At 65.4% G+C, this 113,821-nt stretch carries 105 protein-coding genes and 1 other RNA gene (1 of these 106 running past the window's edge); 37 read left to right on the top strand and 69 right to left on the bottom strand.

What is annotated here, in order from left to right:
* Window positions 1-177 precede the first annotated feature (177 nt).
* The 3 genes from N0B71_RS13985 to secA all read right to left on the bottom strand — a co-directional run bounded on the left by N0B71_RS13985 (window position 178) and on the right by secA (window position 5,032).
* Entirely contained in the window at window positions 178-807 is a 630-nt protein-coding gene (locus N0B71_RS13985) for a glutathione S-transferase family protein (protein WP_259759414.1), read from the bottom strand.
* A gap of 148 nt (window positions 808-955) precedes the next feature.
* A complete protein-coding gene (argJ, locus tag N0B71_RS13980) occupies window positions 956-2,173 on the bottom strand; it encodes a bifunctional glutamate N-acetyltransferase/amino-acid acetyltransferase ArgJ (protein WP_259759413.1) in 1,218 nt (405 codons plus the stop codon).
* Between the two features lie 105 nt (window positions 2,174-2,278).
* On the bottom strand, window positions 2,279-5,032 hold the full coding sequence (gene secA, locus N0B71_RS13975) for a preprotein translocase subunit SecA (RefSeq protein ID WP_259759412.1): 2,754 nt from the start codon (window positions 5,030-5,032) through the stop codon (window positions 2,279-2,281).
* A 291-nt stretch (window positions 5,033-5,323) separates the two neighbouring features.
* Here secA and N0B71_RS13970 point away from each other — a divergent pair, with 291 nt between their 5' ends.
* On the top strand, window positions 5,324-5,791 hold the full coding sequence (locus N0B71_RS13970; RefSeq protein ID WP_259759411.1) for a DUF721 domain-containing protein: 468 nt from the start codon (window positions 5,324-5,326) through the stop codon (window positions 5,789-5,791).
* A gap of 68 nt (window positions 5,792-5,859) precedes the next feature.
* On the opposite strand, the gene lpxC is transcribed toward N0B71_RS13970, so the two are convergent.
* The 18 genes from lpxC to rsmI all read right to left on the bottom strand — a co-directional run bounded on the left by lpxC (window position 5,860) and on the right by rsmI (window position 25,166).
* On the bottom strand, window positions 5,860-6,771 hold the full coding sequence (lpxC, locus tag N0B71_RS13965) for a UDP-3-O-acyl-N-acetylglucosamine deacetylase (protein WP_184589107.1): 912 nt from the start codon (window positions 6,769-6,771) through the stop codon (window positions 5,860-5,862).
* A gap of 112 nt (window positions 6,772-6,883) precedes the next feature.
* Entirely contained in the window at window positions 6,884-8,068 is a 1,185-nt protein-coding gene (gene ftsZ, locus N0B71_RS13960; RefSeq protein ID WP_259759410.1) for a cell division protein FtsZ, read from the bottom strand.
* 53 nt (window positions 8,069-8,121) lie between these two features.
* On the bottom strand, window positions 8,122-9,369 hold the full coding sequence (gene ftsA, locus N0B71_RS13955; RefSeq protein WP_045209630.1) for a cell division protein FtsA: 1,248 nt from the start codon (window positions 9,367-9,369) through the stop codon (window positions 8,122-8,124).
* Window positions 9,370-9,390: 21 nt separating this feature from the next.
* Window positions 9,391-10,254, bottom strand: a complete 864-nt coding sequence (locus N0B71_RS13950; protein ID WP_259759409.1) for a cell division protein FtsQ/DivIB — start codon at window positions 10,252-10,254, stop codon at window positions 9,391-9,393.
* 3 nt (window positions 10,255-10,257) lie between these two features.
* The gene (locus tag N0B71_RS13945) at window positions 10,258-11,205 is read right to left on the bottom strand and encodes a D-alanine--D-alanine ligase (protein WP_259759408.1); all 948 of its coding nucleotides are present in this window, start codon (window positions 11,203-11,205) and stop codon (window positions 10,258-10,260) included.
* Entirely contained in the window at window positions 11,202-12,656 is a 1,455-nt protein-coding gene (gene murC, locus N0B71_RS13940) for a UDP-N-acetylmuramate--L-alanine ligase (protein WP_259759407.1), read from the bottom strand. The genes N0B71_RS13945 and murC overlap by 4 nt, the downstream gene beginning before the upstream one ends.
* Window positions 12,649-13,722: an undecaprenyldiphospho-muramoylpentapeptide beta-N-acetylglucosaminyltransferase gene (gene murG / locus N0B71_RS13935; RefSeq protein ID WP_259759406.1), complete on the bottom strand. Its 1,074-nt coding sequence runs from the start codon at window positions 13,720-13,722 to the stop codon at window positions 12,649-12,651. Before murG ends, murC begins: the two co-directional genes overlap by 8 nt.
* On the bottom strand, window positions 13,712-14,911 hold the full coding sequence (ftsW, locus tag N0B71_RS13930; protein ID WP_259759405.1) for a putative lipid II flippase FtsW: 1,200 nt from the start codon (window positions 14,909-14,911) through the stop codon (window positions 13,712-13,714). Before ftsW ends, murG begins: the two co-directional genes overlap by 11 nt.
* The gene (gene murD, locus N0B71_RS13925; RefSeq protein WP_259759404.1) at window positions 14,911-16,257 is read right to left on the bottom strand and encodes a UDP-N-acetylmuramoyl-L-alanine--D-glutamate ligase; all 1,347 of its coding nucleotides are present in this window, start codon (window positions 16,255-16,257) and stop codon (window positions 14,911-14,913) included. Before murD ends, ftsW begins: the two co-directional genes overlap by 1 nt.
* 13 nt (window positions 16,258-16,270) lie before the next feature.
* The gene (gene mraY / locus N0B71_RS13920) at window positions 16,271-17,353 is read right to left on the bottom strand and encodes a phospho-N-acetylmuramoyl-pentapeptide-transferase (protein ID WP_259759403.1); all 1,083 of its coding nucleotides are present in this window, start codon (window positions 17,351-17,353) and stop codon (window positions 16,271-16,273) included.
* Window positions 17,354-18,718: a UDP-N-acetylmuramoyl-tripeptide--D-alanyl-D-alanine ligase gene (locus N0B71_RS13915; protein ID WP_259759402.1), complete on the bottom strand. Its 1,365-nt coding sequence runs from the start codon at window positions 18,716-18,718 to the stop codon at window positions 17,354-17,356. It abuts the gene before it with no gap.
* A complete protein-coding gene (locus N0B71_RS13910) occupies window positions 18,711-20,174 on the bottom strand; it encodes a UDP-N-acetylmuramoyl-L-alanyl-D-glutamate--2,6-diaminopimelate ligase (protein ID WP_259759401.1) in 1,464 nt (487 codons plus the stop codon). The genes N0B71_RS13915 and N0B71_RS13910 overlap by 8 nt, the downstream gene beginning before the upstream one ends.
* On the bottom strand, window positions 20,174-21,922 hold the full coding sequence (locus tag N0B71_RS13905) for a peptidoglycan D,D-transpeptidase FtsI family protein (protein ID WP_259759400.1): 1,749 nt from the start codon (window positions 21,920-21,922) through the stop codon (window positions 20,174-20,176). Before N0B71_RS13905 ends, N0B71_RS13910 begins: the two co-directional genes overlap by 1 nt.
* Window positions 21,919-22,212: a cell division protein FtsL gene (gene ftsL, locus N0B71_RS13900; protein WP_259759399.1), complete on the bottom strand. Its 294-nt coding sequence runs from the start codon at window positions 22,210-22,212 to the stop codon at window positions 21,919-21,921. Before ftsL ends, N0B71_RS13905 begins: the two co-directional genes overlap by 4 nt.
* Entirely contained in the window at window positions 22,209-23,150 is a 942-nt protein-coding gene (gene rsmH / locus N0B71_RS13895) for a 16S rRNA (cytosine(1402)-N(4))-methyltransferase RsmH (RefSeq protein ID WP_259759398.1), read from the bottom strand. The genes ftsL and rsmH overlap by 4 nt, the downstream gene beginning before the upstream one ends.
* An 8-nt stretch (window positions 23,151-23,158) precedes the next feature.
* On the bottom strand, window positions 23,159-23,614 hold the full coding sequence (gene mraZ / locus N0B71_RS13890; protein ID WP_259759397.1) for a division/cell wall cluster transcriptional repressor MraZ: 456 nt from the start codon (window positions 23,612-23,614) through the stop codon (window positions 23,159-23,161).
* Window positions 23,615-23,920: 306 nt separating this feature from the next.
* An RNA gene (gene rnpB, locus N0B71_RS13885) (RNase P RNA component class A) lies at window positions 23,921-24,277 on the bottom strand.
* Between the two features lie 40 nt (window positions 24,278-24,317).
* Window positions 24,318-25,166 carry a 16S rRNA (cytidine(1402)-2'-O)-methyltransferase gene (gene rsmI / locus N0B71_RS13880; RefSeq protein ID WP_259759396.1) on the bottom strand — a complete coding sequence of 283 codons (849 nt, stop codon included), beginning with the start codon at window positions 25,164-25,166 and terminating at the stop codon, window positions 24,318-24,320.
* 126 nt (window positions 25,167-25,292) lie between these two features.
* Here rsmI and N0B71_RS13875 point away from each other — a divergent pair, with 126 nt between their 5' ends.
* Genes N0B71_RS13875 through N0B71_RS13860 form a run of 4 tightly spaced genes read left to right on the top strand, consistent with a single transcriptional unit; the run spans window position 25,293 to window position 28,678 of the window.
* A complete protein-coding gene (locus N0B71_RS13875; RefSeq protein ID WP_259759395.1) occupies window positions 25,293-27,107 on the top strand; it encodes a penicillin-binding protein activator in 1,815 nt (604 codons plus the stop codon).
* On the top strand, window positions 27,104-27,481 hold the full coding sequence (locus N0B71_RS13870; RefSeq protein ID WP_259759394.1) for a YraN family protein: 378 nt from the start codon (window positions 27,104-27,106) through the stop codon (window positions 27,479-27,481). Before N0B71_RS13875 ends, N0B71_RS13870 begins: the two co-directional genes overlap by 4 nt.
* A 28-nt stretch (window positions 27,482-27,509) precedes the next feature.
* On the top strand, window positions 27,510-28,103 hold the full coding sequence (locus N0B71_RS13865; RefSeq protein WP_017518113.1) for a phosphoheptose isomerase: 594 nt from the start codon (window positions 27,510-27,512) through the stop codon (window positions 28,101-28,103).
* Window positions 28,100-28,678, top strand: coding sequence for a BON domain-containing protein (locus N0B71_RS13860; RefSeq protein WP_259759393.1), 579 nt, complete (start codon window positions 28,100-28,102; stop codon window positions 28,676-28,678). The genes N0B71_RS13865 and N0B71_RS13860 overlap by 4 nt, the downstream gene beginning before the upstream one ends.
* 49 nt (window positions 28,679-28,727) lie before the next feature.
* Here the strand turns inward: N0B71_RS13860 and N0B71_RS13855 are convergent, their stop codons facing one another.
* The 7 genes from N0B71_RS13855 to rplM form a co-directional block, all read right to left on the bottom strand.
* On the bottom strand, window positions 28,728-29,132 hold the full coding sequence (locus N0B71_RS13855; RefSeq protein ID WP_207883732.1) for a ClpXP protease specificity-enhancing factor: 405 nt from the start codon (window positions 29,130-29,132) through the stop codon (window positions 28,728-28,730).
* Between the two features lie 11 nt (window positions 29,133-29,143).
* A complete protein-coding gene (locus N0B71_RS13850) occupies window positions 29,144-29,761 on the bottom strand; it encodes a glutathione S-transferase N-terminal domain-containing protein (protein ID WP_259759392.1) in 618 nt (205 codons plus the stop codon).
* Between the two features lie 93 nt (window positions 29,762-29,854).
* Entirely contained in the window at window positions 29,855-30,637 is a 783-nt protein-coding gene (locus N0B71_RS13845; protein WP_259759391.1) for a cytochrome c1, read from the bottom strand.
* Window positions 30,637-31,848 carry a cytochrome b gene (locus tag N0B71_RS13840; protein ID WP_138521295.1) on the bottom strand — a complete coding sequence of 404 codons (1,212 nt, stop codon included), beginning with the start codon at window positions 31,846-31,848 and terminating at the stop codon, window positions 30,637-30,639. The genes N0B71_RS13845 and N0B71_RS13840 overlap by 1 nt, the downstream gene beginning before the upstream one ends.
* Complete coding sequence (gene petA, locus N0B71_RS13835) at window positions 31,848-32,438, bottom strand: ubiquinol-cytochrome c reductase iron-sulfur subunit (RefSeq protein WP_259759390.1); 591 nt, start codon at window positions 32,436-32,438, stop codon at window positions 31,848-31,850. Before petA ends, N0B71_RS13840 begins: the two co-directional genes overlap by 1 nt.
* Window positions 32,439-32,690: 252 nt before the next feature.
* Window positions 32,691-33,083 carry a 30S ribosomal protein S9 gene (rpsI, locus tag N0B71_RS13830; protein ID WP_259759389.1) on the bottom strand — a complete coding sequence of 131 codons (393 nt, stop codon included), beginning with the start codon at window positions 33,081-33,083 and terminating at the stop codon, window positions 32,691-32,693.
* Between the two features lie 14 nt (window positions 33,084-33,097).
* The gene (rplM, locus tag N0B71_RS13825; protein WP_015475857.1) at window positions 33,098-33,526 is read right to left on the bottom strand and encodes a 50S ribosomal protein L13; all 429 of its coding nucleotides are present in this window, start codon (window positions 33,524-33,526) and stop codon (window positions 33,098-33,100) included.
* 245 nt (window positions 33,527-33,771) lie between these two features.
* Here rplM and N0B71_RS13820 point away from each other — a divergent pair, with 245 nt between their 5' ends.
* A complete protein-coding gene (locus N0B71_RS13820) occupies window positions 33,772-34,809 on the top strand; it encodes an NADP(H)-dependent aldo-keto reductase (RefSeq protein WP_259759388.1) in 1,038 nt (345 codons plus the stop codon).
* 95 nt (window positions 34,810-34,904) lie between these two features.
* Here the strand turns inward: N0B71_RS13820 and N0B71_RS13815 are convergent, their stop codons facing one another.
* Window positions 34,905-36,050, bottom strand: coding sequence for an acyl-CoA dehydrogenase family protein (locus N0B71_RS13815; RefSeq protein ID WP_259759387.1), 1,146 nt, complete (start codon window positions 36,048-36,050; stop codon window positions 34,905-34,907).
* 252 nt (window positions 36,051-36,302) lie between these two features.
* Between N0B71_RS13815 and N0B71_RS13810 the strand changes: the two genes are divergently transcribed.
* Together N0B71_RS13810 and N0B71_RS13805 are read left to right on the top strand one after the other, a co-directional pair.
* Window positions 36,303-37,202, top strand: coding sequence for a GlxA family transcriptional regulator (locus N0B71_RS13810; protein WP_259759563.1), 900 nt, complete (start codon window positions 36,303-36,305; stop codon window positions 37,200-37,202).
* Window positions 37,203-37,293: 91 nt separating this feature from the next.
* Window positions 37,294-38,259, top strand: a complete 966-nt coding sequence (locus N0B71_RS13805; protein WP_259759386.1) for a hypothetical protein — start codon at window positions 37,294-37,296, stop codon at window positions 38,257-38,259.
* A 159-nt stretch (window positions 38,260-38,418) separates the two neighbouring features.
* On the opposite strand, the gene zapE is transcribed toward N0B71_RS13805, so the two are convergent.
* The 3 genes from zapE to N0B71_RS13790 all read right to left on the bottom strand — a co-directional run bounded on the left by zapE (window position 38,419) and on the right by N0B71_RS13790 (window position 41,637).
* Window positions 38,419-39,513: a cell division protein ZapE gene (gene zapE / locus N0B71_RS13800; RefSeq protein WP_259759385.1), complete on the bottom strand. Its 1,095-nt coding sequence runs from the start codon at window positions 39,511-39,513 to the stop codon at window positions 38,419-38,421.
* Window positions 39,514-39,609: 96 nt separating this feature from the next.
* Window positions 39,610-40,950: a tryptophan--tRNA ligase gene (locus N0B71_RS13795; protein ID WP_259759384.1), complete on the bottom strand. Its 1,341-nt coding sequence runs from the start codon at window positions 40,948-40,950 to the stop codon at window positions 39,610-39,612.
* A gap of 60 nt (window positions 40,951-41,010) precedes the next feature.
* Window positions 41,011-41,637, bottom strand: a complete 627-nt coding sequence (locus tag N0B71_RS13790) for an alpha/beta hydrolase (RefSeq protein ID WP_259759383.1) — start codon at window positions 41,635-41,637, stop codon at window positions 41,011-41,013.
* Window positions 41,638-41,776: 139 nt separating this feature from the next.
* Between N0B71_RS13790 and N0B71_RS13785 the strand changes: the two genes are divergently transcribed.
* A complete protein-coding gene (locus N0B71_RS13785; RefSeq protein ID WP_259759382.1) occupies window positions 41,777-42,217 on the top strand; it encodes a YhcB family protein in 441 nt (146 codons plus the stop codon).
* Between the two features lie 248 nt (window positions 42,218-42,465).
* Here the strand turns inward: N0B71_RS13785 and N0B71_RS28280 are convergent, their stop codons facing one another.
* The 3 genes from N0B71_RS28280 to cysD form a co-directional block, all read right to left on the bottom strand.
* Complete coding sequence (locus N0B71_RS28280; protein ID WP_442964680.1) at window positions 42,466-42,633, bottom strand: transposase; 168 nt, start codon at window positions 42,631-42,633, stop codon at window positions 42,466-42,468.
* A gap of 301 nt (window positions 42,634-42,934) precedes the next feature.
* Window positions 42,935-44,836, bottom strand: coding sequence for a sulfate adenylyltransferase subunit CysN (gene cysN / locus N0B71_RS13775; RefSeq protein WP_259759381.1), 1,902 nt, complete (start codon window positions 44,834-44,836; stop codon window positions 42,935-42,937).
* Between the two features lie 12 nt (window positions 44,837-44,848).
* Window positions 44,849-45,766 (bottom strand): sulfate adenylyltransferase subunit CysD, encoded by a 918-nt coding sequence (gene cysD, locus N0B71_RS13770; protein ID WP_259759380.1) that lies wholly within the window; start codon window positions 45,764-45,766, stop codon window positions 44,849-44,851.
* Between the two features lie 304 nt (window positions 45,767-46,070).
* On the opposite strand from cysD, the gene mltB reads away from it, so the two are divergent.
* Window positions 46,071-47,168, top strand: coding sequence for a lytic murein transglycosylase B (gene mltB / locus N0B71_RS13765; RefSeq protein WP_259759379.1), 1,098 nt, complete (start codon window positions 46,071-46,073; stop codon window positions 47,166-47,168).
* 159 nt (window positions 47,169-47,327) lie between these two features.
* Here the strand turns inward: mltB and N0B71_RS13760 are convergent, their stop codons facing one another.
* Window positions 47,328-48,086, bottom strand: coding sequence for a Nif3-like dinuclear metal center hexameric protein (locus tag N0B71_RS13760; protein WP_259759378.1), 759 nt, complete (start codon window positions 48,084-48,086; stop codon window positions 47,328-47,330).
* A 113-nt stretch (window positions 48,087-48,199) separates the two neighbouring features.
* Between N0B71_RS13760 and algW the strand changes: the two genes are divergently transcribed.
* Window positions 48,200-49,348, top strand: a complete 1,149-nt coding sequence (gene algW, locus N0B71_RS13755) for a Do family serine endopeptidase AlgW (RefSeq protein ID WP_259759377.1) — start codon at window positions 48,200-48,202, stop codon at window positions 49,346-49,348.
* A gap of 52 nt (window positions 49,349-49,400) precedes the next feature.
* Here the strand turns inward: algW and hisC are convergent, their stop codons facing one another.
* The 10 genes from hisC to N0B71_RS13705 form a co-directional block, all read right to left on the bottom strand.
* On the bottom strand, window positions 49,401-50,456 hold the full coding sequence (gene hisC, locus N0B71_RS13750; RefSeq protein WP_259759376.1) for a histidinol-phosphate transaminase: 1,056 nt from the start codon (window positions 50,454-50,456) through the stop codon (window positions 49,401-49,403).
* Between the two features lie 3 nt (window positions 50,457-50,459).
* Window positions 50,460-51,782 (bottom strand): histidinol dehydrogenase, encoded by a 1,323-nt coding sequence (hisD, locus tag N0B71_RS13745; RefSeq protein ID WP_259759375.1) that lies wholly within the window; start codon window positions 51,780-51,782, stop codon window positions 50,460-50,462.
* 174 nt (window positions 51,783-51,956) lie between these two features.
* Window positions 51,957-52,592, bottom strand: coding sequence for an ATP phosphoribosyltransferase (hisG, locus tag N0B71_RS13740; RefSeq protein WP_017518137.1), 636 nt, complete (start codon window positions 52,590-52,592; stop codon window positions 51,957-51,959).
* 14 nt (window positions 52,593-52,606) lie between these two features.
* The gene (gene murA / locus N0B71_RS13735) at window positions 52,607-53,875 is read right to left on the bottom strand and encodes a UDP-N-acetylglucosamine 1-carboxyvinyltransferase (RefSeq protein ID WP_259759374.1); all 1,269 of its coding nucleotides are present in this window, start codon (window positions 53,873-53,875) and stop codon (window positions 52,607-52,609) included.
* Window positions 53,876-53,894: 19 nt separating this feature from the next.
* Entirely contained in the window at window positions 53,895-54,134 is a 240-nt protein-coding gene (locus N0B71_RS13730; protein ID WP_259759373.1) for a BolA family protein, read from the bottom strand.
* A gap of 109 nt (window positions 54,135-54,243) precedes the next feature.
* Entirely contained in the window at window positions 54,244-54,552 is a 309-nt protein-coding gene (locus tag N0B71_RS13725) for an STAS domain-containing protein (RefSeq protein WP_259759372.1), read from the bottom strand.
* Window positions 54,549-55,196, bottom strand: coding sequence for a Tgt2/MlaC family protein (locus N0B71_RS13720; protein ID WP_259759371.1), 648 nt, complete (start codon window positions 55,194-55,196; stop codon window positions 54,549-54,551). The genes N0B71_RS13725 and N0B71_RS13720 overlap by 4 nt, the downstream gene beginning before the upstream one ends.
* Before the next feature lie 11 nt (window positions 55,197-55,207).
* Window positions 55,208-55,681, bottom strand: a complete 474-nt coding sequence (gene mlaD / locus N0B71_RS13715) for an outer membrane lipid asymmetry maintenance protein MlaD (RefSeq protein WP_024766538.1) — start codon at window positions 55,679-55,681, stop codon at window positions 55,208-55,210.
* The gene (gene mlaE / locus N0B71_RS13710; RefSeq protein ID WP_259759370.1) at window positions 55,681-56,478 is read right to left on the bottom strand and encodes a lipid asymmetry maintenance ABC transporter permease subunit MlaE; all 798 of its coding nucleotides are present in this window, start codon (window positions 56,476-56,478) and stop codon (window positions 55,681-55,683) included. The genes mlaD and mlaE overlap by 1 nt, the downstream gene beginning before the upstream one ends.
* Window positions 56,478-57,287 (bottom strand): ATP-binding cassette domain-containing protein, encoded by an 810-nt coding sequence (locus N0B71_RS13705; protein WP_024766540.1) that lies wholly within the window; start codon window positions 57,285-57,287, stop codon window positions 56,478-56,480. Before N0B71_RS13705 ends, mlaE begins: the two co-directional genes overlap by 1 nt.
* 238 nt (window positions 57,288-57,525) lie before the next feature.
* Here N0B71_RS13705 and N0B71_RS13700 point away from each other — a divergent pair, with 238 nt between their 5' ends.
* From N0B71_RS13700 to N0B71_RS13655, 10 genes are all read left to right on the top strand, one after another.
* On the top strand, window positions 57,526-58,500 hold the full coding sequence (locus N0B71_RS13700; RefSeq protein ID WP_259759369.1) for a KpsF/GutQ family sugar-phosphate isomerase: 975 nt from the start codon (window positions 57,526-57,528) through the stop codon (window positions 58,498-58,500).
* On the top strand, window positions 58,501-59,025 hold the full coding sequence (locus N0B71_RS13695; protein ID WP_054906618.1) for a KdsC family phosphatase: 525 nt from the start codon (window positions 58,501-58,503) through the stop codon (window positions 59,023-59,025).
* Window positions 59,026-59,033: 8 nt separating this feature from the next.
* Window positions 59,034-59,606, top strand: a complete 573-nt coding sequence (gene lptC, locus N0B71_RS13690) for an LPS export ABC transporter periplasmic protein LptC (protein WP_259759368.1) — start codon at window positions 59,034-59,036, stop codon at window positions 59,604-59,606.
* Window positions 59,593-60,129, top strand: a complete 537-nt coding sequence (gene lptA, locus N0B71_RS13685) for a lipopolysaccharide transport periplasmic protein LptA (RefSeq protein WP_017518148.1) — start codon at window positions 59,593-59,595, stop codon at window positions 60,127-60,129. Before lptC ends, lptA begins: the two co-directional genes overlap by 14 nt.
* Complete coding sequence (gene lptB, locus N0B71_RS13680; protein ID WP_259759367.1) at window positions 60,129-60,854, top strand: LPS export ABC transporter ATP-binding protein; 726 nt, start codon at window positions 60,129-60,131, stop codon at window positions 60,852-60,854. Before lptA ends, lptB begins: the two co-directional genes overlap by 1 nt.
* Window positions 60,855-61,106: 252 nt before the next feature.
* The gene (locus N0B71_RS13675) at window positions 61,107-62,609 is read left to right on the top strand and encodes an RNA polymerase factor sigma-54 (RefSeq protein WP_259759366.1); all 1,503 of its coding nucleotides are present in this window, start codon (window positions 61,107-61,109) and stop codon (window positions 62,607-62,609) included.
* A gap of 78 nt (window positions 62,610-62,687) precedes the next feature.
* Entirely contained in the window at window positions 62,688-62,996 is a 309-nt protein-coding gene (gene hpf, locus N0B71_RS13670) for a ribosome hibernation-promoting factor, HPF/YfiA family (RefSeq protein ID WP_017518151.1), read from the top strand.
* A gap of 9 nt (window positions 62,997-63,005) precedes the next feature.
* On the top strand, window positions 63,006-63,473 hold the full coding sequence (gene ptsN / locus N0B71_RS13665) for a PTS IIA-like nitrogen regulatory protein PtsN (RefSeq protein ID WP_037009823.1): 468 nt from the start codon (window positions 63,006-63,008) through the stop codon (window positions 63,471-63,473).
* A gap of 2 nt (window positions 63,474-63,475) precedes the next feature.
* On the top strand, window positions 63,476-64,333 hold the full coding sequence (gene rapZ, locus N0B71_RS13660) for an RNase adapter RapZ (protein ID WP_259759365.1): 858 nt from the start codon (window positions 63,476-63,478) through the stop codon (window positions 64,331-64,333).
* A gap of 34 nt (window positions 64,334-64,367) precedes the next feature.
* On the top strand, window positions 64,368-64,640 hold the full coding sequence (locus N0B71_RS13655; RefSeq protein WP_259759364.1) for an HPr family phosphocarrier protein: 273 nt from the start codon (window positions 64,368-64,370) through the stop codon (window positions 64,638-64,640).
* Between the two features lie 416 nt (window positions 64,641-65,056).
* Here the strand turns inward: N0B71_RS13655 and pmbA are convergent, their stop codons facing one another.
* A complete protein-coding gene (gene pmbA, locus N0B71_RS13650) occupies window positions 65,057-66,406 on the bottom strand; it encodes a metalloprotease PmbA (protein WP_259759363.1) in 1,350 nt (449 codons plus the stop codon).
* Between the two features lie 116 nt (window positions 66,407-66,522).
* Between pmbA and yjgA the strand changes: the two genes are divergently transcribed.
* Window positions 66,523-67,047, top strand: a complete 525-nt coding sequence (gene yjgA, locus N0B71_RS13645) for a ribosome biogenesis factor YjgA (protein ID WP_259759362.1) — start codon at window positions 66,523-66,525, stop codon at window positions 67,045-67,047.
* A gap of 40 nt (window positions 67,048-67,087) precedes the next feature.
* On the opposite strand, the gene tldD is transcribed toward yjgA, so the two are convergent.
* The 8 genes from tldD to mreB form a co-directional block, all read right to left on the bottom strand.
* Window positions 67,088-68,530, bottom strand: a complete 1,443-nt coding sequence (gene tldD, locus N0B71_RS13640; protein WP_259759361.1) for a metalloprotease TldD — start codon at window positions 68,528-68,530, stop codon at window positions 67,088-67,090.
* A 2-nt stretch (window positions 68,531-68,532) separates the two neighbouring features.
* A complete protein-coding gene (locus N0B71_RS13635) occupies window positions 68,533-69,381 on the bottom strand; it encodes a carbon-nitrogen hydrolase family protein (protein WP_259759360.1) in 849 nt (282 codons plus the stop codon).
* A gap of 67 nt (window positions 69,382-69,448) precedes the next feature.
* Window positions 69,449-73,267, bottom strand: coding sequence for a YhdP family protein (locus N0B71_RS13630; protein WP_259759359.1), 3,819 nt, complete (start codon window positions 73,265-73,267; stop codon window positions 69,449-69,451).
* Between the two features lie 158 nt (window positions 73,268-73,425).
* Window positions 73,426-74,883: a ribonuclease G gene (gene rng, locus N0B71_RS13625; RefSeq protein ID WP_259759358.1), complete on the bottom strand. Its 1,458-nt coding sequence runs from the start codon at window positions 74,881-74,883 to the stop codon at window positions 73,426-73,428.
* 47 nt (window positions 74,884-74,930) lie between these two features.
* The gene (locus N0B71_RS13620; protein WP_259759357.1) at window positions 74,931-75,515 is read right to left on the bottom strand and encodes a Maf family protein; all 585 of its coding nucleotides are present in this window, start codon (window positions 75,513-75,515) and stop codon (window positions 74,931-74,933) included.
* Window positions 75,516-75,576: 61 nt separating this feature from the next.
* Window positions 75,577-76,065, bottom strand: coding sequence for a rod shape-determining protein MreD (mreD, locus tag N0B71_RS13615; RefSeq protein ID WP_259759356.1), 489 nt, complete (start codon window positions 76,063-76,065; stop codon window positions 75,577-75,579).
* Entirely contained in the window at window positions 76,065-77,087 is a 1,023-nt protein-coding gene (gene mreC, locus N0B71_RS13610; protein WP_259759355.1) for a rod shape-determining protein MreC, read from the bottom strand. Before mreC ends, mreD begins: the two co-directional genes overlap by 1 nt.
* Before the next feature lie 131 nt (window positions 77,088-77,218).
* Window positions 77,219-78,256 (bottom strand): rod shape-determining protein MreB, encoded by a 1,038-nt coding sequence (gene mreB, locus N0B71_RS13605; RefSeq protein ID WP_017518164.1) that lies wholly within the window; start codon window positions 78,254-78,256, stop codon window positions 77,219-77,221.
* A gap of 239 nt (window positions 78,257-78,495) precedes the next feature.
* Between mreB and gatC the strand changes: the two genes are divergently transcribed.
* Genes gatC through N0B71_RS13580 form a run of 5 tightly spaced genes read left to right on the top strand, consistent with a single transcriptional unit; the run spans window position 78,496 to window position 82,552 of the window.
* Window positions 78,496-78,783, top strand: coding sequence for an Asp-tRNA(Asn)/Glu-tRNA(Gln) amidotransferase subunit GatC (gene gatC / locus N0B71_RS13600; protein WP_259759354.1), 288 nt, complete (start codon window positions 78,496-78,498; stop codon window positions 78,781-78,783).
* A 19-nt stretch (window positions 78,784-78,802) separates the two neighbouring features.
* On the top strand, window positions 78,803-80,257 hold the full coding sequence (gatA, locus tag N0B71_RS13595; RefSeq protein WP_259759353.1) for an Asp-tRNA(Asn)/Glu-tRNA(Gln) amidotransferase subunit GatA: 1,455 nt from the start codon (window positions 78,803-78,805) through the stop codon (window positions 80,255-80,257).
* A gap of 11 nt (window positions 80,258-80,268) precedes the next feature.
* Window positions 80,269-81,714 carry an Asp-tRNA(Asn)/Glu-tRNA(Gln) amidotransferase subunit GatB gene (gatB, locus tag N0B71_RS13590; protein ID WP_259759352.1) on the top strand — a complete coding sequence of 482 codons (1,446 nt, stop codon included), beginning with the start codon at window positions 80,269-80,271 and terminating at the stop codon, window positions 81,712-81,714.
* A gap of 54 nt (window positions 81,715-81,768) precedes the next feature.
* Entirely contained in the window at window positions 81,769-82,152 is a 384-nt protein-coding gene (locus N0B71_RS13585) for a septal ring lytic transglycosylase RlpA family protein (RefSeq protein WP_259759351.1), read from the top strand.
* Window positions 82,153-82,162: 10 nt separating this feature from the next.
* Window positions 82,163-82,552 carry a carboxymuconolactone decarboxylase family protein gene (locus N0B71_RS13580; protein WP_259759350.1) on the top strand — a complete coding sequence of 130 codons (390 nt, stop codon included), beginning with the start codon at window positions 82,163-82,165 and terminating at the stop codon, window positions 82,550-82,552.
* A 582-nt stretch (window positions 82,553-83,134) separates the two neighbouring features.
* Here the strand turns inward: N0B71_RS13580 and N0B71_RS13575 are convergent.
* From N0B71_RS13575 to N0B71_RS13515, 13 genes are all read right to left on the bottom strand, one after another.
* The gene (locus N0B71_RS13575) at window positions 83,135-83,950 is read right to left on the bottom strand and encodes a YfaP family protein (protein ID WP_259759349.1); all 816 of its coding nucleotides are present in this window, start codon (window positions 83,948-83,950) and stop codon (window positions 83,135-83,137) included.
* 5 nt (window positions 83,951-83,955) lie between these two features.
* Window positions 83,956-85,590, bottom strand: a complete 1,635-nt coding sequence (locus tag N0B71_RS13570; protein ID WP_259759348.1) for a DUF2300 domain-containing protein — start codon at window positions 85,588-85,590, stop codon at window positions 83,956-83,958.
* The gene (locus tag N0B71_RS13565; RefSeq protein WP_259759347.1) at window positions 85,591-90,144 is read right to left on the bottom strand and encodes an alpha-2-macroglobulin family protein; all 4,554 of its coding nucleotides are present in this window, start codon (window positions 90,142-90,144) and stop codon (window positions 85,591-85,593) included. It abuts the gene before it with no gap.
* Window positions 90,141-90,785, bottom strand: coding sequence for a DUF1175 domain-containing protein (locus N0B71_RS13560; protein WP_259759346.1), 645 nt, complete (start codon window positions 90,783-90,785; stop codon window positions 90,141-90,143). The genes N0B71_RS13565 and N0B71_RS13560 overlap by 4 nt, the downstream gene beginning before the upstream one ends.
* Window positions 90,770-92,521 (bottom strand): DUF2138 domain-containing protein, encoded by a 1,752-nt coding sequence (locus N0B71_RS13555; protein WP_259759345.1) that lies wholly within the window; start codon window positions 92,519-92,521, stop codon window positions 90,770-90,772. The genes N0B71_RS13560 and N0B71_RS13555 overlap by 16 nt, the downstream gene beginning before the upstream one ends.
* Window positions 92,522-92,559: 38 nt before the next feature.
* Window positions 92,560-93,354: a YfaP family protein gene (locus N0B71_RS13550; protein ID WP_259759561.1), complete on the bottom strand. Its 795-nt coding sequence runs from the start codon at window positions 93,352-93,354 to the stop codon at window positions 92,560-92,562.
* Window positions 93,355-93,541: 187 nt separating this feature from the next.
* Window positions 93,542-94,483, bottom strand: a complete 942-nt coding sequence (locus N0B71_RS13545; RefSeq protein ID WP_259759344.1) for an AEC family transporter — start codon at window positions 94,481-94,483, stop codon at window positions 93,542-93,544.
* A gap of 69 nt (window positions 94,484-94,552) precedes the next feature.
* On the bottom strand, window positions 94,553-94,987 hold the full coding sequence (locus N0B71_RS13540; protein ID WP_259759343.1) for a bactofilin family protein: 435 nt from the start codon (window positions 94,985-94,987) through the stop codon (window positions 94,553-94,555).
* A gap of 18 nt (window positions 94,988-95,005) precedes the next feature.
* Window positions 95,006-95,239: a hypothetical protein gene (locus tag N0B71_RS13535; protein WP_259759342.1), complete on the bottom strand. Its 234-nt coding sequence runs from the start codon at window positions 95,237-95,239 to the stop codon at window positions 95,006-95,008.
* A gap of 127 nt (window positions 95,240-95,366) precedes the next feature.
* Entirely contained in the window at window positions 95,367-96,344 is a 978-nt protein-coding gene (locus N0B71_RS13530) for a M23 family metallopeptidase (RefSeq protein WP_259759341.1), read from the bottom strand.
* A 192-nt stretch (window positions 96,345-96,536) separates the two neighbouring features.
* Window positions 96,537-98,270, bottom strand: coding sequence for an ABC transporter ATP-binding protein/permease (locus N0B71_RS13525; RefSeq protein ID WP_259759340.1), 1,734 nt, complete (start codon window positions 98,268-98,270; stop codon window positions 96,537-96,539).
* A gap of 67 nt (window positions 98,271-98,337) precedes the next feature.
* Complete coding sequence (locus N0B71_RS13520; RefSeq protein WP_054906642.1) at window positions 98,338-98,898, bottom strand: response regulator transcription factor; 561 nt, start codon at window positions 98,896-98,898, stop codon at window positions 98,338-98,340.
* Between the two features lie 24 nt (window positions 98,899-98,922).
* Window positions 98,923-100,179 (bottom strand): ATP-binding protein, encoded by a 1,257-nt coding sequence (locus N0B71_RS13515; RefSeq protein ID WP_259759339.1) that lies wholly within the window; start codon window positions 100,177-100,179, stop codon window positions 98,923-98,925.
* 221 nt (window positions 100,180-100,400) lie between these two features.
* Here N0B71_RS13515 and N0B71_RS13510 point away from each other — a divergent pair, with 221 nt between their 5' ends.
* The 3 genes from N0B71_RS13510 (at window position 100,401) to N0B71_RS13500 (ending at window position 104,582) form a co-directional block, all read left to right on the top strand.
* Window positions 100,401-101,117, top strand: coding sequence for an SIMPL domain-containing protein (locus N0B71_RS13510; RefSeq protein WP_259759338.1), 717 nt, complete (start codon window positions 100,401-100,403; stop codon window positions 101,115-101,117).
* A 222-nt stretch (window positions 101,118-101,339) separates the two neighbouring features.
* On the top strand, window positions 101,340-102,941 hold the full coding sequence (locus N0B71_RS13505) for an ABC transporter substrate-binding protein (RefSeq protein WP_259759337.1): 1,602 nt from the start codon (window positions 101,340-101,342) through the stop codon (window positions 102,939-102,941).
* 48 nt (window positions 102,942-102,989) lie between these two features.
* On the top strand, window positions 102,990-104,582 hold the full coding sequence (locus tag N0B71_RS13500; protein ID WP_442964660.1) for an ABC transporter substrate-binding protein: 1,593 nt from the start codon (window positions 102,990-102,992) through the stop codon (window positions 104,580-104,582).
* 90 nt (window positions 104,583-104,672) lie between these two features.
* Here the strand turns inward: N0B71_RS13500 and N0B71_RS13495 are convergent, their stop codons facing one another.
* Window positions 104,673-105,890: a M24 family metallopeptidase gene (locus N0B71_RS13495; RefSeq protein ID WP_259759336.1), complete on the bottom strand. Its 1,218-nt coding sequence runs from the start codon at window positions 105,888-105,890 to the stop codon at window positions 104,673-104,675.
* A 174-nt stretch (window positions 105,891-106,064) separates the two neighbouring features.
* On the opposite strand from N0B71_RS13495, the gene N0B71_RS13490 reads away from it, so the two are divergent.
* The 7 genes from N0B71_RS13490 to N0B71_RS13460 form a co-directional block, all read left to right on the top strand.
* Window positions 106,065-106,628 carry a helix-turn-helix domain-containing protein gene (locus N0B71_RS13490; RefSeq protein ID WP_259759335.1) on the top strand — a complete coding sequence of 188 codons (564 nt, stop codon included), beginning with the start codon at window positions 106,065-106,067 and terminating at the stop codon, window positions 106,626-106,628.
* 199 nt (window positions 106,629-106,827) lie between these two features.
* Window positions 106,828-108,435, top strand: coding sequence for an ABC transporter substrate-binding protein (locus N0B71_RS13485; protein ID WP_259759334.1), 1,608 nt, complete (start codon window positions 106,828-106,830; stop codon window positions 108,433-108,435).
* A 161-nt stretch (window positions 108,436-108,596) separates the two neighbouring features.
* A complete protein-coding gene (locus tag N0B71_RS13480; RefSeq protein ID WP_259759333.1) occupies window positions 108,597-109,967 on the top strand; it encodes an OprD family porin in 1,371 nt (456 codons plus the stop codon).
* An 11-nt stretch (window positions 109,968-109,978) separates the two neighbouring features.
* Window positions 109,979-111,562 (top strand): ABC transporter substrate-binding protein, encoded by a 1,584-nt coding sequence (locus N0B71_RS13475; protein ID WP_259759332.1) that lies wholly within the window; start codon window positions 109,979-109,981, stop codon window positions 111,560-111,562.
* A gap of 72 nt (window positions 111,563-111,634) precedes the next feature.
* Complete coding sequence (locus N0B71_RS13470; RefSeq protein WP_259759331.1) at window positions 111,635-112,645, top strand: ABC transporter permease subunit; 1,011 nt, start codon at window positions 111,635-111,637, stop codon at window positions 112,643-112,645.
* A gap of 14 nt (window positions 112,646-112,659) precedes the next feature.
* Window positions 112,660-113,571 carry an ABC transporter permease subunit gene (locus N0B71_RS13465; protein ID WP_259759330.1) on the top strand — a complete coding sequence of 304 codons (912 nt, stop codon included), beginning with the start codon at window positions 112,660-112,662 and terminating at the stop codon, window positions 113,569-113,571.
* A gap of 145 nt (window positions 113,572-113,716) precedes the next feature.
* Window positions 113,717-113,821, top strand: the 5' end (the start) of a protein-coding gene (locus N0B71_RS13460) for an ABC transporter ATP-binding protein (RefSeq protein WP_259759329.1). It continues 873 nt past the right edge of the window; only the first 105 of its 978 coding nucleotides appear in the window; the start codon lies at window positions 113,717-113,719; its stop codon lies off the right edge, out of view.

The following is a 113,821-nucleotide window of genomic DNA, read 5'->3' as shown; positions in this document are numbered from 1 at the left end:
GAACAGGACCTGTTTACGATCTCGCGAGCCAGGGAAGAGCAAGGCGACATCGGTTGAGGGAGCGCAGTTTACAGGCAGTAAATGAGCATCCCGAAACCGATTTCAACGCAGCTATTGCGACGCGCAGCAGATCGTAATTGGGTACTGCGGGCATTCTACCGTCATTGGCAGCCGGGTTCAGGCGCGTTCAACCATCGCCGCGTCCAGCCAGGGACGGAAGGCCGGCCAGGCGTAGATCGCATCGACATAGTTCTGCGCCTCGATCGGCAGGGTCACGCAATAGCTGCGCAGGCGCGTCGCGACTGGCGCGTAGAAGGCATCGGCGATGCTGGCGTGGCCGAACAGGAACGGACCATCCTGGCCGAACTGCTGGCGGCACAGTGCCCAGAGCTCGACGATTCGGGCGATATCCGCTTCCACCGCTTCCGGCACTTCAGCCAGCGGCTGGTTGCGCTGGATATCCATCGGCATGTGCGAGCGCAGCGCCATGAAGCCGCTGTGCATCTCGGCGCAGACCGTGCGCGCCAGGGCGCGGGCCGCTTCGCCGCGGGGCCAGAGGTGGGCTTCGGGGAAGCGTTCGGCGAGGTATTCGGCGATCGACAGGGAATCCCAGATCAGCCCGTGCTCGCACTTGAGCGCCGGCACCTTGCCGCTGGGCGAGTGCTCGCGGATGCGCCGCGCGGTGTCCTGGCCGCCCAGGGGAATGAGGATTTCCTCGAACTCGGCGCCGGTGAGCTGCATGGTCAGCCAGCCGCGCAGGGACCAGGAGGAGAAATTCTTGCTGCCGATGATCAGGGTGAGGGACATGGACGCGATGCTCGTGAAGGTCAGTCAGCAGACCTTAGAGCGCGGCAGCCATGAAAACAAATTCCCGATTTTCATCCATCCATGAAAATCGGGAATCCGAGAGGAACGAAGCGCCGGCGCAGAATTCCGCGCCAGCGCTACGCGGCGATCAGGTGCGGTATTCGGCGTTGATCTTCACGTACTCGTGGGACAGGTCGGTGGTCCAGATGGTCTCGCTGCAGGTGCCGCGGCCCAGATCGATGCGGATGGTGATCTCTTCCTGGGCCATGACCCTGGCGCCCTGGTCCTCGGTGTAGCTGGCGGCGCGGCCGCCGCGGCTGGCGATGGCGACGTCGTCCAGGTACACGTCGATCAGGCTCACGTCCAGGTCCGGCACGCCGGCGCGGCCGACGGCAGCGAGGATGCGGCCCCAGTTCGGGTCGGAGGCGAACAGCGCGGTCTTGATCAGCGGCGAGTGGGACACGGCGTAGCCGACGTCCAGGCACTCCTGGTGTGTTGCGCCGCCGTTCACCTGCACGGTGACGAACTTGGTGGCGCCCTCGCCGTCACGGACGATGGCCTGGGCCAGTTCCATGGAGACTTCCAGCACGGCCTGCTTCAGCGCGGCGAACAGCGCACCGCTGGCGGAGGTGATTTCCGGCAGCGCCGCCTGGCCGGTGGCGATCAGCATGCAGCAGTCGTTGGTGGAGGTATCGCCGTCGATGGTGATGCGGTTGAAGGACTTGTTCGCCGCGTCGCGCAGCAGGTCCTGCAGCACGCCCTGGGCAACCTTGGCGTCGGTGGCGATGTAACCCAGCATGGTGGCCATGTTCGGCTTGATCATGCCGGCGCCCTTGCTGATGCCGGTGACGGTGATGGTCACGCCGTCGTGCTGGAACTGGCGGCTGGCGCCCTTGGGCAGGGTGTCGGTGGTCATGATGCCGGCGGCGGCGTCGGCCCAGTTATCCACGGACAGGTTGGCCAGCGCAGCGGGCAGCGCGGCTTCGATCTTCTCGACCGGCAGCGGCTCGCCGATCACCCCGGTGGAGTACGGCAGCACGGCGTTTTCCGGCACGCCAGCCAGCTCGGCCAGCTTGGCGCAGGTGCGGGTGGCGTTGGCCAGGCCCGATTCGCCGGTGCCGGCGTTGGCGTTGCCGGTGTTGGTCAGCAGGTAGCGCACCGGGCCGAGGAAGCGCTTGCGCGCCAGGATCACCGGAGCGGCGCAGAAGGCGTTGGTGGTGAACACACCCGCCACGGTGGAGCCTTCGGCGCAGCGCATCACCACGATGTCCTTGCGGCCGGGTCGTTTGATGCCGGCAGAGGCGATGCCGAGTTCGAAACCGGGGACCGGGTGCAGGGTGGACATGGGGCCGAGACCAACAGCCATGTGGCGCGCTCCTATCTAGTCAGTGAATCAAATCAGTGGATTAGATGTGAAAAACGCCGCGAGCGGCAGGGCCGGTCGCGGCGTCGGTAGCAAGGTCGGGAGGCGTTATTCCACCTGACCGTGGCAGTGCTTGTACTTCTTGCCCGAACCGCATGGGCAGGGCTCGTTGCGGCCGATCTTCGCCTCGTTGCGCACCGGCTCCATCGGCACGACATTGTCGGCGACGTCCGGCAGCTCGCCCTCTTCCGGCTCGCTGGTGACCTGGTCCATGGACGGCGCGGCGGCATGCTGGAACTGCATGCGCTTGGCCATTTCCTCGGCCTCGCGGCGCAGGCGGGCTTCTTCCTCGGCGGGGTCTTCGCGGCGGACCTGGACGAAGGACAGCACGCGGATGGTGTCGCGCTTGATGGAGTTCAGCAGGTCCTGGAACAGGTTGAAGGACTCGCGCTTGTACTCCTGCTTGGGGTTCTTCTGCGCGTAACCGCGCAGGTGGATGCCGTGGCGCAGGTGATCCATGGTGGACAGGTGGTCCTTCCACAGGTCGTCCAGCACACGCAGCAGCATCTGCTTCTCGAAGGTGCGCAGGGCTTCGGCGCCAGCGAGGTCTTCCTTCTCGTTGTAGGCGGCGACCAGCTCGGCGAGGATCTTCTCGCGCAGGGTTTCCTCGTACAGCTTGTCGTCTTCGTCGAGCCATTGCTGGATCGGCAGCTTGAGGCCGAAATCGCTGTACAGCGCGGCTTCCAGGCCGGCGACGTCCCACTGCTCGGGCAGCGACTGCGGCGGAATGTGCTCGCTAACGGTGTTGTTCAGGGTCTCTTCGCGGAATTCGACGATGGTCTCGCCGATGTTGTCGGCGGCGAGCAGGGTGTTGCGCATGTGGTAGATCACCTTGCGCTGCTCGTTGGCGACGTCGTCGAACTCCAGCAGTTGTTTACGGATGTCGAAGTTGCGGCCTTCGACCTTGCGCTGGGCCTTCTCGATAGCGTTGGTCACCATGCGGTGCTCGATCGCCTCGCCCGGCTGCATGCCGAGGGCCTTCATGAAGTTCTTCACCCGGTCGGAGGCGAAGATGCGCATCAGGTGGTCTTCCAGCGACAGGTAGAAGCGGCTGGAACCCGGGTCGCCCTGACGGCCGGCACGGCCGCGCAGCTGGTTGTCGATACGGCGGGATTCGTGGCGCTCAGAGGCGATCACGTGCAGGCCGCCCGACTCGATGACCTGCTGGTGGCGCTTCTGCCAGTCGGCCTTGATCTGCGCGACCTGCTCGTCGGTGGGGTTCTCCAGCGCGGCGACTTCCACTTCCCAGTTGCCGCCCAGCAGGATGTCGGTACCACGGCCGGCCATGTTGGTGGCGATGGTGACCGCACCCGGACGACCGGCCTGGGCGATGATCTCGGCTTCCTTCTCGTGGTACTTGGCGTTCAGTACCTTGTGCTCGATGCCGGCGTTCTGCAGCAGCTGCGACACATATTCGGACGTCTCGACCGACGCGGTACCGACGAGGACCGGGCGGCCCAGCGCCTGGCACTGCTGCACATCGGTGATGATGGCGGCGTACTTCTCGTCCTGGGTCAGGTAGACCAGGTCGTTGAAGTCCTTACGGGCGACCGGACGGTGGGTCGGGATCACCACCACGTCCAGGCCGTAGGTCTGGCGGAATTCGAACGCCTCGGTGTCGGCGGTGCCGGTCATGCCGGCCAGCTTGGTGTAGAGGCGGAAGTAGTTCTGGAAGGTGGTCGAAGCCAGGGTCTGGCTCTCGGCCTGGATCGGCAGGTTCTCCTTCGCCTCGATGGCCTGGTGCAGGCCCTCGGAGAGGCGGCGGCCCGGCATGGTACGGCCGGTGTGCTCGTCGATCAGCAGGACCTGGTCACCCTGGACGATGTATTCCACGTTGCGGTGGAACAGGGTGTGGGCGCGCAGCGCGGCATAGACGTGGGTCAGCAGGCTGAGGTTGTGCGCCGAGTAGAGGCTCTCGCCCTCGGCCAGCAGGCCGTTCTGGGTCAGCAGCTCCTCGACATAGGCGTGGCCCTGCTCGTTGAGCTCCACCTGGCGGGTCTTCTCGTCGATGCTGTAGTGGCCCTGCTGGGTCACTTGGCCTTCGACTTCCTCGATGTGGCGCTTCAGGCGCGGGATCAGCTTGTTGATCTTGATGTACAGCTCGGAGCTGTCTTCGGCCTGGCCGGAGATGATCAGCGGAGTCCGCGCCTCGTCGATGAGGATGGAGTCCACTTCGTCGACCACGGCGAAGTTCAGCTCGCGCTGGAACTTGTCTTCCAGGCTGAACGCCATGTTGTCGCGCAGGTAGTCGAAGCCGAATTCGTTGTTAGTGCCGTAGGTAATGTCCGAAGCGTAGGCAGCGCGCTTCTCTTCCGGCGGCTGGAACGGGCTGACGATACCAACGGTCAGGCCGAGGAATTCATACAGCGGACGCATCCAGTTGGCGTCGCGGCGGGCCAGGTAGTCGTTCACGGTGACCACGTGCACGCCTTTGCCAGCCAGGGCGTTCAGGTAGACGGCCAGGGTACCCACGAGGGTCTTGCCCTCACCGGTACGCATCTCGGCGATCTTGCCTTCGTGCAGGGTCATGCCGCCGATCAGCTGGACGTCGAAGTGGCGCATGCCCATCACGCGCTTGCCGGCCTCACGGGCGACGGCGAACGCTTCGGGAAGGATCTGGTCGAGGGTCTCGCCCTTGGCCAGGCGCGCCTTGAACTCCTCGGTCTTGGCCTTGAGTTGCTCATCGGAAAGCGGAACCATCTGCGGCTCGAGTGCATTGATGGCCTGGACCTGCTTGACCATGCGCTTCACTTCGCGCTCGTTCTTGCTTCCAAAGAGTTTTTTCAACAAAGGCGCAAACATATCGACTGGGTCATCCGAACTGGAGAATTGGAGGGCTGCCCGACTGGCTGGCCGCGGCGCGGAACGGCAATGAAGCGGGCATTCTACCCGGAAACTATCGGGAAAAAAGTGCCGAAGTCATCCTCCGAAGCTTCGCATTCTGCGAGCTTGGGGGCAATGCATGGGCGGACAACTTTGCATCCGAGTGGGTGATATGGTGACGCGAACGAGCAACTTCAAGGGGCCGACGGTGGCATCTGGCCCCCGGCGCATCTGTTACCATCCTGCTTCATTCACTGCCGGTTCCTCACCATGGCCTTTCGCCCCCTGCCCGCCAAGGCGATGACCAAGCTGCTGCGCGAAGCCAAGCCGCTGCAGTCGCTGTTCGCGCAGGCGCAACGCCTCTCGCGCCTGCAGGAATTGCTCGACTCGCAACTGCAGCCCGCCGCACGCCCGTATTGCCGCGTCGCCTCCTGGCGCGAGGGCAGCCTGCTGCTGGTGGTCACCGACGGTCACTGGGCGACGCGCCTGCGCTACCAGCAGAACCGCCTGCTGCGGCAACTGGCCACGTTCGAGGAGTTCAGGGGCCTGGCGCGCATCCAGTTCAAGGTGCAGCCGACGGTCCAGACGCCCACCCGGGTCAACACCAACCGCATCAGTGAATCCGCCTCCGCCACCTTGCACGAAGCCGCCGAGGGCATCAGCAACCCTCAGCTCAAGGCCGCGCTCGAGCGCCTGGCCAGCCGTAGCCGCAAGCCGCCGGAACCGGGCGAGGAATAACGCGCAGGCATAAAAAAAGGCCACCCGAGGGTGGCCTTTGAAGTTGTAGCTGAAAGGAGGAGGTTTCCTTATACGGCCGCAGCGGGTCGCATATAGGAGATCGGCGCGGTCTTGGCGTCCTCGAAGGTCACCACTTCCCAAGCGTCCTTGTCTGCGATGAGGGTGCGCAGGAGACGGTTGTTCAGGGCATGACCGGACTTGTAGCCGATGAACTCGCCGATAAGGCTGTTACCCAGCAGGTACAGGTCACCAATGGCGTCCAGGATCTTGTGCTTGACGAACTCGTCCTCGTAACGAAGACCATCTTCGTTGAGCACTCGATACTCGTCGACCACGATGGCGTTCTCCACGCTGCCACCCAGAGCCAGGTTCTGCGAACGCAGCATCTCGATGTCGCGCATGAACCCGAAGGTACGGGCGCGGCTGACTTCCTTGACGAAGGAAGTGCTGGAGAAATCCACCACGGCTTTCTGGGTGCGACCACGGAAGACCGGGTGATCGAAATCGATCTCGAAGCTCACCTTGAAGCCGTCGAACGGAACGAAGGTGGCGCGCTTGTCGCCCTCTTCCACCGTCACTTCGCGCTTGATGCGGATGAACTTCTTGGCCGCTTCCTGCTCTTGCAGGCCAGCGGACTGGATCAGGAATACGAAGGGACCTGCGCTGCCGTCCATGATCGGTACTTCCGACGCGGACAGCTCGACATAGGCGTTGTCGATACCCAGGCCGGCCATGGCCGAGAGCAGGTGCTCCACGGTATCCACCTTGATGTCACCCTTGATCAGGGTGGTCGACATGGTGGTTTCACCGACGTTCGAGGCCCGGGCGGGGATTTCCACCACGGGGTCGAGATCGGTCCGGCAGAACACGATGCCAGTATCGACGGGAGCCGGCTTCAGGGTCAGGTAAACCTTCTCCCCGGAATGCAGGCCGACACCGGTCGCCCGGATGATGTTCTTCAAGGTGCGTTGTCTGATCATGGCTTTGGCCGCTTTCGCGCAAGTTGCGAACTGTTGTCAACAATGGGCGGCGATGATAGCAGAACCGCCCTTTGCTGAACACCAATCACATTGATACTCCTGATAAATCGACTCAATCGGCCTGGCGACGCAGGAATGCCGGGATATCCAGGTAATCCAGATCGTCCTGCGGGTTCAGCTTGGCCGCGGTGGCGGCGCCGCCGTGGTTCTGGTTACGCATGACGGTCGGACGATCCAGGTCACGGTAGTTCACCGACTGCTGCTCGCGCTGAACCGGAGCCTGGGTGCTGACGGCCTGGGTCTGGACGGTGTTGTCGACGACCTTGACCGGCTTCTCCAGGCGAGCGCCCAGGCCAGTGGCCACGACGGTGACGTGCAGCTCGTCGCGCATGTCAGGATCGATCACGGTGCCCACTTTGACGGTGGCGTGCTCGGAAGCGAACTGCTCGATGATGTTACCCACGTCGGAGTACTCGCCCAGGGACAGGTCGGGACCGGCAGTGATGTTCACCAGGATGCCGCGGGCGCCCTGCAGGTTGACGTCTTCCAGCAGCGGGTTGCGGATCGCGGCTTCGGTCGCCTCGCGAGCGCGGTTCGGGCCGCTGGCGCAGCCGGTACCCATCATGGCCATGCCCATTTCGCTCATGACGGTTTTCACGTCGGCGAAGTCGACGTTGATCATGCCCGGACGCTTGATGATGTCGGAGATACCGCGAACGGCACCGGCCAGCACATCGTCAGCCTTGGCGAAGGCGGCCAGCAGGCTCGCGTCCTTGCCCAGGATGGTCAGCAGCTTTTCGTTCGGGATGGTGATCAGCGAGTCGACGCTTTCCGCCAGCGAGCGGATGCCCTCGTCGGCGATCTGCATGCGCTTGCGGCCTTCGAACGGGAACGGACGGGTGACCACGGCCACGGTGAGGATGCCCATTTCCTTGGCAACCTCGGCAATGATCGGCGCAGCACCGGTACCGGTACCGCCACCCATGCCAGTGGTGATGAAGACCATGTCGGCGCCTTCCAGGACTTCGGCGATACGCTCGCGGTCCTCGATGGCGGCCTGGCGGCCGATTTCCGGGTTGGCGCCAGCGCCCAGGCCCTTGGTGACGCTCGGGCCGAGTTGCAGCACGGTGCGCGCGGCGATGTTCTTCAGCGCCTGCGCATCGGTGTTGGCGCAAATGAATTCGACGCCATCAACGTTGTTCTTGGCCATGTGGTTCACGGCGTTGCCGCCGCCACCACCTACGCCGATAACCTTGATGACTGCTGTTTGCGGAATGTTATCTACCAATTCAAACATTTCCCCTCTCCTTCCTTTCTAGTTGTGTTGCCTACGTTTACCGCGGTGGTAAATCAGAAATTGCCCTGGACCCAGCGTTTAAGCTTTTCCAGTACCGGTGTCTTGGGTTCGTCGCTGCTGAAGCTGCTGCCGGACATGGAGATGCCGTCGGACTGTTTTTGCAGTCCGTACAGGAGCAGCCCCACACCGGTGGAATAGATAGGATTGCGCACGACGTCGGCCAGTCCCTTGACGCTATGGGGTACGCCCAGGCGTACCGGCATGTGAAAGATCTCTTCGGCCAGCTCGACGGCGCCTTCCATCTTGGAGGTGCCACCGGTCAGGACGATCCCGGCTGGAATCAGGTCCTCGTAGCCACTGCGACGCAGTTCGGCCTGAACCAGGGTGAAGAGCTCGTCGTAACGCGGCTCGACCACTTCGGCAAGCGCTTGGCGCGACAGTTCCCGCGGCGGCCGATCCCCTACGCTGGGCACCTTGATGGTTTCGCCCGGACCGGCCAGTTTGGCCAAGGCACAAGCATATCGAATCTTGATCTCTTCGGCGTATTGCGTCGGGGTGCGCAGCGCCATGGCGATGTCGTTGGTGACCTGATCGCCGGCGATCGGGATCACAGCCGTGTGGCGGATGGCGCCTTCGGTGAAGATGGCAATGTCGGTGGTGCCGCCGCCGATGTCCACCAGGCACACGCCCAGCTCTTTTTCGTCCTCGGTGAGCACCGAATAGGCCGAGGCCAGTTGCTCGAGGATGATGTCGTCCACTTCCAGGCCGCAACGGCGCACGCACTTCTCGATGTTCTGCGCGGCGTTCACAGCGCAGGTCACGACGTGCACCTTGGCTTCCAGGCGTACGCCGGACATGCCCAGCGGCTCGCGCACGCCTTCCTGGTTGTCGATCACGTAGTCCTGGGCCAGGGTGTGCAGCACACGCTGGTCGGCCGGGATGGCCACGGCCTGTGCCGCGTCGAGCACGCGCTCGATGTCGGCGCCGCTGACCTCGCGGTCGCGAATCGCCACGATACCGTGGGAATTCAGGCTGCGGATATGGTTGCCGGCGATGCCGACGAAGGCCGAGTGGATACGGCAGCCCGCCATCTGTTGGGCTTCATCGATGGCGCGCTGGATCGATTGCACGGTGGACTCGATGTTCACCACCACGCCCTTCTTCAGGCCGCGCGACGGATGCGTCCCGATGCCGACGATTTCCAGCTTGCCATCGGCCGCCACCTCGCCCACCAGCGCCACCACCTTGGAGGTGCCGATGTCCAGGCCGACGACCATTTTGCCGCTCTGCACGCTTGCCATAGTTATTGAAGTCTCCTCAACTCACTGCACGGCGGTGGTCTGTGCCACCGTCGTTTCCGGCACCGGATCGCGCCAACCCACGGCCAGGCCGTTGGGGTAACGCATGTCGATGCGGGCAATTTTCGAAATCTGGTCTTTCAGCGCCTTGTCGTAGATGGTCACGAACCGGCGAATCTGTTCTACCGCGTGGTCGCGGCCCAGCATGATCTCCACGCCTTGTGCGGTGCCCAGGGTCCAGGCGCCGCGCGAACTCATGTCCAGGCTGGCGATGGTGAAGCCCAGCGGGCGAAGCATCTGGCTGAGAATCTGGTACTGCTGCATCACTTGTTGCTGAGCGCGTTGCGGGCCGGAAAGGCGCGGCAGGTGCTCGTAGTTGGCGACTTCGCGCGGGGCGAAAGCCTGCCCCTGGTTATTCAACAGCGCCTCATCCCCCCAACGGGCGATGGGCAGTTGCTCGTCCAGGCGGATCACCACCTGGTCGGGCCATACGCGGCGTACCTCGGCATGGGCGATCCAGGGCATCTGCTCCAGCTCCTGGCGCATGCCGGCCAGGTCGATGGTGAAGAAGCTGGCCGAGACGTAGGGGCTGATCCGCTGCTGCACCGCCGCCTGGCTGATGTAGCTGAGGTCGCCCTCCACGCTGACCTTGGCGATCGGCCGGTCCGCGTAGGGCAGCACGTACTGCGCGCCGTAGTACGCGCCTGTACCGAGCACGCCCAGCACCAGCGGCCACAGCAGCACCTTGAGGAAGCCGAAGCTGGGCTTGGGCATACGGGCGCTGAGCGGCTCCTTGGCCACCAGACGGCTGGCGCCGCGCGGCACCGGCTTGCGTGCGGGTGCACGGCCGGATCCGGGATTCTGGTGACGAAGCTGCGCGCCGTTCATGACTTACCCCCTTGCCTCGACGCTGTGGGCGAGAATCGCCAGCACCAGTTGCTGGAAATCCAGGCCGGCCGCGCGCGCGGCCATGGGCACCAGGCTGTGATCGGTCATGCCCGGTGCCGTGTTCACTTCCAACAGCCAGAAGCGCCCTTGGGCGTCCTGCATCACGTCGGTCCGACCCCAGCCCTGGATGCCCAGGGCATCGCAGGCGCGCGCGGTCAGGTCCTTGAGTTCCTGTTCCTTGTCGGCATCCAGGCCGCAGGGAATCTGGTACTGGGTATCGTTGGCCAGGTACTTGGCGTCGTAGTCGTAGAAGGTGTGCGGGGTGCCCAGACGGATGGGCGGCAGCACCTGCCCACGGAGGATCGCGACGGTGTACTCGGGGCCGCTGATCCACTGCTCGACGAGCACCTGCGGATCGTATTTCGCGGCAGCAGCCCAGGCGGCGATCAGCTCGTCCACGCTGTTCACCTTGGCCATGCCGATGCTCGAGCCCTCGCTGGCCGGCTTGACGATCAGCGGGAAGCCCAGCTTCGCGGCAGCGGCACGGCAATCGTCCTCGCTGGCGAGCACGGCGTGGTCGGGCGTCGGCAGGCCGAGGCTCAGCCACACGCGCTTGGTCCGCAGCTTGTCCATGGCCAGCGCGGAGGCCAGCACACCGCTGCCGGTGTAGGGAATGCCGGCGATTTCCAGCAGGCCCTGCATGGTGCCGTCTTCACCGCCACGGCCGTGGAGGATGATGAAGGCGCGGTCGATCTTCTCGCGGGTCAGACGCTCCAGCAGGTCGTCGCCCACGTCGATGCCGAAGGCGTCCACACCCGCGCCCTGCAACGCCTGCAGGACCATGGCGCCGGACTTCAGCGACACCTCGCGCTCGGCGCTCTTGCCGCCGTACAGCACAGCGACGCGACCGAAGGCGCGGGGCTCGAGGGCGGATTTGAGGGCGTCACTCATTGCTTCTTCCCCTCGGCGCCCGCAGCGGCGGCGCCGAACATCGGATTCTTGATCAGTTGCGGAGCCAGCCCGCCGATATCGCCGGCGCCCTGGCAAAGCAGGATGTCGCCCGGACGCAGCAGCGGCTGCAGCAGCGAAGCGAGGTCACCGCCACGCTCCAGGTAGATCGGGTCGAGCTGGCCGCGCTGGCGGATGCTATGGCACAGGTGACGGCTGTCGGCCCCGGGGATCGGCTCCTCGCCGGCCGGGTAGACCTCCATCAGCATCAGCACGTTGGCCTCGCCCAGCACCTGCACGAAGTCCTCGTACAGGTCACGGGTGCGGGTGTAACGGTGCGGCTGGTAGACCATCACCAGGCGACGCTCCGGCCAGCCACCGCGCACGGCCTTGATCACCGCCGCGACTTCGCGCGGGTGGTGGCCGTAGTCGTCGACCAGCATCACGCTGCCGCCTTCGACCTGCAGGTCGCCATAGACCTGGAAGCGTCGGCCGACACCCTGGAAGCCGGACAGGCCCTGGACGATGGCTTCGTCGGAGATGCCTTCGTCGGTAGCGATCACGATGGTCGCCAGGGAGTTCAGCACGTTGTGCAGGCCGGGCATGTTCACCGAGACGTCCAGCGGCTCGCGCTCGGGGCGCAGCACGGTGAAGTAGGTGCGCATGCCTTCCTGGCGGATGTTGATGGCGCGGACGTCGGCGTCCTCGCTCAGGCCGTAGGTCACGGTCGGGCGAGCGACCTGCGGCAGGATCTCGCGCACCACCGGGTCGTCCACGCAGACCACGGCCAGGCCGTAGAACGGCAGGTTGTGCAGGAAGTCGACGAAGGTGCGCTTGAGCTTGTTGAAGTCGCCGCCGTAGGTGCTCATGTGGTCGGCATCGATGTTGGTGACCACCGAGACCATCGGCTGCAGGTGCAGGAAGCTGGCGTCGCTCTCGTCGGCCTCGGCCACCAGGTAGCGGCTGGTGCCCAGCTGCGCGTTGGTGCCCGCGGCGTTCAGGCGGCCGCCGATGACGAAGGTCGGGTCCAGACCGCCGGCGGCGAATACCGAGGCGATCAGGCTGGTGGTGGTGGTCTTGCCGTGGGTACCGGCCACCGCGATGCCGTGGCGGTAGCGCATCAGCTCGGCGAGCATCTCGGCGCGCGGCACTACCGGCACACGTCGATCCAGCGCGGCTGCGACTTCCGGGTTCGACTTGTTCACCGCGCTGGAGACCACCAGCACGTCGGCGCCGTCGGAGTTCTCCGCCCGGTGGCCGATGAAGATCTGTGCGCCGAACTTCTCCAGGCGCTCGGTGACCGGCGACGCCTTGAGGTCGGAGCCGGAGACTTCGTAGCCGAGGTTGAGCAGCACTTCCGCGATTCCGCACATGCCCACGCCACCGATGCCGACGAAGTGGATGCGACGGATGCGGCGCATGGTGCGGGTGACGCCGGTCGGTTCTTTAACCACGGGCCACCTCCAGGCAGGCATCGACCACCGTGCGGGTAGCCTCGGGCTTGGCCAGGCTGCGAGCGCGAGCGGCCATGCGGGTCAGGGAATCGGGATGCATCAATACCTCGGACAACTGCGCGGCCAGATCGGCGGCGCTGGTAGATTTCTGCGGCAGCAGGTGGGCTGCGCCCTCCCGCACCAGGAATTCGGCGTTCTTGGTCTGGTGGTCGTCGATCGCGTGGGGCAGCGGCACCAGGAAGGACGGCAGGCCGGCGGCGGTCAGCTCGCTCACGGTCAGCGCGCCGGCGCGGCAGATCACCAGATCGGCCCAGGCATAGGCGGCGGCCATGTCGGCGATGAACGGAGCGACGTCCGCTTCGACACCCGCGGCGCGGTAACGCTCCGCGGTAATTTCGTCATGCTGACGACCGGCCTGATGGCGAATGGCCGGGCGAATCTCGCTCGGTACCTGGGCCAGGGCTTCGGGCAGCAGCTTGTTCAGTGGCTCGGCGCCCAGGCTGCCACCCAACACCAGCAGGTTGACGCGGCGACCGGCCAACGGCGCACGGGCGCCCTCTTCCAGGAACAGCTCGACGCGCACCGGGTTGCCGGTGGTCAGGCGCTTGGCGCTGCTGTCGAACGTATTCGGGAAGGCTTCGCACACCCGTTTGGCCAGCGGTGCGAGGCTGCGGTTGGCGGTGCCGGCGACGGCGTTCTGTTCGTGGATCACCAGCGGCACGCCGGACAGCTTGGCCGCCAGGCCGCCCGGGCCGGTGACGTACCCGCCCAGGCCAAGCACGCAGACCGGCTTGAGCTGGCGAACCACGCCCAGCGCCTGGAACAGCGACTTGAGCAGATCGAACGGCGCGCGCAGGAGCGACTTGACGCCCTTGCCGCGCAGACCGCTGACATTGATCAGGTGCAGCGGCAGGCCGGCCTTGGGTACCAGGTCGTTCTCGATGCCACGCGGGGTGCCCAGCCAGTGCACGCTGTAGCCGCGCGCCTGGAACTCACGGGCGCAGGCCAGGGCTGGGAACACGTGTCCGCCGGTGCCGCCCGCCATGATCAGGACGTTACCTTTCATCGGCAAAGTCCTCTTCGCTGAATTCATATTCCTCGCTGCCCATCACGGTGCGGCGTTCCCATTCGATGCGCAGGAGCATCCCCAGGCAGGCGCAGCAGATCACCAGCGAACTGCCGCCGTAGCTCAGGAACGGCAGGGTCAGGCCCTTGGTCGGCAGGAGGCCGACGTTCACGCCCACGTTGATCAGGAACTGGCCGATCCACAGGAAGGCCAGCCCGTAGGCGACATAGGCGGAGAAGTACTGTTTCGACTGCTCGGCCCAGATGCCGATGTACAGGGCGCGCAGGCTGACGAAGACGAACAGGGCGACGGTCGCCATGGCGCCGACGATGCCCAGCTCTTCGGCGAGCACGGCGAACACGAAGTCGGTGTGCGCCTCGGGCAGGTAGAACTGCTTCTGGATGCTGTTGCCCAGGCCCATGCCAGTCCAGCCGCCACGGCCAAAGGCGATCAGCGCCTGGCTCAGCTGGTAGCCCGCGCCGAACTGGTCGGCCCAGGGGTCGGTGAAGTTGGTCAGACGCGCCATCCGGTAGGGCTGGGTCTGGATCAGCAGCACCACGGCGCCCACCGCCAGCGCGACCATCAGGCCGAAGCGGAACAACCCGACGCCGCCCAGGAACAGCATCGCGGCGGCCGCGCCCATCATCACCACGGTGGCGCCGAAGTCCGGCTCGCGCAGCAGCAGGCCGGCCATCGGCAGCAGCACCACGAACGGCTTGAAGAAGCCCAGCCAGCTCTCGCGCACCTCTTCCTGGCGACGGACGAGATAGCCGGCCATGAAGATCACCACGAAGACCTTGGCGATCTCCGAAGGCTGGATGTTGAACAGGCCGAAACCGATCCAGCGCATGGAGCCGTTCACCTCGCGGCCGATGCCGGGCGTGACCACCATCACCAGCAGCACGAAGGCCACGGCCAACAGCTTCCAGCCCCAGCGCTGCCAGGTTTCCATCGGGATCATCATGGTCACGCCGCAGGCGACGAAGCCAATGGCGAGATAGATCAGGTGGCGAACCGAGAAGTACAGCGGGTTGCCGGACTGCGCCGCGGCGACTTCGGAAGACGCCGAAGTGACCATCACCAGGCCGAGGCCGAGCAGCGCCAGGCAACCCGCCAGCAGCGGGAAGTCGACATCGATGCCGTTGCGGCTGATCAGCGGGGACGGATAGGGGCGCAGGAAGGAGAACATCAGGCGAGCTCCTCCACGGCCTTGGCGAACAGGCGTCCGCGTTCTTCGTAGTTCTTGAACATGTCCAGGCTCGCGCAGGCCGGCGAGAGCAGCACGGCGTCGCCCGGCAGGGCCAGGTCGGCAGCATGCTCGACGGCTTCGTCCAGGGTGTTCACGCGGACCTTCGGCACGGCATTGCCAATCGCGGCGCCGACCAGTTCGGCGTCACGGCCCAGCAGCACGACGGCGCGGCAATGCTGCGCCACCGGCGCCCGCAGGTCGTGGAAATCGGCGCCCTTGCCGTCGCCACCGGCGATCAGCACCAGCTTGCCGTCGATGTCGGCACCCAGGCCTTCGATGGCAGCCAGGGCGGCACCGACATTGGTGGCCTTGGAGTCGTCGTAGTAGTTCACGCCGTTGCGCTCACGCACCCACTGGCAGCGATGGGCGAGACCGGCGAATTCGCGCAGGGTCTGCAGCATCGGTTCGAACGGCAGGCCCACGGCATGCCCCAGCGCCAGCGCGGCCAGGGCGTTGGACTGGTTGTGCGCGCCACGAATCTTCAGCTCGCGGGCCGGCATCAGTTTGTCGAACTGGAAGGCCAGCCACTTCTCGCCGTCCTCTTCGATCAGGCCAAAGCCCTTGAAGTCCGGCTTGTTGGTGCCGAAGGTCCAGCACGGCACGTTGTCGGCGATCAGCGGACGGCTCAGCGGGTCGGCACGGTTCACCACGACCTGCCGGGCGCCGCGGAAGATGCGGTGCTTGGCCAGGTGGTAGTCGGCCATGCCGTCGTAGCGGTCCATGTGGTCTTCGCTGACGTTCAGGCAGGTGGCGACCTCGGCGTTCAGGCGCTCGCAGGTTTCCAGCTGGAAGCTGGAGAGTTCCACGACATACAGCTCGACGTCGTCGGCCAGCAGGTCCAGCGCCGGGGTGCCCAGGTTGCCGCCGACCGCAACACGCTTGCCGGCAGCCTGGGCCATGTCGCCCACCTGGGTGGTGACGGTGCTCTTGGCATTGGAACCGGTGATGGCGACGATGGGCGCCTTCGCGTGACGCGCGAACAGGTCGACGTCGCCGGACATCCGCACGCCACGGGCGGCAGCTTCCACCAGCGCCGGGACGCGCAGCGACAGGCCGGGGCTCACGTAGAGCTCCTGGGCACGGCAGAGGAAATCGGCGTCGAGGTCGCCGCAGCGCACCTCGACCTGCGGGTACTGCTCGCGCAGGGTCGCCAGCTCCGGCGGATTCGCGCGCGTATCGGCCACGGCAAACGGCACGCCCTGGCGCGCCAGGTAGCGCACCAGGGACATGCCGCTCTTGCCGAGGCCGACAACGATGCGGAATTGGTCGGAAGCGATCAGGCTCATGCTCGATCAGTCCTCAACGCAGTTTCAACGTGGCCAGGCCGATCAGCACGAGAATCACCGTGATGATCCAGAAGCGCACGATCACGCGCGGCTCCGGCCAGCCCTTGAGTTCGAAGTGGTGGTGGATCGGCGCCATGCGGAACACCCGCTTGCCGGTCAACTTGAAGGAGGCGACCTGGATCACCACCGACAGGGTTTCCATGACGAACACGCCGCCCATGATGAACAGCACGATTTCCTGGCGGACGATCACCGCGATGGTGCCCAGCGCGGCGCCCAGCGCCAGCGCGCCGACGTCGCCCATGAAGACCTGCGCCGGGTAGGTGTTGAACCAGAGGAAGCCCAGCCCCGCACCAACGATGGCGGCACAGAAGATGATCAGTTCGCCCGCGCCCGGCACGCTCGGGATGAACAGGTATTCGGCGAATTTGATGTTGCCCGACAGGTAGCAGAAGATCCCCAGCGCACCGCCGACCATCACGGTGGGCATGATGGCCAGGCCATCGAGGCCGTCGGTGAGGTTCACCGCGTTGCTCGAACCGACGATCACGAAATAGGTCAGCACGACGAAGAAGATGCCGAGCGGGATCTCGACGTTCTTCAGCATCGGCACGATCAGGGTGGTCTCGACCGGCGTTTCGGCGGTCATGAACAGGAAGATCGCCGCGCCCAGGCCGAATACCGACTGCCAGAAATACTTCCAGCGGCTCGGCAGGCCGCGCGAGTTCTTCTCGATCACCTTGCGGTAGTCATCTACCCAGCCGACCGCGCCGAACAGCAACGTGACGGCCAGCACGACCCACATGTAGCGGTTCGACCAGTCGGACCACAGCAGGGTGCTGATGGCGATGGCGGTGAGGATCAGCGCGCCACCCATGGTCGGCGTGCCTTTCTTGGACAGGTGCGATTGCGGGCCGTCGTTGCGCACGGCCTGGCCGATCTGACGGATCTGCAGGGTGCGGATCATCCACGGGCCCAGCCACAGCGACAGGGCGAGTGCGGTCAGCACGCTCAGGATGCCGCGCAGGGTCAGGTACTGGAAGACGCCGAAGCCCTTGTAGAACTGTTGCAGGTACTCGGCGAGCAGCAGCAGCATTTAGTGACTCTCCTCGGAGGTACCGCACAACGCCGCGACGACCTTGTCCATCGCCGCGCTGCGGGAACCCTTGATCAGAATGGTGGTTGACGATGCTTCGTCGGCCAGGGCGTCGATCAGGCTGGCCTGATCGGCGAAATGCCGGCCCGCGGAACCGAACGCCTGCACGGCGTGGCTCATCAACGGTCCGACGGCATAGAGCGCGGTGACTTTGCCAATGGCGTAAGTTCCCACTTCGCGGTGGGAAGATTCCGCCCAGGCACCCAACTCGCCCATGTCCCCGAGGACCAGAACGGTCCGGCCGGAAAAGCCGGCGAGTATATCAATCGCCGCGCAGATTGAAGCCGGATTGGCGTTGTAGCTGTCGTCGATCACACGCATGCCGTTCGTCGCCAGCTGCGCTGCGGCGCGCCCCTTGACTGGCTGCAGGTTCTGCAAGCCGGAGACGATCCCGACCAGCGGCACGCCCAGGGCGTGGGCGGCAGCGGCGGCGGCCAGGGCGTTTTTGACGTTGTGCTCACCCAGGAGATTCAGCTGAACGGCAGCCTCGCCGGCCGGGCCGTGCAGGGTGAATCCCGGGCAGCCTCGGGCGTCGCGCTTCAGGTCACTGGCGCGGAAGTCGGCACGCTTGTCGTGCAGGCCGAAACTGGAGACGCGGCGGCCGGCGGCGCGGGTTTGCCAGGTATCGAAGGCCTTGTCATCGCGATTGAGGATGGCCACGCCATCGTCGGCCAGCCCTTCGAGGATCTCGCCCTTGGCCAGGACGATCTTGTCCTGGCCACCGAACTCGCCGACGTGGGCGGTGCCGGCGTTGGTGATGATAGCGACCTGGGGACGGGTCAGCGACACGGTGTAGGCGATTTCGCCGACACGGTTGGCGCCCAGCTCGATGACCGCACTCTGGTGCTCCGGAGCCAGCTGCAACAGGGTCAGCGGCGCACCGAGGTCGTTGTTCAGGTTGCCGCGGGTGGCCAGGACGTCGCCCTGGGTCCGCAGGATGCTTGCCAGCATTTCCTTCACGGTGGTCTTGCCGCTGGAGCCGGTGACGGCGGCGACACGGCCGGTAAAGGCGGCACGGTTCAGCGCGCCGAGCTGGCCGAGCGCGATACGGGTGTCTTTCACCACCAGCTGGGGCAGCGGTGCGTCGGCGACTTCGCGCTCGACCAGGGCGGCAACCGCGCCCTTGGCGGCGACGTCGGCCAGGTAGTCGTGGCCGTCGAAACGCGGGCCGGTCAGGGCGATGAACAGTTGGCCGGGCACAATGGCGCGGCTGTCGGTGCTGACGGCGTCGAAGCGGGCGTCGGCACCGGCCACGCGGCCATTCAGGGCGCCGGCGATTTCGTTGAGCGAAAGGGGCTTAATCACGCTTCACCTCCCAGGCAGCCAGCGCCTCGGCGGCCTGGTCCAGATCGGAGAACGGGTGGCGAACACCGTCGATCTCCTGGTAATCCTCATGCCCCTTGCCAGCCAGCAGCACGACGTCATCGGCGCCGGCGGAGGCAATCAGGCGAGCAATGGCCTCGCCACGACCGGGAACGAACTCCACCGCGTCGGGCTTGGCGAAACCGGCACGGATATCGGCGATGATCGCTTCGCTCTTCTCGGTGCGCGGGTTGTCGTCGGTGACCAGCACGCGGTCGGCGTGCTGCTCGGCGATCTGCGCCATGATCGGGCGCTTGCCGCTGTCGCGGTCACCACCGCAGCCGAACAGGCAAAGCAGTTGGCCATGTACGTGCGGGCGCAGGGCCAGCAGGACTTTTTCCAGCGCGTCCGGCGTGTGGGCGTAGTCGACGACCACCAGCGGCTTGTCGCCGCCGCCCAGACGCTGCATGCGGCCGACCGGCCCTTGCAGTTGCGGCAGCACCTTGAGGACGTCGCCCAGCGGGTAGTCCAGGCCCAGCAAGGCGCCGACCACGGCCAGCAGGTTGCTCAGGTTGAACTTGCCCAGCAGCGCACTGCGCAGCAGGCCTTCGCCCTGCGGCGTGACGATCTGCGCCTGCACGCCGGCGTCGCTGAACTGCGCTTCGCGGCAATAGATATAGGCCGACGGGTCGCTGAGGCTGTACCCCATCAGGCGGGATTCGTGGGACTCGCCCGCCAGTTGGCGGCCGAAGTCGTCATCCAGGTTGATGACCCGGCAACGCAGGCCCGGCCAGGCAAACAGCTTGGCCTTGGCGGCGCCGTAGGCTTCCATCGTGCCGTGGTAGTCCAGATGGTCCCGCGAGAGGTTGGTGAACACCGCCACGTCGAAGCCCAGCGCCGCGACGCGGCCCTGCTCCAGCCCGTGGGAGGACACCTCCATCGCAACGGCCTTGGCGCCAGCCTGCTTCAGGCGTGCCAGGGTCGCTTGCACCGCCAGCGGGTCGGGGGTGGTGTGACGACCGCTTTCCAGCGCGCCATAAAAACCCGTGCCGAGCGTGCCGACGATGCCGCAACGCTCGCCGAGCAGGTCCAGCGCCTGGGCCACCAGCTGGCTGACGCTGGTCTTGCCGTTGGTACCGGTAACGCCGACCAGCTCGACACCGCGGCTCGGCTCGCCATAGAAGCGGCCGGCAATGGCGGAGAGCTGTTTGGCGAGGCCCTTGATGGCAATCATCGGCACGTCGCTGGGCGGCAGATCCACGGCGCCTTCCGCTTCGTAGGCAACGGCGGCGGCGCCCTGGGTGAGCGCTGCGGCAATGTGCGCGCGGCCATCCTGGCGCCCACCCGGCACGGCCAGGAACAGGTCGCCCGGCTTGACGGTGCGGCTGTCCAGGGTCAGCTCACGGATCAGTTCGCCGCTTTCGGCTTGCGGCAGCAGTTGGTTCAGGCTCATCGGCATCAGCCACGCCCTCCTTTGGCAGCGGGCGCAGCATCAGCTTGTTGCTGCGGGGTGGCCGGCAGGTTGTCCGGCGGCACGTTCATCAGGCGCAGCGTGCCGGACATCACCTTGCTGAACACCGGCGCGGAGACCAGGCCACCGAAATAGCCGGCCTTGCTGGGTTCATCGATGACCACTACGGCGACGTAGCGCGGGTTGTTCATCGGCGCGAAACCGGCGAACAGGGAGCGGTAGGAGTTCTCGGCATAGCCCTTGGCGCCGGTTGCGGTCTTGCGCGCGGTACCGGACTTGCCAGCCACGTGATAGCCCGGCACCTGGGCGCGGTACACGCCGTTGGGCGCCTCGATCACTTGCTGGAGCATGCCCTGCATGGTCTTGGCGACCGGCTCGGGGATTACCTGGGTAGCCTCCGGCTGACGGTCGGCACGAACCATGGTCAGCGGCACGCTGCGGCCGTTGTTGGCCAGCGCCGCGTAGGCATGGGCCAGCTGGATGGCGGTAACCGACAGGCCGTAGCCGTAAGACAGCGTGGCCGTCTCGGCCTTGCGCCACTCCCGGTAGTTCGGCAGGTTGCCCACACGTTCGCCGGGGAAGCCCAGGCCGGTATCCTGGCCGAGGCCGACCTTCTGCATCAGGCTATAGATAGCTTCGCCGCCGATATCGAAGGCCACCTTGCTCATGCCCACGTTACTGGAGCGGATCAGGATGCCGGTGAGGTCCAGCACCGGCCCTTCGGTACGGGACACGTCACGAATGGTGTAGCGGCCGATCTGCAGCGTGCCCGGGTACACCTCGACCTTGTCGGTGGGTTTCCAGCGGCCGGTTTCCAGCGCCGCGCTCATGGAGAACGGCTTCATGGTCGAACCCGGCTCGAACACGTCGATCATGGCGCGGTTGCGCATCATCGCCGGCTGCAGGTTGCGACGGTTGTTCGGGTTGTAGGTCGGCTGGTTGGCCATGGCCAGCACTTCGCCGGTCTTCACGTCGAGAATCACCAGGCTGCCGGCCTTGGCGCCGTTCTCCACCAGCGCGTTGCGCAGCTCGCGGTTGGCGAGGTACTGCAGGCGCAGGTCGATGGACAGGGCGAGGGTCTTGCCGGCCTTGGCGTTGCGGGTGACCTGCACGTCACGGATCAGGTGTCCGCGGCGGTCCTTGAGCACCTGGCGCTTGCCCGGCACACCGGCCAGCCAGCTGTCGAAGGCCAGTTCCACGCCTTCACGGCCACGGTCGTCGACGTCGGTGAAGCCCACCACCTGGGCGGCAACTTCGCCGGACGGGTAGAAGCGGCGGAACTCCTCGACCGAGTAAACCCCCGGAATACGATGAGTCTTCACCTGGGCCATCACGGCCTCGCCCTGCTCCGGGGTCAGGCCTCGTACCAGATAGATGAATTCCTTGTCGGCGTTCGCATCCAGACGCTCGGACAGAGCCGCCTTGGGCTGCCCCAGCGCGTCGGCGAGGAAGCCCCACTTCTCGCGCTCGAGCACCAGTTCCTTGGGGTTGGCCCACAGCGTAGCCACCGGCGTACTGACGGCCAGCGGCTCGCCGTTACGGTCGGTGATCAGGCCGCGGTGCGCGGGAATGGAGATGTGCCGCACGCTGCGCGCATCGCCCTGACCCTTGAGGAAGTCGTGGTCGATGACGTGGAGGTCGACGATACGCCAGGCGATCGCCGCCACCATCGCCAGCAACAAGGCGATGACGACGCGGAAGCGCCAGGGATAACGAGCGCCGGCCAGGTCTCTCATGGCGCCACCATGATGATTTCGGTCGGATCGGGCACACGCATCTTCAACTGGTCGGTCGCCAGGGCTTCGATGCGGCTGTGGGCCGTCCAGGTGCTCTGCTCGAGGATCAGCCGGCCATACTCGGCCTGCGCCTTGTCGCGCACGTTGAGCTCGGTGTACAGCGAGTTGAGCAGTTGGCGGTTCCAGTACGCGCTGTAGGAAACGGAAATAGCGGACAGCAGCACGCCGATGAACAGCAGCAGCATGAAGAAGCTGCCGGTCGGCAGGCGCTTGGAGAAGAGACGGCTCATCTGAGCTTCTCCGCGATGCGCATGACCGCACTGCGCGAGCGCGGGTTGGCCTTGAGCTCGGCTTCGGAGGCGTAGACCGGCTTGCCGATCAGCTTCAGGCGCGGCTCGAAGGGCTTGACCTGGATCGGCAGGTTGCGCGGCAGGTTGTCCGCTTCGCCCTTCACCTGCTTGCGCATGAACTGTTTGACGATACGGTCTTCCAGCGAGTGGAAGCTGATCACCACCAGGCGACCGCCGATGGCCAGGCCTTCCAGGGCAGCCTCAAGGCCACGCTCCAGATCGCCCAGCTCGTTGTTGATGAAGATGCGCAGCCCCTGGAAGGCGCGGGTCGCCGGGTTCTTGCCCTTCTCCCAGGCCGGGTTGGCCTCGGTGATCACGGCGGCCAGGTCGGCGGTGCGCTCGAACGGCTTTTCCGCCCGGCGCTGCACGATGGCGCGCGCCATGCGCTTGGCGAAGCGCTCCTCGCCGTAATCCTTGAACACGCGGGCGATTTCGTCTTCCGCGGCGGTGGCGATCCACTGCGCGGCGCTGACGCCCTGGTCGGGGTTCATGCGCATGTCCAGCGGGCCGTCGTTGAGGAAGCTGAAGCCACGCTCGGGGTCATCCAGCTGCGGCGAGGACACGCCCAGGTCCAGCAGAACGCCATTCACGCTGCCCTGCAGGCCGCGCGCGGAGAACTCCTCGCCCATCTCGGCGAAGGACCGTTGCACAATGACGAAGCGGCCGTCTTCGGCCGCCAGTGCTTTTCCTGTCGCGATCGCTTGCGGGTCCTTGTCGAACCCGAGCAGTTGACCACCCGGGCCAAGCCTGCCGAGCAAGGCCCGGCTGTGCCCTCCCCTGCCGAAGGTACCGTCCACATAGCGGCCGCCCTCCAGGGGGGCCAGCGCTTCGACGGCCTCCTCGAGTAGAACGGTGATGTGTTGGAAGGTACTGGTCACAGGCAGGCTCACAGAATAAGGTCGCGCAGTTCATCCGGCAGGCCGCCGGGTTCTTTGATGGCTGCGAGGTCGGCCTCGGCAAGCGCATTCCATTTGTCTTCGTCCCACAACTGGAACTTGTTCAGCTGGCCGACCAGCATCGCCTTCTTGTCCAGCCCTGCGTATTCGCGCAGACGCGGCGGAACGAGAAAACGCCCGGCGCTATCGAGCTCCAGGTCAACGGCATTACCAATCAGCAAACGCTGCAGGCGCCGCGTCTCTTCACGCAGCGAGGGCAGTTCGCGCAGCTTGGCTTCGATGAGTTCCCATTCCGGGAGGGGGTAAACAGTGAGGCAGGTGTCGACGGCATCGATGGTGACGATGAGCTGGCCATTGCAACGCGAAACGAGCTCGTCACGATACCGACTCGGCATCGCGAGGCGCCCTTTGGCGTCGAGACTGATGGCGTTAGCTCCGCGAAACACGTCAGCGCTTCCCCTGTGGTTGGCTATCCATGCCTGTTGATCCCACTTTTACCCACTTCATACCACTTCCGCACACTATAGAAATCCGCGCTCCCCACCGTCAAGGCGAGCCAGATGGGAAAAATCCTTATAGGACCGAGATTTAGCGTGCTTTTAAGAGGTTCGGGGAGGAATTTGACGCGCTAGAAAAGAGAAAAGCCCAGTGTTTTCAAAACACTGGGCTTTCATACTTAAAGTGATTTCTTAAGTTTTAAACTTCTTCCGGTCCGCGACAAATGGTCATGTGGGAAGAAGTGGAGAAAAAAGGCTGAGAGTCGATCTGTAAGCCGGGTTCTGTCGAGGACAGCCATTCCTCTGGGACATACATCACTGCATGCCTCAAGCGATCTACCCGAACCCAACGCGGGCCGCGCCAATGGGTTCCTATTTGATCTTGCTCCGAGTGGGGTTTACCTAGCCACGAACTGTTGCCAGCCGTGCGGTGCGCTCTTACCGCACCTTTTCACCCTTACCGGCGCTTGCGCGCTTAGGCGGTTATTTTCTGTGGCACTTTCCGTAGGCTCGCGCCTCCCAGGCGTTACCTGGCACTCTGCCCTGTGGAGCCCGGACTTTCCTCCACCCCATGGTGGAACACCACGGAACAGCGACTGTCCAATCGACTCTCAGTCCGCAAGGTTAGCGGCTGACGACGCTCAGGACAAGCTCAAGCCTTGCCCTGACGCTCCAGCGCGATCTGATAAAGCTGGTTCTTGCGCGCCCCGGTGATCTCGGCGGCCAGCGCAGTAGCGCGTTTGACCGGCAGCTCCGCCAGCAGCAGGTCCAGCACGCGCAGCGTCTGGGCATCCACCGCCTCATCCCCTTCGGGCGCAGGCTTGCCGGCCACCAGCAGAACGCATTCGCCGCGCTGCTGATTGCTGTCGGCGGCGACGAACTCGCGCAACTCCCCCAGCGGCAGCCCCTTGAGCGTTTCGAAGGTCTTGGTCAGCTCGCGCGCCAGCAGCGCCGGCCGTTCGTCGCCAAAGATCGCCGCCATATCCTCGATGCACTCCAGCACGCGATGCGGCGCCTCGTAGAAGATCAGGGTGCGCGGCTCGTCCAGCAGCGCTTCCAGGCGCCCACGACGCCCGGCCGCCTTGGCCGGGAGGAAGCCTTCGAAAACGAAGCGATCCGATGGCAGGCCGGCTGCGGACAGCGCTGCGATCAGCGCGCAGGCGCCCGGCACCGGGACGACCGCGATACCCGCCGCGCGCGCCTGGCGCACCAGGTGGTAACCGGGATCGGAAATCAGCGGCGTCCCCGCATCGGAAATCAACGCGACGTCCTCGCCCGCCTGCAACTTGGTGAGGAAGCGGCCGCCCTGCTCCCGCTCGTTGTGCTCGTGACAGGCCGCCAGCGGCGTCTGGATGCCGAAATGCTGCAACAGCCGCACCGAGTGCCGCGTGTCTTCGGCGGCGATCAGCGCCACGTCAGCCAGCACCTTCAGCGCCCGCGCACTGATGTCGTCCAGGTTGCCAATGGGAGTGGCCACCACATAGAGAGTGCCAAGGGTCACGCGCTAACCTCGCCGTATGTATCTCAAAAAGCCGCATTGTATCCCGATTCCGGCAGCCGCCATCGCGTCCCCTTCCCCGCTTGGGTACAATCGGCAGCTCTTTGAATGCGTCACGAGAAGCCCGATATGATCGCTCGCCTGCGTCCGCTATCCGCTCTGTTCCTGGCCGGCATGCTCGCCGCCTGTGCGTCCTCCCCGTCGTCCAATCTCGGCGAACTGCCGCGCACGCCGGACGCCAGCATCGAACAGCTGCTGCAGCAGGCCTCCACCGCCAAGCCGGACGACGCCGCCGTCCTGCGCCTGTCCGCTGCTGACCTTGCGTATAAGCAGAAGGATATCGGCCGCTCCACGCAGATCCTCGACCAGATCCCGCTGGACAGCCTGAAGCCCGCCCAGCAGGTGTTCGCCAGCACCCTGCGCGCCCAGCTGGAACTGGCCCGCAACAAGACCAAGGCCGCGCTGAAGGCATTCGACCACCCCAGCTTCCAGCGCCTGGGCGAAATGCCCGTGGACCTGCAAGCCCGCGCCGGCATGGTCAAATCCCTCGCCCTGGCCGCCGACGGCCAGGCCCTGAGCGCCGCCCGCGAACGCGTATTCATCGACCCGTTGCTCAACGCCGAGGCGAGCAAGGCCAACCACGAAGAGATCTGGAAGCTGGTTTCCAGCCTGCCGGTCGACCAGATGCAGGCCAACAGCAACGAAGGCGACCTGAACGGTTGGCTGCAACTGGCGCGCATCACCAAGACGTCCTCGACCCTGAAGGAACAGCAGTCGAACATCGACAACTGGGTCGCACAGAACCCGGATCACCCGGCTGCCAAGCAACTGCCGGAAGCCCTGACCAAGCTGAAGTCCCTGGCCGCCCAGCCGCTGAACAAGATCGCCCTGCTGCTGCCGCAGCAAGGCCAGCTCGCCTCCGTCGCCAAGGCCCTGCAGGACGGCTTCATCGCCGCCCACTACCAGGCGCAGCAGAGCGGCCAGCCGCAACCGGCGATCAAGCTCTACGACAGCAGCCAGCTGCGCTCGCTGGACGAGTTCTACCGCCAGGCCCAGGCCGATGGCGTACAGCTGGTCGTCGGCCCGCTGGAGAAGAACCTGGTCAAGCAGATGAGCGCCCAGCCGCAACTGCCGATCACCACCCTGGCCCTGAACTATGCCGATAGCAACCAGGAAGGCCCGGCGCAACTGTTCCAGTTCGGCCTGTCTGCCGAGGATGAAGCCCGCGAAGTCGCCAACCGCGCCTGGAACGATGGCATGCGCCGCGCTGTTGCCCTGGTGCCGCGTGGCGAATGGGGCGATCGCGTTCTCGCCTCCTTCAGCCGCAACTGGCAGGCCGCCGGGGGCACCCTGATCGCCTCCGAACATGTCGACCAGCCGGTGGAGCTGGCCCGCCAGATCGCCGACCTGCTGCAACTGCGCCAGAGCGAAGGCCGCGCCAAGCGCCTGCAGGGCGTGCTCGACAGCAGCGTCGACACCCAGCCGTCGCGCCGCCAGGACATCGACTTCATCTTCCTCGCCGCCACGCCGCAGCAGGCCCGCCAGATCAAGCCGACCCTGGCCTTCCAGTACGCGGGCGACCTGCCGGTGTATGCCACCTCCAACCTGTACAGCGGGACGAACAACCCGGCCCAGGACCAGGACCTGAACGGCATTCGCTTCTGCGAGACCCCGTGGCTGCTGAATCCGAACAACGCCCTGCGCCAGCAGGTCGCCAGCCAGTGGCCAGCCGCCAATGGCAGCCTCGGCCGCCTGTACGCCATGGGCGCCGACGCCTACCAGCTGGCGCCGCGCCTGCCGGAGCTCAAAGCGGTACCGAGCATGCAGCTGGACGGCCTCACCGGCACCCTGAGCGTGAGCGCCGGCCAGCGCGTGGAGCGCCGCCTGCCCTGGGCCGAGTTCAAGAACGGCCAGGTCCAGCCGCTGGAGAACAGCGGTATTTGATCGGCAACAGCCCTACCCAGAAGGCCGGGCGGCAGGCTGAAGCCGCCGCCCTGGCCCATCTGCAGCAGCATGGATTGCGCCTCCTGGCGCAGAACTGGATGTGCCGCCGAGGAGAGCTCGATCTGGTCATGCTGGACGGCGATACAGTAGTATTCGTCGAAGTTCGCTCCCGCCGGCATTCCGCCTGGGGAGGAGCGCTGGAAAGCGTCGACTGGCGCAAGCGTCAGCGCCTGACCATCTCCGCCGAACTCTTCCTGCAACAGAATGCCCGCTGGAGCAGCCATCCCTGCCGGTTCGACATCGTCGCCATCGACGCTCGCACCCCAGGCTGCGCAGGGCATTTGAACTGGATTCCCAACGCTTTTGACACCTGATCAGACGCCCGACGAAAGGTCACACCTGATGGACATGCAATCCCGTATCCGCCAGCTCTTCCATGCCAGCATCGAGACCAAGCAACAGGCCACCGAGGTGCTCATCCCGCATATCGAGCAGGCCAGCATGGTCATGGTCAATGCCCTGCTGAACGAGGGCAAGATTCTCTCCTGCGGCAATGGCGGCTCCGCCGGCGATGCACAGCACTTCTCCTCCGAACTGCTGAACCGTTTCGAGCGCGAGCGCCCGAGCCTGCCGGCCGTCGCCCTGACCACCGACAGCTCGACCATTACCTCGATCGCCAACGACTACAGCTACAACGAAGTCTTCTCCAAGCAGATCCGCGCTCTGGGCCAACCGGGTGACGTGCTGCTGGCGATTTCCACCAGCGGCAACTCCGCGAACGTCATCCAGGCGATCCAGGCCGCACATGATCGCGAAATGGTTGTCGTAGCTCTGACCGGCCGCGACGGCGGCAACATGGCATCGCTGCTGCTGCCCGAGGACGTGGAAATCCGCGTTCCGGCCAAGGTCACCGCACGCATCCAGGAAGTCCACCTGCTGGTGATCCATTGCCTGTGCGACCTCATCGACCGTCAACTGTTCGGGAGTGAAGAATGACCCGTACCCCTCTGATCGCAGCCGCTCTGGCCGTGACCATGGCACTGGGTGGCTGCACCAGTTTCGTCAGCGCCACCCGCGACAAGCCGATCGACGATGACAAGGGCACCCGCACCCTTGGCAGCAAGATCGACGATTCGCTGATCGAAACCAAAGTGGCCGTGAACGTCGCCAAGGCCGATCCGGACCTCGACCGCAATTCCCACATCGTGGTGATCAGCTACAACGGCGTGGTGCTGCTGGCAGGCCAGACGCCGCGCGCCGACCTGAAGAACAAGGCCGAACAGGCCGCCAAGGAAGTGCAGAAGGTCAAGACCGTGCACAACGAGTTGCAGATCCTGCAGCCCTCCTCCCTGGCTGCCCGTAGCAACGACACCTGGCTGACCACCAAGATCAAGAGCCAGATGCTCGCCGATGCGAACGTGCCCTCGACCCGCATCAAGGTCCTGACCGAGAACGGCATCGTCTACATGCTGGGCCTGGTGACCCGCAAGGAAGGCGACCTGGCCACCCAGGTGGTCCAGGGCGTGGACGGCGTGCAGAAGATCGTCCGCCTGTTCGAGTACATCGACTGATCACTCGATCGCAGGCATGAAAAAGGCGACCCTCGGGTCGCCTTTTTTATTACTTCACCACTTTCAAGCTGGGCCGGCCACTGGGGCGCGGCGGCTCGTCGGAGGGGCCGTCATCGGGCAGATCCTCGTCGTCGGTCGGCACCGGCGGCTCCAGGTCGAAGACCATGCCCTGGCCGTTCTCCCGCGCGTAGATGGCCATCACCGCCTGGGACGGGATGTACAGGCTCTGGGCGACGCCGCCGAAGCGACCTTCGAAGCTCACCGCCTCGTTGTCCATCTGCAGATGACGCACCGCGGTCGGCGAGACGTTGAGCACGATCTGGCCGTCACTGGCGTAGCCCGGCGGCACCCGCACGCCCGGGTACTCGGAGTTCACCAGGATATGCGGCGTGCAGCCGTTGTCGACGATCCACTCATAGAGGGCTCGCACGAGGTAGGGACGACTGGAGTTCATCATCAGGCTCCTTAGCGCATATCACGTTCGATAGAGGACAGGCTCGCACGGAAAGTTTCTCGCGAGAACTGTCGCTCCATGTAATCCAGTAGCGGCTTCGCCGGCCTCGGAAGCTCGATACCCAGAATCGGCAGACGCCAGAGGATCGGCAGCAGGCAGCAATCCACCAGGCTCAACTCGTCACTGAGAAAAAACGCCTTGTCGGCGAACAGCGGCGACACACCTGTCAGGCTCTCACGCAACTCCTTGCGCGCCAAGGCTCGTTCGGCGTCCTTGCGGCGGGTATCGAGGATGCGATCCACCAGGCTGCACCAGTCGCGCTGGATGCGGTGCATCAGCAAGCGGCTGTTGGCGCGAGCCACCGGATAGACCGGAAGCAACGGCGGATGTGGATAACGCTCATCGAGGTACTCCATGACCACTGTCGACTCGTAGAGCGCGAGATCGCGATCGACCAGCGTCGGCAGACTGCCATAGGGGTTCACTTCGGCGAGCTTGGCCGGGATGTTGCCGGCGGGGACGTCGATGATATCGGCGACGACGCTCTTCTCCGCCAGCACCAGGCGCACGCGGTGGCTGTAATGGCAGGCAGGGTCGGAGAAGCAGGTGAGCTTGTTGATTGCGGCCATGCCGCGCGCCTCCTCGCAGGATCTTCTTGTGGGAGGTAGAAAAACGCACGCGCGCCCCGTAGGGCGCGCGCTTGTTACTACGACGGATGGTGCTTAGTGCACGTCCTTCCAGTATTCGCGCTTGAGCAGATAGGCGAACACGAAGAAGAAGGCCAGGAACAGCAGGACGTAGGTGCCGATGCGGTGAGAATCCAGCTTGTTCGGGTCAGCCGAATAAGCCAGGAAGGTCACCAGGTTCTTCACCTTCTCGTCGAACTGGGCTTCGGTCAGTTGGCCGGACTTCGGCACGATGGTCAGCTGATCGCAGGCCTCGTGGGTCAGCGGAGTACCGGTCAGGGGATCGTACTGCTTCTTGCCATCCTCGACGACCTGAACCTGCTTGCAACCGATGACCTGGCGGCCCTGCAGGCTGACCAGCACGTTCGGCATGCCGACGTTCGGGAAGACCTTGTTGTTCACGCCCCACGGACGCTTGGGATCTTCGTAGAACGAACGCAGGTAGGTGTACAGCCAGTCGGTACCACGAACGCGAGCGACCAGGGTCAGGTCCGGCGGCGCAGCGCCGAACCATACCTTGGCGTCAGCCGGCTTCATGCCGATGTCCATGTGATCACCGATCTTCGCGCCGGTGAACACCAGGTGGCTCATCATCAGCTCTTCCGGGATACCCAGATCACGGCCGACACGCTCATAACGCTGGAACTTGGCGCTGTGGCAGCCCATGCAGTAGTTGGCGAAGGTACGCGCGCCATCCTGCATGGCAGCCTTGTCGGTCAGGTCGATATCGACGCGATCCAGGGCCGGGCCATGGCCTTCGGCGGCGAAGCCGAAGACAGGCAGCAGAGCCAGAACAAATGCAGCGAATTGCTTTTTCATCAGCCAGTCACCCTTTCCGGAACCGGTTTGGTTTTCTCCATCCGGGTGTAGAACGGCATCAGGATGAAGAAGGCGAAATACAGAATGGTGCACAGGCGCGACAGCGTGGTGCCCAGCGGCGACGGCGCTTGCGAGCCGTAGTAGCCGAGAACGACGAAGGACACCGCGAAGATCACCAGCCAGATCTTGCTCAGCCAGCCCTTGTAGCGGATCGAGCGAACCGGGCTACGGTCCAGCCACGGCAGCACGAACAGCACGGCGATGGCGGCGCCCATGGCGATGACGCCCATCAGCTTGTCCGGAACGGCGCGCAGGATGGCGTAGAACGGAGTGAAGTACCAAACCGGCGCAATGTGATCCGGGGTCTTGAACTGGTTCGCCATCTCGAAGTTGGGCTTCTCGAGGAAGAAACCGCCCATTTCCGGGAAGAAGAAGATCACGGTGCAGAAGACGAACAGGAAGACCACCACGCCGACGATGTCTTTCACGGTGTAGTACGGGTGGAACGGAATGCCGTCCAGCGGGATGCCGTTCTCGTCCTTCTTCTTCTTGATATCGACGCCGTCGGGGTTGTTCGAGCCGACTTCGTGCAGCGCCAGGATGTGCAGCACGACCAGGCCGAGCAGGACGATCGGCAGGGCAATCACGTGCAGGGCGAAGAAGCGGTTCAGGGTGATGCCGGAGATCAGGAAGTCACCACGGATCCACTGGGACAGGTCTTCGCCGATTACCGGAATGGCGCCGAACAGCGAGATGATCACCTGGGCACCCCAGTAGGACATCTGGCCCCAGGGCAGCAGGTAGCCCATGAAGGCCTCGGCCATCAGGGCGAGGTAGATCAGCATGCCGAAGATCCACACCAGTTCGCGCGGCTTCTGGTAGGAGCCGTAGAGCAGACCGCGGAACATGTGCAGGTAGACGACCACGAAGAACGCCGATGCACCGGTGGAGTGCATGTAGCGGATAATCCAGCCGTAATCCACATCGCGCATGATGTACTCGACGGACGCGAACGCTTCTTCGGCCGACGGGGTGAAGCTCATGGTCAGCCAGATACCGGTGAGGATCTGGTTAACCAGGACCAGCAGTGCGAGGGAGCCGAAGAAGTACCAGAAGTTGAAGTTCTTCGGGGCGTAGTACTTGCTCAGATGGTCTTCCCACATCTTGGTCGCGGGGAAGCGGGCATCGACCCAAGCCATGAACTTGTTCATCAGGCTTTCTCCTGGTCCACACCGATGGTCAACTCGTCACCATCAAGCGAATAGGGCGGAATCGGCAGGTTCAGGGGCGCGGGCTGTCCCTTGTAAACGCGGCCGGCGAGGTCGTAATGGGAGCCGTGGCAGGGGCAGAAGTAGCCACCCTTCCAGTCCGGACCGAGGTCCGCGGGAGCGACTTCCGGGCGGAAGGTCGGCGAGCAGCCCAGGTGAGTGCAGATACCGACGATCACGGCCAGCTCAGGCTTGATCGAACGCAGCTTGGGATCGACGTACGCCGGCTGCTCCGAGGCTTTCGACTCGGGGTCGGACAACTGGCCTTCGAGGGTCGGCAGCGCGTCGAGCATTTCCTTGGTGCGATGCACCAGGAAAACGGGCTTGCCCCGCCACTCGGCCACGACCTGCTGGCCCGGCTCGATCTTCCCTACGTTGACCTTCACCGGCGCGCCAGCGGCCTTCGCCTTGGCACTGGGGAACCATGACCCCACGAACGGGACCGCAGCTCCGACCGCTCCTGCCGCACCGACCACCGAGGTGGCCGCGACAAGGAAGCGACGCCGGCCTGCATTCACGCCGTCATTACTCATTCAGTCGTCTCCCATCAGCTTCAAGCCTGTTCAAATCAGGCTTTTAAGTAAAAATTCGAGCCGCGCAAAAAATTCGCCAAATGGTAAAGAAAAGCCCTTGTGATGACAAGGTAATAGCCTGTCACACAACCCTTGGAACCCTTGCGCCGCGCGGCTTGCGCGGATGCGACACCTTGCCGCACGAACTTATTGAAGACATAAAAAAACGCCCAGTCCAAAGGAACTGGGCGTTTTTTTTTTCGAAGCGTCGTATTAACGCTTGGAGTACTGCGGACGCTTACGCGCTTTGCGCAGACCGACTTTCTTACGTTCAACTTCACGAGCGTCGCGAGTGACGTAGCCGGCTTTACGCAGCGGGCTGCGCAGGGTCTCGTCGTACTCGATCAGAGCGCGGGTGATACCGTGACGGATCGCACCGGCCTGGCCGCTTACACCACCGCCAACGACGGTAACGTAGATATCGAACTTCTCGGTGTTCTCGGTCAGCTCGAGCGGCTGACGGACAACCATGCGAGCGGTCTCACGACCGAAGAACTGCTCGATAGTGCGGTTGTTGATGGAGATCTTGCCAGTGCCCGGACGCAGGAAGACGCGAGCGGTAGCGGTCTTACGACGGCCAGTGCCGTAATTTTGAGTCGCCGACATAATGAGCTATCCCGTTAAATCTTCAGTTCTTGAGGCTGCTGAGCGGTGTGCGGGTGGTTGGCACCCTTGTACACTTTCAGCTTGCGGTACATGTCGCGGCCCAGCGGGTTCTTCGGCAGCATGCCTTTGACGGCAGTCTCGATAACACGCTCAGGAGCCTTGGCGATCAGCTTCTCGAAGTTGATCGACTTGATACCGCCCGGGAAGCCCGAGTGATGGTAGTACATCTTGTCGGTAGCTTTGGCGCCAGTGACACGAACCTGCTCGGCGTTGATGACGACGATGTAGTCGCCAGTGTCAACGTGCGGGGTGTATTCCGGCTTGTGCTTGCCGCGCAGGCGGGTAGCAATCTCGGTAGCCAGACGACCCAGGGTCAGGCCAGCAGCGTCGACGACGAACCAGTCGCGCTTAACAGTTTCTGGTTTCGCGGTATAAGTTTTCATTCGTTATAGCCTCAGGGGCCGCCTGAAAATAAGACGGCGAATCTTACTGGACAGTGGTTGCCTTGACAAGTCAAGGACAGCCGAAGACAGACACGAATTGGGGCTCGGGTCGGTGTGCGTCCGTAACGACTAGATGTATCGATCGGCAGGCTTGGCATCCCCCACCGATGAAAGGCTGCGGAATTATGCAGATTCCGGCAGAATTTTCAACCGTATGACGCACTTGTTTTCATGAGGAGATCTGCATGGAGTACCGCCCGCTCGGCCGCACCGAACTGAAAGTCAGCGCCCTCTGCCTGGGGACCATGACCTGGGGCGAGCAGAACACGCAAGACGAGGCTTTCGCGCAGATCGAGCGGGCCAAGGCCGCCGGTCTGAATTTCATCGATACGGCGGAGATGTACCCGGTGCCGCCGCGCGCGCAGACCTACACCCGCACCGAACAGATCATCGGCAACTGGTTCGCCCATCGCGGCGATCGCGCCGACTGGGTGCTGGCCAGCAAGATCGCCGGCCCCGGCAACGCCATCAGCCACATCCGTGACGGCCAGCCGAAGCTCGACCGCAAGAATATCGTCGCGGCGCTCGATGGCAGCCTCAAGCGCCTGCAGACCGACTGGATCGATCTCTACCAGTTGCACTGGCCCGAGCGCAGCACCAACTTCTTCGGCCAATTGGGCTATCAGCACAAGGAAGAGAGCTTCACGGCGCTGGAAGACACGTTGGAAGCGCTCGACGAGCAGGTGCGCGCCGGCAAGATCCGCCACGTCGGCCTGTCCAACGAAACGCCCTGGGGCACCATGCGCTTCCTGCAGATTGCCCAGGAGCGTGGCTGGCCGCGCGCCGTGTCGATCCAGAACCCCTACAACCTGCTCAACCGCAGCTTCGAGGTGGGCCTCGCGGAAATCGCCATCCGCGAACAGATCGGCCTGCTGGCGTATTCGCCCATGGCCTTTGGCATGCTCTCGGGCAAGTACTTCGGCGGCGCGCGCCCGGCCAATGCGCGGATCAGCCTTTTCAGCCGCTTCACCCGCTACACCAACCCGCAGAGCGAAAGCGCCTGCGACCGCTATGTGACGCTCGCCCGGGAGCATGGCCTGGACCCGGCGCAAATGGCCCTGGCCTTCGTCACCAGCCGGCCGTTCGTGACCAGCAACATCATCGGCGCCACCAGCCTTGAGCAACTGGACGCCAACCTCGACAGCTTCGACCTGAAGCTCTCCGACGAGGTGCTGGCCGGCATCGAGGCGATTCACAAGGACCAGCCCAACCCGGCGCCTTGAGCCTTTCGCAGGAGCGAGCCTGCTCGCGAACCGCCTGACACCCCAGTGCCAGCGAAGTGTTCGCGAGCAAGCTCGCTCCTACGGAAGTCTGCCGGTCACAGCGCGCGGGCGATGATCTCCTTCATGATCTCGTTGGTGCCGGCATAGATGCGCTGCACGCGGGCATCGGCCCAGGCGCGGGCGATGGGGTATTCCCACATGAAGCCGTAGCCGCCGTGCAACTGCACGCACTCATCGAGCACCTTGCACTGCAAGTCGGTGGTCCAGTACTTGGCCATGGCCGCGGTGGGCACATCCAGCTTGCCTTCCAGGTGCTGCTCCAGGCAGCGGTCGACGAAGACGCGGCCGACCTGGATCTCGGTGGCCATTTCCGCGAGCTTGAAGCGGGTGTTCTGGAAATCAGCAACGGATTTTCCGAAAGCCTTGCGGTCGCGCGTGTAGTCCAGTGTCCATTTCAGCGCCGCCTCGGCCGACGCCAGCGCGCCAAGCGCCACGGTCAGGCGCTCCTGGGGCAGTTCCTGCATCAGATAAATGAAGCCCTGCCCGTCCTTGCCCAGCAGGTTTTCCTTCGGAATACGCACGTCCTGGAAGAACAGCTCGGAGGTGTCCTGGGCCTTCATGCCGACTTTTTCCAGGCGCTTGCCCTTGGTGAAGCCCGGCGTGCCCGCCTCCACCAGGAACAGGCTGGTGCCCTTGGCGCCCGCCTTGGGGTCGGTCTTGGCGACCACGATGACCAGGTCGGCCAGCCAGCCGTTGGTGATGAAGGTCTTCGAACCGTTGATCACGTATTCGTCGCCATCCAGCACGGCGGTGGTCTTCACGCCCTGCAAGTCGGAGCCGGCGCCCGGCTCGGTCATGGCGATGGCCGAGACCATCTCGCCGGATACCAGCTTGGGCAGATAGCGCTGTTTCAGCTCCTCGCTGCCGTAGTGGAGGATGTACGGGGCGACGATGTCCGAATGCAGCGAGAAGCCGATACCGGTCAGACCCAGGCGACCGATCTCCTCGATCACCACCGCGCTGTAGAGGAAGTCCGCCGCCATGCCGCCGTAGGCCTCGGGCAGGTGCGAGCAGAGCATCCCGGCCTCGCCGGCCTTGTTCCACAGCGTGCGGTCGATGTGACCGTCCTTCTCCCACTGGGCATGGAAGGGCACCGCCTCCTGTTCGAGGAACTTGCGGACGCTGTCGCGGAACAGCTCGTGGTCGGAACTGAACAGGGTTCTGGGAATCATGCGGTGCACCTGCGGATCGGTTGTTGGCGTTATTGGAAGGCCGACTGTAGGCCAGCGTGAACCGCTCTGCACTGGACACTTTCGCCAAAAAATAAGACGATCCAGCCGCATCATGACCGCTTTAGCGTCATGCCAAGACATCCATAAGAAGTACAAGAACCGATGCCCAATCCCGCTTCCCGCATGCTGCGCCGCGTCAGCATCCTCGCCACCCATGGTGTCTTCGGCTCGACGCTGATGCAGGCCAAGGACTTCTTCCACATGGCCGCCCTGCGCCATGGCCGGCAACAGGGGCTCGGTCTGCAACCCAGCTTCGAAACCCGCATCGTCAGCCCCGACGGCCAGCCAGTGATGAGCTTCAGCGGCGACCTCCTGCCGGTGCACGGCGCCCTGGACGAACCGGAGCTGATCATCCTTCCGGCCTTCTGGGGCGACTTCGACGAACTGCTGACCCTCTACCCGCAGGTGCTGCCCTGGTTGCGCGAGCGCCATGCGGCGGGCTGCGTCCTGTGCGGCGAGGTGTCCGGCGTGTTCTGGCTCGCCGAAGCCGGCCTGCTCGACGGCAAGGAAGCGACCACCTACTGGCGATTCTTCCGCGAGTTCGCCGAGCGCTATCCCACGGTGCTGCTCAACCAGGACAAGCACATCGCCGACGCCGACAACATCTACAGCGCCAGCGGCCTGACCTCGGTGCGCGACCTGTACATCTACCTGATCGAGCACTTCTGCGGCGCCGCCGTGGCCCAGGGCGTCGCCCGCGACATCCTCTACGAAGTGCAGCGGACCTACACGCCGGGCCGCCTGGGCTTCGGTGGGCAGAAGCTGCACCACGACCCGGCGATCCTGCAGATCCAGCACTGGCTGGAGGAGCACTTCTTCGACAAGTTCCGCTTCGAAGACGTGGCCCGGGAGCACGGCATGAGCATTCGCAACTTCATGCGGCGCTTCCAGGCGGCCACCGGTGACAAGCCGCTGCATTACCTGCAGCGCTTGCGCATCGAGACGGCGCGCAACCTGTTGTCCACCACCCGCAAGAGCATCAAGACCATCAGCTACGAAGTCGGTTACGACGACGCCAGCTTCTTCGCCCGCCTGTTCAGGCAGCACACCGGGCTGTCGCCCAACCACTACCGACGCCAGTACGAACAGAAGGACGCCTGAAACAGGCCATCCCTAGGATGGGTTCACGGACTCAGGCGCCGCCCTATGATCGGGGCAGCACCTGACAACAAGAACCCATCGGGATATCGCCATGCGCCACTTTCTGCTTGCCCTGCTGGCCGTCTTCAGCCTGAACGCTGTGGCGGACGACACCTGGAAACCCTTCCCCTACGACCAGAGCGCCTTCGACTACAGTGGCGACAAGCTGCGCGAAGCCTGGCCACGACTGACCCGCGGCTTCGGCGCCCACTATCCCTTCCCGGATGCGGACTGGGTGGTGAGCATGGCCACGAAGCATCCCGACGCCCTGGAGAAGACCGTGGCCGCCGGCACCGGCTTCAGCGGAAAGCCGGAAGAAGCGCAGGTCTACGCCGAGAAGCTGCAGGACGTCTGGCGCAAGGTGTTCCGCGGCGACTTCGCCCAGGCCAGAAAGGATGGCCTGGCGCTCGGCGTCGGCGGCCAGGTGCCCGGCCTGTTCGCCCAGGTGCTGTACGCCATGTTCCTCGCGCCGACTCAGGACGAGAAGCAGCGCCTGCTGGAGGAAGTCATCAGCTACACCGACGAGGCCGGTCCGTTGCTCAATGCCGACCCCATCGCCCAGTTCGGTCGCGCCTACGCCAAGGCCCGCCTCGCCGAAGACCTGCCGGTGCCGGTGGTGCTCAAGCGCGGCTACACCAGCGATATTCCCAAGGAACTGGACGCCCTGCTGGCCCAGCAGCCGAACCAGCCGTTCGCCCTGGCGCTTTATGGCGGCTACGAGGCCGGCGTGATCCGCAAGGTCGGCAAGTTGGTGGGCAAGATGACCTACGGGGTCAGCGCGGACAAGATGGAGCAATATTTCGCCCGCTCCTTCCACGCCGCGGACGACCTGCCCATCGGCCACTACGAGTACGCCAACGCGCTGGGCTATGTGTATGGCGAGGACGAAGAGCAGAAGGCGCTGGAACAGCTGAAGAAGGCCGTGGCGATCAAGCCGATCAACGCCATGGAGGCGCTGGAAGTGGCCCATGCCCAGCAACTGCTGAAGAAGGCGCAGCAGGAGATGGCCCAGCGCTGATCGTAACGACCGCACCGAATGCCTTTCTTGTAGGAGCGAGCTTGCTCGCGAACATTTCCCGGCAGCTCCAGTGCCGGGCGGTTCGCGAGCAAGCTCGCTCCTACGAAGAGCCAAAACGAAAAAGGCTGCCCTTGGGCAGCCTTTTCATTCACCTGGCAATCAGGGACGGTGCGGACGGCTCAGGTATTCGTGGGACTGCATTTCCAGCAGGCGGCTCAGGGTGCGCTGGAATTCGAACTCCAGGCGGCCACCGGTGTACAGGTCCTTGAGCTCCACCTCGGCGGAGAGGATCAGCTTGACGTTGCGGTCGTAGAACTCGTCCACCAGGTTGATGAAGCGGCGGGCCATGTCGTCCTTGGCCACGTTCATCTGCTCGACGTTGGAAATCAGGATGGCGTGGAAGATCTTCGCCAGCTCGATGTAGTCGTTCTGGCTGCGCGGGCCGTCGCATAGCTCGCGGAATTCGAACCAGGCCACGTCATCGCAGGTGATTCGCGCGCGGATCTCGCGATTCTCGATCATCAGCGCGTCGTCGCGGGTGGCCGCGGCGCATTCCGGGGTCAGCGCCTTGAAGTCGCGGGTCATGGCCTGCTCGGCTTGCTCCGACAACGGCCAGTGGTACAGCTCGGCCTGTTCCAGGGCTCGCAGGCGGTAGTCCACGCCGCTGTCGACGTTGACCACCTCGGTGTACTGCTTGACCAGGGCAATGGCCGGCAGGAAGCGGGCACGCTGCAGGCCGTCCTTGTACAGGCCGTCCGGCACGATGTTGGAAGTCGCCACCAGGCTGACGCCGTTCTTGAACAGCTCTTCCAGCAGGGTCGCGAGGATCATCGCATCGGTGATGTCGGAGACGAAGAATTCGTCGAAGCAGATCACCCGGGCCTCGTCGGCGAAACGCTTGCCGATGATGGTCAGCGGGTTCTTCTCGCCCTTGAGGGTCTTCATTTCCTCGTGGACGCGCTTCATGAAGCGGTGGAAGTGCGTGCGCATCTTCTGCTTGAACGGCAGCGCTTCGAAGAAGGTATCCACCAGGTAGGTCTTGCCGCGACCGACGCCGCCCCAGAAATACAGGCCCTTCACCGGCTCCTGGGACTTCTTGCCCAGCAGCTTGCCGAACAGGCCGGACTTGCCCTTGTCGGCTGCGACCAGGTCGTCGTAGAGGCGTTGCAGGTGCTTCACGGCGTTCGCTTGGGCGGCGTCGTGGAAGAAATCGGGGCGTTTGAGGTCTTCCTGGTAGCGCTGAAGAGGCGTCATGATCGGTAGCAAGGCAACGAAAACGGGGGCGCACACTTTAGCCGCGCCCCCGTTGCTTGGCAATTGGCCGGTAGTCGGACCGGCCAGCCAGGGCCGTCACTCCTGGGGAGCGAGGGCCTCGCGCAGACGCTGCATGGCGGCGTCGCGTTCCGCGTCGGTGGAGAACTCCGGGCTGTAGGCCACGGCTTCGCCATCCAGGCGCACGCTGAAGGCGTTCAGCTCGGCGTGCAGATCCAGCGCCTCGGATTGCAGGCGCTTGGTCACCTGGCCGGCGGCCTTGCCGTCAGCGAAGGCGATGGACAGCAGCAGTTGCTCGCCAGCGGCATCGAGCAGACGGAAGCGGAAACCGTCGTCCTCGCGGAAGCTGACGAAGCGCGCAGCCTTGGCGGCTTTCTTCTTGCCCTCGGTCGCCACCTGCACCTGCTCGCGGAACGAGCGCAGGCCAACGGCCTCGCGCAGCTCGCCGAGGAACGGGGTGGCAATGCGGCGCGCCTTGGCGGCGCCGGCCAGGAGGATGTCTTCCAGGTCGGCCGGACGGGTGATCAGCGCGTGGTAGCGCTCGCGGGCCTCGCCCAGCTCGTTGTCGAGCAGCTCGAACAGGCGCTGCTTGGCTTCGCCCCAGGCCAGGCCACCGAGCAGCTCGGCGCGGAACGCAACCTCCTGCTCGCGGGTGGAGAAGGCCTGGTAGAGCGTGAACAGGTGCGAGTTGTCCGGATCCTTCGGCTCGCCCGGCGCACGGGAGTCGGTGACGATGCGCGCCACGGCATCCTTGAGCTGCTTGGCGCTGCCGAACAGCGGGATGGTGTTGTCGTAGCTCTTGGACATCTTGCGCCCGTCCAGGCCCGGCAGGGTCGCCACGTCTTCCTCGATCACCACCTCGGGCAGGGTGAACAGTTCCTTGCCGTTGCCGAACAGGTGGTTGAAGCGCTGGCCGATGTCGCGGGCCATCTCCACGTGCTGGATCTGGTCGCGGCCAACCGGCACCTTGTGGGCGTTGAACATCAGGATGTCCGCGGCCATCAACACCGGGTAGCTGTACAGGCCCATGGTGACGCCGGCGTCCGGGTCTTCGCCGGCCTCGACGTTCTTGTCCACCGAGGCCTTGTAGGCGTGGGCGCGGTTGAGCAGACCCTTGGCGCTGACGCAGGTGAGCAGCCAGGTCAGTTCGGGGATTTCGGGAATATCGGACTGGCGATAGAAGGTCGCCTTGTCCGCATCCAGGCCGCAGGCCAGCCAGGTGGCGGCGATCTCCAGGCGCGAACGCTGGATGCGCGCCGGGTCATCGCACTTGATCAGCGCGTGGTAGTCGGCCAGGAAGTAGAAGGAATCTGCCTGCGGATCGCGGCTGGCGACGATGGCCGGGCGGATGGCGCCGGCGTAGTTGCCCAGGTGCGGAGTACCGGTGGTGGTGATGCCGGTCAGGATACGGGTCGTCATGGGAATCCAGGAATCAACACAAATGAAATGGCGGGCCGGATGGTATCGCGGCTGGGCGGGCTAGGCGAGCCGGGCCTGTATCAGGTCCTTGAGCTCGATCAGCTTGCCGTGGAAGAAATGGCTGCACTCGGGCATGCGGATCAGCTCATGGGGCTTGCTCAGCTCGGCGCTCCAGGCATACACGCGCTCGGGCGTGACCACTTCGTCGGCCTCCGGCTGGATCACCGTGAGCGGGCAGCGCTCGGGCAGGTCGACGTCGAAGCGTTCGACCGGCGGGGCCAGCATGAACAGTTGCGCGAGCTCGGCGCCCTGGTCTTCCAGGCGCTCGGCGGCGTTGCCCGCCACGCAGGAGCCGAAGGAGAAGCCCATCAGCGTCAACGGCAGCCCCGGATGTTGCTCGGCGAGCCAGTGCGCGGCGGCCAGCGCATCGTCGATCTCGCCGCGGCCCTCGGCATAACTGCCGGCGCTCTGACCCACGCCACGAAAATTGAAACGCAGGGTGGCGTATCCTGCATCCCGCGCGGCGCGCTGCAGGGTGGCGACCACCTTGTTCTGCATGGTGCCGGCGAACAACGGGTGCGGGTGGCAGATCAGCGCGACGCCCCGGGCGTCAGGCGTGGCGAGGTGCAGGGCTTCCAGCTGGCCGTCGGGGCCGTCGAGGAACAGAGGGATTTCGCGGGTGGTCAAACAACAGCTCCGTGACCCCGTGGCGGGTCGTCTCGTCTAGCTCAATACCTGCGCAGGCGGCGAAGCGTTCGCCACGGTATACAAGCACAGGTGCAAGCCGCTAACGTAAAGCAAAGCCGTCTATAGAGGAAGGATTCGCGTGGAACAGTCCCTCACCACCTGGTTGCTGCCGCTACTCGCCCTGATCGTCGGGGTCGGCATCGGCTTCCTGATCGCCCGCCTGCTGCCCAACGCCGCGCCGAACAAGCTGCAGCGTCAGGTGGATGACATGCAGGATCGTTTCGACAGCTACCAGCGCGAAGTGGTGACCCACTTCAGCACCTCCGCCAGCCTGATGAAGAAGCTCACCCAGAGCTATCAGGATGTACAGGAACACCTGTCCGAGGGCGCCGAGCGCCTGGCCCTGGACGAACAGACCAAGCAGCGCCTGCTGGCCGCCCTGCACGCCGACGAGTACCCCGAGCGCCGCGAGCGCCTGACCCCGCCGGCAAACAACGAAGCACCGCGCGACTACGCCCCCAAGCCCAGCGAAGGGCCGGGCACGCTGGATGAGACGTACGGGCTGAAGAGCAAGTACTGAGTCTCGACTCCTTAGAAAAAGCCCCGCCTCGGCGGGGCTTTTTCATGGGAACCGAACTGCTCCCGTAGGAGCGGACCTTGTCCGCGAAATCCTCACAACCACGCCGCATCCCAAAAGGAATACTCCCTCACCGTTCTGACCAATCCCGCACGCAGCGGATTGCTCACGACGTAACGGGCAACCGCAACCAGATCCTCCTCCCGGCGCAACATCCGATCATGAAACGCCCGTGTCCAAACGGCCCCCTGCTATCCCGTCGACCGACGAACCTCTCGCGCACTGACAGCCTTCATACGTCCCACCGACCTGGCTAGATCCTCCCCCACGCCCAACTCCAGCAGCCAATGAACATGGTCCTGCATCAACACCCAGGCGAGCAGCCTGTTCCGTCCAATCACAGAACGTCGGGTAAACATCGACGATGCAACGCAGGCCGTCTTGAAGTCCGCAAATAGCGGAATACGTTGCTCCGTGGTCGCTGTGAGCAGATAGACATAGCCAGGGATAGACAACGGCCTTTGCGCAATGCGCGATGGCCTGGAAGTTCAGGAAAAGCGGGATGGGACATAGCCGGACATCCTGGAATGAAATGTCCGGATTTCGCGGACAAGGTCCGCTCCTACACAAGCAGGCGCTTCCGCGGTAAGCGCCGGGGTTGTCGGGAATCGGAAAAGAAAAAGCCCCGCATCTGCGGGGCTTTTCGTCAACGCTGAGCGATCAGATCGCGCCGCGCTGGCGGAGCAGGTCGAGAACAGCCTTGACGCCCTCTTCCACCGACTGGCTCTGGGTGTCGATCACCAGATCGGCATCCAGCGGCACGTCGTAGGGGAAGGACTCGCCCGGAATGTTGTCCTGGCCGGCAGCGTACAGGCCCTGCGGGTCGCGTTCGCGGCAGACCTGCGGGGACGCCTGGACGTAGACGGTGACCAGGCGCTCGGCGCCGATCAGCGACTTGGCGCGCTCGCGGCCCTCGGCGCTCGGGGCGACGAAGGCGCACAGGCTGATCAGGCCGGCCTCGTTGAACTGACGCGCCACATGGGCGGTGCGCAGCCAATTCTCGGTGCGACCGGCGCGGTCCTGCGGCAGGCCCTTGTTCAGGTCATGGCGCAGGTTCTGGCCATCCAGCACGTAGACCGCACGGCCCATGTCGAACAGCTTGCGCTCCACGGCGTAGGCCAGGGTGCTCTTGCCGGCGCCGGAGAGGCCGCTGAACAGCACGGTGGCCGGTTGCTGGCCGAAGCGCGCGGCACGCTCTTCACGGGCGACATGGGCATTGGCACCGTGGTGGGTGGCCGAGCCGTGGCCCGCCTGCGGGGCGGCGATGATCATGCCGGCGCCGACGGTGCCATTGGTCAGCCGGTCGATGACGATGAAGGCGCCGGTGGTGCGGTTCTGGTCGTAGCCGTCCAGTGCGATGGGCGCATCCAGGCTGACCTTCACGCGGGCGATCTCGTTGAGCTTGAGTTCGCTGGCGGCGGTCTCTTCCAGGGTGTTCACGTCCACCTTGTGGGTGATGCTCGGGATCGAGCCCGGCACATAGCTGGTGGCGCGCTTGATGTCGTATTTCTTGCCCGGCAGCATCGGCTCTTCAGCCATCCACACCAGCATGGCGTCAAAGCCGTCGGTTACCTGCGGGCGGTTGTCGGCGTGCACCAGCATGTCGCCGCGGGAAACGTCGATCTCGTCTTCCAGGGTCAGGGTGATGGCCTGGCCCGGGCCGGCCTGCTCCAGCTCGCCTTCGAAGGTGACGATGGACTTGACCTTGCTGCCCTTGCCCGACGGCAGGGCCACGACTTCATCGCCCTTGCGCACGATGCCGCTCGCCAGGGTGCCGGCAAAGCCGCGGAAGTTCAGGTTCGGGCGGTTGACGTACTGCACCGGGAAGCGCATGTCGTCGAGGTTGCGATCACCCGCGACTTCCACGGTCTCGAGGATTTCCATCAGCGACTGGCCGGTGTACCACGGCGAGCGCTCGGACTTGTTGACCACGTTGTCGCCCTTCAGCGCCGACATCGGCACGAAGTGCAAAGAGTTGGTCTTCAGGTTGATCTTGTCGGCGAACTGCAGGTAGTCGGCCTTGATCTGCTCGAACACGCCCTCGTCGAAGCCCTTGAGGTCCATCTTGTTGATGGCCACGACGATGTGCTTGATGCCCAGCAGGGACGCGATGAAGCTGTGCCGGCGGGTCTGGGTCTGCACGCCGTAGCGGGCGTCGATCAGGATGATGGCCAGATCGCAGGTGGACGCGCCGGTGGCCATGTTGCGGGTGTACTGCTCATGGCCGGGGGTGTCGGCAATGATGAACTTGCGCTTGGCGGTGCTGAAGTAGCGGTACGCCACGTCGATGGTGATGCCCTGCTCGCGCTCGGCCTGGAGGCCGTCGACCAGCAGCGCCAGGTCGACGTCGTCGCCGGTGGTGCCGACTTTCTTCGAATCGCGGGTGATGGCCTCGAGGTGGTCCTCGTAGATCATCTTGGAATCATGCAGCAGGCGCCCGATCAGGGTGCTCTTGCCGTCGTCGACGTTGCCGCAGGTGAGGAAGCGCAGCAGTTCCTTGCGCTCGTGCTGGGCCAGGTAGGCGAGGATGTCCTCGCTGATCAGATCGGATTGATGCGACATGGTGCGAGAACCTTAGAAGTAGCCCTGACGTTTCTTTTCTTCCATCGAGCCTGCGGCATCGTGGTCGATGACCCGGCCCTGGCGTTCGGAAGTCCGCGTCAGCAGCATTTCCTGGATGATTTCCGGCAACGTGGTAGCGGTGGATTCCACCGCGCCGGTCAGCGGGTAGCAGCCCAGGGTACGGAAACGCACCATCTTCTTCTGGATGCTGGCCTTCTGCTCGGGCGTGAGGTGCTCGAGGATGCGCTCGTCGTCGATCATGATCAGCGAGCCGTTCATTTCGATGACTTCGCGTTCTTCGGCGAAGTACAGCGGCACGATCGGGATCTGTTCCAGGTAGATGTATTGCCAGATGTCCAGCTCGGTCCAATTCGACAGCGGGAAGACGCGGATCGACTCGCCCTTCTTCACCTTGCCGTTGTACACGTTCCACAGTTCCGGACGCTGGTTCTTCGGGTCCCAGCGGTGCTTGCTGTCGCGGAAGGAGTAGACGCGCTCCTTGGCGCGGGACTTCTCTTCGTCGCGGCGGGCACCACCGAAGGCGGCGTCGAAGCCGTACTTGTCGAGGGCCTGCTTCAGGCCTTCGGTCTTCATGATGTCGGTGTGCTTGGCGCTACCGTGAGTGAAGGGGTTGATGTCCTGCGCCACGCCATCGGGGTTGATGTGGGTGATCAGGTCCAGGCCCAGTTCCTCGACCATCTTGGTGCGGAACTTGTACATCTCCTGGAATTTCCAGCGGGTGTCGACATGCATCACCGGGAACGGCAGCTTGCCGGGGAAGAAAGCCTTGCGCGCGAGGTGGAGCATCACCGCGCTGTCCTTGCCGATCGAGTACAGCATCACCGGGTTGTCGAACTCGGCGGCGACCTCGCGGATGATGTGGATGCTCTCGGCCTCCAGCTGTTTCAGATGCGTCAGTTTGTCGACCATGGCTACTCACGGAATTGCTTATGGACGGCCGGCGGGCCGTAGACGAGCGCGCACTCTATCACAGCGCAAGGCTCTAACCGGATGGCGGGTTATACCGAAAAAATATACCGATATAGCCATACGCGCTCAGTGCGAAAACGGCTTTTGGCGCGCGTCCGAAGGGTGACTGGACGGGTGCTGGAACGAAATATCGCCGGGACTTTTCCTGCAACAGAGTCAGCCGCTTCCAGGATGCGCTCCCGGCTTGTGCCCAGCCGGCACTGCGCTAGCATAGCGGCACGTTTTCCTCCCCAGAAGATTTCCCATGCGCCGCATCGCTTTTGTCCTGCCTTTGCTCCTCTTCGTTTCCGCGTGCAGCAGCAAACCGACTCCCGCTCCACAGCCGGCCCAGAAGCCGAAGACACCGACCCTGATCACTCCCAGCGCCCACCCGGCATTCGGCTCGGTGCAACCGATCACCCCGCTGCGCGGCGACTTCGCCGGCAATGCCAATGCCCAGCGCTTCATCGACCGCATGGTGAGCCAGCACAATTTCAACCGCCAGGACCTGCAGGACCTGTTCGCCCAGACCCGCGAACTCGACTGGGTCATCCGCCTGATGGACCGCCAGGCGCCCACCTACACCGCCCCCAGCGGCCCGAACGGCGCCTGGTTGCGCTACCGGAAGAAGTTCCTCACCCCGGACAACGTGCAGAAGGGCGTGCAATTCTGGGACGAATACGAGGCCGACCTGCAGCGCGCTTCGCGCACCTATGGCGTGCCGCCGGAAATCATCGTCGGCATCATCGGCGTGGAAACCCGATGGGGCCGTGTAATGGGCAAGACACGGATCATCGACGCGCTGGCCACCTTGTCGTTCTCCTACCCGCGGCGCGCCGATTTCTTCAGCGGCGAACTGGAACAGTTCCTCCTGCAGGCGCGCAAGGAAGGCGACAACCCGCTGGAGATGCGCGGCTCCTATGCCGGCGCCATGGGCTACGGGCAGTTCATGCCCTCCTCGTTCACCAAGTACGCGGTGGACTTCGACGGAGACGGCCACCGCGACCTGTGGAACCCGCGCGACGCCATCGGCAGCGTGGCCAATTACTTCAAGCAGCACGGCTGGGTCACCGGCGACCCGGTGGCCATCCCCGCCATAGGCCAGGCCCGCTCGCTGGAAGACGGCTTCAAGACCCAATACCCCATCGGCGTGCTGGCGAGCGCCGGGCTGCAACCCCAGGGCTCCCTGGGCAACCACAAGACCGCGAGCCTGCTGCGCCTGGACATGGGCAACACCTACCAGTACTGGTACGGCCTGCCGAACTTCTATGTGATTACCCGCTACAACCACAGCACCCACTACGCCATGGCGGTGTGGGAATTGGGCAAGGCGGTCGATCGCCAGCGCCACGGCTACCGCTGAGGCACACGCAAAAAGGCCGGCTCAGTGAGCCGGCCTTTTTCGTTGCCGCGAGGATCGAGTTTCACCTGCAGGAGCGAGCTCGCTCGCGAACAGCCCCAGTCACACGGCCAGGGTTCGCGAGCACGCTCGCTCCTACACGAAGATTGCCGGGCCGAAGGATCAGGCCGGGTTCGGGCAATCGATGAACAGGTGCTCGATGGCGAAGCGCTTGGCCAGATAGTCGCCCAGGGCCTGCACGCCATAGCGTTCGGTCGCGTGGTGCCCGGCGGCAATGAAGCTGATGCCGTTCTCGCGGGCGCTGTGCACGGTCTGCTCGGAGACTTCCCCGGTGAGGTAGGCATCGACGCCGGCGGCAATGGCCTGGTCGATGTAACCCTGGGCGCCACCGGTGCACCAGGCGATGCGGCGAATCGGCTGGCCACCATCCACCAACAGCGGTTCTCGGCCCAGCACATCGCGCACATGGCGCGCCAGATCGCTCGGCAGCATGGGCTCGGCCAGCGAGCCGACCAGCACGATGGAACGCGGGTTGCCCGGCTCCAGCGGGCCTTCGATCTCGAAGCCGAGCTGGCGGCCAAGCTGCACGTTGTTGCCCACGTCGGCATGCAGGTCCAGCGGCAGGTGATAGGCCAGCAGGCTGATGTCGTTGGTCAGCAGGGTCTTCAGGCGACGCTGCTTCATGCCCACCACGCGGGCGTCCTCGCCTTTCCAGAAGTAGCCATGGTGGACCAGCACCACATCGGCGTCCGCCGCCACGGCCGCATCCAGCAATGCCTGGCTGGCGGTGACCCCGGAAACGATCCGGCGCACCTGCGGCCGGCCCTCGACCTGCAGGCCATTGGGGCAGTAATCCTGGATCTTCGCCGCCTCGAGGAAACGGTCCGCTTCCTCGACCAGCGTGCTCAGTGCGATTGCCATCGAAATTCCTCCAACATCGGCTGCGAGCGTCTATTTTCTTGGCTCGCCGCCCGTATAATGGCCGCCACCCTATCGGCCCTCCCCCGGCCAAGCAACCCCAAGGATTTTCTTCGATGCTGAAGGCCCTGCGTTTTCTCGGCTGGCCCGTGCTGGTTGGCGTCCTCTTGGCGCTGCTGATCATCCAGCATAACCCGCAATGGGTCGGCCTTCCGCAGCAGGAAGTGCACCTGCAACAAGCCCCGCTGCTCAGCCGCCTGCAACAGGGCCCGGTCAGCTACGCCGATGCCGTGACCCGCTCGTCGCCGGCCGTGGCCAACCTGTACACCACCAAGATGGTCAGCAAGCCGAACAACTCGATGCTCGACGACCCGCTGTTCCGGCGCTTCTTCGGGGATAACCTGCCGCAGCAGAAGCGCATGGAGTCCAGCCTGGGTTCGGCGGTGATCATGAGCCCCGAAGGCTACCTGCTGACCAACAACCACGTGACCGCCGGGGCCGACCAGATCGTCGTGGCCCTACGCGATGGCCGCGAGACCATCGCCCGCCTGGTGGGCAGCGATCCGGAAACCGACCTCGCGGTCCTGAAGATCGACCTCAAGGACCTGCCCTCGATCATGCTCGGCCGCTCAGATGGCATCCGCACCGGCGACGTGTGCCTGGCCATCGGCAACCCCTTCGGCGTCGGCCAGACCGTCACCATGGGCATCATCAGCGCCACCGGGCGCAACCAGCTGGGCCTGAACACCTACGAGGACTTCATCCAGACCGACGCCGCGATCAACCCGGGCAACTCCGGCGGTGCGCTGGTGGACGCCAACGGCAACCTGATCGGCATCAACACCGCGATCTTCTCCAAATCCGGCGGCTCCCAGGGCATCGGCTTCGCCATCCCGACCAAGCTGGCGCTGGAAGTCATGCAGTCGATCATCGAGCACGGCCAGGTGATTCGAGGCTGGCTCGGCGTCGAAGTGCAGCCGCTGACGCCGGAACTGGCCGAATCCTTCGATCTCAAGGACAAGGCCGGCATCGTCGTTGCCGGCGTCTACCGCGACGGCCCCGCGGCCAAGGGCGGCCTGCTGCCGGGCGACATCATCCTGAACATCGATGGCGAGGCCGCCAGCGATGGCCGCCGCTCGATGAACCAGGTCGCGCGTACCAAGCCGGGCGAGAAGATCACCATCGAAGTGCTGCGCAACGGCAAGCCGGTGACGCTCAACGCCGAAGTCGGCCTGCGTCCGCCGCCGGCCCCCAACGCCAACTGATCCGCAATGAAAAACGGCGCCCGAGGGCGCCGTTTTCATTTCCGCGAATGGCTTACAGCTTCAGGCGCAACGCATCCAGCAGCGCCTGGTTCTGCTCCTCGGTGCCAATGCTGATGCGCAGGAACTGGTTGATCCGCTGCTGCTTGAAGTGACGCACGATCACGCCCTCCTCGCGCAGCGCCGCGGCCAACTCGGCACCGTCGCGCTGCGGGTGGCGGGCGAAGATGAAGTTCGCCGCCGACGGCAGCACGTCGAAGCCCAGGGTCTTGAGCTCAGCCACCAGCTTGTCGCGGCTGTGGATAACCGCGTTGCAGGTCTGCTCGAAGTAGGCCTGGTCCTCGAAGGACGCCACCGCGCCAGCCAGGGCCAGGCGGTCCAGCGGGTAGGAGTTGAAGCTGTTCTTCACCCGCTCCAGCGCTTCGATCAGGTCCTCGTGGCCGACCGCGAAGCCGACCCGCAGGCCCGCCAGCGAACGCGACTTGGACAGGGTCTGCGCCACCAGCAGGTTCGGGTAACGGTTGACCAGGGAAATCGCCGTCTCGCCACCGAAATCGACATAGGCCTCATCCACCAGTACCACGCTGTCCGGGCTCGCTTGCAGCAGGCGTTCGATGGCCTCGAGCGGCAGCAGGCAACCAGTGGGCGCGTTGGGGTTGGGGAAGATGATGCCGCCGTTCGGGCGCGCGTAATCCTCGACGCGGATCTGGAACTGCTCGTCCAGCGGCAGCGCTTCGAAGTCGATGCCGTAGAGGCCGCAGTAGACCGGGTAGAAGCTGTAGGTCACGTCGGGGAACAGCAGCGGCTTGCCGTGCTGGAACAGCGCGTGGAAGGCGTGTGCCAGGACCTCGTCCGAACCGTTGCCGACGAAGACCTGGGAGGGCTTCACGCCGTGGTACTGGGCGATGGTCTGCTTGAGGCGATCCGCATTCGGGTCCGGGTACAGGCGCAGCGTGTCGTTCAGCTCGGCCTGGATCGCGGCGACCACCTTCGGCGATGGGCCGTAGGGGTTCTCGTTGGTGTTGAGCTTGACCAGCTTGGCCAGCTTCGGCTGCTCGCCCGGAACGTAGGGCACCAGTTCCTTGACGAAGGGACTCCAGAATTTGCTCATGGGTTACTCACTCTTAGCGTCAAGGATGCGGAACTCGGCGCTGCGCGCGTGGGCGGTCAGCGACTCGCCACGGGCCAGGATCGAAGCGGTCTTGCCCAGCTCGGAAGCGCCCGGCGCGGAGCAGAAGATGATCGAGGAGCGCTTCTGGAAGTCGTACACGCCCAGCGGCGAGGAGAAGCGCGCCGTGCCGGAAGTCGGCAGCACGTGGTTCGGGCCGGCGCAGTAATCGCCCAGCGCCTCGGCGGTGTAGCGGCCCATGAAGATGGCGCCGGCGTGGCGGATCTTCGGCAGCCAGCTTTCCGGGTCGGCCACGGACAGCTCCAGGTGCTCCGGCGCGATGCGGTTGGCGACCTGGCAGGCCTGCTCCTGGTCGGCCACATGAATCAGCGCGCCGCGGTTGGTCAGCGAAGTGCGGATGATCTCGGCGCGCTCCATGGTCGGCAGCAGCTTCTCGATGCTGGCGGCGACCTTGTCCAGGAAGGCGGCGTCGGGGCTGACCAGGATCGACTGGGCGTCCTCGTCGTGCTCGGCCTGGGAGAACAGGTCCATGGCGATCCAGTCCGGATCGGTGCCGCCATCGCAGACCACGAGGATTTCGGACGGGCCGGCGATCATGTCGATACCCACCTGGCCGAACACGTGGCGCTTGGCGGTGGCGACGTAGATATTGCCCGGGCCGACGATCTTGTCCACCTGCGGCACGCTCTCGGTGCCGTAGGCCAGCGCGGCCACGGCCTGGGCGCCGCCAATGGTGAAGACGCGATCGACGCCGGCGATGCAGGCGGCGGCCAGGACGATTTCATTGATCTCGCCGCGCGGGGTCGGCACCACCATCACCACTTCGGCGACGCCGGCGACCTTGGCCGGAATGGCGTTCATCAGCACGGACGACGGGTAGGACGCCTTGCCGCCAGGCACATACAGGCCGGCGCGATCCAGCGGGGTGACCTGCTGGCCGAGCACGGTGCCGTCGGCTTCGGTGTAGCGCCAGGAGTCCTGCTTCTGCTTCTCGTGGTAGCTGCGCACGCGCCCGGCGGCGATCTCCAGCGCCTCGCGCTGGGCCGGGGTGATGCGGGTCAGGGCCAGTTCCAGGCGCTCGCGCGGCAGGATCAGGTCGGCCATGGATGTGGCGTCGACGCCATCGAAACGCTGGGTGAACTCCACCACGGCGGCGTCACCGCGCTGGCGCACGTCAGCGATGATGTCCAGCACGCGCTGGTTCACCGACTCGTCGGACACGCTTTCCCAGGAGAGCAGATGGTCCAGATGACGCGCGAAGTCCGGATCGGCGGCGTTGAGTCGACGGAGTGCGAAGGGTGCGGTCATAGCTGGCCTCTTTAATTGGCGTGATCTCGGGCGCCGCAAGACTATCAAGCCTTCCGTGCGGGCACCCGAGAAAATTTGGCTATGACACGGATAGGGCCGAAAAGCTGCTCCTGCGTTTTCGGCATTCCCGCCATCCATGGCGGTCACGGCGCGGCGAGAAGGCCGCGCTAAGGGTTACGCCCGGTGTCGAGACTCCACCGCTTCGCGCAGGGTGTCGATCAGGGCCTGGATGCGCGCATGCTGCATCTTCATCGAAGCCTTGTTCACCACCAGGCGCGAGCTGATGTGCGCGATCAGTTCCTGGGGCTCCAGGCCGTTCGCGCGCAGGGTATTGCCGGTATCGACCACGTCGATGATCTTGTCGGCGAGGCCGACCAGCGGTGCCAGCTCCATGGAGCCGTACAGCTTGATCACGTCGACCTGGCGGCCCTGTTCGGCGTAGTAGCGCTTGGCGACATTGACGAACTTGGTGGCCACGCGCAGGCGCCCCTTGGGCTCCGGCGCCCCGACCGCACCGGCGGTCATCAGCTTGCAGTTGGCGATCTTCAGGTCCAGCGGCTCGTAAAGGCCCTGGCCACCGTACTCCATGAGCACGTCCTTGCCCGCCACGCCGAGGTCGGCGGCGCCGTGCTCGACATAGGTCGGCACGTCGGTGGCGCGCACGATCAGCAGGCGCACGTCATCGAGGGTGGTGGGGATGATCAGCTTGCGGCTCTTGTCCGGATTCTCGGTCGGCACGATGCCTGCCGCCGCGAGCAGCGGCAGGGTGTCGTCGAGGATCCGGCCCTTGGACAGGGCAATCGTCAGCATTGTCTGCCTCAGCCCTAGCCCGGTACGCGGCGAATCTTCGCCCCGAGCAGTTGCAGTTTCTCTTCGATGCACTCGTAGCCACGGTCGATGTGGTAGATGCGGTCGATCAGGGTGTCGCCTTCAGCGACCAGGGCAGCGATCACCAGGCTGGCGGAAGCACGCAGGTCGGTTGCCATGACCGGGGCGCCCTTGAGCTGCGGAACGCCGGTAACGATGGCGGTGTTGCCTTCGACCAGGATCTGCGCGCCCATGCGGTTCATTTCGTAGACGTGCATGAAGCGGTTCTCGAACACGGTCTCGATGACCGCGCCGGTGCCTTCGGCGATGGCGTTCAGGGAAATGAACTGCGCCTGCATGTCGGTGGGGAATGCCGGGTACGGCGCGGTGCGGATGTTCACCGCCTTCGGCCGGTTGCCCTTCATGTCCAGCTCGATCCAGTTGCTGCCGGTGGTGATGTGCGCGCCCGCTTCGACCAGCTTGGCCAGCACGGCCTCGAGGATGGTCGGATCGGTGTCCTTGAGCTTGACGCGGCCACCGGTAGCCGCGGCAGCGGCCAGGTAGGTGCCGGTCTCGATGCGGTCGGGCATGACGCTGTACTTGGCGCCGCCACCCAGGCTTTTGACGCCGTTGATCACGATGGTATCGGTACCGGCGCCCTGCACATCACCGCCCATGGCGTTGATGAAGTTGGCCAGGTCGACGACTTCGGGCTCGCGCGCGGCGTTTTCCAGCACGGAACGACCATTGGCCAGCGCGGCGGCCATCATAATGTTCTCGGTACCGGTCACGCTGACGGTATCGAAGAAGAAGTGCGCGCCCTGCAGGCCGCCAGCCGGAGCCTTGGCCTTGATGTAGCCGCCTTCGACGGTGATCTGCGCGCCCATGGCTTCCAGCCCGCGGATGTGCAGGTCCACCGGACGCGAACCGATGGCGCAGCCGCCGGGCAGCGCGACTTCGGCTTCACCGAAGCGGGCCACCATCGGGCCAAGCACGAGGATCGACGCCCGCATGGTCTTGACCAGCTCGTACGGCGCCACCAGAGTCTTGATGGTGCTGGCGTCGACTTCGACGTTGAGCTTCTCGTCGATGATCGGCTGCACGCCCATGCGACCGAACAGCTCGATCATGGTGGTGATGTCGTGCAGGTGCGGCAGGTTGCAGACGGTCACCGGGGTGTCGGCCAGCAGGGTGGCGGCGAGGATCGGCAGCGCCGAGTTCTTCGCGCCGGAGATGCGGATCTCGCCATCGAGACGAGTGCCGCCGGTAATGATCAGTTTATCCATTGCTATTTTCCCCGTGGGCTCAGGAACGCTCGGCCCAGGCGGCGCGGCTGAAGAATTTCATGGTGACGGCATGGATGGCGCCCGAGGCGATCCACTCGTTCAGGTGGGCATAGACTTGTTGCTGGCGCTTGACCGGGCTCAGGCCGGCGAGCTCGTCGCTGATCAGGTTCAGCTGGAAATTGCAGCCTTCGCCTTCCACTTCGATCTGGGTACCTGGCAGTTTCGATTCCAGGAAGTTTTTGACTTCTACGGCCTGCATGCTCAACCTCGTTCGGCGCCCTACGCGCGCGGGTCGGCCATGATACAAAAAAGCCCCCCGCCTGCGAACCCCGGCAGGGGAAGTCGCGGACGGAGGGCTTCTCATTGTTTCAATGTTGTAACGGCAGGATCTCCAGGAGCTCGCCCACCTTGGCGATTTCCTGCATGTCCTTGGGCAGGCCGGCGATCTGCAGCGTCTTGCCGGCCTTGCGCGCATCGCGGGTATAGGACAGCAGCAGCGACAATCCGACGCTGCTGGAGTGTTCCACCCCGGAGCAATCCACGCGCAGCGCCGTTGCCTTGCTGGCGGAAATCAGCCGGGCGCCCTTCTCGCGCAACGCGGGGCCGGTGCTGTAATCCAGCACGCCGACCAGGGCCAGTTCGCCCTCGGAACGCTCCGAGATATCGCCCTGGCTCATTCAGCGCCGCCTTCCGGCTGGCCCTTGGCAGCGTCCTTGGCCTTGGCGACTACCTGGCCCCACCCGGCGATGGTGGCTTCCAGATCATTGCGGTTCTTCTGCATGGAATCGGCGAACTGGTCACGGAACAGCTTGCCGATGTTGATGCCGTTGATGATCACGTTACGCAGGCGCCAGGTGCCGCCCTGGTTGACCATGGTGTACTGCACCGGATAGATGGCGCCGCTGCTGCCCACCACTTCCATGTTCACCGAAGCGCGGTCCTGCTCCTGCTTGCCGGTGTTCAGCACGCGGATGTCCTGGTTGTCGTATTCCAGCAGCGCGTTGCCGTAGAACTGGAACAGGCTGTTCTTGAAGGTTTCCTCGAAGCGCTTAACCTGCTCCGGGGTGGCCTGGCGCGAATACTTGACGGTCATCACGCCCTTGGCGATGCCCTCGGAGTCCACTACCGGGCCGAGGATGCGGTTCAGGGTGTCGTAGAACGCCTGGGGATTGGCCTTGTAGCTGGCCTTGTTGGTTTTCAGGTCCGACAGCAGGCTGTCGACGGTCTGCTGCACGACCTGCTGAGCGGTCTGCTCGGCCTGGGCGAACAGCGGCAGGATCGCGAGCAGAACCAGGAAGCCACGGCGCAAGGTTTTCAACATGGAATGAGTCCTCATTTCTTCGAGTCGTCTTTGTTGACCGAATTCAGCAGGAACTTGCCGATCAGGTCTTCCAGCACGAGTGCCGACTGGGTGTCCTTGATGGTATCGCCGTCCTTGAGCAGCTCTTCATCACCACCGACGCTGATGCCGATGTATTTCTCGCCGAGCAGGCCGGCGGTCAGGATGGAGGCGGTCGAGTCGTCCGGCAGGTTGTTGACCTGACGGTTGATCTCCATGGTCACACGACCACGATAGCTGTCATGGTCCAGGTCCACCGCGGTGACCTTGCCGATGGTGACGCCCGCCATGGTGACCTTACCGCGCACGGTGACACCGGCGATATTGTCGAAATAGGCGTACAGCTTGTAGGTATCGCCCGAATTGCCGATGGTCAGTCCGCTGACACGCAGGGCCAGCAGCAGCAGGGCCAGCAGGCCGGCCAGAATGAACAGGCCTACACCGATTTCCAGGGTGCGGGTTTGCATCAGAAGTCTCCAAACATCAAGGCGGTCAGGATGAAGTCCAGCCCCAGCACGGCCAGGGAGGCATACACAACGGTACGGGTGGTGGCGCGGCTGATCCCTTCGGAGGTGGGTTCGCAGTCATACCCCTGGAACACGGCGATCCAGGTCACGACGAAGGCGAACACCACGCTCTTGATCACGCCATTGAGAATGTCCTTGGTGAACTGCACGCTGTTCTGCATGTTCGACCAGTACGAACCGTCATACACACCCAGCCAGTCCACGGCGACCAGGGCTCCGCCCCAGATGCCGACGACACTGAAGATAGCTGCCAGCAGCGGCATCGAGATGAAGCCGGCCCACAGGCGCGGCGCGATGATGTACTTGAGCGGGTCGACGCCGATCATCTCCAGGCTGGACAGCTGCTCCGTGGATTTCATGTTGCCGATCTCGGCGGTCAGCGCAGAACCGGCACGCCCTGCGAACAACAGACCGGTCACCACCGGCCCCAGTTCACGCAACAGCGTCAGCGCCACCATCTGGCCAACCGCCTGCTCGGAACCGTAGCTCGCCAGGATGTTGTAGCCCTGCAGGGCCAGCACCATGCCGATGAACAGCCCGGAGACGACGATGATCGCCAGGGACAGCACGCCCACCGAATACAGCTGCTTGACCAGCAACTGGAAGGCGCCGCTGTGTACGCGGCGGCCGAAGATGGCATGCACCAGGAACAGGCTCGAACGGCCCAGCGACTCGAGGACATCGAGGCCCGCGCGCCCGAGCAGGCGAACGCGCTCGAGCGGTGAAGTCTTGCGCATCAACGTTCTCCCAGCAGGTCGGCGCGGTAATCGCGAGCAGGATAGTGGAACGGCACCGGGCCATCCGGGATGCCCTTCATGAACTGGCGCACCCGCGGATCGTCGAGACCCTGCAGGTCCGCCGGCGTCCCGTGGCCGAGCACACGGCCGTCGCCGACGATATAGATGTAGTCGGCGATGCTCGCGGTTTCCGCCAGGTCGTGGGAGACCACGATGCTGGTGATGCCCAGGGCATCGTTGAGCAGACGGATCAGGCGCACCAGTACGCCCATGGCGATCGGGTCCTGTCCCACGAAGGGCTCGTCGTACATCAGGATCTGCGGGTCCAGCGCAATCGCGCGGGCCAGCGCCACACGGCGCTTCATGCCGCCGGACAGCTCGTCCGGCATCAGCTCCACCGCTCCGCGCAGGCCCACGGCCTGCAGCTTCATCAGGACGATGTCGCGAATCATGTCTTCCGGCAGCTCGGTGTGCACCCGCAGCGGGAAGGCCACGTTCTCGAAGACGTCGAGGTCGGTGAACAGCGCGCCGCTCTGGAACAGCACGCCGAACTGCTTGCGCATGTCGAACAGGTCGCTGCGACCCAGCGTGGGGAGATTCTGGCCGTTGACCCACACTTCCCCGCTCGCCGGGCGCAGTTGGGCGGCGATCAGTCGCAGCAGGGTGGTCTTGCCACACCCCGAGGGCCCCATGATCCCGGTGACCTTGCCGCGCGGAATGCGGATGTCCACGTTATCGAAAATCTTACGCGTGCCACGCTTGAAGCTCAGGCCCTTCAGCTCGACCGCGTATTGGTCATTGGTGCTCATAGAACTCCTTTCATCACGGCGCTGTCCGTTGCCCCGTCTGTCACACGGCAGGAACACGGCGCGGCAGGCCGAACGGCGGCGAACTATAACACCCCGCGAAGCCGCGCCCCAAGCGCTGCTAAGCCACCGTTAAGGGCCAGTTCAGCAAAATGCGCTCAACATTGAGATGCCAGTGATGAAGCCTTCGTCGCTTTCCCGTTATAATCTCGCACTTCATTTTGCCCCGCGCCTTTGGAACATGAGCCAGAAACACGATTTCATCCAGTCGGCACAACGCACCATCCGCCTCGAGCGTGACTCGGTAGACGCTCTGCTGCCGCGCATCGGCGCCGATTTCTCCCTGGCCTGCGAACTGCTGCTGGCCTGCAAGGGCCGCGTGGTCGTGGTCGGCATGGGCAAATCCGGGCACATCGCCCGCAAGATCGCCGCCACCCTGGCCAGCACCGGCACGCCGTCCTTCTTCGTCCATCCGGCCGAAGCCAGCCACGGCGACATGGGCATGATCACCAAGGACGACGTCGTCCTGGCTCTGTCCAACTCCGGTTCCACCGCCGAAATCGTCACCCTGCTGCCGCTGATCAAGCGCCTGGGCATCACCCTGATCAGCATGACCGGCAACGCCGAATCGCCGCTGGCCAAGGCCGCCGCGGTCAACCTGGATGCCAGCGTCGAGCACGAAGCCTGCTCGCTGAACCTGGCGCCGACCTCCTCCACCACGGTTTCCCTGGTGATCGGCGACGCGCTCGCCATCGCCCTGCTGGAAGCCCGCGGCTTCACCGCCGAAGACTTCGCTTTCTCGCATCCGGGCGGCGCACTGGGTCGTCGATTGTTGCTGAAAGTGGAAAACATCATGCACGTGGGTGAAGCATTGCCGCAGGTTTCCCCGGGCACGTCGCTCAGCGGCGCCCTGCTGGAAATGACCCGCAAGGGCTTGGGCATGACCGTCATCCTGGGCGAAGACGGCCGTCTGGCCGGGGTCTTCACCGACGGCGACCTGCGCCGCACCCTCGACAAGGGCCTGGACGTGCGCCAGGTGACCATCGACCAGGTGATGACCGTGCACGGCAAGACCGCGCGCCCGGACATGCTCGCCGCCGAAGCCCTGAAGATCATGGACGACCACAAGATCAACGTGCTCGTGGTGGTCGACGACAAGGATCATCCGGTCGGCGTCCTCCACGTCCACGACCTGACCCGCGCGGGGGTCATCTGAATGACCGCCGACCTGCTGCAACGCGCGAAAGCGGTCCGCCTGGCGGTGTTCGACGTCGATGGCGTGCTCACCGACGGCAAGCTCTACTTCCTGCCTGACGGCGGCGAGTTCAAGACGTTCAACACCCTGGACGGCCAGGGCATCAAGATGCTGATGAACTCCGGCGTGCGCACCGCGATCATCACCGGCCGTTCCAGCCCGGTGGTCGAGCGCCGGGCGAAGAACCTGGGCATCAACCACCTGTTCCAGGGCCGCGAAGACAAGCTGGTCGCCCTGGACGAGTTGCTCGCCGAACTGGGTCTAGGCTATGAAGAAGTCGCCTACCTGGGCGACGATCTACCCGACCTGCCGGCCATCCGCCGCGCCGGCCTGGGCATGGCGGTCGCCAGCGGCGATGCGTTCGTGCGCCAGCATGCCGACGGCGTGACCCAGGCCCGTGGCGGCGAAGGCGCCGCCCGCGAGTTCTGCGAACTGATCCTGCGCGCCCAGGGCAACCTCGAAGCTGCCCAGAACGCGTACCTCTAGAGCCGAACATGCCCAAGACACTCCAACAGAAGCTGTTGCTCGCCCTGATCGCCATCCTGCTGATCGCCCTCGGCTATTACTGGAACGTGCGCCTGGACTTCAACGAGCGGCAACTCAAGTCGCAGACCAGCGACGCTGTCGATTTCTACGTGGTGAACGCCAAGAGCGTGCAGTACCGCGTCGACGGTTCCCTCGCCTACGAGATGACCGCCGACAAACTCGAACACCTGAAAGCAACCGACGTGACCCTGGTCACCACGCCCGACCTCTTCTTCCACCGGGAGAACGAGCCTCAGCCGTGGCATGTCCAGAGCGTTCGCGCCGAAGTGGCCCCCGAAGGCAAGCAGGTCGAGCTGATCGACGACGTGCGCGTTGCGCGCACCGACGCACAGCAGCGCACGCTCCTGCTCAACACCTCGCGCATGACGGTGTTCCCAGACAAGGACTATGCGCAGACTGACCAACCCGTGAAGATCACCGAACCCAACGGTGTGACCACGGCAGTTGGCATGAAAGCGTATCTGAAAGACAGCCGGATGCTCCTGCTGTCCAACGTAAGAGGTCAGCATGAGGCTCGTTAACACCCTCCCCCTTCTCTTCAGCCTCGCCGCCGCCATCGGCAGCTCTGCCGCCTGGGCGCTTCCCACCGACCGGGAACAGCCGATCCGCGTCCAGGCCGACAGCGCCGAACTGGATGACAAGCAGGGCGTAGCGGTCTATCGCGGCGACGTGGTGGTGACCCAGGGCAGCATGAAGCTGACCGGCAACACCGTCACGCTCAAGCAGAACAAGGATGGCGAGATCGAGGTCGTCACCTCGGTCGGCAAGCCCGCCTACTTCGAGCAGAAGCCGGCGCCGGACAAGCAGATCACCCAGGCCTACGGCCTGACCATCCAGTACTTCGTGTCGCAGAACCGCGTGGTGCTGATCGACCAGGCCAAGGTGATCCAGGAAGGCAACACCTTCGAAGGCGAGAAGATCGTCTATGACACCCAGCGCCAGATCGTCAACGCAGGCCGCGCCACCGGCTCCCAGGTGACCACGCCGCGTCCGCGTATCGACATGGTCATCCAGCCCAAGAAAAAGCAGGATCAAGCGCAGTAATGGCTACGCTAACCGCCCAGCACCTCGCCAAGAGCTACAAGAGCCGGCAAGTCGTCCGCGATGTCAGCATGAGCATCGATAGCGGGCAGATCGTCGGCCTGCTCGGCCCCAACGGAGCGGGCAAGACCACCTGCTTCTACATGATCGTCGGCCTGGTTCGCGCCGATCAGGGCGTCGTGCGCATCGACGAGCAGGATGTCACCCACCTGCCCATGCACGGCCGCGCACGCGCCGGCATCGGCTACCTGCCGCAGGAAGCCTCGATCTTCCGCAAGCTGTCGGTGGCGGACAACATCGGCGCCATCCTGGAAACCCGCGCCGACCTCGATCGCGCCGGCCGCCAGGAAGCCCTGGAGGGCCTGCTCGAGGAGTTCCACATCCACCACATCCGCGACAACCTCGGCATGAGCCTGTCCGGTGGTGAACGCCGCCGCGTGGAAATCGCCCGCGCCCTGGCCAGCTCGCCGAAGTTCATCCTGCTGGACGAACCCTTCGCTGGCGTCGACCCGATCTCCGTGGGCGACATCAAGCAGATCATCCATCACCTCAAGGCCAAGGGCATCGGTGTGCTGATCACCGACCACAACGTCCGCGAGACCCTGGATATCTGCGAAACGGCGTACATCGTCAACGACGGTCAACTGATCGCCGAAGGCAGCGCCGAAAGCATCCTCGCCAACGACCTGGTGAAGGAAGTCTACCTGGGCCACGAGTTCCGCCTGTAAGGCCCCGCGCCGCGCCCTGCCTGGGCGCGGCAGCCTCTCTCCTGCCCAAGCGTGGCGCGGCTTGCCGGCCGCTGCGCGTCGTATTCGGCTGCCCGCTCTTGCCTGGCGCAACCGGGTTGTAACGAAAGGTCGACAGCCCCTAGGCAAAGCGTCCAAACTCAGGCATATAATTTGCTTCCTCGCGGCGCTCCGGCGTCCGTAGTCGTGGATATGGCGCGCCGTGCGCCAGCGAACAAGGTGCCTAGTTCCAGCATGAAACCATCGCTAGTCCTCAAGATGGGCCAGCAGCTGACGATGACCCCGCAGCTGCAACAGGCCATCCGACTGCTCCAGCTCTCCACGCTGGACCTCCAACAGGAAATCCAGGAAGCCCTGGAGTCCAACCCGATGCTGGAGCGCCAGGAAGAAGGCGAGGATTTCGATAACAGCGACCCCATGGCGGACGGCGCAGAGTCCGGCGCCAACGGTACCAGCAGCAGTTCCCAGGACAACTTCCAGGAAAGCACTACGCCCACCGCCGACAGCCTCGACGAGGACCAGTGGGCCGAGCGCATCCCCAACGAGTTGCCGGTCGACACCGCCTGGGAAGACATCTACCAGACCAGTGCCAGCAGCCTGCCCAGCAACGATGACGACGAGTGGGACTTCACCTCCCGCACCTCCGCCGGCGAAAGCCTGCAGAGCCACCTGCTGTGGCAGCTCAACCTCCTGCCGATGTCCGATACCGACCGCCTGATCGCCCTGAGCATCATCGACGGCATCACGGACGACGGTTACCTCGAAGAATCCCTCGACGACATCCTCGCCTCCATCGATCCCGAATTGGGCGTAGAGATGGATGAAGTGGAAGTCGTGCTGCGCCGCGTGCAACAGCTCGAACCCGCCGGCGTCGGCGCGCGCAACCTGCGCGAATGCCTGCTGCTGCAGCTGCGCCAGATGCCGCCCAAGACCTACCTGCTGGCCGAGGCCATCCGCCTGGTCAGCGACCACCTCGACCTGCTCGGCAGCCGCGACTACAGCCAACTGATGCGACGCATGAAGCTCAAGGAAGACGAGCTGCGCGAAACCATCGAGCTGATCCAGTCGCTGCACCCGCGCCCCGGCTCGCAGATCGAATCCGGCGAAGCCGAATACGTGGTCCCGGACGTCATCGTCCGCAAGCACAACGACCGCTGGCTGGTGGAGCTGAACCAGGAAGCGGTGCCGCGCCTGCGCGTCAACTCGCAATACGCGGGCCTGGTACGCCGCGCCGACTCCAGCGCCGACAACACTTTCATGCGCAACCAGCTACAGGAAGCGCGCTGGTTCATCAAGAGCCTGCAAAGCCGCAACGAGACGCTGATGAAGGTGGCGACGCAGATCGTCGAGCACCAGCGCGGCTTCCTCGAATACGGCGAGGAGGCGATGAAACCGCTGGTCCTGCATGACATCGCCGAAGCGGTGGGCATGCACGAATCGACCATCTCCCGCGTCACCACGCAGAAGTTCATGCACACGCCGCGGGGCATCTTCGAGCTGAAGTACTTCTTCTCCAGCCACGTCAGCACCTCCGAAGGCGGCGAGTGCTCCTCCACGGCGATCCGCGCGATCATCAAGAAACTGGTCGCGGCGGAAAGTCCGAAAAAGCCATTGAGTGACAGCAAGATCGCTGGTTTACTGGAGGCACAGGGCATTCAAGTGGCACGTCGTACCGTCGCCAAGTACCGGGAGTCCCTAGGAATCTCTCCCTCGAGCGAGCGCAAGCGACTGGTGTGACGTTGATCCACGCCAAAGTGTTCCGGCGGCAGGCCCCCTAACCTGCCACTTACACACGGGCAACAAGGAGAAAGCGGTATGCAAGTCAACATCAGTGGACATCAACTGGATGTGACCGACGCCCTGCGCGACTATGTCGGCGAGAAACTTGGCCGGCTGGAGCGCCACTTCGACAAGATCACCAATGTTCAGGTCATCATGGAGGTCGAGAAACTGAAGCAGAAAATTGAAGCCACCCTCCACATCGCCGGAGGCGAAGTGGTGGCCTGCGCCGAACATGAAGACATGTACGCGGCCATCGACCTGCTCACCGACAAGCTCGACCGCCAACTGATCAAGCACAAGGAAAAATACCTCGAACGCCAGCAAGGTGTGGGCGTTCGTTAACCCCTCTCTATGATCCGACTTGAGCAAATCCTGACCCCCGGCCGTTCCCTCGTGAACGTGCCGGGCGGCAGCAAGAAACGTGTCCTCGAACAAATCGCCAACCTGGTGGCGCGCGAGCTGCCGGGCTTCGATTCCCAAGACATCTTCGACAGCCTGGTGGCCCGGGAACGCCTGGGCTCCACCGGCTTCGGCAATGGCATCGCCATTCCCCACTGCCGTCTCCCCGGCTGCCAGTCGCCCATCAGCGCCATCCTCCACCTTGACCACCCGGTAGACTTCGACGCCCTCGACGGCGCGCCGGTGGACCTGGTGTTCGTGCTGCTGGTACCCGAAGCGGCCACCGAGGAGCACCTGGAACTACTGCGGCAGATCGCCTCCATGCTCGACCGCTCCGACGTCCGCGACCGCCTGCGTCACGCCGCCAACGGCGAGGACCTGTACCGGATCGTCGTGGACTTCCAGAACAACGGGCACTGATCATGCGCCTGATCATCGTCAGTGGAAGATCCGGCTCGGGCAAGAGCACCGCGCTCAATGTGCTCGAGGACAACGGCTTCTACTGCATCGACAACCTGCCGGCCAGCCTCCTTCCGGACCTGGCCCAGCGCGCGCTGCTGCACACCGAGCTGCTGCATCCCCAGGTCGCCGTCTCCATCGACGCGCGCAACCTGCCGAGCCAGTTGCAGCGCTTCCCGGAGCTGCTGCAGGAAGCCCGCGACAAGCACATCCAGTGCGACGTGCTGTACCTCGATGCCGATGACGAAACCCTGCTCAAACGCTTTTCCGAGACCCGCCGGCGCCACCCGCTGACCAGCGACAGCCGTTCCCTGGCCGAAGCCATCGCCGACGAATCGCACCTGCTGGCGCCCATCGCCGACCTGGCCGATCTCAAGCTCAACACCACCAACCTGAACCTTTATCAGCTGCGCGACGTCCTCAAGCTGCGCCTGCTGAACAAGCCCGAACTGGGCACCGCCTTCCTGGTCGAATCCTTCGGCTTCAAGCGCGGCATGCCGGTGGATGCCGACCTCGTGTTCGACGTACGCTGCCTGCCCAACCCCTACTGGAAGCCGGAGCTACGCGAGCACACCGGGCTGGAAGTGGAAGTGCAGGAATACCTGGCGGCACAACCGGACGTCGAGGAGATGTACCAGGACATCCTCGCCTACCTGAACAAATGGCTGCCGCGCTTCGCCGCGAGCAACCGGGCCTACGTCACCATCGCCATCGGCTGCACCGGTGGCCAGCATCGCTCGACCTACCTGGCCGAGCGCATTGGCCAGGCCCTCAAGGAAACCCTCACCAACGTACAGATTCGCCACCGCGACCTGAGCTAAGCAGCGACAGACAACAAAAGGACAGCCCCTCGCGATGCCCGCCCTCGAAGTCACCATCATCAACAAGCTTGGTCTGCACGCCCGTGCGGCGGCCAAATTCGTCGGCGTTGCGGGACGTTTCCCCTGCCAGGTCCGCGTGGGGCGCAGCCCCGAAAGCACCGTGGACGGCAAGAGCATCATGGCCGTGATGATGCTGGCGGCCGGCAAGGGCACCAATCTGCACCTCTTTGCCGAAGGCGAACAGGAAGACGAAGCGCTCCAGGCGCTGGTCGAACTGATCAACAACTACTTCGACGAAGGCGAGTGACGCGCCGGGCTTCAGCCCAGCGTCGTACCCAGCGCTCTAATCCGACAACCCTCGAAGAACAGCCCTGCACGGTCTGAGCCGCGTAGTCGAGTCGCGCGTTGCTATCCGGAAGACGCAATCGGCGGGCTTTTTATTGCTCTCTGTAAGAGCGAGCCGCAGGAAACGGCATTCCCTTGTAGGAGCGGGCCATGCCCGCGATCGCGCACATGGCGCGCTCCTACAGGTGTTTCGGCGGTCAGCCGGTGTCCGGGCTCCCCCCAGCAGGGCCAGCAGTTGTCCGATCAGTCCTGCCTGGTCCTCGGCGATTCCCGGCCTGGAGCGCCGCGATGACCGCCCTGGCCAGCAGCACGCTGGCTCGAAGACGTGGAACGAGAAAAACGGGAAGCCGCGACCAGACTGGCCGCGGCGGGCTTGGATCAGTTGCCAGCGACCATCATCTTTTCGATGAGCACGGAGCCGGTGTGCAGGTTGCCGCGGTATTCCACGTCGTTGCCGATGGCGACGATGTTACGGAACAGGTCGCGCAGGTTGGCAGCGATGGTCACCTCCTGCACCGGGAACTGGATCTCTCCGTTCTCCACCCAGTAGCCGCCCGCGCCGCGGGAGTAATCTCCCGTCACCAGGTTCACGCCCTGCCCCATCAGCTCGGTCACCAGCAGGCCGCGGCCCATGTGGCGGATCAGGGCGGCCTGGTCCTCGTCGCCATGACTGACGAACAGGTTGTGCACACCGCCGGAGTTGGCCGTGCTGGGCATGCCGAGCTTGCGCCCGGAGTAGGTGCCGAGCACGTAGGACACCAGCTCGCCGCCCTCGACGAACGGCTTGGCATAGGTCGCCAGGCCGTCGTTGTCGAACGAGGCGCTGCCCAGTGCGCCGCGCAGCAGCGGGCGCTCGTCCAGGGTCAGCCAGTCGGGGAACAGCTGCTGGCCCAGCGCCCCCTCCAGGAAGGACGACTTGCGGTACAGGCTGCCGCCGGAAATGGCGCCGAGGAAGTGGCCGAACAGGCCGACAGCGACCTCCGGAGCGAACAGCACCGGCACTTCGGCTGTCGGCACCGGGCGCGCGCCCAGACGGCTGGCGGCACGCTCGGCGGCGCGGCGACCGATGGATTCGGGAGTAGCCAGCAGCTCTCCGCGACGGTTCACGTCGTACCAGTAATCGCGCTGCATCTGCCCTTCGCCTTCGGCGATCATCACGCAGCTCAGGCTGTGGCGGGTGCTGGCGTAACCGCCGATAAAGCCATGGCTGTTGCCGTAGACGCGGCAGCCCTGGTGGGTATTGAGCGTGGTGCCGTCGGCCTTGGTGACGCGCTTGTCGGCGGCGAACGCGGCAGCCTCGCAGGCCAGGGCCCGCTCGATGGCCTGGTCGGGGGTGATCGACCAGCCGTGGTACAGGTCCAGGTCCGGCAGGTCGCGGGCCATCAGCGCGGGGTCGGCCAGGCCGGCGCAATCATCCTCGGAGGCATGCCTGGCGATGGCCAGGGCTGCCGCCACGGTCTCGCGGATGGCGTCGGCACCGGTCGCCGAGGTGCTCGCCGAGCCCTTGCGCTGGCCGACGTAGAGGGTGATGCCAAAGCCCTGGTCGCGGTTGAACTCGACGGTCTCGACTTCACCCTGGCGCACCGAGGTCGACAGTCCCTGCTCCACCGACACCGCCACTTCGCAGGCGCTGGCGCCCTGCCGGGACGCCTCGGCAATGATCCGCTCGACCTGCTCGCGCAGTTCGGGAAGGACCTCCGGGCTCACTGCCGGGTTGTGTTCGCTCATTGCATGCCTCTCCTGTTCATGGTCCGGCCCCGCCATCAGGCGGCGGCGACCGGCGCGGGCCGGACAAGCGGCCCCTGACTCGTTATCATGGCGGCGTTTTCTACGAGACCCCCGCCATGGCTGAAATTCACGATGACGACTCGTCCTTCGAAGAGAAGAGCAAGTCGCAAGTAAAACGCGAAATGCACGCGCTGCAGGAACTCGGCGAGCGCCTGACCACGCTCAAGGCCGACATGCTCGACCGCATGCCGCTGACCGATCCGCTGCGCCGCGCGCTGGAAGAAGCTCCCAAGCACAAGGCCAACGCCGCCAAGAAGCGCCATCGGCAGTTCATCGGCAAGCTGATGCGCGACCAGGACGTCGAGGCCATCCTCGCCCTGCTGGAACAGGTCGACACCTCGACCCGTCAGTACAACGAACGCTTCCACGCCCTGGAGCGCTGGCGCGACCACCTGATCACCGGTGGTGACGCGGCGCTGTCGGCCTTCTTCGGCGAATACCCCGAAAGCGACCGCCAGCACCTGCTCCAACTGATCCGCCACGCCCAGCACGAGGCCGCTCACAACAAGCCTCCAGCCGCGGCGCGGAAGATCTTCAAGTACATCCGCGAGCTGGACGAGATCAAACGCGGCCTGCGTTGAGCGGCCGCGTCCTGCCCGTCCAGCCTCACCGGCAACGACCTCAGGCGCCCGTGCCGCCGACGGTGATGGCGTCGATCTTCAGGGTCGGCTGACCCACACCCACCGGCACGGACTGGCCGTCCTTGCCACAGGTGCCCACGCCGCTGTCCAGCGCCAGGTCGTTGCCGACCATGGACACCCGGCTCATCACTTCCGGGCCGTTGCCGATCAAGGTCGCGCCCTTCACCGGGCGGGTGATCTTGCCGTTCTCGATCAGGTAGGCCTCGCTGGTGGCGAAGACGAACTTGCCGCTGGTGATGTCCACCTGCCCGCCGCCGAGGTTCGCGCAGTAGATACCGCGCTCGACGCTGGCGATGATTTCCTGCGGATCGCTCTGTCCGGCCAGCATGTAGGTGTTGGTCATGCGCGGCATCGGCAGATGCGCGTAGGACTCGCGCCGGCCGTTGCCGGTGCGCGCCACGCCCATCAGGCGGGCATTGAGCTTGTCCTGCATGTAACCCTTGAGGATGCCGTTCTCGATCAGCACGTTGCAGTTCGTCGGCGTGCCTTCGTCGTCCACCGACAGCGAACCGCGACGGCCGGCAATGGTGCCGTCGTCGACGATGGTGCACAGGCTGGAAGCCACCTTCTCGCCGATGCGGCCGCTGTAGTTGGAGCTGCCCTTGCGGTTGAAGTCGCCTTCCAGGCCATGGCCGACGGCTTCGTGCAGCAGCACGCCGGACCAGCCGGCGCCCATCACCACCGGCAGGCTGCCGGCCGGCGCGGGCACCGCCTCGAGGTTGACCAGCGCCTGGCGCAGCGCCTCACGGGCGTAGCTCATGGCGCGGTCTTCCTGGAGGAAGTACTGGTAGTCGGTACGCCCGCCGCCACCGTGGCCGCCACGCTCGCGGCGGCCGTTCTGTTCGACGATGACGCTGACGTTGAAGCGCACCAGCGGGCGGATGTCGGCGGCCAGCGAACCGTCCGCGGCGGCGATCAGCACCTGGTCCCAGACGCCGGCGAGGCTGACGGTGACCTGCTGGATGCGCGGATCGAGGGCGCGGGTGGCGGCATCGATCTTCTGCAGCAGCTCCACCTTCTCGGCGCGGCTGAGCACGTCCAGCGGGTTCTCGCCGGAATACAGACGGGCCGGCACCACGGCATTGAAGGCCTGCACCTTGCCGTTCTGCCCCGCACGGGAGATCGAACGGGCAGCGCGGGCGGCCTGGATCAGCGCCTCATGGTTGATCGCGTTGCTGTAGGCGAAGCCGGTCTTCTCACCCGACTGCGCGCGCACGCCAACGCCCTGGTCCATGTGGAAGCTGCCTTCCTTGACGATGCCGTCCTCCAGCATCCAGGACTCGGAGACCTGGCTCTGGAAGTACAGGTCGGCGGCGTCGATGCCGGGGCCGCTCAGCTCGTGCAGGATCGGCGACAGCTGGTCGATGTCCAGCCCACCGGGGGCCAGCAGGTGCTGGCTGACGGATGACAACAGTTCGCTCATATTCACTCCGTACGCGCCGGTCGAGGTTCGACCGGCGGGAAAAATCGTCTGTGCCGGGCAATCGGCATGCGCTGCCGGACCGCCGCCTGTTCCTCGCTGTCGCGCTCGGCCAGCAGCACGGCTTCGCCCTTGGCCTGTTCGGCAAGGATACGCCCCCAGGGGTCGACGATGGCCGACTGCCCCCAGGTTTCCCGTCCTTTGGGGTGGGTGCCGCCCTGCCCGGCCGCCAGCAGGTAGCACTGGGTCTCGATGGCGCGGGCGCGGACGAGGATCTCCCAGTGCGCCGCGCCGGTCACGGCGGTAAAGGCCGAGGGGGCGCTGATCAGTTCCGCGCCGGCTTCGCGCAGCGCGGTGTAGAGCTCGGGGAAACGCAGGTCGTAGCAGACCGTCAGCCCGAGGCGTCCGACCGGGGTGTCGGCCACCACCACACGCTGGCCGAAGGCGTAGTCGTCCGACTCGCGATAGCGGCCACGGGCGTCGGCAACGTCCACGTCGAACAGGTGCAGCTTGTCATAGCGCGCCGCCACCTCGCCCCGTTCGTCCACCAGCAGCGAACAGGCGTTGGCCTTGGCGTCCGGCTGGCCCGCGGGCGGTAACGGCAGGGTGCCGGCGACTATCCACAACCTGAGGTCGCGGGCGGTGCTTTTCAACCAGGGCAGGATCGGACCGCTGCCCAGGGCTTCGGCGCGACCGATGTCCGCCAGGTCGCGGCGGCCCATGGCGGCGAAGTTCTCCGGCAGCACGGCGAGGCGCGCACCACCCTCGGCGGCCTGCTCGAGCAGGCGACGGGCGGCGGCGAGATTGGCCAGGACGTCGTCCTGGCTGACCATCTGAATGACGGCAAGGGACATGCGAAGCTCCGTCGGTGTCTGGGTTTCATGCTAACCGAAGCCCAGGCTTTGTGCTCGATTGAGCGGCTCAATGAGGCTTTTCGAAAGGCTTCTCGAAGGCGATGGTCGGGCTCTGCCACGGGCCTTTCACGCTGTACTGGACGCTGGCGAAACGCGCCACCCGGTCGCCCAGCAGCTTGTCCACCACGAACAGCGCGCCGCCGATGGCCGGCGCCCCGACGATCAGCGCTGCCAGCGGCAGGTTGTTGGTCACCGGCAGGGTCACCAGCAGCTTGGCGTCGATCTCGTCGTGGGCCAGATCGAGGGTGCCGTTGAGCTCCAGGTTGCTCGACGGGCCGTCCAGGCGCAGCGGCTCGCGGGTGAAGTAGACACCGTCGGTGGCGGTGAGCACGCCCTTGACCCGGTCGTAGCTCAGGCCCTTGCCCAGCAGGTCGGAGAAGTCCAGGCGCAGACGGCGGTTGATGGCGTTGAAGTTGAGCAGGCCGAACACCCGCAGGGCGTTGGCGCCGCCTTCCACTTCGACGAACTGGCCCTTGCGCAGGTTGGCATCCAAGGTGCCGCCGAAGCGGCGCAGGTTCAGCGCCGCCGGCGAGCCCGGCCAGTTGCCGTTGATGTCCACGCGGAAGCGCTCGCTGGTCACGCTGGGCGCAAAGTCCCAGGCCTTGAGCACATCGCCCAGGTTCTTGCCTTCGAGCTGGCCCTGGAAGGTGCTGCGTGCGCTGGCGTCCATGCCGTCCCAGCGCAGGTTGCCCTTCACCGACAGGCCGCGCAGGTCCAGATTGACGTCGTTGAAGCCCACGCCGGTAGGTGTCGGGCGCACATTGAAGCTCCAGGCGCCGACCGGCTTGCCAGCCTTGAGCACCTGGCGGATGGACACATCCATAGGCGGCAGGCTGCGCGGGTCGATCTTCGCCAGCGGGTCCGGTTGTTCCACTGCCTTCTCGGAATCGATGGCCTCGCCCTTGGGCAGGTCGATGCGGTCCAGGGCGATCTGGATCGGCTTCACCTTGCTGTCGGGCAGGGTGATCTTGCCGGAGACCAGCGCGCTCACCAGCCCGAGCTGCCAGCTGCTGTCGACGCGGGCGAGATCCAGCGTGAGGTTTTCCAGGGTCTGGCCGAAGCCCTTGAAGCGAGCGATCTGCAGGTCCGCGCCACGCAGCAGTCCTGCCGCGCCCTCGACACCGCTATTGGAGTACTTCTTGACCACGGCCTGCCAGGCGTCGGCGTCGACCTCATCGATCTTGCCGCGCACCTGCACGCCACTCCAGTTGGGCAGTACCGCCGGGTCGCCGCCCAGGCGCAGCACGCCTCGTCCGGCCAGCGGCTGGTCCGCCGGGGCGGCGTAGGCGAGGCTGGCACGGTCACCGTAGGTCGCCCAGTAGCGGCGTTCGGCGCCATCCAGGGTCATGCGCCACTCGCTGTCGCGGGTTTCCTGCGCGGCCTTGCCCAGCGGCGCTGGCAGATCGATGGTGACACCCTGCAGGTTGGAAGTGACCTGCAACTGGCTGTCCTTGCCGTCGAGCAACAGGTTGAGCTGGAACGGCACACGGCCATCCACCGGCACTTGCTTCTGCACCTTGCCCCAGTCGAGCAGGGCCTTCACCGGGACCTGCCCACCCACCAGCACCCGCGTGCGCGGCACGCCGTTGCGGCCTTCGGCGCGGATGCTGCCGGTGACGCGGCTGCCCAGCACCTGGGCGGCAATGTTCTGCCCGCTCAGGCCGCTGTCGGTGTCGTAGCGGAACTTGCCCTTCACCTGCTCCAGGTTCAGTTCCGGCTTGGCGATCTTCAGCTGCGCCTTGTCGGTATCGAAATCGACGATCACCCGCGCCTTGCTCGCCTCGCCCTTGGCCAGAGGAATATCGAGGTTGAGGTGGCCGTTGAGGTTGCCCGAGCCTTCCCAGCCGGCGAAGGTGTGGGTCGCGCCGATCGGCGAGTCCTGGAGGATCTTCAGGCCATCGACGAGGTTACTGTCGATATCGCCGTTGACGTGCAGGTGGGCGACTTCGCCGGGATTGGTATGGGGAATCTCCACCGAGACGTCGCGCACCTGGCTGTTGAGGATGCGCCCGCTGCTGGCGTGGATGCTGACGCCGGTGTCCTCGACGCGCACCTCGCCCTCGGCCTTGCTCAGGCCGGGCCAGCCCGGCTGGTAGTCGAGGACGCCGTCGTGGACCTTGAAATACAGGGTCATGGCGTGGGCCTCGGGCGCGGAGTGCTTCTGCAGCGAACCCTGCCAGAGGAAGTAGCCCTGCTCGATGCGCCCGCTCTTGATCGAGCCCTTGAGCCAGGCGGCGAGGTCCTTGCTCATCTGCGGGATGACGGTGGGCAGGTACTTGCCGGTGTAGCGGGCGTCGCCATTGCTCATGCCGACGCGCAGGTCCATGTAGTCCTCGAGCGCCGGGTCGCGCATCAGGCGGATGAGCATGTCGCCGGCGAGGGTGCCCTCCTCGCCCTCCACCTTCATCAGGTGGCTGCCGAGGGTGAAGGCGTCGTCGTTGAGCTGGAAGAACAGCCGGGCGCGGGCGCTGCGGTAACGCCAGGGCTCGGGGAACAGCGTCGCCAGGTGCAGCATGAAGTCCTGGGCGTTGGCGTCCAGCGTGCCGCCGCCCAGGTTGCCGCTGAAGGTGCCGTCGACGTTGGCCACGGCGGGCACGTCATGGAAGGCATTGACGCCGACCTTCTCCAGGTTGGCGGCATAGGTGACACGCTCGGCCCCCTCGCGCTGCGGCCAGTAGTCGAGGTTGACGTTGTGCAGCACGCCGTGGGGCTTGAGGCCGTCGAGCCACTCGATGGCCTTGTCCGGCAGCGGCGCCAGGGCGGTAATGGCCGGGCCCAGCGGGGTCAGGTCGAGACGGTCGCCGCGCAGCTGCCAGTGTTCCTCGCCCTTGAGCCGGCGCGTCAGCTCCAGTTCCACCTCACCCCAGCGGGTTTCGCCGAAGTTCGCCGCCAGATCGGCGACACGCACGTCGAGATCGTCCCCCTGGCGCTGGAAGAACAGGCTCACGCCGAGGTCGCTGAAGCTGACCGGCTTGCGCTCGCCCAGGGCGGCTTCGATCTTCGGGGCGTTTAGCCGCGCCACGGCGGAGACCGGCACGCCCTGGTCGATGGTCGCCCAGAGTTCGCCACCGGCCTTGGCCTGGGCCAGCGTCCAGGCCCCGGTGAGGCGCGCGGGCAGCCATTTGGCCCAGTCGGCCTGCGGCAGACTGAGGTAGAGCTCGGCCGAACTCTTCGTCCAGTCGTCGCGGTTCAGGCGGGTCTCCAGGCGCGCGGCCACCGGCTCGCCGCCGGGCAGGCTCAGGCGCGCTTCCAGGCGCTGGCGGCTGCCGCTGCGCAGGGTCATGCCGACGTAGTTCAGCGAGAGCGGGTTGGCCTGTTGCGGCAGCACGGTCAGTTGGCTGTCCATCAGCGACAGGCGGCGCGGAGTCAGCAGCAGGTCGATGAGCTTGCGCGGGTCGGTGTCGCCGCCCCGGCTGGGCAGGCCGTCAGCGTGCCATTGGCCGTCCTCGTCTTCGCGCAGGGTGAGGTGCAGGCCTTCCAGCTCCAGGCTGTCGATGCGCGGCTGGCGTGCCATCACGCTGCCTAGAATGTCCGGGGTCAGGCGCACCCGCTCCAGGCGCAGCGAGTCGTTGCCCTCGCCCAGCTGGATGTCGCGCACCACGATGATCGGGCTGAAGGCATGCCAGTGGCCCTCCAGCGCGCCGATGGCGACCGGCAGGCCCAGTTGTTCGCTGGCCTTGCGCGCCAGGTCGTCACGGTACTCCGCCACCAGCGGCACCAGTTGCCGGCCGAGGCTGACGTACAACGCGAGCAGCACCAGTCCCAGCGCCAGGAGGGCGAGGACGATACGCAGGGAGGTGGCGAACAGGCGGCCGGCGCGTTCCATGTCAGGCGTCCGGCCGCGGGGCGAAGCGAAGGATCATCGAGTGGCCTCCCAGCCATGCACGGTCGAATCAGGTCTGACAGTGTGCGTCAGGCAAAGCTCCCCAAAACCCCATTTCACAGCGGCCTCCTGCCGGATTCCCGCATTGTGCGATCCGCCACTCAAAGCAGGACCACGTCGTACTGCTCCTGGGAATACATCGCCTCCACCTGGAACTTGATCGGGCGGCCGATGAACAGCTCGAGATCCGCCACGTTGCCCGACTCCTCGTCGAGCAGGCGATCCACCACCTTCTGGTTGGCCAGCACCAGGTAGGAATCGGCCTGGTAGGCCCGCGCCTCGCGGAGGATCTCGCGGAAGATTTCGTAGCAGATGGTTTCCGGCGTCTTCAGCATGCCGCGCCCCTGGCAGCTCGGGCAGGGCTCGCAGAGCACCTGCACCAGGCTTTCGCGGGTGCGCTTGCGGGTCATCTGCACCAGGCCCAGCTCGGTGATGCCGATGATGTTGGTCTTGGCATGGTCGCGTTCGAGCTGCTTCTCCAGGGTCCGCAGGACCTGGCGGCGGTGCTCCTCGTCTTCCATGTCGATGAAGTCGATGATGATGATCCCGCCCAGGTTGCGCAGGCGCAGCTGACGGGCAATGGCGGTGGCCGCCTCGAGGTTGGTCTTGAAGATGGTTTCTTCGAGGTTGCGGTGGCCGACGAAGGCGCCGGTATTCACGTCGATGGTGGTCATCGCCTCGGTCGGGTCGATGATCAGGTAGCCGCCGGACTTGAGCAGCACCTTGCGCTCCAGCGCCTTCTGCACCTCGTCCTCGACGCCGTAGAGGTCGAAGATCGGCCGCTCGCCGGGATAGTGCTCCAGGCGATCGGCGATTTCCGGCATGAGCTCTTCGACGAACTGCGTGATCTTCTGGAAGTTCTCCCGGGAATCGACGCGGATCTTCTCGATGCGCGGGTTCACCAGGTCGCGCAGGGTGCGCAGGGCCAGGGAGAGGTCTTCGTAGATCATCGTCGGCGCGCCAACGGTCTTGATCTGCGCATCGATCTGGTCCCAGAGGCGGCGCAGGTAGCGGATGTCGGCGAGGATCTCGTCCTCCCCGGCGCCCTCGGCGGCGGTGCGCAGGATGAACCCGCCCTGCTCGACGATACCCTCGGCCTCGACGCATTTGGCGACCACCTGCTTGAGGCGCTCGCGCTCGTGCTCATCCTCGATCTTCAGGGAAATGCCGACGTGGCTGGTGCGCGGCATGTAGACCAGGTAGCGCGAGGGAATCGACAGGTGCGTGGTCAGGCGCGCGCCCTTGGTGCCGATGGGGTCCTTGGTGACCTGCACCACCAGGCTCTGCCCTTCGTGGACCAGCGCGCCGATGCTCTCCACGGCGCTGCCCTCACGGGTGGAGATTTCCGCCGCGTGAATGAAGGCGGCGCGCTCCAGGCCGACGTCGACGAAGGCCGCCTGCATGCCCGGCAGCACGCGCACGACCTTGCCCTTGTAGATATTGCCGACGATCCCGCGGCGCAGCGTGCGCTCGACATGGACCTCCTGCAAGACGCCGTTCTCCACCACCGCCACGCGCGATTCCATCGGCGTGATATTGATCAGGATCTCTTCGCTCATGCGCCCTTCCTTATCGCGCCCGGAGTCGTGCCAGCGCTACTTTCCGATCAAGACTGCCAGCTGGGGATAGAGAAGTCAGCCAGCAATGCCGAGGTTTCGCACAACGGCAGGCCAACGACCGCGCTGTAGCTGCCCTCGACGCGGCTGACGAACACCGCCGCAAGCCCCTGGATAGCATAGCCACCGGCCTTGTCCTGCGGCTCGCCGGTTTCCCAGTAGCGTTCGGCTTCCTCGGCGGACACCGCGCGGAAGGTCACCCGGCTGCTGACCACGCGCGCCTCGCAGCGATCACGGTCGGCCACCGCCACCGCCGTCAGCACCTCGTGCTCGCGGCCGGACAGCGCCTGCAGCATGGCCAGCGCATCGTCACGGTCCACCGGCTTGCCGAGGATGCGGCCATCCAGCACCACGGCGGTGTCGGCGCCGAGCACGCAGACGTCAGCGCGCTGGGCAAGGAAGTTCAGCCCCGCCTGCGCCTTGCTGCGCGCCAGGCGTTCGACATAGGCATGCGCGGTCTCGCCGGCTTCGGGCGTCTCGTCGATGGAGGCGGGCACGATGTGGAACGGCAGGCCGATCTGGGTGAGCAGTTCGCGGCGGCGCGGCGAGCTGGAGGCGAGGTACAACTGGGCCATCAGGGACTCCGAAGCGAGCCCGCGCAACGCGGGCCCGGCGATTCCCCCGCGAGGGGGACTATCAGTTGATGTTCAGGCGCAGCCGCAGGGCCCGCAGCAGTGTGTAGACCCAGGGCCAGAGCAGGGCGCTGACCAATGCCGGCAACAGGAAGACCAGGGTCGGCGGACGGTTGCCGGTCAGGGCGCTGATCCACAGCTGGACCAGCTGGGCGAGACCGAACACCACCAGCAGCACCAGGCATTGCTGCCAGATGGGGAACATGCGCAGGCGCTGGTGCAGCGAGAGCACCAGGCAGATGATCAGGCTGAGGATCAGGGCGTTCTGCCCCAGCAGGCTGCCGTAGAGCACGTCTTCGGCGACGCCCAGCACCCAGGCGCTGAGCATGCCGACCTTGTGCGGCAGGTAGAGCACCCAGTAGGTAAGGAACATCGCCAGCCACAGCGGGCGGCCGATCTCCATGAAGCTGGGCATCGGCGCGACCGACAGCAACAACGCCAGCAGCAAAGTCAGCCAGACGGCCCAGCCGTTGTTGGAACCCTGGCTGGCCATCAGTGACGAGCCCTGGGCGCGGCAGGCGTGGCCGGTGCCGCGGCGGGCGCGGTCGGAGCGGCGCCACTGGCGCCAGCCGGGTGCGCAGGCTGCAGCGCTGGTGCGGCGGGCGGCGCGGGCGGCGCCGCGTCATGCGGCTGGGCGGCCGGAGCGCCCGGTGCGGGCTGTGCCGGCGCGCCGGATTCGGCGGCCTTGCGATCGGCCTCGGCCTGGGCCTCGGCGGCGTCGGTGGCGCGCTGTTCGGGGGTGCGGCTATCGGTGAAGACCAGCAGCACGTAGCGGCTGCGGTTCATCTTCGCCGTCGGCACGGCACGGATGGTGGCGAATGGCCCGCCGGTATCGTGCAGCACTTCCTTCACCACCGCCACCGGATAGCCGGCGGGGAAGCGCTGACCGAGGCCGGAGCTGACCAGCAGGTCGCCTTCCTTGATGTCGGCGGTGTCGGCGACGTAGCGCAGTTCCAGGCGTTCCGGGTTGCCGGTGCCCACGGCGATGGCGCGCAGGCCATTGCGGTTCACCTGCACCGGAATGCTGTGGGTCGTATCGGTCAGCAGCAGCACGCGCGCGGTGTAGGGCATGACCTCGACCACCTGCCCCATCAGCCCGCTGGCGTCGAGCACCGGCTGGCCCTGGAACACGCCGTCCTTCTCGCCCTTGTCGATCAGGATGCGCTGGGTGAACGGGTTCGGATCGACGCCGATCAGCTCGCCCACCAGCACCTTGTCGTCGACCAGGGCAGAGGAATTGAGCAGTTCGCGCAGGCGCACGTTCTGTTCGGTGAGGGTGGCCAGCTTCTGCAGGCGGCGCTGCATCAGCAACTGCTCGGCCTTCAGGCGCTCGTTCTCGGCCAGCAGTTCGCTGCGGCTGGTGAACTGGTCACGCACGCCTTCCCACGCACGAACGGGGAAATCGGCAATGCCATAGAAGGGACTCAGCACGAGGCCCAACTGGCTGCGTACCGGTTTGAGGTAATCAAAGCGGGCATCGACCACCATCAAGGCGACCGACAGGACGGCGAGCACCAGCAGGCGCGCGCCCAGCGAGGGCCCTTTGGAGAATATCGGTTTGATGACCGGCTCCTAGCTGTGCAAAGTCGGTTGAAGTTTCCCCCGCCAGGGCGAAACGTCAACCGACCTCTACAGGACTCCCCACCTTATTCGGTGGAAAGCAGGTCCATCGAATGACGGTCCATCATTTCCAGCGCCTTGCCGCCGCCACGGGCGACACAGGTCAGCGGGTCTTCGGCGACGATCACCGGCAGGCCGGTTTCCTGCGCCAGCAGCTTGTCCAGGTCGCGCAGCAGCGCGCCACCACCGGTCAGCACCAGGCCGCGCTCGGCGATGTCGGAGGCCAGTTCCGGCGGGGACTGTTCCAGGGCGCTCTTGACAGCCTGGACGATGGTCGCCAGGGACTCCTGCAGCGCTTCGAGCACTTCGTTGGAGTTCAGGGTGAAGCTGCGCGGTACGCCTTCGGCCAGGTTGCGGCCACGGACGTCGACTTCGCGGACTTCGCCGCCCGGGAAGGCAGTGCCGATTTCCTGCTTGATGCGCTCGGCGGTGGATTCGCCGATCAGGCTGCCGTAGTTGCGGCGCACGTAGGTGACGATGGCTTCGTCGAAGCGATCGCCGCCGACGCGGACGGATTCGGCATAGACCACGCCATTGAGGGAGATCAGCGCGATCTCGGTGGTACCGCCGCCGATATCGACGACCATGGAACCACGGGCCTCTTCCACCGGCAGGCCGGCACCGATGGCGGCGGCCATCGGTTCTTCGATCAGGTACACCTCGCGGGCGCCAGCGCCCAGGGCCGATTCACGGATGGCGCGGCGTTCCACCTGGGTGGACTTGCACGGCACGCAGATCAGCACGCGGGGGCTGGGCTGCAGGAAGCTGTTCTCGTGCACCTTGTTGATGAAGTACTGCAGCATCTTTTCGCAGACGCTGAAGTCGGCGATCACGCCGTCCTTCATCGGACGAATGGCGGCGATGTTGCCCGGGGTACGGCCGAGCATGCGTTTGGCTTCGGTACCGACCGCGACCACGCTCTTCTGGCTGCCGTGGCTACGAATGGCGACCACGGACGGTTCGTTCAGGACGATGCCGCGCTCGCGCACATAAATAAGGGTATTGGCCGTGCCCAGGTCGATCGACAGATCACTGGAGAACATGCCACGCAGTTTTTTGAACATTGGAAAGAAACCCATAGATGGCGCGTGGGTGAAAATGCGCGGGTAAAAAAGTGCGGCAAACTCTAACAATCACGGGCATTTTGGGCAAGGCGCCAATTTATGCTAGATTCCTCGTTTTTCGGGCCTGCCCGGCCCGTCCCAGCGGCCTTCGACCACCTGCCGCGGGTTCTGTTCCCCGCCCCACCACTTCCTTCCGGCCAGGTCCAGTTCGAACCGGGCCGCTCTAGCTGGAGACCCCGATGGCGCTTGAACGCTCCGACGTGGAAAAGATCGCCCACCTCGCCCGCCTGGGCCTGGCGGAAGCCGACATTTCGCGCACCACCGACACCCTCAACAACATCCTCGGCCTGATCGACGCCATGCAGGCGGTCGACACCGACGGCGTCGAGCCCCTGGCTCACCCGCTGGAAGCCACGCAGCGCCTGCGCGCCGACGAAGTCACCGAGGAGAACCGCCGCGATACCTACCAGGCCATCGCGCCGGCCGTGGAAGACGGCCTCTACCTCGTCCCGAAAGTCATCGAGTAAGCGCTAAGGACACGGACATATGCTGCATCAATTGACCCTCGCCGAAGTCGCCCGCGGGCTCGCCGACAAGCAATTCTCCGCCCAGGAACTGGCCACTGCCCTGCTCGCGCGCATCCAGCAGCTCGACCCGCAGCTGAACAGCTTCATCACCGTCACCGAGGAAAGCGCCCTGGCCCAGGCCAAGGCCGCCGACGAGCGGCGCGCCAAGGGCGAGACCGGCGCCCTGCTCGGCGCACCGATCGCCCACAAGGACCTGTTCTGCACCCAGGGTGTGCGCACCAGCTGTGGTTCGAAGATCCTCGACGCCTTCGTCTCGCCCTACGACGCCACCGTCGTCGAGCGCCTGGCCGATGCCGGCACCGTGAGCCTGGGCAAGCTGAACATGGACGAGTTCGCCATGGGCTCGGCCAACGAATCCAGCCACTACGGCCCGGTGAAGAACCCCTGGGATACCTCCCGCGTACCGGGCGGCTCTTCCGGTGGCTCCGCCGCCGCCGTCGCCGCGCGCCTGATCCCGGCCGCCACCGGCACCGACACCGGCGGCTCGATCCGCCAGCCAGCCGCGCTGACCAACCTCACCGGCATCAAGCCCACCTACGGCCGCGTGTCCCGCTGGGGCATGATCGCCTACGCCTCCAGCCTCGACCAGGGCGGCCCGCTGGCCCGCACCGCCGAGGACTGCGCGCTGATGCTCGGCGCCATGGCCGGCTTCGACCCGAAGGATTCCACCTGCGTCGACCAGCCGGTTGACGACTACCTGGCCGCCCTGGCCAAGCCGCTGACCGGCCTGCGCATCGGCCTGCCGAAGGAGTACTTCGGCGCGGGCCTGGACAGCCGCATCGCCGACGCGGTGATGAAGGTGGTCGAGCAGCTCAAGCAGCTCGGCGCGGTGGTCAAGGACATCTCCCTGCCGAACATGCAGCACGCGATCCCTGCTTATTATGTGATCGCGCCCGCAGAAGCCAGCTCCAACCTGTCGCGCTTCGACGGCGTGCGCTACGGCTACCGTTGCGAAGACCCGAAGGACCTGCAGGACCTGTACAAGCGCTCCCGCGCCGAAGGCTTCGGCGCGGAAGTGAAGAATCGCATCATGGTCGGCACCTACGCGCTTTCCGCCGGTTACTACGACGCGTATTACCTGAAGGCTCAGAAAATTCGTCGTCTTATCAAGAACGATTTCACCAGCGCCTTCGCCGAAGTCGACGTGATCCTCGGCCCGACCACGCCCAACCCGGCCTGGAAACTGGGCGAGAAGAATAACGACCCGGTCGCCCAGTACCTGGAAGACATCTACACCATCACCGCCAACCTCGCCGGCATTCCGGGCCTGTCCATGCCGGCCGGCTTCGTCGATGGCCTGCCGGTGGGTGTCCAGCTGCTCGCGCCGTACTTCCAGGAAGGCCGCCTGCTCAACGTCGCGCACCAGTACCAACTGGTCACTGACTGGCACAAACAAGCACCGGCTGGATTCTGAGGACGATATAGATGCAATGGGAAACCGTGATAGGGCTGGAAATCCACGCACAGCTCTCCACCCAATCGAAGATCTTCTCCGGTAGCGCCACCACTTTCGGCGCCGCCCCGAACACCCAGGCCAGCCTGGTCGACCTGGCCATGCCCGGCACCCTGCCGGTGCTGAACCAGGAGGCCGTGCGCATGGCCTGCCAGTTCGGCCTGGCGATCAACGCCGAAATCGCCGAGCGCAACGTCTTCGCCCGGAAGAACTACTTCTACCCGGACCTGCCCAAGGGTTACCAGACCAGCCAGATGGACCACCCCATCGTCGGCGAGGGCTTCCTGGACATCACCCTGGAAGACGGCACCGTCAAGCGCGTCGGCATCACCCGCGCGCACCTGGAAGAGGACGCCGGCAAGAGCCTGCACGAAGACTTCCACGGCATGAGCGGCATCGACCTGAACCGCGCCGGCACTCCGCTGCTGGAGATCGTCTCCGAGCCGGAGATGCGCAGCGCCAAAGAAGCGGTAGCTTATGCCAAGGCGATTCATGCGCTGGTGCGCTACCTGGGCATCTGCGACGGCAACATGGCCGAAGGCTCGCTGCGCTGCGACTGCAACGTCTCGGTACGCCCCAAGGGCCAGGCCGAATTTGGCACCCGCCGGGAAATCAAAAACGTCAACTCGTTCAAGTTCATCGAGCGGGCCATCAATGCCGAGATCGCCTGGCAGATCGACGAGCTTGAGTCCGGTCGCAAGATCGTCCAGGAAACCGTCTTGTATGACGTAGCGGCTAACGAAACGCGCTCCATGCGCAGCAAGGAAGAAGCCAACGACTACCGTTACTTCCCCTGCCCGGACCTGCTGCCGGTGGTGATCGAGCGCGCCTTCCTCGAAGAACTGCGCGGCCAGCTGCCGGAACTGCCGGACCAGAAGCGCGAGCGCTTCGAGAGCCAGTACGGCCTGTCCGCCTACGACGCCAGCGTGCTGTCCGCCAGCCGCGAGATGGCTGACTACTTCGAGCAGGTCCAGACCATCTGCGGCGACGCCAAGCTGGCGGCCAACTGGGTGATGGGCGAGCTCTCCAGCCTGCTCAACAAGGACGGCCTGGAGATCGAGCAGTCGCCGGTATCCGCCCAGCACCTGGGCGAGATGATCCTGCGCCTGAAGGACGGCACCATCAACGGCAAGGCGGCCAAGACCGTGTTCGCCGCCATGGCCGAAGGCGAAGGCTCGCCCGACGAGATCATCAAGGCCAAGGACCTGGTGCAGAACACCGACTCGGGTGCCGTCGAGAAGCTGCTGGACGACGTGCTGGCGGCCAACGCCGAGCAGGTCGAACAGTACCGCGCCAGCGACGAAGCCAAGCGCGGCAAGATGTTCGGCTTCTTCGTCGGCCAGGCCATGAAGGCCGCCAAGGGCAAGGCCAACCCGGCACAAGTGAACGAACTGCTGAAGAAGAAGCTCGAAGCCTGAGCCCACACTTCAACGACGCCGGGCTTGCCCGGCGTTTTCACATCTGGAGGTTCGATGCTGCGACCCATGGCCCTCGTCGGCTGCCTGGCCCTGCTGGCCGGCTGTAGCACCCCGTCTTACGACAGCGAAACGGAAGTCTCCGGCCGCGGCTACCGCGCCGAAGGCACCGCGTCCTATTACGGCAAGGCACACCATGGCAAACGCACCGCCAGCGGAGAACGCTTCAATCAGAACGCCCTCACCGCCGCCCATCGCACGCTGGCCTTCGGCACGCGGGTGCGGGTAACCAACCTCGACAACGGCCGCAGCGTCGTGGTGCGCATCAACGACCGCGGGCCCTTCGGCCGGGGGCGGATCATCGACGTCTCCAAGGCTGCCGCCGAACAACTCAACATGCTGCGCTCCGGCACCGCGCCGGTACGCCTGGAAGGACTCTGAAGGAGCCACCATGAACAACGACAACCGCAAGGCCGGCGAACAGGTGCGCCGTGAAGTGATGGGCGACGCCTTCGTCGACCGCGCCCTGGGCAATGCCACCGAGTTCACCCAGCCGCTGCAGGACTTCGTCAACGAACACGCCTGGGGCGGCGTGTGGAACCGTGACGGCCTGCCGCGCAAGACCCGCAGCCTCATCACCCTGGCCGCGCTGACCGCGCTCAAGTGCCCGCAGGAACTCAAGGGCCACGTGCGCGGCGCGTTGAACAACGGCTGCACGGTGGAGGAGATTCGTGAAGCGCTCCTGCATTGCGCGGTCTATGCCGGCGTCCCGGCAGCCATCGATGCCTTCCGCGCGGCGCAGGAAGTGATCGAGGCATGGCAGGCGGATCAGAAGGCTTGAGATCCGACAGCGCCTGTTGGCGCTGTTCGCGGGCGTGGCCCGCTCCTACAAGGGAGTGCGCAGCGCAGCGGTTCGCGAGCAAGCTCGCTCCTACGAAAAGCGCATCGAGCGCCAGCTCTTGGCTCTTGGCTCTTGGCTCTTGGCTCTTGGCTCTTGGCTCTTGAAGACTTCCAGTGAAATACCCGCACGCTCCGAAGTGCCCCTTTCAGGAGGCCGAGTGGAAGCGGAGTTTCAGGGGTTGAGCGACATGGATGTCGCGAGAGCCGCGATGGGCCAGGGATGGCCCATCGCGGCGTGCCCCTGAAATTCCGCTTCAACGAGGGTATTTTTCGCCTAGGCGAAAAACCGGATGGAGGGGCAAGACCTTTGCCTACTTTGGGTCGTTTGCCAAAGTAGGTCGCCCGAGGGGGCGAAACAAGAAGGTCACGCGCACGCCGAAGCGGCGCCATAAGACCTCACCCGAAGCACCATGCAGCCCCACGGCGGCGGATAACGCTGACGCGTTATTCGCCCTACAATGGGCGTGCCCCTGTAGGAGGGGGCCACGCCCGCGATCCGTCGGCAGGGCCGACGGCTTGGCCGTTACGGATAACTGAACCGCTTGACCAGCGTCAGCTCGCCCGGCTGGCGCATCGGGATGAGGAAGGACTCCTGCTTCTCGTTCACCGTGCCCTCCTCCGTGACGATGGTCACCTGCGCCGTGGTCAGCGGCTTGGCCGCATTGACGTCGCCGGAGCTGTCGTCCTCGCTCCAGCCGCCGCCGTAGTAGTTCACGTAGACCAGGTACTGTCCCTTGAGCGGGGTCGGGCTGGCGATGATTTCCGGGCCGTAGCCGGTGGTCACGTCGACGTCCTGGGCCGCGCCGTTGGGCAGCGAGCGGTTGCCGTACCAGACGTGGCCACCATCCGGCGTCACCAGGTGCAGGTCGAGGTCGGTATTGTCCGAATCCCACGACAGCATGACCCGCAGCTTGGCCGCCACCTCACCGCCACCGCCGCCGTGATAGAACTGCACGCGCTTGTGCTGCTGGCCGTCCGGGCTGATGACCTCGACACTGTTGGAGCCCGCGGGGAAGGCGAACGGACGGTCGAACGTACCGTCGCTTTCGACCCGCATCGGCATCGCCACGCCGTTGACCACCAGGCGCGCCGGTTCCTTGCTGTCCTTGGGCAGCGCGCGGATCTCGCCGCGGATGCGCGCGGTATCGGCCTGGTCCGCCCGGGCGTTCACCGAAGACGCCGGGTAGTTCACCGTCTGGCGGAAGTCGGCCTTGTCGCCATCGCCCGCGCGCCAACCGCCCAACGGGGTGTCCAGGCGGATCGGCGATTCGGCGGCCTGCGCGGCCAGCGGGATCAGGCCGGCAAGCAGGGTCAGGCGGAGCGCGTGGGCGAGTGTCATGGTGATCATTCCAGTATCAGGCGACGGGCCAGGCTTTCCACGTAGCCCTCGTCTTGTCCATTGGGGTGCGCCTGGAAGGCCAGGTGCAGGTATTCATGCGCCAGGTCGAGGCGGTCCTGCTGGGAGTACAGGCCGCGCACATAGATGCGCTGGCGTTCGCGATCGACGTAGGGCCGGCCGCTGCTCAGGCGGCACACGGCGAAGGATTGCAACTCTTCATAGCCCGCCTCGCCTTCCAGGCGCGGGCGCCAGTCGCGTCGTTGCGCCTGCAGCCAGCGCTCGGCCTCGGGCAGCGGCTGGCAGGCGGCGGTCGGGTTGCTCCAGCGGCTCAGGCTGGTGCGCGGGAAGGCGCGGGCGAGAATGGCGTCGTAGCGCAGGCCTTTGGCCGCCTGCTCCTGGGCGTCCCGCCAGGACAGCTTCGATGGCCCCGCCTCGTCCGAGTGATAGGTAACGGTGCCGCCAGCCAACACCAGATCGGCGGTCCAGGCAGCGATCCCGCGAGCCGCCTCGCTGGCCGGGCGCGGCGCCACGCGCTGGCGCTGGCTGCTGTCGTCGATGCTCAGGCAGTCGCCGCGCGGCGCAGCGTTCTGCAGCAAATAGGTACGGATGGTCACCGCCAGCGCCTTGGCCGCTTCCGCCGGCGTCGCCGAGGCCTCGCGGTCCAGCACACGGGCGACGTATTCCTCGCGGGACAGGCGGGCCGTCAGCCGCGGGCCCTGGGCGTCGCGCTCAAGGAACAGGTCGCCGTGGCTATCGACGTCGAGCCGAACGCCATTGCTGAACAACACGTTCTGCCGGCCGGCCAGCACGCCTTCCGCGGCGGGCTGATGTTGAGCGTTGTAGACCTCCTTGAGCGGATAGCGGCTGAACAGCCCGACCTCCACGCAGCGCCCCGGATCACCGGGCCACGGCGCCGGCAGCGCGGCGCCGATGGCGTTGCCGTAGGTGGCCAGCACCGTCTTGCTGGTGCCCGGCCCGCGTGCCCAGAGCGGCGTGCCGTCCACCAGCCAACCCGCGAAGCCTCCCTCGCGCTGGCCGCGCTCGTCCCAACTCCAGGTCTTCACCCGCAAGCGTCCGCCCAGGGCAGCGGGCGCACGCCCGTCATCCGCCGCCAGGCTGACATCGAGCAGCACCTTGCGCGCCTGTTCCTGGGCCGGCAGGTGCTGCAGTTGATCGAGCAGTTCGGCGACCGGCACCTCGGTCTGCGGCGCCAGCTTGTCCAGCTGAGCGATCCACGCCGGCGCCTGGCGCGCCTGCCAGTACTGCTGCCAGAGCGAACCGTCGATGCCCAGGCGCTGCGGCTGGAAGTACAGGCCGCAGGACTTCACCAGCGCGGCATCGCGCGCGATGCTCTGCCCCGCCGAGCAGCAGTAGACCTCTTCCTTGCTCTCGCCCCGACACTGGTAGGCCGGCTCCTGCTGACCGGTGTCGCTGAGCCAGGCGTAGACGAACAGCTTCCACAGGCTGCCCAGCGGCGCGCGCAAATCCGCGGGCAGCGGCTGGCGATCGATCACCTGCTGCGGCCCGAGCCGCAGCAGTTCGTCACCCTGCGCGGTGCGCCAGGCCAACTGCGCCGGCTCCTGCGCGGCAAAGGCGCAGAGCGGCAACAGCAGGATCAGCCCGGCGAAACGCGCGCGCATTTACTGAACCTTGATCTTCGCCAGGGCCGGCTGCTGCTCCAGCGCCTGTTCCTGCGGCGCATAGAGGCGCTGGTAGCGCGCCGGCGGCAGGACGAACTCGCCCTTCTGCGAGAAGCGCACCAGGTGGCGCAAGCGCAGCTCGCCGCCCAGGGTGTCCACCGGCACACCGTAGAACAGGTCGCCCGGTTCGTTGCGCGCGCGCTCCAGGCTGGTCGCCTCGACGCCGCCCAGGCCGCTGATCTGCAGGCCCCAGGTGGTGCGCTCGACATCCGCGCCCGGCGGCAACGGCACTTCCAGCATGCCGTAGCGCAGGGCTTGCGCCTGCGCGGTGTTCAGGGTCACTTCGTCCAGGTACAGCTCGTCGCTGGACAGCGGCTTGTCGCCCAGCTCCTCGGCGCTGAAGGCGAAGGCGTCCTCCCCCGGCACCAGGCGCAGCAGGCGGCGTTTGATGGTCACCGGCAACTGGGTGGTCGGCGCGTCGGCACTGCGGAAGGTCACGGAAGCATTGAGCGGACGCGACGGCGCGGCGGAGAGATCCAGCTGCGCCGGCACCGCCTTGCCCTGCCAGCGCCAGAAGGCATCGCCAGTGGTGCTGTGGTCTTCCTTCCAGTCCGCGACCGGCTTGGGCAGCTCGGCAGCCGGAGCATCGGCGACGGCGCGCTGCATCCAGGTCAGCGCCAGGGCGCGTTCGAGGGTGGACTGCTGCGGCGCCAGGCTCTGCAGCAGCGCGCGGGCGCGGCCGGCGTCCACGCTGCCACTGTAGAGCTGCACGGCGCGGGCGAACGGCTGGTCGCTGGTGTTGAGCTTCAGACGCGCGGCATCCAGCTGCTTGGCGAAGCCTTGCGGCAGCGCGACCTTGTTCTGCTCGGCCAGGCTGGCCGTCAGCACGCGGGCCACGGCCAGGCCCAGCTCGGAGTCCGGCTGGCCCATGACCAGGCTGTCTTCGCTGTCGAAGTCGTTCACCGACTTCGCCGCCTCGCCGGCGCCGGCGTTCTGCAGGTCGGTGAGCAGGCCGCTGAGCAGGGTCTGCACCGGCAGCTGCATGTCGCGGGCGAAGGCCAGGATCAGCGCACGCTGCAGCAGCGGCGTGGCGCTGGCGCGCGCGGAGTACAGTTCCAGCACACGCTGCCAGTGGTCCGCCGGCAGCTGGATTTCCAGCGCGCGGCTGGCGTGCCAGTCGGCGTAGTAGGCGTAGGCGGTGAGGAAGGCGTCGTTGTCTTCGCCGCCCCACCAGGTGAAGTACGCATCCGGGCCGGCCATCTGCACCAGGCGCAGGCGGCTGGTCTGCATGATCAGCCGCAGGCGGTCGCGCACGCGCGGCTCGCCGTTGGCCAGCAGCGGGTAGGCGACGCTCAGCGGCAGCAGCTGGCTGGCGGTCTGCTCGACGCCACCCCAGGGATAATCGAGCAGGGAATCGAGGTTGCCGCGCAGCAGGGCCTGGGCGCTGTCATCCAGGCGCAGGGTCACGTCGCGGGCATCCGCCGGCAGTTGCAGCGGGGTGTTCTGCGCGCTGACCTGCAGCGGCCTGGATTGCAGGGCCTGCCAGCTGTCCGCCACCAGGCTGAAGTGCACATTAAGGCTGTCGCGCACCTGGCCGTCCTGGCGCAGCTCGACGCTCCAGTCGCCATCGCTGAGCGGCTGCTTCGGCAGGGCGATGTAATTGACGCCGCGCTTGAGCGCCAGCGCCTGGGTCTTGTCCTCGCCGTTGGCGCGGATCAGCAGTTCGGCCTTGGCGTCCTGCTCGCCCTGGTTGAAGACGAACAGGCCCAGGTCCGGGGCATCGCCCGTGCGGAAGCGTTTCGGCCCGCTCCACTTCAGGTACAGCGGTTTCTCCGAGCGGATGAACTGCTTCTTCTGGCCGACCTGCCCGTCGTTGTCCATGGCGCGGGCGGTGATGCGCCAGCGCGTCAGGGAATCGGGCATGCGGAAGGTGAACTGCGCCTTGCCGTTGGCGTCGGTGACCAGCTCCGGTTCCCAGGCGGCGGTGTCGACTTCTTCGCGGCGCGGGCGCTCCAGCACCTTCACACCACGCTCGCTGCGGTTGGCGCGGCTCGGGGCGCTGGGCGTGCCGGGCAGCGCCACGTCGTAGCTGATGAACGCCAGGCTCGCGCTGGTACGCACGTTGTTGCGGCGCGGGTGGTAGAAGAACTGGTCGATGCCCGGGGCGATCTCCGGCTGCAACGCGTAGATCATCTCGTCCACCACGCTCACGGTGAGGTGGCTGGAGACGGGCTTGCCGGCGTAGGTGGTGTCGAGGTTGACGGTGACCGTCTCGCCCGGCTCGTAGCGCTCCTTGTCGGTGCTGACGGCGATCTCCACCTGCGGCACGGCCACCTTGATGCCGGCGTTCTGGAAGCTGTAGTCGCCACTGCGGGTGTAGAGCACGGAGAAGGTCAGGTTCGGCGAGAACTCGGCCTTCACCGGGATACGTGCGCGGTACTGGGTCGGGTTGAGCTTCTCCAGCTTCAGCCAGTCGCCGCCCTTGGACAGCAGCGCGGTGGCCTCGACCTTGTCGCGCTCCAGCGACAGCAGCGCGTCGTCCACCGGCTCCGGGAAGGTGATCAGCGCCAGCGCTTCTTCGCCGGCCTTGTACTCGGCCTTGTCGAGGACGATTTCCACGGTGCCCGGCACGGCCTTCACGCCATCGCCGCTGACCGAGTGACCGGTGCCGCCGAGCAACTGGCCGGCCTTGTCGCGCAGCTCGATGCTGTAGGTGCCGGGCTTGTCGAAGGTGATGGCGAACGTGCCATCGGCCACGGCGCCGTCGCCGCTGCTGCGGTCTTCCAGTCGCAGCCAGCGGTAGGCGGTCGGCTGGATCTGCGTCTGCTGCTCTGCGGCGTAGCTGAATTCGACCTTGTCGCCGGCGGCGCTGAAGCGCTGCGGTGCGCTCACGCGATAACGCGCGGCGCCGCGCTCGATGAGGATTTCCTTGCTGGTCTTCACGCGGTAGGCAGCGCCATCGCTGGCGAACACGGTGAGCATGTAGCGGCTGGGTTTTTCCGCCGCCGGCAGGTCCAGCGCGGCACGGCCCTGGTCATCGGTGGTGAGCTGCGCGCTGGACAGCTCCACGGGGAACTGCCCCAGGTACTGCAGTTCGTTGTCCACCATGGACAGCTGCTGGGCGCGCAGGCTCAGCTCCAGGCGGGCGTTGGCCACCGGCTTGCCGTCCGGGTAGAGCAGGATGAGGTTGCCCTTCACCGGCTCGCCGGTCTTGAAGTCCGGCTTGGCGAGGTCGAGGGAAATCTCGAAGTGCGGCTTGATGTACTCGGCAACGCGGAAGGCGCTGCTGTAGGTCTGGTCGCGGTAGTCGAAGCGCAGCTCGTAGCCCCCGGCCACGGCGTTGGCCGGCAGCTGGAAGCGGCCGTTGGTGCCGCTCTTGGCGTCGTACTTGAGGTCCAGGGTCTGCAGCGTGGTGCCGGCGGCGTCGATCACCGACAGGCGCAGCGGCGCGCTCTGCGGCGACTGCGATTCGCGGGAGTTCTTGAACTCGCGGCCGACGATCTTCAGCGAGACCCAGTCGCCCGGACGGTACAGCGGGCGGTCGGTGAAGGCGTAGAGCTTGGTGTCGTAGATTTCGCTGTCGTAATAGAAGTTCTCGGAGACGAAGACACCGCCCTCCTCGTCCTCGCCGATCACGAAGGAACGCTCGGGGCTGACGTGCTGCAGGCGCAGCAGGCCGTCGGCGTCGCTGCTGCCGCTGCTCATCACGCCCAGGCCGTCGGTCCACAGCACCTTGGCGCCGCCCACCGGCGTGCCTTCATGCTTGCGCGCGGTCCACACCAGCAACTCGTTGCCGGCGATCTTGCTCACCGCCACGCTGTTGGAGACGAACACCACGGTGGTCGCGCGGTACTTGCCCACCAGCGCCTCGACCAGGTACAGGCCGGGCTTGAGCTTGCCCAGCGGTACGTAGACGTTGCCCGGCGCGACGTTGATGAACTCGCTGGAGGAGCCCATCAGGGTCACGTCCTTCGGCGGCTGGATGGGGTTGGCGTCCCACAGCGGGTAGCGGAACTGGCTGACCATCGGCAGGCCGGGGATCGGCGCGTACTGCGGTTGCGCATCGTAGGGCGTCGGCGCCTTGATGGCATTGCCCATCTTCAGCTCGGGCACCACCTCGGTGACCTGCTGGCGCGATTCGTAGGAGAAGGTCCGCTGCATCACCCGACGCGACTTGCGGTACCAGTTGTCCCACAGGTAGGCCAGGGTATTGGACAGGCCCTCGCCCTTGAACTGACCTTCGGACAGCACGCGGTGCAGGTTCTTCTGGCGCTTGAGGAAGTCCAGCGGCTGGTCGATGCGGTAGACGCGGATATCGGCACCGCCGTAGGGCTCCATGCGGTAGCGACGGTAGTCGCGACCCGGCGCCTCCAGGCGCACCTTGGCCACCTCGTCGGAGGCGAAGCTGGAGTCCGCCAGCAGGAAGAACGACTCGCCGGCCATGGGCGTGTAGCCGCTCGCCGGGACGTCGTCGTCCGCCTGCACGATGGCGGGCGCGGCGGCGATCAGGCCGGCGCAGGCCAGGGCGGCGGCGATGCCGCGCAGCGCGTTCATCGGGTCAGGAAGGACAAGCGATAGACGCCGATAAAGTTGGGATTGGATTCGTCGGGTATCCATCGGGTGTCCTTCCATGTCATGAGTTGTTGCAGGCTGACCGAGCGCATGCCGTTGTCGGTCGCCGTACGAGTGCCGGTGTGATAAGCGATGTCGCGGCCCATCCAGATCATCAGATGCTGGTCATCGCCCTGGTCGAAGAACATCAGGTCGCCGGGACGCGCCTGGTTGAGGTCGCGGCCGACGAGCTGGCTGTTGTATTGAATGAGTTTGATCGCGTTGACGTAGGGGCCGGTCTTGCCGCCGCCCTGCTGCCAGGTCTGCGCGAGGTTGCGCTGCGCCTCGGTGAGTTCCAGCTCCGGCGGCAGGTAGCGATTGGACATGCCGTTGGCGCGCAGCCACTTGGCGTCGTGCACCTTCAGCGCCTCATTGGCGGCGAAGCGCACGAGACCGGCGCAGTCCTGCTGGTACCAGCGCGGGTTCGGCCCGCGGCGCAGCTGCTCTTCGGCGATGCGCACGAACCAGGCGCGGAACACCTGGGTCTGCCGGGCATCCAGCGCCGGCTCCGCCGCGTGCGCCACGGTGGCGAGCAACAGACCGGCGAGCAGCGTGAACGGCGTGCGGATCACAGCGCCTTCCATTCCAGCGGCAGCCACTCCCACTCGCCGCCGGGCTCACTGCCGGCCGGCAGGGTCAGGGCGTAGGAGCCGTTGCCGGCGAGGGTCTTCAGGCGCGGCAGGAGCAGCGTGTCGGCGGCGTTGCGGAACACCGGCTCGATGTCCTGCGGCAGGCTGTCGAGGGTTTCGCGCTGGAGCAGTTCGGACAGCGTCTTCGGCGCCAGGTAGGCGGGCACCAGGGCGTCCTTGGGCAGCACGTCGGCCAGCGGCGGGAAGCGCTTGGCCAGGGTGTTGCGGGCCTTGTCGAGCAGCTTGTCGTCTATGGAGAACAACAGGGTGTTGCCATCGCGCAGCAGGCTGACGCGGAAGAAACCGTTGCCACTGACCTGATCGGGGTTCTCCGCTTCGCTGGCCGGATACTGGCCGAAGCGCGAGCTGACCTGGCGCTGCCACAGGTGGCCTTCCCCTTCGGCGCGGCTTTCCACCTCGAAGGCGCCACCCTCCACGTTGGCCTCGTAGGCGCCGATCACGCTGCCGAACAGCTTGCCCAACTGGTCGTCCAGTTCGGGGCTGGCGGGGGCATCGAGCTTCACCGCGAGCAGCGGCGAATGCAGGCGTGAATCCGGGTACCAGCACAGACCCGCGGCACCGGAAAGGTGTTCGGAGAAGGCGGCGGCCATCTTCTGCTCGGCGCCCAGCTTCACCAGCATGTTGTCGTAAAGGCCCGGCGTAACCGGCAGCGCGACGCAGGCGCTGGCGCCCATGGGCATGGCCTGCCAGACGGGTGCGAAATCCAGATCCGGCTGGCGGGCGACCTCATTGAGCGCCAGGTAGCTGTGCCAGCCATCGTTACCCTGTTCGAAGCGCACGCCGGCGAAGGTCGGGATGAAGCGCTGGTAACCCATGGCGAGCACACCGGCGCCCAGGGTGATGCGCTGCTTCAGCTCGCCGCGCGGCTCCAGGCCGAAGTCCTTGGCGAACAGCGGCTCGCCTTCCAGCGCGCTGCCCAGGTCCTTGGCCACGGCGGCATCGGGCTCGCCCAGGTTGTCGTAGTCCGGATGCGGGAAGAGCATCTTCGGGTTCGACAGCACCAGCATCTGGTCGCCACGGGAGACGAACAGCACGGTCTTCTCGGCGCCATAGCGCAGGCTGTAGACCGGCGTGGCGCTGCCCTTCACCTGGACCTCGGCAACCTTCTTCAACTGGGTGTCATCGGCCGCGACCTTGGCCAGCGGCTCCAGCACCTTGGCCAGTCCGCCGCGCTTGATCACCACCATGAAGTCGCGCAGGCGGCCGTCGGCGCCGCGCCACAGGGCGACCTGGGCCGGCTGGTCGAGCAACTCCTCGATCACGCTGTCCTTGAGGGTCAGGTCGTGCTCGTAGACGATGCGCCGCAGCGTGCCGGTCAGGCCCAGGCGGTCGGCGTTGTTCTCGTAGTAGAAGACGAAGTCCTCGGTGAGCACGTCGCGCAGCAGCGGCACCTCCAGCACGGCCTTGGGCAACTGGCTGAGGGAGGCACTCTCGATCAGCGCATCCGGGCGCTTCAGATCGCGGACCACTTCCGGGCTTGCCGGCGCTTCCAGCGTGCCCACCGGCGCACTGTGGAAAGCGGGGATCAGCCCGAAGGCCAGGGCCAGGCCGCCGGCGACCAGGGCGGCGGCGAGCGCGCCGATGGCGATCAGCGGACCACGGCGTGAAGGCTGCACCGCCGGCGCGGCCGGGGTGCTGTCTGGGCTGCTGGTAGGAGTGTTGTCGCTCATGGATCGCTTGTCCCGTGTCATCCCTGCGAGGGGCGAATTCAGTAGTTGAAGGTCTTCACCAGCACCAGATCGCCGATGGTGCGCATGGGCACCACGAAGGTCTCGCGCTTCTCGTTGACGGTGTTTTCGTTGAACACCAGGTTGATCTCGGCGGTGATCACGTCCTGCTCGTGATTGCCTTCCTGGAAGTTGTACCCCTGGCTGGCGTTGTAGTTGCCCCAGTAGTTCACGTAGACCAGGTAGGTACCGTGCAGCGGCGCGGCCATGGTGAACATTTCCGGGCCGGGGCCATCGACGCCATCGGGGTCGAGGCCGCCGCCGTTGCTCAGGCGCGGGCGTGCCCAGAAGGCATGTTGGCCGTCAGGCGTGACGATATGCAGATCGAGTTCGGCCTTGGGGTCGTTCCAGCCCAGCGCCAGGCGGATGCGTGGCGCGACCCGGCTGTTGTTGGCTTCATAGAACTGGACGCGCTTGAGGGATTTGCCGTCGGCGCTGGCCACCTCGACGCTGTTGCTGCCGGCGCCGAAGTTGTAGGGGCGGACGAACTTGCCCTCGCCGTCGGTGTACAGCGGCAGCGGGTTACCGTTGACCACCAGACGCTGGGCGCGGTCGACGCCGGCGACTTCGCGCAGGTGGCCTTCGATCAGGCTGCGACCGCGCGCGCCGCCACGGTCGATGGGCGGCGTGGGGTAAGCCACGCGGGGCACGCTGGGGTCATCGGTCAGGCCGGAATAGCGCCAGCCGGCGCTGGGGCTGGAGAGGTCCGCACGCGGCTCGGCAGCGGCCATCGCAGCCAGGAGACTGGCTGACAGATACAAGACGGCACGAACCATCCGACGCGTGAGCTGCATGAACATTCCTTGATCGTGCATTGCGGGGGAGCCAAATGTAACTGGTCTTGTCGACGCGCGGAACGGCCTTCGCATGGCGATGCGACGCAGACCGATCTTTAAGAAATTTCTTACACGCCAAATAGCTTTTTACGCACCACCACTTGGAAGCGTCTCACCCGCGCGCAAGTCACATCCAGCCGCCCCACTGCAGGACGAAGATGCCGACGTTGGTGGTCAGCGCCGCCACCAGGGTGGTGATCACGATGATCGACGCGGCCAGTTCGTGATTGCCGTTGGCAGCGCGGGCCATGACGTAGCTGGCCGCCGCCGTGGGGCTGGCGAAATAGAGAAAGAGCACGCCCAGCTCGGCGCCGCGAAAGCCCAGCGCCCAGGCGACGAAGGTGCAGATCAGCGGCAGCCAGACCATCTTCATGAGGCTCGCGCTGATCGCCAGGCCGCCGCTTTCGCGCAGCGAGGCCAGGGACAGGGTGCCGCCAATGCACACCAGCGCCAGCGGCAGGGTCATCTGGGCGAAGTAATCGGCGGAGGTCAGCAACCACTTTGGCAGGCCGATGCCGAACCAGGAGAACGGCAGCGCCGCCAGCACGCTGAGGATCAAGGGGTTGCCGATGACGTTGCGGGCGATGCTCAGCGGATCGGACTTCATGCTCGAGCTGTAGATCGCCAACACCACCGAGGACAGCGTGTTGTAGCAGAGGATCACCAGGGCGGCGAGGACCGAGCCCAGGGCCAGGCCGTGGTCACCGTAGAGACTGGTGGCCAGCGCCAGGCCGATGATGCCGTTGTTGCCGCGAAACGAGCCCTGCACATAGACGCCTCGCTCCGCACGCGGCACCCACCAGGCCGCCCATCCCCAGGCCAGCAGGAAACCGGCCAGGGTCGCCGCGCAGAAATACAGCAGCACCTGCGGGCGCGCGGCGCTGTGCAGGTCGGAGTGATAGATGCCGAGGAACAGCATCGCCGGCATGGTGGCGTTGAACACCAGCGCCGACGCGGTCTGGATGAACTCCGGATTGATCGCCCCAACCCGCCGCAGCAGCACGCCAAGGAACAACATGGCGAAGACCGGGGCCGTGATGCTGAGAGTCTGGAGCAGGAGTGCGAGCATGACAGGAGACAATCTGGGCGGCGGGGGCGGCAATCATAGCAAGCTAAGTACCGGCCGCGCCGTGGCCGATCAGACTTCCGCAGCCTCTTCGCGCACGGGCGCCGGCAGCTCCAGCGGTTTGGGCGCTTCGCCTTCGGCCAGGCGGGTGAGCTTGCCGTCCACGGTGGCGCCGTTTTCCATGCTCAGTTGGCGGTACTGGATGTTGCCGACGATGCGCGCATTGGAGTGCAGTTCCAGCAGGTGCTCGACGTACAGGTCGCCGACGATGGTGCCATCGATCAGCGCGTCGTAGCTGCTGACGTTGCCTTCGATCCGACCCTCGGCGCTCAGCGCCAGCAGGCTGGCCGCGCCAGGCTTGTGGGTGACGTTGCCCTTCACGGTGCCGAGGATCTTCAGGCCGTCCTCGAACTGCATGTCGCCCACCAGGGCCACGTTGCCGGAGAGCAGGCTGGAAAACTTGTCGACCGAAACCTGCGGCCCCTTCTTCTTGCTGTTGCTGAACATCGGTCCTCCTCGGACGAATTACTTGCCAGGCTTCTGCTGGCGGAAGAAGGCCAGCTCGGTCTTGAGTTTCTTGATTTCCGCCGACATGGCGTCGATGCGCTGCATCAGCTGGTCGCGATTGGCCTGCGCTTCTTCGTTCTGCAGGCGCTTCTCCTCCAGCTCGGCGGTCAGTTGCCCCACCTGTGCGTGCAGTGCCTGGAGTTCGTCGGCGTGTTCGCGAGCCTGGGCCGCGCCATCATCGTGGTAACGCATCCACCCGATACCCGCCGCCGACGCGCCCAGCACCATGGCCAGCAACAACGCCCACGCCAGCCGCGCAGAACGACGGGGGGCGTGGGGCAGGTGGTCGGCGCGTAGCAGGTCGCGGGTAGAAGGTTTTCTAGTCCGAGGCCATACCATCGCTATCGATCTCCATGCCGCCCAGAGAGAGGAAGTTTTGCGGGTCGACGAATTCGCCGTGGTAGAGCACTTCGAAATGCAGGTGCGGGCCGGTGGAGCGCCCGGTCGAACCGACCTTGGCGATTTCCTGCCCTGGCAGCACGACATCGCCCACCTTCACCAGCAGCTTGGAAGCATGGGCGTAGCGAGTGACAAGGCCATTGCCGTGGTCGATCTCGACGCGGTTGCCATAGGACGGGTTCGGGCCCGCCACGATCACCCGCCCGCCTGCCGCCGCGTGGATCGGGCTGCCGGTGGGGGCGGAGAAATCCTGGCCGGAGTGGAAGGCCAGGCGGTGGTTGAACGGATCGGAGCGATTGCCGAACGGCGAGCCGAGGCGCGCCTGCTCCATGGGCCGGCGCGCGGGGATCGCCATGAAGTCGGCGTTGCGCCGGGCCACCTGGTCCATCAGCAGATCGAACACCCGGCGCAGGCATTTCGCCGAACGCTCACCCTGCTCCAGGTCGTCGTTGGAGCCGGGTAGCGGTTCCGCGCAGGGGCGCGGCGGCAGCAGGATGCCGCCCTCGCCCTTGGCCGCGACCTTCGGCTTGGGTTTGGGCACCAGGGACGGATCGACCTTGGCCAGCTTGCGGGCAATTTCCTCGTGGCTGTCGACGGCCTGGAGCAGATAGGTGGCGTCCTTTTCCAGCACCTGCAGGCGCCCGGCGAGTTCGCCGATGCGCTCGGCGGCGAAACGTTCGCCGGAAGCTTCTTCCTCGGGTTGTTCGGCCTGCACGACGACAGGCGCGGCCGCCGGCGCCGGCGCGACGTTGGCACGGCCCACCCAGATTCCGCCGGCGAACGCCAGCGCCGCGAACGATACGGCGGCGCAGCCGGCAACCAGCACGATCTTGCGCGGGTCGACCAGGCGCAGGTCCGAACGGGTCAAGGCCTGTCGTGACGGGGAAAGGAACTTCATAAAGGTACCGTTGGAATGCATTCGACCCCAGCGGGGTGACCGCCGGGGTGCACAGGGTACCTGTTATTGAAATCTTCGCAGCGGCGAAACACTGAAAAATGTAAAAAAATAAGAAGAAATCATCCTGTCTGATAAAGCTTTCAGATGTTTCCCACTAACGAGATCACATTTTCGCAGTGATTCAAACTGCCATTACGCTGGCAGAACGGACTCGACCTCCTGCAGGCGATGCTCGTCCAGGCGCAGTTGACGCGGGTGGAAGCGTTTCAGGCTGGCACGATGGCCAATGCTGAGCAAGGTCACACCGGGGAGTTGGTCGAGCAGTACCTGATACAGCGCGGCCTCGTCGGTTTCGTCCAGCGCGGAGGTGGCTTCGTCGAGGAACAGCCACTGCGGCGCGTAGAGCAAGGCACGGGCGATGGCCAGGCGTTGCTGCTCACCCGGTGAGAGCACCCGCTGCCAGTGATCGGCTTCGTCTAGGCGCGGCACCAGGGCGTCCAGACGGCACAGGTGAAGCACCTGTTTCAGCCGCTCCGGATCGTGGCGATCCCCCGCCTCGGGGTAGCACAGCGCCTCGGCGAGGGTGCCGATGGGCAGGTAAGGTTTCTGCGGCACGAAGAGGCTGCGCGCGTCGGGCATCTGCACCACGCCGCTGCCGTAGCGCCACAGGCCGCTCATGGCGCGCAGCAAGGTGCTCTTGCCGCCACCGGAGGGGCCGCCGATCAGCACGTGTTCGCCGGGGTTCAGTTCCAGGCTGGTGGGCTCCAGCAGCTCGCGGCCATTGCCCAGGCTCAGGGTGAGGTTGTGCAGTTGAAGGTTGGCGCCGGTCTTGCGCACGTCGATGTTGGCTGCTTCCTGGGTGGTCTCGCCCATGGCGTGGCGGAAGCTCAGCAGACGATCACTGGTAGCGCGCCAGCTGGCGAGGCTGGTATAGGCGTCGATGAACCAGCTCATGCCTTCCTGCACGTTACCGAAGGCGGAGTTGATCTGCATGAGCTCGCCCAGCTGGATCTGCCCGGAGAAGTAGCGCGGCGCGGCGACGATGAAGGGGAATACGGTGGCGATCTGGCCGTAGCCGGCGGTGAAGAAGGTGAGGCGCTTCTGCACCTTCATCAGCTCCCAGAAGTTGCCCCAGACATTGCGGAAGCGTCCCATCAGCCGCTCTTTCTCGTTGGCCTCGCCGTTGTACAGGGCGATGCTCTCGGCATTCTCCCGCACCCGCACCAGGCCGAAGCGCAGGTCGGCCTCGAAGCGTTGCTGGCGGTTGGTCAGGCCGATCAGGCGACGGGCGATCAGGTGGGTCAGCCAGCTGCCGACCGCTGCATAGACCAGCGCAGCCCAGAACATGTAGCCGGGAATGGTGATGCCGAACAGCTCGATGCTGCCGGACACTCCCCAGAGGATGACCGAGAAGGACACCAGGCTGACCACGTTGCGGATCAGGCCCAGGCCGAGACTCAGCGTCGTGCTGGTGAAGTTGTCCAGGTCTTCGGTCAGACGTTGGTCGGGGTTGTCCGTGTGGCCGCGCTGCTCGAGGCGGAAGTAGCTCTTGTCGCCCAGCCAGGCGGCGAAGTGCTTCTCCGTCAGCCAGCGGCGCCAGCGGATGGTGAGCATCTGGGTCAGGTACAGGCGGTAGACCGCGGTGAGGATGAACACCGCGGCGATGCCGCAGAACATCAGCATCAGGTGGATGAAGCTCTTCAGATCCTTGTTCTGCAGGGCGTTATAGAAATCGCGGTACCAGCTGTTGAGCCAGACGCTCAGGGCCACACCCACCAGCGACAGGGCGATCACCACGATCAGCAGCAGCCAGGCCATGCCCTTCTCTTCGCTGCGCCAGTAAAGCGCGGTGAGTTGCCAGACTCGGTGGAAGAAGCGGCTGCGAACGGCGTCGTTCGCGGCGCGGTATTCGGCGCTGTCGGTCATGGGGTGTGCTCGCACGGCTGGAAATAAAAAGGAGCGCTCATTGGCGCTCCCTTATGTTATCGATCGCTTAACGCCTCACCGGGCGTTTTTGCAGCTTACGTTGCAATGTCCGCCGGTGCATGCCCAGCGCACGGGCGGTCGCGGAGATATTGCCGTCATGTTCGGCAAGCACGCGCTGGATATGTTCCCACTGCAGGCGATCCACCGACATGGGGTTTTCCGGGACCAGGGTTTCCAGGTCCGCGTGCTGCGACAGCAGGGCGGTCAGCACGTCGTCGGCGTCGGCCGGCTTGCACAGGTAATTGGTGGCGCCGCGCTTGATGGCTTCCACGGCGGTGGCGATGCTGGAGTAGCCGGTGAGAATCACCACGCGCATTTCGGCATCCAGCTCAAGCAGCTTGGGCAGCAGCACCAGGCCGGAGTCGCCATCCATCTTCAGGTCGAGCACGGCGTAGTCGGGCAGATCATCCTTGGCCATGGCCAGGCCTTCCTCGGCAGAGCCGGCGACCGACACCCGCAACCCGCGACGGGTCATGGCGCGGGCCATGACGCGGGTAAAGGTGGCATCGTCATCCACCAGCAGCAGGTGGGGCTGCTCTTCGCCTTCGAACAGGATCTCTTCGCTCATGGTACTTCCTCGCGGGCGCGGCGGTCAGGCCACGCCATAGCTTCTGGGCAGACGCAACTCCGTCAGAGTGCCGCCATCTTCATGGTTATACAACTTCACCGTCCCACCCGCCCGGGTCACGCTGGCCTGGCTGAGGAACAGCCCCAGGCCGAAGCCCTTGCCCTTGGTGGTGAAGAACGGCTTGCCGAGCTGCTCGGCAATGGCCAGCGGCACGCCCGGCCCCTGGTCGCGGATGCTCAGGCAGATTTCACCGGCATCCCAGTCCAGGCGGATGTCCAGATCGTCCGGGCAGGCGTCCGTCGCGTTGTTGAGCAGGTTCAGCAGCGCCTGGCTCAGGTCGGTCGGCGGAATCATCCGCGGCGCCTTGCCCTTGCCCAGCGTCTGGTAGCGGTAGCTCGCCTCCGGCCGCATCAGGTGCCAGCGACGCAGCACCGATTCGACCCACTCGTTGGCGCCCTGCTCTTCCACCGCCTGGCGGCGATCCGCCTCGGCAGCCCGCACCAGGTGCTGCAGGGTGGTCTTGCAGAGCTTGACCTGCTCCTGCAGCAGGGCGAGATCTTCCTGCAACATCGGCTGGTCCGCATTGGTCTGGCGCAATTCCTTGAGCAGTACGCTCATGGTAGCCAACGGCGTGCCCAGCTCATGGGCGGCGCCGGCGGCCTGGGTGGCCACCGCCAGCAATTGCTGGTCGCGCATGCCTTCCTCGCGCCGCTGCGCCTGCAACTGCTCCTGGCGGCGCAGTGCCTCGGACATGCGCGCGACGAAGAAGGTGATCAGCGCCGCGGCCAGGGCAAAGCTCAGCCACATGCCGTAGATCAGCAGGTTGTCGCGTTGCGCCGAGGCCATCTCCAGCGGGTGGAACCACACCAGCAGCACCGTGTAGCTGGCCAGCGCAAGACCGGCCAGGGCGATGGTGTAGAGCCAGGGCAAGGTCGCCGCGGCGATGGTCAGCGGCACCAGGTAATAGGAGACGAAGGGGTTGCTCGACCCGCCCGAGTAATAGAGCAGCACGCTGTGGATGACCAGGTCGCAGGCGAGCTGGACGGCGTATTCGAGTTCGGTCACCGGCCACGGGCCGCGCAGGCGCAGCGCGGTGCCCAGGCAGAGCACGAGGGAGACACCAATGGTCACGCCGAGCGCCAGCCAGGGCAGCTGGATCAGCTGGGCCTTGTAGGCGAGCCCGACCGAACCGGCCTGGGCAGCGAGAACGAGAATACGGATGAGCGTCAGATGCAGAAGGTTCTGACGACTAGCGGACAGCTGGAAAACCGGTGGGCGCATGGTGAATTCCGGAATTTGCGCGAGTATAGCCAAGAGCCCCCTCTCCCTAATGCGGCATAGCGCCACAGCATACTCCAGTGCCGCCGCCACGGTCGGAAACAATTGGTGACATGGATCATTAACCCGTACTCGAACCCTGTCTCGTCACAGGGTCTGACAGTCTTCGCCACCGCCTCGACTAGGCTGTGGCCTCGGACATTTTCTGGAGCAAGGAGTCATCCATGTCTGTATTGAAGAAACCCTTCACCGCCATCGCCGCCGCCATTGCCCTGTGCGCCACCAGCCTGGGCGCCCTGGCAGACGAGCCGCGCTACAACCAGGTGTCGCTGCGCGCCGAGGTCAGCCAGGAAGTCGCCCACGACCTGATGCACGTGACCCTGTTCAGCGAAGGGCAGGCCGCCGACCCGGCGAAGCTGGCCGCCGAAACCACCACCACGCTCAATGCCGCCCTGGAGCGGGCGCGCAAGGTGAAGGGCGTGACCGTCAGCCTGGGCAGCCGCAACAGCTACCCGGTATATGACGACAAGGGGCAGAAGATCACCGCCTGGCGCGAGCGCGCGGAGATCCGCCTGGAAAGCACCGACTTCGCTGCCCTCTCGCAGCTCACCGCCGACCTGCTGGGTAACCTGAAGATGGGCAGCATGGACTTCAGCATCGCCGATGCCACCCGCGCCAAGAACGAGGACGCGATGATGAAAGGCGCCGTGGATGCCTTCAAGGCTCGCGCCCAGGTGCTGACCGAGGCGCTGGGCGGCAAGGGCTACAAGCTGGTCAGCCTGAACCTGAACACCTCCGGCGCACCGCGCCCGATGCCGGTGATGCGCATGGCCGCGGCCAAGTTCGCCTCCATGGACGCGGCCCCTGCACAGGAAATCGAAGCCGGCACCAGCCAGGTCACCGTCAGTGCCGACGGCACGATCGAGGTGCAGATGCCGTAACACTCGCGGCCTCTTTCGGCGCGGCGCCTCCGGGAACCGGGGCGCCGTCGCCCGACCGCATGGTTCCCATTGTCGAAATTGCGACATTCCCTTGCACTCGCGTCACAACTTCTACACTGACCCCGGTTAGCCGCTTGCGCCCGGCATGTGCCGTGCATAGCTTCACGCAACGCAGCTCACAAGGCTGTTCCTCGATGAAAACCAGAATAACCAGAGGTCCGTATGCGTAAGAACGCCGTCATTCGCTCCATGATCGCCGCAGGGTTGATCGCCAGCGCCCCGCTCGCCCACGCCGCCAACAACCTGGTCTACTGCTCCGAAGGCAGCCCCGCGGGCTTCGACCCCGGCCAGTACACCACCGGCACCGACTTCGACGCCTCCGCCGAGACGGTCTTCAACCGCCTCACCCAGTTCGAGCGCGGCGGCACCCAGGTCATCCCGGGCCTGGCGGAAAAGTGGGACGTATCCGAAGACGGCAAGACCTACACCTTCCACCTGCGTTCCGGCGTGAAGTTCCACACCACCGAGTACTTCAAGCCGACCCGCGAATTCAACGCCGACGACGTGCTGTTCACCTTCAACCGCATGCTCGACAAGAACCATCCGTTCCGCAAGGCGTACCCCACCGAGTTCCCCTACTTCACCGACATGGGCATGGACGCGAACATCGCCAAGGTGGAGAAGGTCGACGACCACACCGTCAAGTTCACGCTCAACGAAGTCGACGCCGCGTTCATCCAGAACCTGGCCATGAGCTTCGCCTCGATCCAGTCCGCCGAATACGCCGACCAGCTGCTCAAGCAGGGCAAGGCCAGCGACATCAACCAGAAGCCCGTCGGCACCGGTCCGTTCGTGTTCAATCGCTACCAGAAGGACGCGATGATCCGCTTCAAGGCCAACCCGGACTACTGGAACAAGGGCGAGGTGAAGATCGACAACCTGATCTTCGCGATCAACACCGACGCTTCGGTGCGCATGCAGAAGCTCAAGGCCAACGAGTGCCAGATCACCCTCTTCCCGCGTCCGGCCGACCTGGACGCCCTGAAGAAGGACGCGAACCTGAGCATGCCGTCGCAGCCGGGCTTCAACCTCGGCTACATCGCCTACAACGTCCTCCACAAGCCGTTCGACAAGCTCGAAGTGCGCGAGGCGCTGGATATGGCGGTGAACAAGAAGGCGATCATCGACGCTGTCTACCAGGGCGCCGGCCAGCTCGCCGTGAACGGCATGCCGCCGACCCAGTGGTCCTACGACGACAGCATCAAGGACGCCGGCTACAACCCGGAAAAAGCCAAGGAACTGCTGAAGAAGGCCGGCGTCGCCGAAGGCACCGAGATCACCCTGTGGGCCATGCCGGTGCAGCGTCCCTACAACCCCAACGCCAAGCTGATGGCCGAGATGCTGCAATCCGACTGGGCGAAGGTCGGCATCAAGGCGAAGATCGTCACCTACGAGTGGGGCGAGTACATCAAGCGCGCCAAGGGCGGCGAGCACGACGCCATGCTGATCGGCTGGAGCGGCGACAACGGTGACCCGGACAACTGGCTCGGCACCCTCTATGGCTGCGATGCCGTGGACGGCAACAACTTCTCCAAATGGTGCGACCCGGCGTACGACAAGCTGATCAAGGAGGCCAAGCGCACCCCGGATCAGGCCAAGCGCACCGAGCTGTACAAGCAGGCCCAGCACATCCTCAAGGAGCAGGTGCCGATCACCCCGATCGCCCACTCCACCGTGTACCAGCCGATGCGCAAGACGGTGCAGGACTTCAAGATCAGCCCGTTCGCGCTGAACTCGTTCTACGGCGTCAGCGTAGGCAAGTAAGGCCAAGGCCGCCGGGCTTCCCGGCGGCCCTTTCTTCCGGCAGCCGCCGTGCGCAACGCGCTCATCCGCCTGGCCCTGGCCAGCCTGCTCGGCTGCACGCCGGCCTTTGGCCAATCCCTGGTGGTGTGCACCGAAGCCAGCCCGGAAGGCTTCGACATCACCCAGTACACCGCCGCCACCACCGCCGACGCCGCGGCCGAGACGGTTTTCGAGCGCCTGGTGCAGTTCGCCCCCGGCAGCACCCGCCTGGTGCCCGCGCTGGCGGAGAGCTGGAGCATCAGCGATGACGGCCTGCAGTACACCTTCGCCCTGCGCCAGGGCGTGAAATTCCACAGCACCGACTATTTCACGCCGACCCGCGATTTCAACGCCGACGACGTGCTCTGGAGCTTCCAGCGCCAACTGGACCCGAAGCACCCATGGAACAAGCTGGCCCCGCGCGGCTTCCCCTACGCCGAGGCGATGGGCCTGCCCGGCCTGATCAGCGCGGTGGAGAAGCTCGACGAGCACCACGTGCGCTTCACCCTTCGGCACCCCGAGGCGCCCTTCCTCGCCGACCTGGCGATGGGGTTCGCCTCCATCTATTCCGCCGAGTACGGCAACCTGCTGCTGGCCGCCGAGAAGGCCGACCAGTTGAACAACCTGCCCATCGGCACCGGTCCCTTCGTCTTCCAGCGCTACCAGAAGGACGCCCAGGTGCGCTTCAGCGCCAACCCGGATTACTGGGCCGGCCCACCGAAGATCGACCGGCTGTTGCTGGCGATCACCCCCGATCCGAACGTGCGCATCCAGAAGGTCAAGGCCGGCGACTGCCAGATCGCCGTGTACCCCAAACCCACCGACGTCCCGGCGCTGCGCCAGGACGCGATGCTGAAGATCGAGGAGCTGGATTCGCTGCTGGTTGCCTACGTCGGCATCAATACCCGGCACAAGCCGCTGGACGATGTGCGCGTGCGCCAGGCCATCAACCTCGCCTTCGACCGCCACGCCTACCTGCGCGCGCAGTTCGGCGAAGGCGCCGCGACCCTGGCCGTGGCGCCCTATCCGCCGACGCTGTGGGGCTCCGACCCGCAGCTCGAGGTCTGGCCGCATGACCCGGCACGGGCGAAGCAGCTGCTGGAGGAAGCCGGCATCAAGCCGGGCCTGAAACTGTCGATCTGGACCCGCCCCGGCGGCGGGCCGACCAACCCCAACCCCGGCATCGGCGCGCAGATGCTGCAGAGCGACCTGGGCCAGATCGGCATCCAGGCGGACATCCGCGTGTTCGAATGGGGCGAGCTGATCAAGCGCGCCAAGGAAGGCGAGCACGACCTGATCTTCATGGGCTGGGCGGGCGACAACGGCGACCCGGACAATTTCCTCACGCCGAACCTGTCCTGCGCTGCCGCCAGGAGCGGCGAGAACCAGGCCGGCTGGTGCAACGCCGAATTCGACGAGCTGCTGCGCCAGGCCCGCGCCATCACCGACCAGGAAACCCGCGCCGGGCTCTACCGCCAGGCGTTGGCGATCTTCCAGCGCGAGGCGCCGTGGATCGCCCTGGCCTATCCCAAGCAGTTCGCCGTGGTACGGCCCGGCGTGAGCGGCTTCACGCTCAGCCCGCTGGGGTCGAACAACTTCTCGCGGGTTGAAGTCGCTCCCTGAGCAGTTACTGTAGGAGCGAGCTTGCTCGCGAACACCCCCCGCAGTGAAGCGATTCGCGAGCAAGCTCGCTCCTACGAAGAGCCGCCAGCCTCAAGCCTCCAGGCCGAACGGATCGTCCACCGAATGGCTCGGCTGGGTGAACCAGCGCGGGCCGTCCTGCGTCATGTAGAAGTGGTCCTCCAGACGGATGCCGAACTCGCCGGGCACGCAGATCATCGGCTCGTTGCTGAAGCACATGCCGACGTCCAGCGGCGTGCTGTCGCCGCGCACCAGGTAGGGCCCTTCATGGATGTCCAGGCCGATGCCATGGCCGGTGCGGTGCGGCAAGCCGGGCAGCGCGTAGTCCGGCCCCAGGCCGCCGGCTTCCAGGCAGCGGCGCGCGGCGGCGTCCACCTGCTCGCAGGGCGCCCCCAGCACGGCGGCGTCGAACGCAGCCTGCTGCGCGGCCTTCTCCAGGTTCCACAGCTCGCGCTGGCGGGCGCTGGGCGTGCCGAACACGTAGCTGCGGGTGATGTCGGCGTTGTAGCCGAACAGTTGGCAGCCGGTATCGATCAGCACCATGTCGCCCTCGCGCAGCGGCCGCGGCTGGCGCACGCCGTGGGGGAAGGCGCTGTCCTCGCCGAACAGCACGATGCAGAAGGTCGAACCCGGTGCGCCCACCTGGCGGTGGGCGGCCTCGATGAAGCGCGTGACCTCGGTGGTCGTGATGCCCTCGCGCAGGATGCTCGCGGCGGCCTGGTGCACCGCCAGGGTCATGTCCTTCGCCCGCTGCAGCAGCGCCAGCTCTGCCGGCGACTTGCAGCGGCGGCACTGCTCGACCAGGGCGCCAGCATCCACCCATTGCAGCCGGCCCGCCGCCTGGCGCAGGCGCTCGAACATGCCGAACGGCAGGCTGTGGCACAGCCCGACCCGCGCGCCGTCGCTCACCTCGATTTCCGCCAGCATGCCGGCCAACAGGGTGAACGGGCTTTCGTGTTCGGCCCAGACGCAGATGCTGCCGGGGAGCACCTGCAGGTCGCGCACGGTGCCCTCCTCGAACGCCGGGGCGATGTAGCGCACGTCGCCCCGCGCCGGCACCAGCGCGCCCACCAGCCGCTCACTGGGGTTCCACTTCAGGCCGGTGAAATAGACCAGCGAGCTGCCGGCATCGACGAACACCGCGGAGATTTCCCGCGCCTGCATCAGCCGTTGCAAGCGGGCGATGCGCGCCTGGTATTCCTCGAGCGCAATGGGGGATGCGCCGGCCGTCATGACCTGCAGCTTCGCCAGCGCCTGTTCGGGGCTCGCGCCCCCTACTCCCAATGTCATGCGTCTCTCCCGAGGAATGAAAACAGCGAGAAATTTAAGCAGCACTGAATTTTCAGGTCAAAGGATATTCCGCCCCCTGGGGCTTTCGCCGGGATTTCCCCCTGGCGGATGGCCCGATGCTTTCACCGGGCGAGGACGCTGGTATGCTGCCGGCGTCCCACAAGAGCCTTGCCAATGTCCGCAGATCGCATCGGAGAACGCCTGCGCCGCTATCGCCGCGCAGCGAAAAAGACCCTGAACCAGGTGGCTGCCGAATCGGGCCTGACCGCCAGCTTCCTGTCCCAGGCCGAACGCAATCTCACCGGCGTTTCGCTGTCCTCCCTGGCCAGCATCGCCAAGGCGCTGGATGTGCCACTCAACGCGCTGTTCGATTCCCCGCAGCAGATCCCGCCGGATTCGCACCAGGGCGAGCGTGTGCGCTACACCATCGAAGGCCAGCCGTTGAGCTACGAGCGGCTCTCCAGCAGTTTTCCGGGCAATCAGCTGAACGCGGTGAAAGTCACCGTGCCGGTGGGCTATGAATCCGAGTTGATCACCCATGACGGCTCGGAGTTCGCCTACGTCCTCAGCGGACGAATCGCCTACGTGATCGACGGTCATACCTATCCCCTGGCCCCCGGCGACTCGATACATTTCGACTCCGGCAAGCGCCACTGCCTGCGCAACACCGGCGAGGAAGTCGCCGAGATGCTGACGGTGACCACCCTGCCGCTGTTCGGCGAACAGCCCGCGGGCTGACGCGTCGGCCGCAAAAATTCAGTCTCACTGAATTTTAAGTTGCACTTAAATTCGACGTATTTTAACTTCGGCGACGAAAGTGGCCGGGCACACCGCTCGGCCATCTGCGGACGGCGCCCACCCTTGCCGTTCGCCCGAGCCGGTCCTGTTCTCTCTCTGGATCGCCGGTCCCTCAGAAGAACAACAATGAGGTCAGGCAATGCCCATCACGCGACGTAATTCCCTGCACGCCATCGCCCTGGGCGCTTTGCTGCTCGCCGGCTCCACGGCCCAGGCAGCCTCAAGCCTGGTGTACTGCTCCGAAGGCAGCCCGGCGGGTTTCGACCCCGGCCAATACACCACCGGCACCGATTACGACGCGACGTCCGAGACCCTGTTCAATCGCCTGGTGCAGTTCCAGCGCGGCGGCACCGAGGCCCAGCCGGCCCTGGCGCAGAGCTGGGAAACCTCCGCGGACGGCAAGACCTGGACCTTCCACCTGCGCCCCGGCGTGAAGTTCCACACCACCGAGTACTTCAAGCCGACCCGCGAATTCAACGCCGACGACGTGCTGTTCACCTTCAACCGCATGCTCGACAAGGAGCAGCCGTTCCGCAAGGCGTACCCCACCGAGTTCCCCTACTTCACCGACATGGGCCTGGACCGCAACATCGCCAAGGTGAGCAAGGTCGACGAGCACACGGTGACCTTCACCCTGAACGAGGTCGACGCCGCCTTCGTGCAGAACCTGGCGATGAACTTCGCGGTGATCCAGTCCGCCGAGTACGCCGACCAGTTGCTCCGGCAGGGCAAGCCCGGCGACATCAACCAGAAGCCCATCGGCACCGGCCCCTTCGTCTTCAGCCGCTACCAGAAGGACGCGATGATCCGCTTCAAGGGCAACAAGGATTACTGGAAGCCCGAGGACGTGAAGGTCGACAACCTGGTCTTCGCCATCAACACCGATGCCTCGGTGCGCATGCAGAAGCTCAAGGCCGACGAATGCCAGATCACCCTGAACCCGCGCCCGGCGGACCTCGAAGCGCTGAAGCAGGACCCGAACCTGAACATGCCCTCGCAGCCGGGCTTCAACCTCGGCTACCTGGCCTACAACGTCACCCACCCGCCGCTCGACAACACCGACGTGCGCCGTGCGCTGGACATGGCGCTGAACAAGCAGGCAATCATCGACGCCATCTACCAGGGCGCCGGCCAACTGGCAGTGAATGCCATGCCGCCGACCCAGTGGTCCTACGACACCTCCATCAAGGGCCAGGCCTACGACCCGGAACAGGCCAGGGCGCTGCTGAAGAAGGCCGGCGTCGCCGAGGGCACCCAGATCACCCTGTGGGCCATGCCGGTGCAGCGCCCCTACAACCCCAACGCCAAGCTGATGGCCGAGATGATCCAGGCCGACTGGGCCAAGGTGGGCATCCGGGCGAAGATCGTCACCTACGAATGGGGCGAGTACATCAAGCGCGCCCACGCCGGCGAGCACGATGCCATGCTGTTCGGCTGGACCGGCGACAACGGCGACCCGGACAACTGGCTGGGCACGCTCTACGGCTGCGACTCGGTGAACGGCAACAACGTTTCCAAGTGGTGCAACGCCGATTACGACAAGCTGGTGCGCCAGGCCAAGGCCACCACCGACCACGACCAGCGCGTCGCGCTCTACCAGAAGGCGCAGCAGTTGCTCGCGCAACAACTGCCCATCAGCCCCATCGCCCACTCCACCGTCTACCAGCCCATGCGCAAGTCGGTGCAGGGGTTCCTGATCAGCCCCTTCGGGCGCAACTCCTTCTATGGCGTGGCCAACCAGCCCTGATCCCCGATGAGTCACTGGCGGCACTGACCGCCTGAACGCCAGCCCGGCGAAGACCGGGCGGCCCCCCGCCATCCCCTCTGCCTGCCGGCTCCCCCATCTGCACGATGGGCGGAGGGGATGCGTTCGTTGCTAGGAAACTCAACAACAACATGGAGCACCTCATGCAACACCACGCAATCACCCGATCCCTTCTGGCGCTCACCATCTGCGGCGGCAGCCTGGGCCATGCCTGGGCCGACGACAACAGCGCCCAGGCGGGCGCGAAGGGCTTCGTCGAAGACCAGAAGCTGACCTTCTACACCCGCAACTTCGCCTCCCGCGAGCAGATGAAGGACAGCTTCCACTTCAACATCAAGAAGGACGGCTACACCGAACCGACCCACAGCCGCTACACCCTGGTGCAGGGCAGCCGCCTGGACTACAACTCCGGCTACACCCAGGGCACCATCGGCGTGGGCATCGACGCGGCGGCCTTCCAGGCCATCAACCTGGAGCAGGGCCACGGCCGCATCGCCGGCGGCGGCAACCGCACCCTGGCGGACAGCGACGGCGACGCCGAAAGCGAATGGTCGAAGATCGGCCTGGGCGCGCTGAAACTGCGCGCCTCCAACACCGTGCTGAAAATCGGCCGCCAGCAACCGGATACGCCAGTCTTTACGCCGAACGACAACCGCGCCCTGCCCTCGTCCTTCGACGGCATCAGCCTGAAGAGCGACGAGCTCACCGGCCTGTCGTTGCAAGCCGGCAGCTTCACCCGCGCCAGCCCGCGCACCGGCTCCGGCAGCGAAAAGCTGACCACCGAATACGGCACCCGTGAAGTCACCGGCGATCGCTTCAGCTACCTGGGCGGCAGCTACGCCGTGACCGATGCGCTGAAGGTGACCGCCTACGGCGGCAATTTCGAGGACATCTGGAACCAGTACTTCCTCGGCGCCTCCCACGACCTGGGCGACCCGTCGGCCCTGGCCTTGAACACCAGCCTCAACTACTACGCCACCCGCGACACCGGCGCGCGCAAGGCGGGCTACATCGACAACGACGCCTACAGCCTGGCCTTCACCCTGACCCACGGCGCCCACGCCGTGCTGCTGGGCTGGCAACAGATCCGTGGCGACGAATACTTCGACTACGTGCACGAGACCGCCGCCATCAACCTGGCGAACTCGCTGCTCTCGGACTACAACGGCCCCAACGAAAAGTCCCTGCAGCTGCGCTACACCACCGACTGGGCCGGCCTGGGCGTGCCCGGCTTGACCAGCATGGTCTGGTACGCCAAGGGCTGGGGCATCGACGGCACCCACTACGACGGCGACCGCAACGGCGCCTACGGCAACTACGCCGATGTGCGCGACCTGGACGGCGCCAAGCACCACGAACTGGGGCTGAGCACCGGCTATACCCTGCAGGACGGGCCGCTCAAGAGCAGCAACTTCCGACTCACCTACATGAAGCACCTGGCCAGCCAGAATCAGATTGACGGCAGCGTCAACGAGATCCGCCTGGTCAGCAGCTTCCCGTTCAACCTGCTGTAAGGAGAACCGGCATGCCCATCTCGCGTTTGATTCCGCTTCTGCTGGCGCTCGGCAGCGGCACCGCCCTGGCGCAGAACCTGGTGGTCTGCACCGAAGCGAGCCCTGAAGGGTTCGATGTGGTCCAGTACACCGGCGCCGTGACCAACGACGCCACCTCGGAAACCGTCTTCAACCGCCTGGTGGGCTTCCGCCCCGGCACCACCGAACTGGTGCCGTCGCTGGCGCAGCGCTGGGAGGTCAGCCCCGACGGGCTGACCTATACCTTTCATCTGCGTCCCAATGTGAAATTCCACAGCACGGACTACTTCAAACCCACCCGCACCTTCAACGCCGACGATGTGCTCTGGACCTTCCAGCGCCCGCTGGACCCGAAGCATCCCTGGCACGAGTCGGCCAACCGCGGCTATGCCTACTTCGACGCCATGGGCATGCGCGAGCTGATCAAGTCGGTGGAGAAGGTCGACGACCTCACCGTGCGCTTCACCCTGACACACCCTGAAGCGCCGTTCCTCGCCGACATGGCCATGGGCTTCGCCTCGATCTACTCCGCCGAATACGGCGACCAGCTGCTGGCCGCCGGCAAGCAGGGCCAGCTCAACAACCTGCCGATCGGCACCGGGCCGTTCGTCTTCGCGCGCTACGCCAAGGATTCCCAGGTGCGCTACCGCGCCAACCCGGATTACTTCGGCGACAAGCCGGCGATCGACAACCTGGTGTTCGCCATCACCCTCGATCCCAACGTGCGCATGCAGAAAATCCGCCGCAACGAGTGCCAGATCGCCCTCTACCCCAAGCCGTCGGACGTGCCCGCCCTGCAGCAGGACAAGAACCTGGCGGTGGACAGCATCGACGCGCTGATGACCACCTACGTGGCCATCAACACCCGGCACAAGCCGCTGGACGACGTGCGCGTGCGCCAGGCGATCAACCTCGCCATCGACAAGAAGGCACTGCTCGACTCGGTGTTCGGCGCCAACGCCGCCAGCCCGGCGATCAATCCGTACCCTTCGACGCTGCTGGGCTTCAACAAGGACCTCACGGACTGGCCGCACGACCCCGAGCGCGCCAAGGCGCTGCTCAAGGACGCCGGCGCGCAGAAGCTCAAGCTGACGATCTTCATCCGCAATGGCAGCTCCCCGACCATCCCCAACCCGGCGCTGGCGGCACAGATGATGCAAGCGGACCTGGCCAAGGTCGGCATCGACCTGCAGATCCGCTCCCTGGAATGGGGCGAGCTGCTCAAGCGCTCCAAGGCCGGCGAGCATGACCTGTCGCTGCTGGGCTGGGCCGGCGACAACGGCGACCCGGACAACTTCGTCAGCCCGAACCTGAGCTGCGATGCCGCCAAGGGCGGCGAGAACCAGGCGTTCTGGTGCGACAAGGACTTCGAAGCGCTGATCCAGGAAGCCCGCCGTACGAATGAGCCTACAAAACGGGCGGAACTTTATAGAAAGGCGACATCCATATTCCACGAACAATCCCCGTGGATTCCCCTGGCGCATCCTAAGCTGTTCAATGTGCGCCGCAGCAATGTCTCGGGTTACACCATCAACCCGATGACCAATAACAACTTCGCCGACGTTCGCATCCAGTAACCGGCGAAGTAATAAGAAACCGGCGCCCGTCGATCCGACGGGTAGCCGCTCGGTGAGGAGCCCCCAACCACCATGCTCAGTTTCATCGCACGCCGATTCGGGCTGCTGATCCCGACCTTCTTCGGCGTCACCCTGCTCACCTTCGCGCTGATCCGCCTGATTCCCGGCGACCCGGTGGAAGTGATGATGGGTGAACGCCGCGTCGATCCGCAGATGCATGCCGAGGCCATGCACCGACTGGGGCTCGACAAGCCTCTGTACCAGCAGTACCTCGACTACGTCGGCAACCTCGCCCAGGGCAACCTCGGCGAGTCGCTGACCACCCGCGACAGCGTCTGGCACGAGTTCCTCACCCTGTTCCCCGCCACCCTCGAACTGTCCCTCGCCGCCCTGCTGTTCGCCGGCGTCTTCGGGCTGCTCGCCGGGGTGATCGCCGCCCTGAAGCGAGGCTCGCTGTTCGACCACGGGGTGATGACCATCTCCCTGGCCGGCTACTCGATGCCGATCTTCTGGTGGGGCCTGATCCTCATCATGCTGTTTTCCGTGTCCCTGGGCTGGACGCCGGTCTCCGGGCGCCTGGACCTGCTCTACGACATCGAGCCGAAAACCGGCTTCATGCTCATCGACACCCTGCTCTCGGACGAACAAGGCGCCTTCATGGACGCCGTGCGCCACCTGATCCTGCCGGCCATCGTGCTGGGCACCATCCCGCTGGCGGTGATCGCCCGGATGACCCGCTCCTCGATGCTCGAAGTGCTGCGCGAAGACTACGTGCGCACCGCCCGTGCCAAGGGCCTGTCGCCGGCCCGCGTGGTGTTCGTCCACGCCCTGCGCAACGCGATGATCCCGGTGCTCACCGTGTTCGGCCTGCAGGTCGGCACGCTGCTCGCCGGCGCGGTACTGACCGAGACCATCTTCTCCTGGCCCGGCATCGGCAAATGGCTGATCGACGCCATCGGCCGCCGCGACTACCCCGTGGTGCAGAACGGCATCCTGCTGGTGGCGACCCTGGTGATCCTGGTGAACTTCGTCGTGGACATCCTCTACGGCCTCGCCAACCCCCGCATCCGCCACCAGCGCTAACCGGAGCCGACGCCATGAATACCGCCGCAAAAGCTCCCGCCAGCGACCCGAGCCTGGTCTACCCGTCCCCGCTGAAAGAGTTCTGGCACGCCTTCTCGCGCAACAAGGGCGCAGTGGGCGGCCTGCTGTTCATGCTGGTCATCGTGTTCTGCGCGCTGTTCGCGCCCTGGGTCGCGCCCCATGATCCGAGCGAACAGTTCCGCGACTTCCTGCTGACTCCGCCGCTGTGGCTGGAGGGTGGCAATTCGCAGTTCCTGCTGGGCACCGACGAGCTGGGCCGCGACCTGCTCTCGCGCCTGATGCACGGGGCGCGGCTGTCGCTGATGATCGGCCTGACCTCGGTGCTGATCTCGATGATCCCCGGCATCTTCCTCGGCCTGCTCGCCGGCTTCTCGCCGACCCGCCTGGGCCCGGTGATCATGCGCCTGATGGACATCATGCTGGCGCTGCCCTCGCTGCTGCTGGCGGTGGCCATCGTCGCCATCCTCGGCCCGGGCCTGATCAACACCGTGATCGCCATCGCCATCGTCTCGCTGCCGGCCTACGTGCGCCTGACCCGCGCCGCGGTGATGGGCGAGCTGAACCGCGACTACGTCACCGCCTCGCGCCTCGCCGGTGCCGGCACCCTGCGCCTGATGTTCGTCACCGTGCTGCCCAACTGCATGGCGCCCCTGATCGTGCAGGCCACCCTGAGCTTCTCCTCGGCCATCCTCGACGCCGCCGCCCTGGGCTTCCTCGGCCTCGGCGTGCAGCCGCCGACGCCCGAGTGGGGCACCATGCTGGCCTCCGCGCGCGACTACATCGAACGCGCCTGGTGGGTCGTCTCGCTGCCCGGCCTGACCATCCTGCTCAGCGTGCTGGCGATCAACCTGATGGGCGACGGCCTGCGCGATGCGCTGGACCCGAAGCTGAAGAACGCGGCGTGAGGAAGACACAGATGATGACTTTCGCACGTGCTGCAGGAGCGAGCCTGCTCGCGAACCTGCAATCCCCCGCGTTCCCCGTTCGCGAGCAAGGACCAAGGCGTCCCCCTCGCTCCTACAAGAACAAGAACCTGACGGAGACCGCCGTATGAGCCTCCTCGACCTGCGCAATCTTTCGGTGCGCTTCGGCGACCGTAACGCCGTCCCGGTGGTGGACGGCCTCGACCTCTCGGTGGACAAGGGCGAAGTCCTG

Source organism: Pseudomonas sp. GCEP-101 (genome assembly GCF_025133575.1).
Taxonomy (GTDB): Bacteria; Pseudomonadota; Gammaproteobacteria; order Pseudomonadales; family Pseudomonadaceae; genus Pseudomonas; species Pseudomonas nitroreducens_B.
This window is presented reverse-complemented; position numbering and strand designations above follow the sequence as displayed.

Bases quoted from the DNA above. Each gene is read 5' to 3' on its own strand.
- N0B71_RS13490 (WP_259759335.1), top strand. From the start codon at position 106,065: ATGTCCGCAGATCGCATCGGAGAACGCCTGCGCCGCTATCGCCGCGCA.
- N0B71_RS13565 (WP_259759347.1), bottom strand. From the start codon at position 90,144: ATGAACGCGCTGCGCGGCATCGCCGCCGCCCTGGCCTGCGCCGGCCTG.
- murA (WP_259759374.1), bottom strand. From the start codon at position 53,875: ATGGATAAACTGATCATTACCGGCGGCACTCGTCTCGATGGCGAGATC.
- N0B71_RS13985 (WP_259759414.1), bottom strand. From the start codon at position 807: ATGTCCCTCACCCTGATCATCGGCAGCAAGAATTTCTCCTCCTGGTCC.
- N0B71_RS13730 (WP_259759373.1), bottom strand. From the start codon at position 54,134: ATGCAGGCCGTAGAAGTCAAAAACTTCCTGGAATCGAAACTGCCAGGT.
- N0B71_RS13810 (WP_259759563.1), top strand. From the start codon at position 36,303: ATGGCCGCCCTGCGCCATGGCCGGCAACAGGGGCTCGGTCTGCAACCC.
- lpxC (WP_184589107.1), bottom strand. From the start codon at position 6,771: ATGATCAGACAACGCACCTTGAAGAACATCATCCGGGCGACCGGTGTC.
- N0B71_RS13575 (WP_259759349.1), bottom strand. From the start codon at position 83,950: ATGACACTCGCCCACGCGCTCCGCCTGACCCTGCTTGCCGGCCTGATC.
- ftsL (WP_259759399.1), bottom strand. From the start codon at position 22,212: ATGAGCCGTCTCTTCTCCAAGCGCCTGCCGACCGGCAGCTTCTTCATG.
- N0B71_RS13805 (WP_259759386.1), top strand. From the start codon at position 37,294: ATGCGCCACTTTCTGCTTGCCCTGCTGGCCGTCTTCAGCCTGAACGCT.
- N0B71_RS13480 (WP_259759333.1), top strand. From the start codon at position 108,597: ATGCAACACCACGCAATCACCCGATCCCTTCTGGCGCTCACCATCTGC.
- N0B71_RS13705 (WP_024766540.1), bottom strand. From the start codon at position 57,287: ATGAGCACCAATGACCAATACGCGGTCGAGCTGAAGGGCCTGAGCTTC.
- pmbA (WP_259759363.1), bottom strand. From the start codon at position 66,406: ATGAGCGAACACAACCCGGCAGTGAGCCCGGAGGTCCTTCCCGAACTG.
- ptsN (WP_037009823.1), top strand. From the start codon at position 63,006: ATGATCCGACTTGAGCAAATCCTGACCCCCGGCCGTTCCCTCGTGAAC.
- N0B71_RS13910 (WP_259759401.1), bottom strand. From the start codon at position 20,174: ATGCCGATGAGCCTGAACCAACTGCTGCCGCAAGCCGAAAGCGGCGAA.
- N0B71_RS13520 (WP_054906642.1), bottom strand. From the start codon at position 98,898: ATGAGCGAAGAGATCCTGTTCGAAGGCGAAGAGCAGCCCCACCTGCTG.
- N0B71_RS13485 (WP_259759334.1), top strand. From the start codon at position 106,828: ATGCCCATCACGCGACGTAATTCCCTGCACGCCATCGCCCTGGGCGCT.
- N0B71_RS13620 (WP_259759357.1), bottom strand. From the start codon at position 75,515: ATGGCCCAGTTGTACCTCGCCTCCAGCTCGCCGCGCCGCCGCGAACTG.
- N0B71_RS13700 (WP_259759369.1), top strand. From the start codon at position 57,526: ATGAGCCAGAAACACGATTTCATCCAGTCGGCACAACGCACCATCCGC.
- mltB (WP_259759379.1), top strand. From the start codon at position 46,071: ATGCGCCGCATCGCTTTTGTCCTGCCTTTGCTCCTCTTCGTTTCCGCG.
- N0B71_RS13855 (WP_207883732.1), bottom strand. From the start codon at position 29,132: ATGAACTCCAGTCGTCCCTACCTCGTGCGAGCCCTCTATGAGTGGATC.
- mreB (WP_017518164.1), bottom strand. From the start codon at position 78,256: ATGTTCAAAAAACTGCGTGGCATGTTCTCCAGTGATCTGTCGATCGAC.
- N0B71_RS13850 (WP_259759392.1), bottom strand. From the start codon at position 29,761: ATGGCCGCAATCAACAAGCTCACCTGCTTCTCCGACCCTGCCTGCCAT.
- N0B71_RS13555 (WP_259759345.1), bottom strand. From the start codon at position 92,521: ATGAGCGACAACACTCCTACCAGCAGCCCAGACAGCACCCCGGCCGCG.
- N0B71_RS13945 (WP_259759408.1), bottom strand. From the start codon at position 11,205: ATGAGTGACGCCCTCAAATCCGCCCTCGAGCCCCGCGCCTTCGGTCGC.
- N0B71_RS13505 (WP_259759337.1), top strand. From the start codon at position 101,340: ATGCGTAAGAACGCCGTCATTCGCTCCATGATCGCCGCAGGGTTGATC.
- rapZ (WP_259759365.1), top strand. From the start codon at position 63,476: ATGCGCCTGATCATCGTCAGTGGAAGATCCGGCTCGGGCAAGAGCACC.
- hisC (WP_259759376.1), bottom strand. From the start codon at position 50,456: ATGAGCAAATTCTGGAGTCCCTTCGTCAAGGAACTGGTGCCCTACGTT.
- mlaD (WP_024766538.1), bottom strand. From the start codon at position 55,681: ATGCAAACCCGCACCCTGGAAATCGGTGTAGGCCTGTTCATTCTGGCC.
- lptB (WP_259759367.1), top strand. From the start codon at position 60,129: ATGGCTACGCTAACCGCCCAGCACCTCGCCAAGAGCTACAAGAGCCGG.
- N0B71_RS13635 (WP_259759360.1), bottom strand. From the start codon at position 69,381: ATGTCCCTTGCCGTCATTCAGATGGTCAGCCAGGACGACGTCCTGGCC.
- lptC (WP_259759368.1), top strand. From the start codon at position 59,034: ATGCCCAAGACACTCCAACAGAAGCTGTTGCTCGCCCTGATCGCCATC.
- argJ (WP_259759413.1), bottom strand. From the start codon at position 2,173: ATGGCTGTTGGTCTCGGCCCCATGTCCACCCTGCACCCGGTCCCCGGT.
- hisD (WP_259759375.1), bottom strand. From the start codon at position 51,782: ATGACCGCACCCTTCGCACTCCGTCGACTCAACGCCGCCGATCCGGAC.
- N0B71_RS13675 (WP_259759366.1), top strand. From the start codon at position 61,107: ATGAAACCATCGCTAGTCCTCAAGATGGGCCAGCAGCTGACGATGACC.
- algW (WP_259759377.1), top strand. From the start codon at position 48,200: ATGCTGAAGGCCCTGCGTTTTCTCGGCTGGCCCGTGCTGGTTGGCGTC.
- N0B71_RS13695 (WP_054906618.1), top strand. From the start codon at position 58,501: ATGACCGCCGACCTGCTGCAACGCGCGAAAGCGGTCCGCCTGGCGGTG.
- hpf (WP_017518151.1), top strand. From the start codon at position 62,688: ATGCAAGTCAACATCAGTGGACATCAACTGGATGTGACCGACGCCCTG.
- N0B71_RS13860 (WP_259759393.1), top strand. From the start codon at position 28,100: ATGACCCGTACCCCTCTGATCGCAGCCGCTCTGGCCGTGACCATGGCA.
- N0B71_RS13820 (WP_259759388.1), top strand. From the start codon at position 33,772: ATGGAGTACCGCCCGCTCGGCCGCACCGAACTGAAAGTCAGCGCCCTC.
- tldD (WP_259759361.1), bottom strand. From the start codon at position 68,530: ATGAGCGAACTGTTGTCATCCGTCAGCCAGCACCTGCTGGCCCCCGGT.
- N0B71_RS13845 (WP_259759391.1), bottom strand. From the start codon at position 30,637: ATGAAAAAGCAATTCGCTGCATTTGTTCTGGCTCTGCTGCCTGTCTTC.
- N0B71_RS13525 (WP_259759340.1), bottom strand. From the start codon at position 98,270: ATGACCGACAGCGCCGAATACCGCGCCGCGAACGACGCCGTTCGCAGC.
- N0B71_RS13970 (WP_259759411.1), top strand. From the start codon at position 5,324: ATGGCCTTTCGCCCCCTGCCCGCCAAGGCGATGACCAAGCTGCTGCGC.
- gatA (WP_259759353.1), top strand. From the start codon at position 78,803: ATGCTGCATCAATTGACCCTCGCCGAAGTCGCCCGCGGGCTCGCCGAC.
- N0B71_RS28280 (WP_442964680.1), bottom strand. From the start codon at position 42,633: ATGTTTACCCGACGTTCTGTGATTGGACGGAACAGGCTGCTCGCCTGG.
- N0B71_RS13530 (WP_259759341.1), bottom strand. From the start codon at position 96,344: ATGAAGTTCCTTTCCCCGTCACGACAGGCCTTGACCCGTTCGGACCTG.
- murD (WP_259759404.1), bottom strand. From the start codon at position 16,257: ATGAGCCTGATCGCTTCCGACCAATTCCGCATCGTTGTCGGCCTCGGC.
- lptA (WP_017518148.1), top strand. From the start codon at position 59,593: ATGAGGCTCGTTAACACCCTCCCCCTTCTCTTCAGCCTCGCCGCCGCC.
- hisG (WP_017518137.1), bottom strand. From the start codon at position 52,592: ATGCTGACGATTGCCCTGTCCAAGGGCCGGATCCTCGACGACACCCTG.
- N0B71_RS13540 (WP_259759343.1), bottom strand. From the start codon at position 94,987: ATGTTCAGCAACAGCAAGAAGAAGGGGCCGCAGGTTTCGGTCGACAAG.
- N0B71_RS13550 (WP_259759561.1), bottom strand. From the start codon at position 93,354: ATGGTTCGTGCCGTCTTGTATCTGTCAGCCAGTCTCCTGGCTGCGATG.
- N0B71_RS13865 (WP_017518113.1), top strand. From the start codon at position 27,510: ATGGACATGCAATCCCGTATCCGCCAGCTCTTCCATGCCAGCATCGAG.
- petA (WP_259759390.1), bottom strand. From the start codon at position 32,438: ATGAGTAATGACGGCGTGAATGCAGGCCGGCGTCGCTTCCTTGTCGCG.
- N0B71_RS13570 (WP_259759348.1), bottom strand. From the start codon at position 85,590: ATGCGCGCGCGTTTCGCCGGGCTGATCCTGCTGTTGCCGCTCTGCGCC.
- N0B71_RS13535 (WP_259759342.1), bottom strand. From the start codon at position 95,239: ATGCGTTACCACGATGATGGCGCGGCCCAGGCTCGCGAACACGCCGAC.
- N0B71_RS13760 (WP_259759378.1), bottom strand. From the start codon at position 48,086: ATGGCAATCGCACTGAGCACGCTGGTCGAGGAAGCGGACCGTTTCCTC.
- ftsW (WP_259759405.1), bottom strand. From the start codon at position 14,911: ATGTTCTCCTTCCTGCGCCCCTATCCGTCCCCGCTGATCAGCCGCAAC.
- N0B71_RS13515 (WP_259759339.1), bottom strand. From the start codon at position 100,179: ATGCGCCCACCGGTTTTCCAGCTGTCCGCTAGTCGTCAGAACCTTCTG.
- N0B71_RS13950 (WP_259759409.1), bottom strand. From the start codon at position 10,254: ATGAACGGCGCGCAGCTTCGTCACCAGAATCCCGGATCCGGCCGTGCA.
- N0B71_RS13905 (WP_259759400.1), bottom strand. From the start codon at position 21,922: ATGAGAGACCTGGCCGGCGCTCGTTATCCCTGGCGCTTCCGCGTCGTC.
- N0B71_RS13725 (WP_259759372.1), bottom strand. From the start codon at position 54,552: ATGAGCCAGGGCGATATCTCGGAGCGTTCCGAGGGCGAACTGGCCCTG.
- N0B71_RS13545 (WP_259759344.1), bottom strand. From the start codon at position 94,483: ATGCTCGCACTCCTGCTCCAGACTCTCAGCATCACGGCCCCGGTCTTC.
- N0B71_RS13560 (WP_259759346.1), bottom strand. From the start codon at position 90,785: ATGGAAGGCGCTGTGATCCGCACGCCGTTCACGCTGCTCGCCGGTCTG.
- mraY (WP_259759403.1), bottom strand. From the start codon at position 17,353: ATGCTGCTGCTGCTCGCCGAGTACCTGCAACAGTTCTACAAGGGCTTC.
- mreD (WP_259759356.1), bottom strand. From the start codon at position 76,065: ATGGCCAGCCAGGGTTCCAACAACGGCTGGGCCGTCTGGCTGACTTTG.
- N0B71_RS13510 (WP_259759338.1), top strand. From the start codon at position 100,401: ATGTCTGTATTGAAGAAACCCTTCACCGCCATCGCCGCCGCCATTGCC.
- N0B71_RS13470 (WP_259759331.1), top strand. From the start codon at position 111,635: ATGCTCAGTTTCATCGCACGCCGATTCGGGCTGCTGATCCCGACCTTC.
- rpsI (WP_259759389.1), bottom strand. From the start codon at position 33,083: ATGTCGGCGACTCAAAATTACGGCACTGGCCGTCGTAAGACCGCTACC.
- cysN (WP_259759381.1), bottom strand. From the start codon at position 44,836: ATGTCGCATCAATCCGATCTGATCAGCGAGGACATCCTCGCCTACCTG.
- N0B71_RS13630 (WP_259759359.1), bottom strand. From the start codon at position 73,267: ATGGAACGCGCCGGCCGCCTGTTCGCCACCTCCCTGCGTATCGTCCTC.
- N0B71_RS13720 (WP_259759371.1), bottom strand. From the start codon at position 55,196: ATGTTGAAAACCTTGCGCCGTGGCTTCCTGGTTCTGCTCGCGATCCTG.
- yjgA (WP_259759362.1), top strand. From the start codon at position 66,523: ATGGCTGAAATTCACGATGACGACTCGTCCTTCGAAGAGAAGAGCAAG.
- cysD (WP_259759380.1), bottom strand. From the start codon at position 45,766: ATGGTCGACAAACTGACGCATCTGAAACAGCTGGAGGCCGAGAGCATC.
- N0B71_RS13585 (WP_259759351.1), top strand. From the start codon at position 81,769: ATGCTGCGACCCATGGCCCTCGTCGGCTGCCTGGCCCTGCTGGCCGGC.
- N0B71_RS13655 (WP_259759364.1), top strand. From the start codon at position 64,368: ATGCCCGCCCTCGAAGTCACCATCATCAACAAGCTTGGTCTGCACGCC.
- rplM (WP_015475857.1), bottom strand. From the start codon at position 33,526: ATGAAAACTTATACCGCGAAACCAGAAACTGTTAAGCGCGACTGGTTC.
- N0B71_RS13495 (WP_259759336.1), bottom strand. From the start codon at position 105,890: ATGACATTGGGAGTAGGGGGCGCGAGCCCCGAACAGGCGCTGGCGAAG.
- gatB (WP_259759352.1), top strand. From the start codon at position 80,269: ATGCAATGGGAAACCGTGATAGGGCTGGAAATCCACGCACAGCTCTCC.
- murG (WP_259759406.1), bottom strand. From the start codon at position 13,722: ATGAAAGGTAACGTCCTGATCATGGCGGGCGGCACCGGCGGACACGTG.
- N0B71_RS13875 (WP_259759395.1), top strand. From the start codon at position 25,293: ATGATCGCTCGCCTGCGTCCGCTATCCGCTCTGTTCCTGGCCGGCATG.
- N0B71_RS13580 (WP_259759350.1), top strand. From the start codon at position 82,163: ATGAACAACGACAACCGCAAGGCCGGCGAACAGGTGCGCCGTGAAGTG.
- gatC (WP_259759354.1), top strand. From the start codon at position 78,496: ATGGCGCTTGAACGCTCCGACGTGGAAAAGATCGCCCACCTCGCCCGC.
- secA (WP_259759412.1), bottom strand. From the start codon at position 5,032: ATGTTTGCGCCTTTGTTGAAAAAACTCTTTGGAAGCAAGAACGAGCGC.
- zapE (WP_259759385.1), bottom strand. From the start codon at position 39,513: ATGACGCCTCTTCAGCGCTACCAGGAAGACCTCAAACGCCCCGATTTC.
- ftsZ (WP_259759410.1), bottom strand. From the start codon at position 8,068: ATGTTTGAATTGGTAGATAACATTCCGCAAACAGCAGTCATCAAGGTT.
- N0B71_RS13840 (WP_138521295.1), bottom strand. From the start codon at position 31,848: ATGAACAAGTTCATGGCTTGGGTCGATGCCCGCTTCCCCGCGACCAAG.
- ftsA (WP_045209630.1), bottom strand. From the start codon at position 9,369: ATGGCAAGCGTGCAGAGCGGCAAAATGGTCGTCGGCCTGGACATCGGC.
- N0B71_RS13795 (WP_259759384.1), bottom strand. From the start codon at position 40,950: ATGACGACCCGTATCCTGACCGGCATCACCACCACCGGTACTCCGCAC.
- mlaE (WP_259759370.1), bottom strand. From the start codon at position 56,478: ATGCGCAAGACTTCACCGCTCGAGCGCGTTCGCCTGCTCGGGCGCGCG.
- N0B71_RS13465 (WP_259759330.1), top strand. From the start codon at position 112,660: ATGAATACCGCCGCAAAAGCTCCCGCCAGCGACCCGAGCCTGGTCTAC.
- rng (WP_259759358.1), bottom strand. From the start codon at position 74,883: ATGAGCGAAGAGATCCTGATCAATATCACGCCGATGGAATCGCGCGTG.
- N0B71_RS13475 (WP_259759332.1), top strand. From the start codon at position 109,979: ATGCCCATCTCGCGTTTGATTCCGCTTCTGCTGGCGCTCGGCAGCGGC.